At 61.4% G+C, this 111,586-nt stretch carries 114 protein-coding genes, 1 tRNA gene and 1 pseudogene (1 of these 116 cut by a window edge); 71 read left to right on the forward strand and 45 right to left on the reverse strand.

The features are described 5' to 3' along the window. Positions 1-433: the 5' portion of a hypothetical protein gene (locus SynA1562_RS12350; RefSeq protein WP_011365485.1), read on the reverse strand. 17 nt of this gene lie to the left of the window's left edge; the window shows 433 of its 450 coding nt (coding positions 1-433); its start codon is at positions 431-433; the stop codon falls past the left edge of the window. Positions 434-487: 54 nt separating this feature from the next. On the opposite strand from SynA1562_RS12350, the gene SynA1562_RS12355 reads away from it, so the two are divergent. The 7 genes from SynA1562_RS12355 to SynA1562_RS12385 are packed head-to-tail and all read left to right on the forward strand — an operon-like array spanning position 488 to position 5,427. After that, positions 488-745, forward strand: coding sequence for a hypothetical protein (locus tag SynA1562_RS12355; RefSeq protein WP_011365486.1), 258 nt, complete (start codon positions 488-490; stop codon positions 743-745). Positions 746-765: 20 nt separating this feature from the next. Then, a complete protein-coding gene (locus tag SynA1562_RS12360) occupies positions 766-1,674 on the forward strand; it encodes an oxidoreductase (RefSeq protein WP_186494088.1) in 909 nt (302 codons plus the stop codon). A 37-nt stretch (positions 1,675-1,711) separates the two neighbouring features. Next, entirely contained in the window at positions 1,712-3,640 is a 1,929-nt protein-coding gene (locus SynA1562_RS12365; RefSeq protein ID WP_186495442.1) for a 4Fe-4S binding protein, read from the forward strand. Positions 3,641-3,644: 4 nt separating this feature from the next. Beyond that, complete coding sequence (locus SynA1562_RS12370; RefSeq protein WP_186494089.1) at positions 3,645-4,055, forward strand: transcriptional repressor; 411 nt, start codon at positions 3,645-3,647, stop codon at positions 4,053-4,055. Continuing rightward, positions 4,052-4,789 carry an MBL fold metallo-hydrolase gene (locus SynA1562_RS12375; RefSeq protein WP_186494090.1) on the forward strand — a complete coding sequence of 246 codons (738 nt, stop codon included), beginning with the start codon at positions 4,052-4,054 and terminating at the stop codon, positions 4,787-4,789. The genes SynA1562_RS12370 and SynA1562_RS12375 overlap by 4 nt, the downstream gene beginning before the upstream one ends. A gap of 38 nt (positions 4,790-4,827) precedes the next feature. Continuing rightward, positions 4,828-5,064, forward strand: coding sequence for a chlorophyll a/b-binding protein (locus SynA1562_RS12380; RefSeq protein ID WP_186494091.1), 237 nt, complete (start codon positions 4,828-4,830; stop codon positions 5,062-5,064). A 57-nt stretch (positions 5,065-5,121) separates the two neighbouring features. Further along, positions 5,122-5,427, forward strand: a complete 306-nt coding sequence (locus SynA1562_RS12385) for a TIGR03894 family protein (protein ID WP_186494092.1) — start codon at positions 5,122-5,124, stop codon at positions 5,425-5,427. An 87-nt stretch (positions 5,428-5,514) separates the two neighbouring features. On the opposite strand, the gene SynA1562_RS12390 is transcribed toward SynA1562_RS12385, so the two are convergent. Together SynA1562_RS12390 and SynA1562_RS12395 are read right to left on the reverse strand one after the other, a co-directional pair. Beyond that, complete coding sequence (locus SynA1562_RS12390; protein WP_186494093.1) at positions 5,515-5,700, reverse strand: hypothetical protein; 186 nt, start codon at positions 5,698-5,700, stop codon at positions 5,515-5,517. A 735-nt stretch (positions 5,701-6,435) separates the two neighbouring features. Then, positions 6,436-6,507 (reverse strand) — tRNA-Val (locus SynA1562_RS12395). A gap of 58 nt (positions 6,508-6,565) precedes the next feature. Here SynA1562_RS12395 and SynA1562_RS12400 point away from each other — a divergent pair. Together SynA1562_RS12400 and mazG are read left to right on the forward strand one after the other, a co-directional pair. Further along, positions 6,566-7,048, forward strand: a complete 483-nt coding sequence (locus SynA1562_RS12400) for a metal-binding protein (RefSeq protein ID WP_186494094.1) — start codon at positions 6,566-6,568, stop codon at positions 7,046-7,048. A 33-nt stretch (positions 7,049-7,081) separates the two neighbouring features. Further along, positions 7,082-7,915: a nucleoside triphosphate pyrophosphohydrolase gene (mazG, locus tag SynA1562_RS12405; protein WP_186494095.1), complete on the forward strand. Its 834-nt coding sequence runs from the start codon at positions 7,082-7,084 to the stop codon at positions 7,913-7,915. On the opposite strand, the gene arfB is transcribed toward mazG, so the two are convergent. Continuing rightward, complete coding sequence (gene arfB, locus SynA1562_RS12410) at positions 7,912-8,343, reverse strand: alternative ribosome rescue aminoacyl-tRNA hydrolase ArfB (RefSeq protein WP_255445670.1); 432 nt, start codon at positions 8,341-8,343, stop codon at positions 7,912-7,914. The two genes, mazG and arfB, sit on opposite strands and share 4 nt — an antisense overlap. Positions 8,344-8,612: 269 nt before the next feature. Between arfB and speE the strand changes: the two genes are divergently transcribed. Both speE and speB read left to right on the forward strand, forming a co-directional pair. Then, the gene (speE, locus tag SynA1562_RS12415) at positions 8,613-9,455 is read left to right on the forward strand and encodes a polyamine aminopropyltransferase (protein ID WP_186494096.1); all 843 of its coding nucleotides are present in this window, start codon (positions 8,613-8,615) and stop codon (positions 9,453-9,455) included. Then, positions 9,452-10,327, forward strand: a complete 876-nt coding sequence (speB, locus tag SynA1562_RS12420; protein ID WP_186494097.1) for an agmatinase — start codon at positions 9,452-9,454, stop codon at positions 10,325-10,327. The genes speE and speB overlap by 4 nt, the downstream gene beginning before the upstream one ends. On the opposite strand, the gene SynA1562_RS12425 is transcribed toward speB, so the two are convergent. Both SynA1562_RS12425 and SynA1562_RS12430 read right to left on the reverse strand, forming a co-directional pair. Beyond that, complete coding sequence (locus SynA1562_RS12425) at positions 10,324-10,719, reverse strand: Crp/Fnr family transcriptional regulator (RefSeq protein WP_186494098.1); 396 nt, start codon at positions 10,717-10,719, stop codon at positions 10,324-10,326. The genes speB and SynA1562_RS12425 overlap by 4 nt on opposite strands. An 84-nt stretch (positions 10,720-10,803) precedes the next feature. Next, positions 10,804-11,016 carry a hypothetical protein gene (locus SynA1562_RS12430; protein ID WP_186494099.1) on the reverse strand — a complete coding sequence of 71 codons (213 nt, stop codon included), beginning with the start codon at positions 11,014-11,016 and terminating at the stop codon, positions 10,804-10,806. Between the two features lie 130 nt (positions 11,017-11,146). Here SynA1562_RS12430 and gcvT point away from each other — a divergent pair, with 130 nt between their 5' ends. The 10 genes and pseudogenes from gcvT to SynA1562_RS12480 all read left to right on the forward strand — a co-directional run bounded on the left by gcvT (position 11,147) and on the right by SynA1562_RS12480 (position 21,926). Next, positions 11,147-12,250 carry a glycine cleavage system aminomethyltransferase GcvT gene (gene gcvT / locus SynA1562_RS12435; protein ID WP_186494100.1) on the forward strand — a complete coding sequence of 368 codons (1,104 nt, stop codon included), beginning with the start codon at positions 11,147-11,149 and terminating at the stop codon, positions 12,248-12,250. A gap of 49 nt (positions 12,251-12,299) precedes the next feature. After that, complete coding sequence (gene aspS, locus SynA1562_RS12440; RefSeq protein WP_186494101.1) at positions 12,300-14,129, forward strand: aspartate--tRNA ligase; 1,830 nt, start codon at positions 12,300-12,302, stop codon at positions 14,127-14,129. A gap of 103 nt (positions 14,130-14,232) precedes the next feature. Continuing rightward, positions 14,233-15,366, forward strand: coding sequence for an RpoD/SigA family RNA polymerase sigma factor (locus SynA1562_RS12445; protein WP_186494102.1), 1,134 nt, complete (start codon positions 14,233-14,235; stop codon positions 15,364-15,366). Between the two features lie 26 nt (positions 15,367-15,392). After that, positions 15,393-15,875 (forward strand): annotated as a pseudogene (locus SynA1562_RS12450) (Dps family protein). Between the two features lie 71 nt (positions 15,876-15,946). Continuing rightward, positions 15,947-17,596: a CTP synthase gene (locus SynA1562_RS12455; protein ID WP_186494103.1), complete on the forward strand. Its 1,650-nt coding sequence runs from the start codon at positions 15,947-15,949 to the stop codon at positions 17,594-17,596. A gap of 9 nt (positions 17,597-17,605) precedes the next feature. Continuing rightward, positions 17,606-18,223, forward strand: coding sequence for a 7-carboxy-7-deazaguanine synthase QueE (locus tag SynA1562_RS12460; RefSeq protein ID WP_186494104.1), 618 nt, complete (start codon positions 17,606-17,608; stop codon positions 18,221-18,223). A gap of 67 nt (positions 18,224-18,290) precedes the next feature. Next, positions 18,291-19,145: an NAD(P)-dependent oxidoreductase gene (locus tag SynA1562_RS12465; protein ID WP_186494105.1), complete on the forward strand. Its 855-nt coding sequence runs from the start codon at positions 18,291-18,293 to the stop codon at positions 19,143-19,145. Then, positions 19,142-19,822, forward strand: a complete 681-nt coding sequence (queC, locus tag SynA1562_RS12470) for a 7-cyano-7-deazaguanine synthase QueC (protein ID WP_186494106.1) — start codon at positions 19,142-19,144, stop codon at positions 19,820-19,822. Before SynA1562_RS12465 ends, queC begins: the two co-directional genes overlap by 4 nt. Then, positions 19,819-21,117 (forward strand): anthranilate synthase component I family protein, encoded by a 1,299-nt coding sequence (locus tag SynA1562_RS12475; protein ID WP_186494107.1) that lies wholly within the window; start codon positions 19,819-19,821, stop codon positions 21,115-21,117. Before queC ends, SynA1562_RS12475 begins: the two co-directional genes overlap by 4 nt. Further along, the gene (locus tag SynA1562_RS12480; protein ID WP_186494108.1) at positions 21,114-21,926 is read left to right on the forward strand and encodes an aminotransferase class IV; all 813 of its coding nucleotides are present in this window, start codon (positions 21,114-21,116) and stop codon (positions 21,924-21,926) included. Before SynA1562_RS12475 ends, SynA1562_RS12480 begins: the two co-directional genes overlap by 4 nt. A 19-nt stretch (positions 21,927-21,945) precedes the next feature. Here the strand turns inward: SynA1562_RS12480 and SynA1562_RS12485 are convergent, their stop codons facing one another. After that, entirely contained in the window at positions 21,946-22,737 is a 792-nt protein-coding gene (locus tag SynA1562_RS12485; protein ID WP_186494109.1) for an HAD-IIB family hydrolase, read from the reverse strand. Further along, a complete protein-coding gene (locus tag SynA1562_RS12490) occupies positions 22,734-24,461 on the reverse strand; it encodes an alpha-amylase family glycosyl hydrolase (protein WP_186494110.1) in 1,728 nt (575 codons plus the stop codon). The genes SynA1562_RS12485 and SynA1562_RS12490 overlap by 4 nt, the downstream gene beginning before the upstream one ends. A gap of 69 nt (positions 24,462-24,530) precedes the next feature. On the opposite strand from SynA1562_RS12490, the gene SynA1562_RS12495 reads away from it, so the two are divergent. Then, entirely contained in the window at positions 24,531-25,781 is a 1,251-nt protein-coding gene (locus SynA1562_RS12495; RefSeq protein WP_186495444.1) for a glycosyl transferase, read from the forward strand. Between the two features lie 17 nt (positions 25,782-25,798). On the opposite strand, the gene SynA1562_RS12500 is transcribed toward SynA1562_RS12495, so the two are convergent. Then, positions 25,799-25,930: a hypothetical protein gene (locus SynA1562_RS12500; protein ID WP_255445671.1), complete on the reverse strand. Its 132-nt coding sequence runs from the start codon at positions 25,928-25,930 to the stop codon at positions 25,799-25,801. Between the two features lie 322 nt (positions 25,931-26,252). On the opposite strand from SynA1562_RS12500, the gene SynA1562_RS12505 reads away from it, so the two are divergent. After that, complete coding sequence (locus SynA1562_RS12505; protein WP_186495445.1) at positions 26,253-26,498, forward strand: DUF1830 domain-containing protein; 246 nt, start codon at positions 26,253-26,255, stop codon at positions 26,496-26,498. A gap of 33 nt (positions 26,499-26,531) precedes the next feature. Here the strand turns inward: SynA1562_RS12505 and urtE are convergent, their stop codons facing one another. The 8 genes from urtE to ureE all read right to left on the reverse strand — a co-directional run bounded on the left by urtE (position 26,532) and on the right by ureE (position 33,508). After that, the gene (gene urtE / locus SynA1562_RS12510; protein WP_186494112.1) at positions 26,532-27,242 is read right to left on the reverse strand and encodes an urea ABC transporter ATP-binding subunit UrtE; all 711 of its coding nucleotides are present in this window, start codon (positions 27,240-27,242) and stop codon (positions 26,532-26,534) included. After that, entirely contained in the window at positions 27,239-27,994 is a 756-nt protein-coding gene (urtD, locus tag SynA1562_RS12515; protein ID WP_186494113.1) for an urea ABC transporter ATP-binding protein UrtD, read from the reverse strand. The genes urtE and urtD overlap by 4 nt, the downstream gene beginning before the upstream one ends. After that, on the reverse strand, positions 27,991-29,118 hold the full coding sequence (gene urtC / locus SynA1562_RS12520; protein WP_186494114.1) for an urea ABC transporter permease subunit UrtC: 1,128 nt from the start codon (positions 29,116-29,118) through the stop codon (positions 27,991-27,993). Before urtC ends, urtD begins: the two co-directional genes overlap by 4 nt. A gap of 4 nt (positions 29,119-29,122) precedes the next feature. Next, on the reverse strand, positions 29,123-30,277 hold the full coding sequence (locus tag SynA1562_RS12525; RefSeq protein WP_186494115.1) for a branched-chain amino acid ABC transporter permease: 1,155 nt from the start codon (positions 30,275-30,277) through the stop codon (positions 29,123-29,125). A gap of 93 nt (positions 30,278-30,370) precedes the next feature. After that, positions 30,371-31,663: an urea ABC transporter substrate-binding protein gene (urtA, locus tag SynA1562_RS12530; RefSeq protein ID WP_186494116.1), complete on the reverse strand. Its 1,293-nt coding sequence runs from the start codon at positions 31,661-31,663 to the stop codon at positions 30,371-30,373. A gap of 119 nt (positions 31,664-31,782) precedes the next feature. Continuing rightward, positions 31,783-32,388 (reverse strand): urease accessory protein UreG, encoded by a 606-nt coding sequence (gene ureG / locus SynA1562_RS12535; RefSeq protein WP_186494117.1) that lies wholly within the window; start codon positions 32,386-32,388, stop codon positions 31,783-31,785. Continuing rightward, entirely contained in the window at positions 32,388-33,059 is a 672-nt protein-coding gene (locus tag SynA1562_RS12540; RefSeq protein ID WP_186494118.1) for an urease accessory protein UreF, read from the reverse strand. Before SynA1562_RS12540 ends, ureG begins: the two co-directional genes overlap by 1 nt. Next, on the reverse strand, positions 33,056-33,508 hold the full coding sequence (gene ureE / locus SynA1562_RS12545) for an urease accessory protein UreE (RefSeq protein ID WP_186494119.1): 453 nt from the start codon (positions 33,506-33,508) through the stop codon (positions 33,056-33,058). The genes SynA1562_RS12540 and ureE overlap by 4 nt, the downstream gene beginning before the upstream one ends. A gap of 105 nt (positions 33,509-33,613) precedes the next feature. Here ureE and SynA1562_RS12550 point away from each other — a divergent pair, with 105 nt between their 5' ends. From SynA1562_RS12550 to SynA1562_RS12580, 7 genes are all read left to right on the forward strand, one after another. After that, on the forward strand, positions 33,614-34,549 hold the full coding sequence (locus tag SynA1562_RS12550) for an urease accessory protein UreD (RefSeq protein ID WP_186495446.1): 936 nt from the start codon (positions 33,614-33,616) through the stop codon (positions 34,547-34,549). An 18-nt stretch (positions 34,550-34,567) separates the two neighbouring features. Further along, a complete protein-coding gene (locus SynA1562_RS12555; RefSeq protein ID WP_006851427.1) occupies positions 34,568-34,870 on the forward strand; it encodes an urease subunit gamma in 303 nt (100 codons plus the stop codon). A 10-nt stretch (positions 34,871-34,880) separates the two neighbouring features. Beyond that, positions 34,881-35,201, forward strand: coding sequence for an urease subunit beta (locus SynA1562_RS12560; RefSeq protein ID WP_186494120.1), 321 nt, complete (start codon positions 34,881-34,883; stop codon positions 35,199-35,201). A gap of 3 nt (positions 35,202-35,204) precedes the next feature. Then, positions 35,205-36,914: an urease subunit alpha gene (gene ureC / locus SynA1562_RS12565; protein ID WP_186494121.1), complete on the forward strand. Its 1,710-nt coding sequence runs from the start codon at positions 35,205-35,207 to the stop codon at positions 36,912-36,914. Between the two features lie 14 nt (positions 36,915-36,928). After that, positions 36,929-37,669 carry a type 1 glutamine amidotransferase gene (locus SynA1562_RS12570; protein ID WP_304623190.1) on the forward strand — a complete coding sequence of 247 codons (741 nt, stop codon included), beginning with the start codon at positions 36,929-36,931 and terminating at the stop codon, positions 37,667-37,669. A 191-nt stretch (positions 37,670-37,860) separates the two neighbouring features. Further along, entirely contained in the window at positions 37,861-38,028 is a 168-nt protein-coding gene (locus SynA1562_RS12575; RefSeq protein WP_114988753.1) for a DUF4278 domain-containing protein, read from the forward strand. A gap of 80 nt (positions 38,029-38,108) precedes the next feature. Further along, positions 38,109-38,327, forward strand: coding sequence for a hypothetical protein (locus SynA1562_RS12580; RefSeq protein ID WP_186494123.1), 219 nt, complete (start codon positions 38,109-38,111; stop codon positions 38,325-38,327). 83 nt (positions 38,328-38,410) lie between these two features. Here SynA1562_RS12580 and SynA1562_RS12585 read toward each other — a convergent pair whose 3' ends face one another. From SynA1562_RS12585 to SynA1562_RS12610, 6 genes are all read right to left on the reverse strand, one after another. Next, entirely contained in the window at positions 38,411-39,085 is a 675-nt protein-coding gene (locus SynA1562_RS12585; RefSeq protein WP_186494124.1) for a DUF1028 domain-containing protein, read from the reverse strand. Further along, positions 39,082-40,371, reverse strand: coding sequence for a Zn-dependent hydrolase (locus SynA1562_RS12590; protein WP_186494125.1), 1,290 nt, complete (start codon positions 40,369-40,371; stop codon positions 39,082-39,084). The genes SynA1562_RS12585 and SynA1562_RS12590 overlap by 4 nt, the downstream gene beginning before the upstream one ends. Positions 40,372-40,465: 94 nt before the next feature. Next, complete coding sequence (gene asnB / locus SynA1562_RS12595; protein ID WP_186494126.1) at positions 40,466-42,490, reverse strand: asparagine synthase (glutamine-hydrolyzing); 2,025 nt, start codon at positions 42,488-42,490, stop codon at positions 40,466-40,468. Between the two features lie 9 nt (positions 42,491-42,499). After that, positions 42,500-43,615: an aspartate carbamoyltransferase gene (locus SynA1562_RS12600; RefSeq protein ID WP_186494127.1), complete on the reverse strand. Its 1,116-nt coding sequence runs from the start codon at positions 43,613-43,615 to the stop codon at positions 42,500-42,502. 161 nt (positions 43,616-43,776) lie between these two features. Then, positions 43,777-43,926, reverse strand: a complete 150-nt coding sequence (locus SynA1562_RS12605) for a hypothetical protein (RefSeq protein WP_006849834.1) — start codon at positions 43,924-43,926, stop codon at positions 43,777-43,779. Continuing rightward, entirely contained in the window at positions 43,923-45,353 is a 1,431-nt protein-coding gene (locus SynA1562_RS12610) for a sodium:solute symporter family protein (protein ID WP_186494128.1), read from the reverse strand. Before SynA1562_RS12610 ends, SynA1562_RS12605 begins: the two co-directional genes overlap by 4 nt. Positions 45,354-45,670: 317 nt before the next feature. On the opposite strand from SynA1562_RS12610, the gene SynA1562_RS12615 reads away from it, so the two are divergent. The 3 genes from SynA1562_RS12615 to SynA1562_RS12625 are packed head-to-tail and all read left to right on the forward strand — an operon-like array spanning position 45,671 to position 49,007. After that, positions 45,671-47,146, forward strand: a complete 1,476-nt coding sequence (locus tag SynA1562_RS12615) for a circularly permuted type 2 ATP-grasp protein (protein ID WP_186494129.1) — start codon at positions 45,671-45,673, stop codon at positions 47,144-47,146. Next, positions 47,140-48,135 carry an alpha-E domain-containing protein gene (locus tag SynA1562_RS12620; RefSeq protein WP_006851593.1) on the forward strand — a complete coding sequence of 332 codons (996 nt, stop codon included), beginning with the start codon at positions 47,140-47,142 and terminating at the stop codon, positions 48,133-48,135. The genes SynA1562_RS12615 and SynA1562_RS12620 overlap by 7 nt, the downstream gene beginning before the upstream one ends. Then, positions 48,108-49,007, forward strand: coding sequence for a transglutaminase family protein (locus SynA1562_RS12625; protein ID WP_186494130.1), 900 nt, complete (start codon positions 48,108-48,110; stop codon positions 49,005-49,007). The genes SynA1562_RS12620 and SynA1562_RS12625 overlap by 28 nt, the downstream gene beginning before the upstream one ends. Here the strand turns inward: SynA1562_RS12625 and SynA1562_RS12630 are convergent. From SynA1562_RS12630 to SynA1562_RS12640, 3 genes are all read right to left on the reverse strand, one after another. Beyond that, positions 48,995-49,486 carry a redox protein gene (locus SynA1562_RS12630; protein ID WP_186495447.1) on the reverse strand — a complete coding sequence of 164 codons (492 nt, stop codon included), beginning with the start codon at positions 49,484-49,486 and terminating at the stop codon, positions 48,995-48,997. The genes SynA1562_RS12625 and SynA1562_RS12630 overlap by 13 nt on opposite strands. Before the next feature lie 79 nt (positions 49,487-49,565). Next, the gene (gene moaA, locus SynA1562_RS12635; RefSeq protein ID WP_186494131.1) at positions 49,566-50,609 is read right to left on the reverse strand and encodes a GTP 3',8-cyclase MoaA; all 1,044 of its coding nucleotides are present in this window, start codon (positions 50,607-50,609) and stop codon (positions 49,566-49,568) included. Then, positions 50,606-51,202: a molybdenum cofactor guanylyltransferase gene (locus tag SynA1562_RS12640; protein WP_232202427.1), complete on the reverse strand. Its 597-nt coding sequence runs from the start codon at positions 51,200-51,202 to the stop codon at positions 50,606-50,608. Before SynA1562_RS12640 ends, moaA begins: the two co-directional genes overlap by 4 nt. Before the next feature lie 262 nt (positions 51,203-51,464). On the opposite strand from SynA1562_RS12640, the gene SynA1562_RS12645 reads away from it, so the two are divergent. Both SynA1562_RS12645 and SynA1562_RS12650 read left to right on the forward strand, forming a co-directional pair. Then, the gene (locus SynA1562_RS12645) at positions 51,465-53,006 is read left to right on the forward strand and encodes a NarK family nitrate/nitrite MFS transporter (RefSeq protein ID WP_006852085.1); all 1,542 of its coding nucleotides are present in this window, start codon (positions 51,465-51,467) and stop codon (positions 53,004-53,006) included. A gap of 82 nt (positions 53,007-53,088) precedes the next feature. After that, on the forward strand, positions 53,089-55,320 hold the full coding sequence (locus SynA1562_RS12650) for a nitrate reductase (RefSeq protein WP_186494132.1): 2,232 nt from the start codon (positions 53,089-53,091) through the stop codon (positions 55,318-55,320). Here the strand turns inward: SynA1562_RS12650 and SynA1562_RS12655 are convergent. Further along, positions 55,301-55,765, reverse strand: coding sequence for a nitrate reductase associated protein (locus SynA1562_RS12655; RefSeq protein ID WP_186494133.1), 465 nt, complete (start codon positions 55,763-55,765; stop codon positions 55,301-55,303). The two genes, SynA1562_RS12650 and SynA1562_RS12655, sit on opposite strands and share 20 nt — an antisense overlap. Before the next feature lie 278 nt (positions 55,766-56,043). Between SynA1562_RS12655 and SynA1562_RS12660 the strand changes: the two genes are divergently transcribed. From SynA1562_RS12660 to SynA1562_RS12675, 4 genes are read left to right on the forward strand one after another with little or no spacing between them, the layout of a single operon-like run. Continuing rightward, complete coding sequence (locus SynA1562_RS12660) at positions 56,044-56,355, forward strand: hypothetical protein (protein ID WP_186494134.1); 312 nt, start codon at positions 56,044-56,046, stop codon at positions 56,353-56,355. Positions 56,356-56,407: 52 nt separating this feature from the next. Continuing rightward, on the forward strand, positions 56,408-57,106 hold the full coding sequence (locus SynA1562_RS12665) for a carbonic anhydrase (RefSeq protein WP_186494135.1): 699 nt from the start codon (positions 56,408-56,410) through the stop codon (positions 57,104-57,106). Then, a complete protein-coding gene (gene moaC / locus SynA1562_RS12670) occupies positions 57,103-57,579 on the forward strand; it encodes a cyclic pyranopterin monophosphate synthase MoaC (RefSeq protein ID WP_186494136.1) in 477 nt (158 codons plus the stop codon). The genes SynA1562_RS12665 and moaC overlap by 4 nt, the downstream gene beginning before the upstream one ends. After that, complete coding sequence (locus SynA1562_RS12675) at positions 57,563-58,813, forward strand: molybdopterin molybdotransferase MoeA (protein WP_186494137.1); 1,251 nt, start codon at positions 57,563-57,565, stop codon at positions 58,811-58,813. The genes moaC and SynA1562_RS12675 overlap by 17 nt, the downstream gene beginning before the upstream one ends. On the opposite strand, the gene SynA1562_RS12680 is transcribed toward SynA1562_RS12675, so the two are convergent. Continuing rightward, positions 58,810-59,607 carry a hypothetical protein gene (locus SynA1562_RS12680; protein WP_186494138.1) on the reverse strand — a complete coding sequence of 266 codons (798 nt, stop codon included), beginning with the start codon at positions 59,605-59,607 and terminating at the stop codon, positions 58,810-58,812. The genes SynA1562_RS12675 and SynA1562_RS12680 overlap by 4 nt on opposite strands. Positions 59,608-59,666: 59 nt before the next feature. Here SynA1562_RS12680 and SynA1562_RS12685 point away from each other — a divergent pair, with 59 nt between their 5' ends. Further along, positions 59,667-60,530, forward strand: a complete 864-nt coding sequence (locus SynA1562_RS12685; RefSeq protein WP_186494139.1) for an NAD-dependent epimerase/dehydratase family protein — start codon at positions 59,667-59,669, stop codon at positions 60,528-60,530. Here the strand turns inward: SynA1562_RS12685 and SynA1562_RS12690 are convergent. Continuing rightward, positions 60,494-60,922: a molybdenum cofactor biosynthesis protein MoaE gene (locus SynA1562_RS12690; protein WP_186494140.1), complete on the reverse strand. Its 429-nt coding sequence runs from the start codon at positions 60,920-60,922 to the stop codon at positions 60,494-60,496. The genes SynA1562_RS12685 and SynA1562_RS12690 overlap by 37 nt on opposite strands. Before the next feature lie 3 nt (positions 60,923-60,925). Continuing rightward, positions 60,926-61,162, reverse strand: a complete 237-nt coding sequence (locus SynA1562_RS12695) for a MoaD/ThiS family protein (RefSeq protein ID WP_186494141.1) — start codon at positions 61,160-61,162, stop codon at positions 60,926-60,928. A gap of 45 nt (positions 61,163-61,207) precedes the next feature. On the opposite strand from SynA1562_RS12695, the gene moaB reads away from it, so the two are divergent. Beyond that, complete coding sequence (gene moaB / locus SynA1562_RS12700; protein WP_186494142.1) at positions 61,208-61,705, forward strand: molybdenum cofactor biosynthesis protein B; 498 nt, start codon at positions 61,208-61,210, stop codon at positions 61,703-61,705. Positions 61,706-61,726: 21 nt separating this feature from the next. Here the strand turns inward: moaB and cobA are convergent, their stop codons facing one another. Then, the gene (gene cobA, locus SynA1562_RS12705) at positions 61,727-62,515 is read right to left on the reverse strand and encodes a uroporphyrinogen-III C-methyltransferase (RefSeq protein WP_006851537.1); all 789 of its coding nucleotides are present in this window, start codon (positions 62,513-62,515) and stop codon (positions 61,727-61,729) included. Then, positions 62,512-63,159, reverse strand: coding sequence for a DNA mismatch repair protein MutS (locus SynA1562_RS12710; RefSeq protein WP_255445672.1), 648 nt, complete (start codon positions 63,157-63,159; stop codon positions 62,512-62,514). Before SynA1562_RS12710 ends, cobA begins: the two co-directional genes overlap by 4 nt. A 42-nt stretch (positions 63,160-63,201) precedes the next feature. Here SynA1562_RS12710 and SynA1562_RS12715 point away from each other — a divergent pair, with 42 nt between their 5' ends. From SynA1562_RS12715 to SynA1562_RS12735, 5 genes are all read left to right on the forward strand, one after another. Next, on the forward strand, positions 63,202-63,507 hold the full coding sequence (locus SynA1562_RS12715) for a hypothetical protein (RefSeq protein WP_186495455.1): 306 nt from the start codon (positions 63,202-63,204) through the stop codon (positions 63,505-63,507). Between the two features lie 257 nt (positions 63,508-63,764). Continuing rightward, positions 63,765-65,306, forward strand: coding sequence for a ferredoxin--nitrite reductase (locus SynA1562_RS12720; protein ID WP_186494144.1), 1,542 nt, complete (start codon positions 63,765-63,767; stop codon positions 65,304-65,306). A 70-nt stretch (positions 65,307-65,376) separates the two neighbouring features. Then, positions 65,377-65,511, forward strand: a complete 135-nt coding sequence (locus SynA1562_RS12725; RefSeq protein WP_006851080.1) for a hypothetical protein — start codon at positions 65,377-65,379, stop codon at positions 65,509-65,511. A 35-nt stretch (positions 65,512-65,546) separates the two neighbouring features. After that, positions 65,547-66,434 carry a formate/nitrite transporter family protein gene (locus SynA1562_RS12730; protein ID WP_115081352.1) on the forward strand — a complete coding sequence of 296 codons (888 nt, stop codon included), beginning with the start codon at positions 65,547-65,549 and terminating at the stop codon, positions 66,432-66,434. Between the two features lie 7 nt (positions 66,435-66,441). Beyond that, positions 66,442-67,164, forward strand: a complete 723-nt coding sequence (locus tag SynA1562_RS12735; RefSeq protein ID WP_186495448.1) for a HEAT repeat domain-containing protein — start codon at positions 66,442-66,444, stop codon at positions 67,162-67,164. A gap of 52 nt (positions 67,165-67,216) precedes the next feature. Here SynA1562_RS12735 and cynS read toward each other — a convergent pair whose 3' ends face one another. Next, complete coding sequence (gene cynS, locus SynA1562_RS12740) at positions 67,217-67,651, reverse strand: cyanase (protein WP_186494145.1); 435 nt, start codon at positions 67,649-67,651, stop codon at positions 67,217-67,219. A gap of 197 nt (positions 67,652-67,848) precedes the next feature. On the opposite strand from cynS, the gene SynA1562_RS12745 reads away from it, so the two are divergent. Continuing rightward, entirely contained in the window at positions 67,849-68,019 is a 171-nt protein-coding gene (locus SynA1562_RS12745; RefSeq protein ID WP_186494146.1) for a cyanate hydratase, read from the forward strand. A gap of 72 nt (positions 68,020-68,091) precedes the next feature. Continuing rightward, on the forward strand, positions 68,092-69,162 hold the full coding sequence (locus SynA1562_RS12750; RefSeq protein ID WP_186494147.1) for an anthranilate phosphoribosyltransferase family protein: 1,071 nt from the start codon (positions 68,092-68,094) through the stop codon (positions 69,160-69,162). Here the strand turns inward: SynA1562_RS12750 and SynA1562_RS12755 are convergent. Further along, positions 69,123-69,590: a GNAT family N-acetyltransferase gene (locus tag SynA1562_RS12755; protein ID WP_186494148.1), complete on the reverse strand. Its 468-nt coding sequence runs from the start codon at positions 69,588-69,590 to the stop codon at positions 69,123-69,125. The genes SynA1562_RS12750 and SynA1562_RS12755 overlap by 40 nt on opposite strands. Here SynA1562_RS12755 and SynA1562_RS12760 point away from each other — a divergent pair. The 4 genes from SynA1562_RS12760 (at position 69,589) to SynA1562_RS12775 (ending at position 74,907) form a co-directional block, all read left to right on the forward strand. Further along, complete coding sequence (locus tag SynA1562_RS12760) at positions 69,589-70,878, forward strand: MFS transporter (RefSeq protein ID WP_186494149.1); 1,290 nt, start codon at positions 69,589-69,591, stop codon at positions 70,876-70,878. The two genes, SynA1562_RS12755 and SynA1562_RS12760, sit on opposite strands and share 2 nt — an antisense overlap. A gap of 45 nt (positions 70,879-70,923) precedes the next feature. After that, entirely contained in the window at positions 70,924-73,062 is a 2,139-nt protein-coding gene (gene ppk1 / locus SynA1562_RS12765; protein WP_186494150.1) for a polyphosphate kinase 1, read from the forward strand. A gap of 202 nt (positions 73,063-73,264) precedes the next feature. After that, a complete protein-coding gene (locus SynA1562_RS12770; RefSeq protein WP_186494151.1) occupies positions 73,265-74,251 on the forward strand; it encodes an RpoD/SigA family RNA polymerase sigma factor in 987 nt (328 codons plus the stop codon). Between the two features lie 5 nt (positions 74,252-74,256). After that, the gene (locus SynA1562_RS12775) at positions 74,257-74,907 is read left to right on the forward strand and encodes a diacylglycerol/polyprenol kinase family protein (RefSeq protein WP_186494152.1); all 651 of its coding nucleotides are present in this window, start codon (positions 74,257-74,259) and stop codon (positions 74,905-74,907) included. A 2-nt stretch (positions 74,908-74,909) separates the two neighbouring features. On the opposite strand, the gene SynA1562_RS12780 is transcribed toward SynA1562_RS12775, so the two are convergent. Then, the gene (locus SynA1562_RS12780) at positions 74,910-75,977 is read right to left on the reverse strand and encodes a 3-deoxy-7-phosphoheptulonate synthase (protein WP_186494153.1); all 1,068 of its coding nucleotides are present in this window, start codon (positions 75,975-75,977) and stop codon (positions 74,910-74,912) included. Between the two features lie 96 nt (positions 75,978-76,073). Here SynA1562_RS12780 and acnB point away from each other — a divergent pair, with 96 nt between their 5' ends. The 3 genes from acnB to SynA1562_RS12795 are packed head-to-tail and all read left to right on the forward strand — an operon-like array spanning position 76,074 to position 81,763. Beyond that, the gene (acnB, locus tag SynA1562_RS12785) at positions 76,074-78,656 is read left to right on the forward strand and encodes a bifunctional aconitate hydratase 2/2-methylisocitrate dehydratase (RefSeq protein ID WP_186494154.1); all 2,583 of its coding nucleotides are present in this window, start codon (positions 76,074-76,076) and stop codon (positions 78,654-78,656) included. 18 nt (positions 78,657-78,674) lie between these two features. Then, positions 78,675-80,120, forward strand: coding sequence for a ClC family H(+)/Cl(-) exchange transporter (locus SynA1562_RS12790; RefSeq protein WP_186494155.1), 1,446 nt, complete (start codon positions 78,675-78,677; stop codon positions 80,118-80,120). Between the two features lie 56 nt (positions 80,121-80,176). Next, a complete protein-coding gene (locus tag SynA1562_RS12795; RefSeq protein ID WP_222929802.1) occupies positions 80,177-81,763 on the forward strand; it encodes a radical SAM protein in 1,587 nt (528 codons plus the stop codon). Here SynA1562_RS12795 and SynA1562_RS12800 read toward each other — a convergent pair. Both SynA1562_RS12800 and purU read right to left on the reverse strand, forming a co-directional pair. Further along, entirely contained in the window at positions 81,681-82,958 is a 1,278-nt protein-coding gene (locus SynA1562_RS12800) for an O-antigen ligase (protein WP_186494156.1), read from the reverse strand. The two genes, SynA1562_RS12795 and SynA1562_RS12800, sit on opposite strands and share 83 nt — an antisense overlap. Continuing rightward, positions 82,955-83,809, reverse strand: coding sequence for a formyltetrahydrofolate deformylase (gene purU, locus SynA1562_RS12805; protein ID WP_186494157.1), 855 nt, complete (start codon positions 83,807-83,809; stop codon positions 82,955-82,957). The genes SynA1562_RS12800 and purU overlap by 4 nt, the downstream gene beginning before the upstream one ends. A gap of 74 nt (positions 83,810-83,883) precedes the next feature. Between purU and psbQ the strand changes: the two genes are divergently transcribed. From psbQ to SynA1562_RS12820, 3 genes are all read left to right on the forward strand, one after another. Continuing rightward, positions 83,884-84,333 carry a photosystem II protein PsbQ gene (psbQ, locus tag SynA1562_RS12810; protein WP_186494158.1) on the forward strand — a complete coding sequence of 150 codons (450 nt, stop codon included), beginning with the start codon at positions 83,884-83,886 and terminating at the stop codon, positions 84,331-84,333. Positions 84,334-84,347: 14 nt separating this feature from the next. Continuing rightward, positions 84,348-85,400, forward strand: a complete 1,053-nt coding sequence (locus tag SynA1562_RS12815; protein WP_186494159.1) for an FAD-binding oxidoreductase — start codon at positions 84,348-84,350, stop codon at positions 85,398-85,400. Between the two features lie 675 nt (positions 85,401-86,075). Further along, a complete protein-coding gene (locus SynA1562_RS12820) occupies positions 86,076-87,410 on the forward strand; it encodes a serine hydrolase (RefSeq protein ID WP_255445673.1) in 1,335 nt (444 codons plus the stop codon). A gap of 619 nt (positions 87,411-88,029) precedes the next feature. Here SynA1562_RS12820 and dnaK read toward each other — a convergent pair. Further along, positions 88,030-89,943: a molecular chaperone DnaK gene (gene dnaK, locus SynA1562_RS12825; RefSeq protein WP_186494161.1), complete on the reverse strand. Its 1,914-nt coding sequence runs from the start codon at positions 89,941-89,943 to the stop codon at positions 88,030-88,032. A gap of 116 nt (positions 89,944-90,059) precedes the next feature. Here dnaK and SynA1562_RS12830 point away from each other — a divergent pair, with 116 nt between their 5' ends. The 4 genes from SynA1562_RS12830 to SynA1562_RS12845 all read left to right on the forward strand — a co-directional run bounded on the left by SynA1562_RS12830 (position 90,060) and on the right by SynA1562_RS12845 (position 92,274). After that, complete coding sequence (locus SynA1562_RS12830) at positions 90,060-90,929, forward strand: shikimate dehydrogenase (protein ID WP_186494162.1); 870 nt, start codon at positions 90,060-90,062, stop codon at positions 90,927-90,929. Further along, complete coding sequence (locus tag SynA1562_RS12835; protein ID WP_255445675.1) at positions 90,919-91,431, forward strand: Tic20 family protein; 513 nt, start codon at positions 90,919-90,921, stop codon at positions 91,429-91,431. The genes SynA1562_RS12830 and SynA1562_RS12835 overlap by 11 nt, the downstream gene beginning before the upstream one ends. A 79-nt stretch (positions 91,432-91,510) precedes the next feature. Further along, complete coding sequence (gene rpsF / locus SynA1562_RS12840; RefSeq protein WP_114988800.1) at positions 91,511-91,885, forward strand: 30S ribosomal protein S6; 375 nt, start codon at positions 91,511-91,513, stop codon at positions 91,883-91,885. Positions 91,886-91,926: 41 nt separating this feature from the next. Further along, complete coding sequence (locus tag SynA1562_RS12845; RefSeq protein ID WP_186494164.1) at positions 91,927-92,274, forward strand: hypothetical protein; 348 nt, start codon at positions 91,927-91,929, stop codon at positions 92,272-92,274. Here the strand turns inward: SynA1562_RS12845 and SynA1562_RS12850 are convergent. Beyond that, complete coding sequence (locus SynA1562_RS12850; protein ID WP_186494165.1) at positions 92,266-93,477, reverse strand: argininosuccinate synthase; 1,212 nt, start codon at positions 93,475-93,477, stop codon at positions 92,266-92,268. The two genes, SynA1562_RS12845 and SynA1562_RS12850, sit on opposite strands and share 9 nt — an antisense overlap. Before the next feature lie 292 nt (positions 93,478-93,769). On the opposite strand from SynA1562_RS12850, the gene SynA1562_RS12855 reads away from it, so the two are divergent. The 4 genes from SynA1562_RS12855 (at position 93,770) to SynA1562_RS12870 (ending at position 95,932) form a co-directional block, all read left to right on the forward strand. Then, positions 93,770-94,039, forward strand: coding sequence for a DUF3134 domain-containing protein (locus SynA1562_RS12855; RefSeq protein WP_186494166.1), 270 nt, complete (start codon positions 93,770-93,772; stop codon positions 94,037-94,039). Positions 94,040-94,176: 137 nt separating this feature from the next. Beyond that, complete coding sequence (gene mraY, locus SynA1562_RS12860; protein ID WP_255445799.1) at positions 94,177-95,211, forward strand: phospho-N-acetylmuramoyl-pentapeptide-transferase; 1,035 nt, start codon at positions 94,177-94,179, stop codon at positions 95,209-95,211. Positions 95,212-95,516: 305 nt separating this feature from the next. Beyond that, positions 95,517-95,765, forward strand: coding sequence for a hypothetical protein (locus SynA1562_RS12865; RefSeq protein ID WP_011365602.1), 249 nt, complete (start codon positions 95,517-95,519; stop codon positions 95,763-95,765). After that, positions 95,765-95,932, forward strand: a complete 168-nt coding sequence (locus tag SynA1562_RS12870; RefSeq protein WP_011365603.1) for a hypothetical protein — start codon at positions 95,765-95,767, stop codon at positions 95,930-95,932. Before SynA1562_RS12865 ends, SynA1562_RS12870 begins: the two co-directional genes overlap by 1 nt. A gap of 4 nt (positions 95,933-95,936) precedes the next feature. Here the strand turns inward: SynA1562_RS12870 and SynA1562_RS12875 are convergent, their stop codons facing one another. Next, entirely contained in the window at positions 95,937-96,359 is a 423-nt protein-coding gene (locus SynA1562_RS12875; protein WP_186494168.1) for a M23 family metallopeptidase, read from the reverse strand. Between the two features lie 173 nt (positions 96,360-96,532). On the opposite strand from SynA1562_RS12875, the gene SynA1562_RS12880 reads away from it, so the two are divergent. Next, positions 96,533-97,135: an alpha/beta hydrolase gene (locus SynA1562_RS12880; RefSeq protein ID WP_186494169.1), complete on the forward strand. Its 603-nt coding sequence runs from the start codon at positions 96,533-96,535 to the stop codon at positions 97,133-97,135. A 94-nt stretch (positions 97,136-97,229) separates the two neighbouring features. Here SynA1562_RS12880 and SynA1562_RS12885 read toward each other — a convergent pair whose 3' ends face one another. Continuing rightward, a complete protein-coding gene (locus SynA1562_RS12885; protein ID WP_255445677.1) occupies positions 97,230-97,802 on the reverse strand; it encodes a L,D-transpeptidase in 573 nt (190 codons plus the stop codon). Positions 97,803-97,939: 137 nt separating this feature from the next. Here SynA1562_RS12885 and purT point away from each other — a divergent pair, with 137 nt between their 5' ends. Further along, entirely contained in the window at positions 97,940-99,118 is a 1,179-nt protein-coding gene (gene purT, locus SynA1562_RS12890; protein ID WP_186494171.1) for a formate-dependent phosphoribosylglycinamide formyltransferase, read from the forward strand. Here the strand turns inward: purT and SynA1562_RS12895 are convergent. From SynA1562_RS12895 to recN, 4 genes are all read right to left on the reverse strand, one after another. Then, entirely contained in the window at positions 99,104-101,227 is a 2,124-nt protein-coding gene (locus SynA1562_RS12895) for an HAD family hydrolase (RefSeq protein WP_186494172.1), read from the reverse strand. The genes purT and SynA1562_RS12895 overlap by 15 nt on opposite strands. A gap of 205 nt (positions 101,228-101,432) precedes the next feature. Continuing rightward, entirely contained in the window at positions 101,433-102,929 is a 1,497-nt protein-coding gene (locus SynA1562_RS12900) for an alpha/beta fold hydrolase (RefSeq protein ID WP_186494173.1), read from the reverse strand. Further along, a complete protein-coding gene (gene uvrA, locus SynA1562_RS12905; RefSeq protein ID WP_186494174.1) occupies positions 102,929-105,892 on the reverse strand; it encodes an excinuclease ABC subunit UvrA in 2,964 nt (987 codons plus the stop codon). The genes SynA1562_RS12900 and uvrA overlap by 1 nt, the downstream gene beginning before the upstream one ends. A gap of 45 nt (positions 105,893-105,937) precedes the next feature. Beyond that, positions 105,938-107,620 carry a DNA repair protein RecN gene (recN, locus tag SynA1562_RS12910; protein ID WP_186494175.1) on the reverse strand — a complete coding sequence of 561 codons (1,683 nt, stop codon included), beginning with the start codon at positions 107,618-107,620 and terminating at the stop codon, positions 105,938-105,940. 77 nt (positions 107,621-107,697) lie between these two features. On the opposite strand from recN, the gene SynA1562_RS12915 reads away from it, so the two are divergent. The 3 genes from SynA1562_RS12915 to thrC all read left to right on the forward strand — a co-directional run bounded on the left by SynA1562_RS12915 (position 107,698) and on the right by thrC (position 111,326). Continuing rightward, entirely contained in the window at positions 107,698-109,557 is a 1,860-nt protein-coding gene (locus SynA1562_RS12915) for an AarF/ABC1/UbiB kinase family protein (protein ID WP_186494176.1), read from the forward strand. A gap of 24 nt (positions 109,558-109,581) precedes the next feature. Then, the gene (locus SynA1562_RS12920; RefSeq protein ID WP_186494177.1) at positions 109,582-110,166 is read left to right on the forward strand and encodes an alpha/beta hydrolase; all 585 of its coding nucleotides are present in this window, start codon (positions 109,582-109,584) and stop codon (positions 110,164-110,166) included. A 101-nt stretch (positions 110,167-110,267) separates the two neighbouring features. After that, entirely contained in the window at positions 110,268-111,326 is a 1,059-nt protein-coding gene (gene thrC, locus SynA1562_RS12925; protein ID WP_115081609.1) for a threonine synthase, read from the forward strand. The last annotated feature ends 260 nt before the right edge of the window (positions 111,327-111,586 follow it).

The raw sequence follows: 111,586 nt of genomic DNA on the forward strand, positions 1-111,586 counted from the left end.
AGCGTGGTATCGCCACCACAGCATCGAGCTGCTGCCAGCGCGACCGGTCAGCCACATGGCCCTGCAACTGCACCTGCTCAATCACCGTGGCAGCGCGCTCCAGATCGAGGGGAACACCCGGGCCCATCGGCAGCACCAGCACCTGCTGCTCAGCCGGATCGGCCATCACCTGCAGATCGAGAGCCTCTAGCTCCCGCTCAAAGAACACCCGCCGCATTCGGGTGGTGAGACTTGGACCAAGTGCCTCAACGAAACGGGCCATGCCGGCTTCATCCCCGGAGCTACCGCAGTTCAACGACAACCAGATCAGCAGCTTCACCCAACTTTCCGCCGTCCACAGGGGTTGAAAGCTCTCCCGGTGCTGCCGCACCAGCTCAGCGATTGAAAAATCAAACAGCGTGGCCTGCAGGCCAGTGGCATCAGCGGAATCCATGCTGTTCATCCTCTCCTGCGAAAGGTCAGACTGGGGCGACTGGCTATTCGCACCATGGCCCTGGACCTGAACGATCCCGAACTCGAGTTCTCCGATCTGGTCTACGCCTACCAGAGCTGGGTGATGGCGGTGATCAATGACGAAAAGCTGGACAGCGACGACAAGCTGCTCACCGATGACATCGCCGAGGACGCCCTCAACTCAATGCGCTTCCTGCCTGGCGAGGTGACCAGCGCCATCGAAACCAGCCTGGCCCGCGTCTACGACGTGGACGCCGACGAACTGGCGGAGCTGCTCTTCCCGGAGGACTGAGCCCAGGCTCAGGTGACGCGATGGGTTGGTCCGCGGCTGACATCCCAAACCAGCAGGGGCGCATTGCCCTGATCACTGGAGCCAACAGCGGTCTGGGTCTGGAGACCGCACGGGCCTTAAAACGCTGCGGGGCAACCGTGGTGTTGGCGTGCCGCAGCCCCCGCAAAGCCGAGCTGGCCAAGCAGGAGTTGCTGCAGGAGCGCGACGGTGGAGCGGTGGATCTGGTGGACCTAGATCTGGCGGACCTGACCAGCGTGGAAGAGGCAGCGGCCACCGTTGGCGAACGCTACGGCTGCCTTGATCTGCTGATCAACAACGCTGGCGTGATGGCACCGCCGCGGCGCACCACCGCCCAGGGACATGAACTGCAGTTCGGTGTGAATCACCTGGGGCACATGGCCCTAACCCAGGCCCTCCTGCCGCTGATGCAAAACCGGCCCGATCCCCGCGTGGTGACGGTGACCTCAGGGGCGCAGTACTTCGGCAAGATCCGCTGGGACGACCCAAGTTGGAGCAAGAGCTACGACCGCTATGGGGCCTACGGCCAAAGCAAACTCGCCAACGTGATGTTTGCCCTTGAGCTGGATGCACGCCTACGCAAGCAGGGCAGCCCCATCCGCTCCCTGGCCGCCCATCCCGGCATCGCGCGCACGGAACTGCAACCCACCGCGATCGCCAGCGTCGGCAACCGCTTCGAGGCCTTGGCCTACCGGCTGATGGATCCCCTGTTCCAAAGCGCCGGCATGGGTGCCCTGCCGCAACTGCATGCCGCCACAGCGGCGACGGCGCAGGGTGGCGAGCACTACGGCCCTGAGCAGTTCGGCGGCTTGCGAGGTGCACCGGCGCTCTGCCGTGTTGCACCAGCAGCAAGCCAACCCGCCGAACGGCAACGGCTCTGGAGCTTGAGCGAGCAGCTGATCGGTGGCTGAATCCAGCGCTGGCTTGCAGCGGCTGGCCCCCTTCGTGATGGGCCGGGCCCGACGCGGCGTTGTGGGATCCAGTCGCTACGCCCAACGGCTGCGAACTGCGGTGCTGGAGGCCGCCCGAGACCCGCAGCGCCAACCGGTGCTGATCAGCGGCGAACCCGGCCTGGAAAAAGACAACCTCGCCGCCCTGGTGCACTACGGATCAGCGGACCGGCGTCGTCTGCTTGTGCGACTGGACGCCAGTGATCTGCAGGGCAGCAGCCTCAACCTGCTGAATGAGCTTGGATCCAACACGCTGCTGGTGAGCGGCATGGACCGCGTTGACGACGCGGTCCAACAGCGCTTGATCGCGATGGCCCATGGCCAAGCACCGGAGTTCAAAGGACGCGTGCTGTTCACCAGCGAAGCCACCATCCCGGCCCTCGACGGCCTGGTGCAATCCATCCGCGTCCCTCCCTTACGGGTGCGCCGAACCGACCTAGGGGACTGGCTGCGCTACCAGCTGAGGTTGCAGAGCCCTGGCCTCGGCTGGAGCCAACCACCCGCCCTGTCGGAGAGCGTGGTGCGACGGCTCCAGAACCACGATTTCGCCAACAACCTGCGCGAACTCGAAGCAATGGTGGATCGCGCCCTGCGGCAGGCCCGTCAGCAAAGCCATGGCGAGCTGCCACCACTGCTGCCTGAAGAGGTCTTCTGGACCGAAGAAAAAACACGGCGGGCCCGTTTTGACATCTGGCGCTGGAAACCGCAGCTGCGCAACTGGATGCGCGCACCGGCGCTCTGGAACACGCTGCTGTTCGGCCTGGTGAGCTGGATGTTCGTGGTCGTGAACGTGGTGCTCTGGCTTGGCCCGCAGGACCGCGCAGCCAATCCGATGCTGAATCTGTTCTGGGCCTGGTGGTGGCCGTTGATCCTGCTGAGCTATCCGCTGGTGGGTCGCCTCTGGTGCGCCATCTGCCCCTTCATGATCTGGGGACAGATCGCCCAGAAGCTGACCCCGTGGCGCAAGAAAAGCTGGCCCCATGGGGACATGGACCGCTGGGGAGCGCCTGCCCTCGCCGCCGGTTTTGCCTCGATTCTGCTGTGGGAGGAGGTCTGGAACCTCGAGAACACCGCTTGGCTGAGCAGCTGCCTGCTGCTGCTGATCACGGCAGGGGCCGTGATCGGTTCAACGGTGTTTGAAAAACGCTTCTGGTGCCGTTATCTCTGTCCCGTCGGGGGCATGAACGGACTGTTCGCCAAACTCTCGATCCTTGAACTCCGCGCAGAAGCCGGCACCTGCAGCGGCAGCTGCAGCAGCTACGCCTGCTTCAAGGGCGGACCCGCCGATGAGGAAGGGCTGGCCAGCGAAGGCTGTCCACTGGGCACCCACCCTGCCCATCTGAGCGACAACCGCAACTGCGTGCTCTGCATGACCTGCACCCAGGCCTGTCCCAACCGCTCCGTGCAGTTGCGACTGCGGCCGCCGGCCGCTGATCTGCAACGCACCATGCAGGCCCCGAATGGAGAGCGTGGATTGATCCTGGTGCTGGCTGGGGGCATTTGCCTGCACCACTGGCAACGCCTGCTGGGCTGGCTGCCCCTGGCACCGTCGTCATTGCATGAAGGCCCCCTGCTGGCCCGGCTCAGCTTTGCGGTGCTCGCTCTTGCCTTACCAGCTGCGATTGGTTTGTGGCTCAACCGCCGTTGGCTCTACGCCGGATTGCCGCTGCTCTGGGCCCTGCTCTTGGCGCGCCATCTACCCATCGGCATGGCCGAGGCGGGCACCGTCTTGCCACATGGCTGGCCGCAATGGTCAGCCGACCCCCATGTGATCGGCTTCTGCCAAACCTTGGTGGTGGGGATCGGATGGATTGGTGCAGCAATCTTGAGTCGCCGCTTGCTGGATCTCGACCGCAGGGCCTGGGTTATGGGCAGCATGGTGCTGCTCCTGGTCAGCTTCAGCGGCCGCTGGTTGGTCGCCCTTTAAAACCATGGCCACTCGCCGCCCTTCCACCCAGATCAATGCCCGCCAGAAGGTATTGCTGGCGAACCTGCAGGCCTGTGGTGATGAGATGAGCGGTCAGCAGCTCCACCGCAGCCTGGAACCCGACCAAGCCATGGGCCTGGCCACGGTGTATCGCAATCTGCGCCAGCTGCAGCAACGGGGCCTGGTGCGCTGCCGCCACCTGCCCAATGGGGAAGCGCTTTATGCGCCGCTGGAGCGGGATCGCCACCACCTCACCTGCGTCGATTGCGGCAAGACCCAGGCGCTCGACCACTGCCCGATTCACGACCTGGAGGTGCCCGAAGAAGGCCGCAAAGGCTTCGATCTCCTGTTCCACACGCTTGAATTCTTTGGTCTCTGCAGCGACTGCCGCGAGCGGCAGCAAAGCCCCTCATGACCCTGGCCGCCACCTACTACGGAGCCAATGGCTGGTTGCTCGAATTCGACGATCTCCGCGTTCTGGTGGATCCCTGGCTGCGCGGCAGCCTGAGCTTCCCCCCAGGGGATTGGCTGCTGAAGGGGGAGCTGCCCTGTGAACGCAAGGCCCCCGAAAAGCTGAACCTGCTGTTGCTCACCCAGGGGCTCGCGGACCATGCCCATCCGGAAACTCTGGCGCTCCTCCCCAAGGACCTGCCCGTCATTGCATCGGTGGCTGCAGCACGGGTGGTGGATCGCCTGGGCTTCACCAGCGTGAAAGCCCTCTCCCCCGGAGAGAGCACCAACCATCAGGGCCTGCAGGTGCGGGCCAGCGCCGGTGCACCGGTGCCGATGGTGGAAAACGGTTATCTGCTCGAGCATCCGGCCGGATCGCTCTATCTGGAACCCCACGGTTTTCTCGATCCAGCGCTGGAGCCGCAACCGCTGGATGCCGTGATCACGCCGATGGTGGATCTAGGCCTTCCAGCGCTTGGGGCGTTTGTCAAAGGCTGCTCCGTGGTGCCGCAACTGGTGGAACGCTTCCAACCGAGCACGGTGCTCGCCAGCACCTCCGGCGGCGACGTGCGCTTTGGCGGTGCCTTGAGTCGGGCCCTACAAATGAAAGGATCCGTGGCCAGCACTGGAGCCCAGCTACCCGCCAGCAGCCGCTGGACTGACCCAACACCCGGAGAACGCCTGCTGCTGAAAAACTGATTTTTCGGATTAAGCTTTGTAACAACAGCTTGAGTTCGATGAAATCCCCGCAAGCCAACGATTCCTGGTTCCAAGGCGTCGCCGCCCGCGACATCCACATGGAGCAGCTCAAAAAGGCCGAACGCTTCAACGGCCGTGCCGCCATGCTCGGCATCGTGATCGGAATCATCACCGAGGGGCTCACCGGTGCCGGCATCGTTCACCAGATTGGGCTGGGCCCCCTGGTGGATGGATACGCCGCCTGCCGCACCCAATTCCTGCCCTTCTGCTTCTGATTCGGGAAGGGGACAACCCCCCGATGACGAGAATGGTGCGATTCACGTTCGAATCGAATGGCTGCTGACAAGGAACTGCTGAAGGAAGTGGCCCTGGAGCTGTGGAACACCACCAAGAAGCTCCGCCCCGGTCTGCCCAAAGCGCCTCGCGCCCAGCTGGTCCTGAAAGCTCTACTCACCATCGGTGACATGAGCGATCAGCTGGAAGCCGCGATGGTGCTTGGGGTGATTGAGGCGCAGGAACCCGACGATGAGCCCGGGCAGGAAGAAGCGGCCGGCGAAGACAAGACGGTGACTGAAACAGAAGCCAAAGCCGAGCGGGAAACACCCAGAGTGGTGCGCAAGCGTTCCAGCAGCCGTTAATCAAAACCTCCTGATAACAAGACAGCCCATCCCCCTCCGTCCTTAGCGGGATGGGTCAGGCTTGTGGAGGCATCTCAGCAAGACGGCTTAGCTCTGCAGGGCCAGCACGGCCGCAGCGGCAGCAAGGGCCACGATTCCAGTCATCCAAATGCTGCTTTGGCGTTCCAACAACCAAGCAACGTTGCGAGAGAACGACAACCTGCCCGTCGCAAGCAGCGCTGTGAGCCCCACAAGCAGAACCACAGGCACCACAAGCGCCAAGAACAACTGCATCGCCAAATGCCTGTAAGGCCTGTCTTCCAATGATGATCTGGTGGCAAGCCGTTCAACGTCGCAACATCCACACCACAGCCTGAACCTTGACTCTGTTGATTGTCACCGCCGGTTTCATCGGTCTGCTCTGGCTAACGCAGAGCCTGATCCGACGCGGCATGGATGACGGCAGCAACGGCTGAGTGGGGCTTGCCCCCCCTGCTGGCAAGGGCGTTGTCAGTGATGTCTTGGCTCCCTTGCGCTCTGCTCTGCTTCCGCTTTCAGAAAACGGCGATGCTGCGATGAGGCATAGCCACTGAGGTCAATTCGGCTGGCATTGCTGCCAGCTTTGCGCCACTCCCTCGGGGGAGTGCTGGATCTTCGGTTCATGGAATCGAGTTATCGGTTCTCGCGCAGTGGGCCTTCAGCAAGGCTCTTTGGCGTTGCCCCACCTTTGCACACTTGCCTGTCCCCGCCAAGCGGATGAGTAATTGCAGCTACGGCAAGCCAATTGGATTGGATCGATACTCCACCCAAAGGCAAACGGCTTGTGACCCCTGAGGAGCAGTACGTGAAATGCATGGACGCTGCCTACGCCGCTGCTGACAGGGAGACCTGCCTCAAAATGATTCGAAAAGCAGAGGGCGTCCTACGCGGAGAGTTCGGCACCAAGCAGGGAAGCGATGACCCTGGAGGACAAGCATTGGCGAGCTGAAATAACCCTGGAGAAAACCAGTGCTGCACTGAGTTTTGAAATGGGCGATACTGGGATCGAACCAGTGACAATCTCCTTGTAAGGGAGGTGCTCTACCGCTGAGCTAATCGCCCCATCGGGCAGATTCTGCCCTAACGCGTCAGCTTGGGGGCGCAAAACAGCTCCGAAGGCTTGGCAGCGGGTCGCCGCCACGACCAAAGCATCTGGATCCTGAGCCTCCCGCTCGGGATTGCCGTTGGATTGGTGCTGGGATGGGTTGCAGCGTTGATCGCCACAGCCAGCTGTCTAGCCGGAGGACTGTGGCTGTCCCCCGATCTTGATACCCGCTCCAATGCGCTGCGGCGGTGGGGCCCCCTCGGCTTCCTCTGGTGGCCCTATCGCCTCCTCATCCCCCATCGCTCGATCTGGTCCCATGGACCCGTGCTGGGAATGGGCGCGCGCCTGGGGGTGCTGCTCACCTGGTGCCTGATCGTGACCCTGGTGGTTCCGGCACTCTCACCAGCGATGCTGCTGACGACGCTGCAGCAACTGATGTGTCAGCACCCACGCGAATTCATCGCGTGTCTGGTGGGTTTGGAGGGCAGTGCCTGGATCCACTTAATCCTGGATGGCGACCCCTGGCCCAAGGAATGGTCGACAAAACGACAGCGATGAGAAGGTGGGCGTTGCCCCTGTTGTTGCCCAGGCATGGCCAACGCTCCTTCTGCTGCAGTGCAACGACTGGTCGATGTCGTGGCACAACTCAGGAACCCAGCAACGGGTTGTCCATGGGACCTGGAACAGACCCATGCATCCCTGGTGCCCTACGTGTTGGAGGAAGCCCACGAGGTGGCTGATGCCATCCGTCAGGGCGATGACCAGCACCTCAAAGAAGAACTCGGCGACCTTCTCCTGCAGGTGGTGCTGCACGCCCAGATCGCTGGAGAGGAGCAACGGTTTGATCTCAATGCGATCGCCGATGGCATCAGCAACAAGCTGATCCGCCGTCACCCCCATGTGTTCGGGGACGCCGAAGCCAAAACAAGTGACGACGTTCGACGCAGCTGGGACGCCATCAAGCTGGAAGAGCAGGCGGAGGCCCTGGCTGGCTCCACCAGCCCACTGAGCGACAGGCTTAAAACCAAGGTGCGCGGCCTGCCGGCCCTGGCTGGAGCGATGACCATCTCAAAAAAAGCAGCCAAAGCCGGCTTCGAATGGGATGACGTGGCCGGCGTCTGGGAGAAGGTCCATGAAGAGCTGGACGAACTCAAGGAAGCGGTGGCCAGCGGCAACAAAGACCATGCCCAGGAGGAACTGGGCGATCTCCTCTTCACCCTGGTGAATGTGGCCCGTTGGTGCCAAATCGAACCCGAAGAAGGACTCGCCGGCACGAACCAGCGCTTCCTCGATCGTTTCTCCCGTGTTGAAGCTGCCCTGGAAGGGGATCTTCAGGGCCGCAGCATCCACGAATTGGAAACCCTCTGGAAACAGGCCAAAGCAGCCATCAGGGCGGAGCAGTCCTCATCAACCGACACCGTTTAATCGTCCAGGGATGGCCGGCTGCGCCGTTGACGTTTGAGGTCCCCACGCTTTTTCTTCGTGTCCAAGCGCCGCTTCACGGCACCACGACCCGGCCTGGTGGCTTTGCGAGCCCGCGGCGGTGGCTGCAAGCCCTCGCGCAGCAGCTCCCCCATGCGATGCAGAGCCTTCTGACGGTTCTGCCATTGGGAGCGTTCTTCTGCGACCACAACCCTTAGGCAACCTTCCACCAACCGGGCCCGGAAATGCTCCAGCAGACGGGCACGACGGAATGGCCCCAGACAGGAGCAGTTCGCCAGATCCAGAAGCAACTCAACACGGGAATCGGTGGTATTGACCCCCTGCCCGCCGGGACCGGATGAACGGCTGAATCGCCAGCGCAGCTCTCTGGACGGAATGGTCAACCGCTCGTTCACCACCAGGTCCTGCACCAGCCACCTCCTGGGTCAAGAACAACAGGATGGTCCCACCGGGTTGATGCCTCGGAGAGAAAACACCTGTATCAGGTCTGAGCCCTATCGGCACAACAAAAGCCTTGATCTGACGAAAAAGGCTTTGGAGCTGCCCTCTTCCACAGCAGCTACCCAACCAAACACATTCAACCTCCACATGTTGTGTTCGTCAATCCCAAAAGCACTAGATCTGGTGTTTGGGAGCAGCCCCCCCGGGTCCTTAGCTGGAGAGGTGCCCACCACAGCCCATGAGCAGCTGGATTGACGAAGAACACCGCGGCGTCCGCTATGGATTGAGGGGAGAGGTGCTGGTCGAGGAGACCAGTCCGTTCCAGCGGATCAGCGTGATTCGCAGTGAGCGCTACGGGCGGGGGCTGCTCCTGGATGGCTGCTGGATGACAGCGGAACAGCAGGAACGCCATTACCACGAGGCTTTGGTGCATCCAGCCCTGTGCAGTGCCAGCTCAATCGCGCGAATTCTGGTGATTGGCGGCGGAGACGGCGGCACCGCGCGGGAATGCTTGCGCCACCCAGACGTCCAGCGGCTGGACATGGTGGAAATTGACGGGCGTGTGGTGGAACTCAGCCAAGAACACCTTCCCAACATCGGCGGTTCCGCCTGGTCCGATCCGCGGTTCCAGCTCACGGTGGGCGATGGCATCGCCTGGGCCGCGCAGGCTGATGACCAGAGCTATGACGTTGTCTTGGTGGATGGCTCTGATCCCGCCGGACCCGCCGAAGGTCTGTTCAACCGCGCCTTCTTTGAAAACTGCCGACGGCTGCTCAAGCCCGGGGGCGTGTTCGGCACGCAGAGCGAATCTCCGGAAGCCTTCCGCGATGTTCACATCGCCATGGTGCGCCTGTTGCGCGAGGTGTTTGACCATGCCGACCCGCTCTATGGCTGGGTGCCGATGTACCCCAGCGGCTGGTGGAGCTGGACCTTCGCTGCCATGGGCACACCCCGCTACCGCACTCCCGACCTCGAGCGCAGCCAGGCGATCGCTGCAGGCTGCGAGATCTGGTCACCACGCTGGCAGCGGGGGGCCATGGACGCCATCCCCGCCTTCGTCGAACGGGAGCTGCAGTCATGACCGCACATCCGCCGAGTGGGCTTTTCGACACTGACGGAACCATTTTCATGGGATCCCGGCGCAACCCTGCCGACTGCCGCGTTGGCCTCTTTGGTGTGCCGTACGACGGCACCACCTCCTTTCGACCGGGCACCCGCTTTGGCCCCGCCGCCATCCGAGAGGTGAGCGCAGGCCTGGAGACCTATTGCCCACAACTCAACCTGGATCTGGAGGACCTCGCCTTTGCTGATCTCGGTGCCGTGGAGATTCCCTTCGGCAACCCTGAGCCGGTTCTGACCAAGGTGAAGCAGGCGACCGAAGCCGTGCTCGCCCTGGGCCTCAAGCCCCTGATTCTGGGCGGAGAGCATTCGATCAGCTCCGGCGCCGTGGAGGCCGTGGCACAACGCCACCCCGACCTGGTGCTGGTGCAACTGGATGCCCATGCCGATCTCAGGGACAACTGGCTGGGGGCCCGCAACAGCCATGCCTGCGCCATGCGCCGCTGTCTGGAGGTCCTTCCCAGCCAGACACTGTTTCAACTCGCGATCCGCAGTGGCACGCGCGAGGAATTCACCGAACTGCATGAGAGCGGACGGCTGATGCCCAGCATCGATGCGCTTCAAGAGGCGCTAGCTCCCTTGAAGGGAAAACCCATCTATCTCACCGTCGACCTGGACTGGTTTGACCCTTCAGTTCTGCCGGGCACGGGCACCCCTGAACCCGGTGGTTACCACTGGCCTGACTTCGCCAGCCTGATCGCGATGCTCCAGGAGCATCACCTGGTGGCGGCCGATGTGGTGGAACTGGCCCCACAACTCGACACCAGCGGCATCAGCTCAGTCCTGGCCGCCAAGGTGACCCGCAGCCTGCTTCTCCTACTCGGTGCCGATTAATAGAAGTGCCGCGCATCAATCCGCTGCTGCCGCAAACGGCTGTGCTGTTTGCTGAGCAATTGCAGCACCAGCGTTGGGTGCCGGTGGATGAGTGCCAGAAAGTTGGTACGGCTCAGGCGGAACAGCGAAACAGGTGTCACCGCTGTGGCATCACGGCTGTGGCATTCGGTGCCATCCACCAGATCTTCGTAGAAAAACAATTCACCGGAACCAAAGCGGATGCGGTTCAAAGGACCGCTGCTCAGCTCCACCCATCCCCGTTCAATCACATGGATGAACTGCACCGGCTCGCCGGCGCAGAACACGGTTGTGCCGGTGGGAAGCGTCAGGCGATCCACCTCAGGCTGTTCCTGGATGAGTTCCAGAGGAGTCAGCGGAGCTGAGGCGGACAAGGCAACAACGGGGGGTGGCTGCAGTATCCCGCGATCATCCGGTGGTGGCCATGACCAATGGCTGAGCCGTGGATGGATCCGAACTCACGTCAAGCTGCGATCCAGTTCCAACTGACGCTCACCAACGCTGCTGCTCTGCAGAGCCGGAAGCTTGGGAGAACGGGGGGTCCAGTGGTGACAGACCATCAGATCCGCAATCTCGGCATGCACCTCCAACCGGCGCAGACGGCACCAACCCTTGGCACCTGCCGGAAGGGTGCAGTACTGACAGCTGCGACAGCAGGAGCTGATGGCCAAACAAGCGCCCCGGAAACGCGCTCAAGCTAGTGACGGCCTACAAAACGGACCATGAGTAGGGGCAAATTTCCGGGTTCCCTTCCGGATCGTGAAGCCCTCCATAAGAATGCGCTTCCCATCGGCCGCCCCCATGTCCCTGCAGCGCACTCCCCTGTTCGAGTCCTGCCGCAGCGCCGGGGGCCGCATGGTGCCGTTTGCCGGCTGGGAGATGCCGGTTCAGTTCAGCGGTCTGATCCAGGAACACAAGGCCGTTCGCGAAAGGGTCGGCATGTTCGACATCTCCCACATGGGAGTGCTGCGCCTCGAAGGTGCCAATCCCAAGGATGCGCTGCAACGGCTGCTCCCCAGCGATCTGCACCGCATCGGGCCCGGCGAAGCCTGCTACTCCGTTCTGCTGAACGAGCGTGGCGGCATCCGCGACGACCTCATCGTTTACGACTGCGGTGCCATCGATGCCGAACGGGGTGCGCTGGTGCTGGTGATCAATGCCGCCTGCGCCGACAGCGACACCGCCTGGATCCGTGCACAGATGGAACCCGCTGGCCTGACGGTGACCGACATCAAAAAGGACGGCGTGCTGCTCGCTCTGCAAGGCCCTGAGGCCATGGGGGTGCTTCAGGAGCTGAGCGGCGAAGAGCTCAGCGGCTTGCCCCGCTTCGGCCACCGGATGCTCAACCTCAAAGGTCTGAGCCAACCGGTGTTTAGTGCTCGCACGGGCTACACCGGCGAAGACGGTGCCGAGCTGCTGCTTAACGCCAACGACGGACAAAAGCTCTGGCAGCTTTTGCTCGATCGCGGTGTCACCCCCTGCGGCCTGGGGGCGCGGGACACCTTGCGGCTGGAGGCCGCCATGCACCTTTACGGCCAGGACATGAACGACGCAACCAACCCCTTCGAGGCGGGATTGGGTTGGCTCGTGCACCTGGAAATGCCCGTGGATTTTGTGGGCCGGCAGGCACTGGAGCAAGCGGCGGAATCCGGACCAACCAAACGCCTCGTGGGCCTCAAGCTGCAGGGTCGTGCCATCGCCCGCCACGACTACCCCGTTGTCCATAACGGGGAGACGGTGGGCATCGTCACCAGCGGCACCTGGTCCCCCACCCTGGAAGAAGCGATCGCCCTGGCCTACGTTCCCCCGTCCCTCGCCAAGCTCGGCACAGAGCTGAGCGTGGAGATTCGCGGTAAGGCCCAGCCGGCAACGGTCGTTCGCAAGCCCTTCTACAAACGAGCCTGAAGCTCACCGCTGCTGTGGGAAACTCGCTCTTCTCCAGTTGAGACATCCCATGCGCAGCAACGGTTGCGGCGACCTGCGCGAACAGAACATCGATCAGCAGGTGCAACTGTGCGGCTGGGTGGATCGACGCCGTGATCACGGCGGGGTGATTTTCATCGACCTGCGGGACCGCAGCGGGACGGTGCAGATCACGGTGGACCCGGATCTGGGTGCCGACGCCTTCGCCGTCGCCGAGCATCTGCGCAGCGAAACCGTGCTGCAGGTTGAGGGGAAAATGCGGGCCCGGCCTGGCGAATCACTGAACGACAAGCTGGCCACGGGGGCTGTGGAAGTTCTCGCCAGCGGCATCACCGTGCTGAACAGCGTGAAAGGCAACCTGCCCTTCCCCGTGTCGGTTCACGACGAGGAGAACACCCGCGAAGAACTGCGGCTGCGCCACCGCTATCTGGATCTGCGCCGCAAGCGCATGAACGACAACCTGCGGCTGCGGGCCCAGACCATCCAGGCCGCCCGTCGCTTCCTGGAAGACGCAGGCTTCATCGAGGTGGAGACCCCGGTGCTGACCCGCTCCACGCCGGAAGGCGCCCGCGACTACGTGCTGCCCAGCCGGGTGTGCGGCGGCGAATGGTTCGCCCTGCCCCAGTCCCCCCAGTTGTTCAAGCAGCTGCTGATGGTGGGCGGCATCGAGCGCTACTACCAGGTGGCCCGCTGTTTCCGCGACGAAGACCTGCGGGCCGATCGCCAGCCGGAATTCACCCAGCTGGACATCGAGATGAGCTTCATGGATCAGGAGCAGATCCTTGAGTTGAACGAATCACTGATCTGCGCCATCTGGAAGGCCGTGAAGGGCGTCGAACTGCCGCGGCCCTTCCCCCGCATGACCTGGCATGACGCCATGGATCGCTACGGCACCGACCGGCCCGACACCCGCTACGGCATGGAGCTCACCAACGTGAGCGACATCGTCAAAGACATGGGCTTCAAGGTATTCAGCGGTGCCGTGAAGGCCGGCGGTGCGGTGAAGTGCATCGCGGTGCCCGGCGGCAACGATGCGGTGAGCAACGTGCGGATCAAGCCGGGCGGGGATGTGTTCAGCGAGGCCCAGAAAGCCGGTGCCGGTGGCCTGGCCTTCATCCGCGTGCGCGACGGCGGTGAAATCGACACGATCGGCGCCATCAAGGACAACCTCAGCGATGAGCAGAGGCAGGAGCTGCTCAGCCGCACCGGCGCACAACCCGGCACCCTGCTGCTGTTCGGCGCCGGCGACACCGCAACGGTGAACAAGGCCCTCGACCGGGTGCGCCAGTACCTGGCCAAGGAACTGGGCATGGTCAAGGCCGACCGGGACAACGACCAGTGGAACTTCCTCTGGGTGGTGGACTTCCCGATGTTCGAGTTCAACGGCGACGAGAACCGTTACGAGGCCCTGCACCACCCCTTCTGCGCTCCCAATGCTGAGGATCTCGGCAGCGATGCGTCGAAGTGGGCCGAAACCCTGCCCGGAGCCCGGGCCCAGGCCTACGACCTTGTGCTCAATGGCCTTGAGCTCGGCGGTGGCTCCCTGCGCATCCATGACTCCGCCCTGCAGCGTCAGGTGTTGCAGACGGTTGGCTTGCCCCTCGAGGAGGCCCAGGAACAGTTCGGCTTCCTGATGGACGCGCTCGATGTGGGCGCACCCCCCCACGGGGGCTTGGCCTTCGGTGTGGACCGGATGGTGATGCTGCTGGCGGGAGAGGAATCGATCCGCGACACCATTGCCTTCCCCAAAACCCAGCAGGCCCGCTGCCTGATGACCAGTGCCCCAGGGGGCGTGGCCGACAAGCAGCTGGAGGAACTGCACGTGGCCAGCACCTGGGTCGAGCCCGACCAGGAGGACTGACCTCTGCGGCGGGACTGAGCAGATCCCGAAGGGAATCAGCGCATTTGTCGCACCGCGGTCAACGGCGAGGAACCCTGAAGTTGGACTTCACCAAGGCCAGCTTTTGCCCAGCAAGCCCCGAAGGACCGGGGGGACCCGTGAGCGCCGCAGCAGCGGCACCACGGATCTGCTGCGGCTTTATCTCCAGGACATCGGCCGGGTTGACCTGCTCACCAATGAGGAGGAGGTCACCCTGGCCCGTTTGGTGCAGCGCCGCGAAGCACTGCTCAGCCAGCAACAGAAGCTGGCTGAAAGCGATGCCGCCATCGGTGAACTGCACCGTCTCGAAGAACTGCAACGCCGCGAAGCCAACCAGCACAGCCACTGGCCAACCAAACAGGAGTGGGCCCGCGCGGCCGGACTGCCCTTGGCCGAGTTGCAGCAGCGAATTGACCGGGGCTATCAGGCCTGGGCGGAACAGGCCCAGCTGGAGGCCAAAGATCTGAAGCTGGCCCTCCGCAACGGACGGCGAGCCAAAGACCACATGATTCAGGCCAACCTGCGCCTGGTGGTGGCGGTGGCCAAGAAGTACCAACAGCGGGGCATGGAAATCCTGGACCTGGTCCAGGAGGGAACGCTCGGGCTGGAACGGGCCGTGGAGAAGTTCGACCCCACCCGTGGTTTCCGCTTCAGCACCTACGCCTACTGGTGGATTCGACAGGGCATCACCAGGGCCATCGCCACCCAGAGCCGCACGATCCGTTTGCCCGTTCACGTCACCGAAAAACTGAACCGGATCAAACGGGTCCAGCAGGAGATTGCGAGCAACGAAGGGCGCATTGCCTCGATCGCGGATCTGGCGCGCGAGCTGGGAATCAGTGAAGACACCGTGCGCCAGACCCTGGCCCGGGTGCCCCGTTCAGTGTCTCTGGACACCCGCGTCGGCCGCGAACAGGACACCCAGCTCGGAGATCTGATCGAGGACGGCCACGCCACCCCCGAGCAGACCCTCACCCACGACGAACTCCACAACGACCTGGAGCATCTCCTGGATGAACTCACCAGTCGGGAGGCCGCTGTTCTGCGCCGGCGCTTCGGCTTGGAGGACGACACGCCCCAGACCCTTGCCCAGATCGGGGAAGAACTGAAACTCTCAAGGGAGCGCGTCCGTCAGATCGAAACCCGCGCCCTGCTCAAACTGCGGCAACCCCAACGACGAAGCAAAGTCCGGGATTACATCCAGGGCCTGGATTCCTGAGTCAAAATCGCGCCATCTGTACTTCAATCGCAATGAGCAGCTCGATCGACATCGGCATCTCCGAAGATCAGCGCCGGCAAATTGCAGATGGTCTGTGACGGCTGCTGGCCGACACCTGGGTGCTGTACGGCAAGACCCACGGATTTCACTGGAACGTGACCGGTCCGATGTTCAACTCCCTTCACGAGATGTTCGACGGCCAGTACAACGAACTCTGGGACTCTCTCGATGAAATCGCCGAACGCATTCGTGCCCTTGGCATGCCAGCCCCGTTCGGCGACAGCACTCTCACCAAGCTGGCCTCCCTCAACGAAGCGAGCTCCATCCCAGCGGCAATGGAGATGGTGCAGCAGCTGATGAGTGACCACGAGGCCATGGCACGCACCGCCCGCAGCGTCTTCGACATCGCAGACGCTGCCAATGATCAACCCACTGCAGACCTGCTCACACAACGGCTGCAGGTGCACGAGAAAACCGCCTGGATGCTGCGCAGCCTCCTGCAGAGCTGAACGAAAGGGCGTCGGGTGACTCTGGAGGTCTGGCATCGCGCCAGGTAATTTGAAGAGTCGCCCGGCAGGTCATGGCCAAATTCGTCTTCATCACCGGTGGTGTGGTGTCCAGCATTGGCAAGGGAATCGTGGCGGCGAGCCTCGGCCGGTTGCTGAAGTCGCGGGGCTACAACGTTTCGATCCTCAAGCTGGATCCCTACCTGAATGTGGATCCCGGGACGATGAGCCCGTTCCAGCATGGTGAGGTCTTCGTCACCGAAGACGGCGCCGAAACCGATCTCGACCTGGGCCATTACGAGCGCTTCACCGACACGGCGATGTCACGCCTAAACAGCGTGACCACCGGCTCGATCTACCAATCGGTGATCAACAAGGAACGCCGCGGCGACTACAACGGCGGCACCGTTCAGGTGATTCCCCACATCACCGGCGAAATTCGTGAGCGCATCCATCGGGTTGCCTCCAACAGCAATGCCGATGTGGTGATCACCGAAATCGGCGGCACCGTCGGTGACATCGAATCACTGCCTTTCCTTGAAGCCATTCGCGAATTCCGTGAGGACGTGGGCCGCAACGATTTGGCCTACATCCACGTCACTCTGCTGCCCTTCATCGGCACCTCCGGCGAACTCAAAACCAAGCCAACCCAGCACTCGGTCAAGGAACTCCGTTCCATCGGCATCCAGCCGGATGTGCTCATCTGCCGCAGTGATCGCGACATCAGCGACGATCTCAAACGCAAAATCGGCGGCTTTTGCGGTGTACCCACCCGCGCCGTGATTCCTTCCTTGGATGCCGACAGCATCTACGCCGTGCCACTGATCCTCGAGCAGGAGGGACTGTGCCGTGAAGTGCTGGACGTGCTGAAGCTGACCGACCATGACAGCGACATGGCGGCATGGGAACAACTGGTCAACAAGCTGCGGAACCCCGGGCCGTCTGTGAAGGTGGCCCTGGTGGGCAAGTACGTGCAGCTGAACGACGCCTATCTCTCCGTCGTCGAAGCGTTGCAGCATGCCTGCATTGCCCAGGATGCCTCCCTCGACCTGCACTGGGTCTGCGCCGAACAGATTGAATCCGACGGAGCCGATGCACTCCTGCGGGGGATGGATGCTGTGGTCGTGCCCGGTGGTTTCGGCAACCGTGGCGTGGATGGAAAGATTGCAGCGATTCGCTGGGCCCGGGAACAACGGGTGCCCTTCCTGGGGCTCTGCCTTGGAATGCAAACCGCTGTGATCGAGTGGGCTCGCAACCAGGCCGGCCTCACCGAGGCCACCAGCGCCGAATTGAACGAAAACACACCGCACCCCGTGATTCACCTGCTGCCGGAACAACAGGACGTGGTGGACCTCGGCGGCACGATGCGCCTGGGCGTCTACCCCTGCAGGATTGCGCCGGGAACCCTGGCCCAAAGGCTTTACGGGGACGAGGTGGTCTACGAACGGCACCGCCACCGCTACGAATTCAACAATTCCTATCGCAATCTTTTCCTGGAATCCGGCTACGTGGTGAGTGGCACCTCCCCGGATGGACGCCTGGTGGAGTTGATCGAACTGAAAGGGCATCCGTTCTTCACTGCCTGCCAGTACCACCCCGAATTCCTCTCACGCCCGGGACACCCCCATCCATTGTTCCGGGGATTGATCGAAGCGGCCCAACAACGCCTTCCCGATTCACCGGCTCAGGCCCTGCGTCAACAGGGGGACATCGCGATTCCATGACCCGCATCAATGGCTGACTCCCAGCGTCTTCCCGTGGTGGAAACGTTCCATTCCCTGCAGGGAGAAGGCCACCATGCAGGACGCAGTGCATTTTTCATTCGGCTCGCCGGCTGCAGCGTGGGCTGTCCCTGGTGCGACACCAAACACTCGTGGCCCAGTCAGGCACACCCTGAGCAACCCATCGATGCTTTGGCTGAAGCGGCACAGAGTGCTGCTGAGTCAGGGGCCAGCTTCGTTGTGATCACCGGTGGGGAACCGCTGCACCACGATCTACAGCCCCTCACCCAGGCCCTCGATGCGCGATGCGGTCTCCCCCTGCATCTGGAAACCAGCGGGGTGGATCCGCTGAGCGGACGCTTCGACTGGATCACCATCTCGCCGAAACGCCACCTGCACCCACGGCAAGAGCTTTTGCAGGCCTGCCATGAGCTGAAAGTTGTGGTGCATGGCCCGGAAGACATCAGCTTCGCTGCAGCAATGGCATCCCAGTGCGAGGACGACACCAAACGACTGCTTCAGCCGGGCTGGGAGAGCAGCATCGGAGAAGCCCTGGCAGTGGAGCATGTGCGTCAACACGCCCAATGGCGCCTCAGCCTGCAAAGCCACAAATGGCTTGGAATCCGCTGAACAATGCCGTTGAGGGCAGGGTCTGCTCCACTACGTTGAGGTTGAACAGAATTTGATCGCCTGAGCCATGACCTCAGTGGCCGTTCTGGGCACAGGCCTCCTCGGAACGGCGATCGCAACGCGATTGCTGGAGCAGGGTCTCCACGTCCACGTCTGGAACCGCGACCCCTCCAGGATCGTCTCGCTCGTGGAGAAAGGTGCAACAGCGATCGACGATCTGGGGCAAGCCGCGCAAAACGACAGAGTCTTGATCACCGTCTTGCGTGACGGGGCTGCCACTGCATCCGTGATCGGCGCGGTTGGGGCGTTGCCAGGCTCAACGGTGATCCCGATGGGGACCATGGGCGTGGAGGAAAGTCGCAAGCTCGCCACGCAGGTTGAGAACCAGGGAGGGCAGTACCTGGAAGCTCCGGTGCTCGGCAGCAAACCCCAGGCCCTCAATGGCACCCTGCTGGTGATGGCCGGCGGCGAAGCGCAGGTCTTCAAACAGCAACAGCCACTTCTCGCCCACCTCTGCAAGGACCCCCTGCTCGTGGGACCGGTTGGTAGCGGCGCTGCCACCAAACTGGCTCTCAATCAGTTGATCGCCAGCCTCACCCACAGCTTCTCCCTCTCCCTGCAACTAATTCAGCGGGCCGGCGTGCCTGTGGAAACGTTCATGGCCATCTTGCGGCCGTCAGCGCTCTATGCCCCCACCTTCGACAAGAAGTTGCAGCGGATGCTGGATCACACCTACGCCGATCCCAACTTCAGCACCGCCCTGCTGCGCAAAGACCTGCGCCTGTTCCTGGAGGAAGCCACAACCGCTGGGCTCCAAGATCGGGGGCTGAGCGGTTTGCTGTCCCTGCTTGAAAAAGCCAAGGACACCGAGCTGGATGAGCAGGACTACTGCGCCCTGCACGAACTCACGGTTCTGAGATGAGTCAACGCACTGCCATCGCGCTTCTATCGGGAGGTTTGGATTCGGCCACCGCTGCGGCCCTTGCCCTTGAGCAGGGCGACCGCGTCATCGCCCTGTCCTTCGACTACGGCCAGCGCCATCGCCGCGAATTGGACGCCGCTGCTGCCGTAGCTGAGCAGCTTGGCTTGGCAGAGCATCACTGCATCGCCGTCAATCTGGCCAGTTGGGGGGGCTCAGCCCTCACCGACGCCAGCATCTCGATCCCCACCGATGGCGTTGAGGAGGGCAGCATCCCCCCCACCTATGTGCCCGGGCGCAACACCGTGTTCATCTCCGTGGGCCTCAGCTTGGCGGAGGCTCGTGGAGCCGAGCGGTTGGTGCTGGGCGTGAATGCCGTCGACTACTCGGGGTATCCCGACTGCCGGCCCGACTACCTCAACGCCTTTCAGACCCTGGCCGATCTGGCCAGCAAAGCCGGTCGGGAGGGCCATGGCGCCCAACTCTGGGCACCTCTTGTGCAGTGGAGCAAGGTGCGCATCGTTGAGGAAGCCCTTCGCCTGGGTGTTCCGATCGAAGCAACCTGGAGCTGTTACAGCGGCGGCACGCACCCCTGCGGCGTCTGCGACAGCTGCCGCATCCGTGATGCAGCGCTCCGCGAGGCAGGCCGTTCTGACCTCTGCAGTTCTTCAGCGGCATGATCCGCCCACACCGGCTTGAGCTTCCCTGGCAGGAGCCCCAAGCCCTCGCGCACCAACTGGCCCATGCCTACGGCGAGGAAGGGATGGTCTGGCTGGATGGCGACGGCAGCAGCCTGGGCCGATGGGCCACCCTGGCGGTGGCACCCCAGGAGATCGTCTGCTGCCGCGGTCTCCCCGACGAGCCAGGAGCCAGCAATCCCTTCGAGGCACTGCGGGGGCTGGCCCCAGGGCATTGGTGCGGCTGGCTGAGCTATGAAGCCGCCGCCTGGGTGGAACCGGGAAACCCCTGGGCCAGCGACGGCATGGCCACGCTGTGGATCGCCCGCCACGATCCGGTGCTTCGCTTTGATCTGCAAAAGCGCAGGCTGTGGATCGAAGCCAGCAGCCCGGCTGCTCTGGACCGCCTCACCCAACAGCTGGCCTCCGTCACTAAGCAGCCCAAAGGCAAGCCCCCGTCCATCCCCCTGACGGCCTGGCATCACCACACCTCAGCAGATCACTACGCCACAGGTGTGCAGCGCATCCGTGATCTGATCGCAGCAGGCGATCTCTTCCAAGCCAATCTCACGGCCTGTTGCAGCACAGCTTGGCCCCAGGGAGGCAATGCCCTCGAGCTGTTTGTCACCCTGAGGGAGGCCTGCCCTGCTCCCTTTGCAGGACTGATCATCAGCGACCAGAACGAGGCGTTGCTGTCATCGTCCCCGGAGCGGTTTCTGCAGGTGAGTGCCGAGGGAGCCGTACAAACCCGGCCGATCAAAGGCACCAGGCCGCGCCATGGCGACCCCGAACAGGATGCGAATCTCGCCGCGGAACTCGTGTGCAGCGATAAGGACCGGGCCGAGAACGTGATGATCGTCGACCTGCTGCGCAATGACCTCGGTCGTGCCTGCCAGCCGGGTTCGATCCAGGTTCCCCAACTGGTGGGGCTCGAAAGTTATGCCTCCGTGCATCACCTCACCTCGGTCGTGGAGGGACAGCTGCAGGCCGGATTGAGCTGGGTCGATCTTCTGGAAGCCAGTTGGCCTGGGGGGTCGATCAGCGGGGCGCCGAAACTGCGGGCCTGCCAACGTCTGCATGAGCTCGAGCCCACCAGCCGAGGGCCTTACTGCGGATCACTGCTGCGGATCGACTGGGACGGCAGCTTCGACAGCAACATCTTGATCCGATCGTTGCTGCGCCAAGGCGACACCCTGCGGGCCCATGCCGGCTGCGGAATTGTCGCCGACTCTGATCCCCTTGGCGAAGCAGAGGAGTTGATGTGGAAACTGCAGCCATTGCTGGAGGCGCTGGCATGACGGCATCAGTCGCCTGGATCGACGGCCAGTGGGGAACAGCAGCAAGCCTGCAGCTCCCCCTCGACGACCGCGCCCTGCTCCTGGCCGATGGCCTCTTTGAAACCGTGCTGATCCGCAACGGTGGGCCGCAACTCCTGCAGGAGCACCTGCAGCGATGGAGCGAGAGTGCGGCCCTACTGGGCATGGACCCGCCACCGCAGCGAAACGCGCTGGAGCCCCTAATTGAAGACGCGATTCAGCGAAGCCAACTGAGCGAAGCCGATGGAGCCCTGCGCCTGAATTGGAGTCGGGGCAGCACACCCCAACGCGGAATCGGACTGTCGGCCTCAGGGCACCACCGCTTCTGGCTCACGCTCCAGGCCTGTGCACCAACGTTTTCAGCCGTCAGCACCATCACCAGTCGCCATGAACGCCGCAATGCTTCCAGCCGCTTGAGCCGATGCAAAACCTTCGCCTACGGGCAATCGATCCAGGCCCGCAGGGAAGCCCAGGAGCAAGGGGCCGACGATGCTCTGGTCTTGAACACGGCTGGAGCTCTGTGCTGCGGAACGGCGGCCAATCTGCTGGTCCGGCGACGCGGACAGTGGCTGACACCGCCCCTCAGCAGCGGCTGTCTCCCGGGGGTGATGCGGGGCCGTGCACTCGCCCGAGGCATCGCGGTGGAAACCGAGCTGGCGGCCGCGTTCGATGACGACGATCAGGCTGTTCTGATCAACAGCCTCAGCTGTCGACCGATCGCATCCCACAACGGCAAACCCATGGCGGCAACGACAACTGCAGTGGATCTATGGCAATCCCTACTCCATTGAGCCAAAAGCAAGCGATGGCCTAGATCCGAAGAATCCGGCGCACAGCCTCGTCCCAGCCATGGGCATGGGGGGCTGCCGCGAGCTGGAAACGTCCGGCAGCGATCCCGGAACGCAACTCGGGATGGGGGCCATCGGGCCCGGGCACAACAACAGCAATGTCGGCCACCTCGAGCAACGGCAGATCGTTGGGTGAATCCCCCAAGGCCAAGACCTGCACCTGCTCAGCACCCAGATGTCGCTTGAGGGTGGCCAAAGCCTTGCCTTTGCTGATGTCTGGGCCCAGCAGGTGCCCCATGCGGTTGCCCTGCACCACCGTCAGGCCCATCCGCTGCACTAGGGCCTCAAGCCGGTGACGCCCCTCCGCCGAAGGCGGTACAAAAGGCACGCTGCAACAGCGCCGCTGGGCCTGGCGTAAAGCTTCACCGCCAAGCCCCAACAACCGCTGCCCATCCTCTTCACTGAGTTCATCCAACGGACGCAGGGGCTCACCCAACTCGGCCTGAAGACGCTGCAACTGAGGTTTCAGCGCCGTCCAATCCGGCCCCAACGGCAGCTCCCAGAGCTCCCCTGCCGGAGTTTCCCCGTGCACGGCGCCACCGTTTTCAACGATGTATGGGTCATGAAGCCCCGCCTCAGCGCGAAAACCGCGCACTTCCTCCGCCGTTTTGCTGGTGCAGGGAATCACTGGAATCCGGTGCTGTTGCAGCTGACGGATCAGATCCTTGGCCGGCGACCAGTCGTAGCTGTGATCCAGCAACGTGCCGTCGAGATCGGTCACCACCCACCACGCCTGCTCGCCACTCGCGGTCATGGCTGAACCAACCAATGCACCGCATAAGGCTCTAGCGAATGCGACTGATGTGGTTCGAACACATGACCGCTCAGGCAATCGGCCCAGGGCTGGTTCAGATCACCACCCAAGCCCCTGAGGCGAAAGCTGAGACGCGCTGCCGTGATGTTGTGAACAGCCACCAGCGTTTCCCCCCCGCGGGAGCGCCGCAGGATGACGCAATCACTTCGGTCTGCGCTCAGCACCGTCATCGGGGCATCCGGGTGCAAGGCCGGATGAACAGACCGTTCAGCCAGAGCCCGCCGCAACACCGGCAGCAGCCCGGAGACATCTGAATCGGGGTCCGCCAAGCGGCGCTCCAGGGCCTGGGCCGTGAACTGGGGCCGATTCAGATCCCGGCGATGGCCCGTGCGGCGAAAGCGAGTCAGATCATTGGGAGCCGCCAGCAACGCCGGCAGATAGAAGGCGGGGACGCCTGGCAAGGCCAGGATCAACAGTTGGGTGAGCAAAAAGCGCTCCCTTTGGAAATACGTGGGATCAATCCCCCCATCCGCCATGGCACTCCACCAGCTGATGTTGATCTCGTAGGGAACCTCCTCACCGGAACTGAGCATCCTGTGGCTGACCAGTCCACCCCGTTGCTCGCAACCGATCAACAGCTGCAGCAAGCGTTTCTGGGGCATCAGGCCCTCCAGGGGTCTTAAGCCGACTCCGTCATGACAAGCGGTGAAATTGAGCAGGCCTGTCTGCGGCGGCAAGTCGGGCCAACGACTCAGCCAGGCATTGATTAAGTCAGCCCGACCACTGACACTGGCCTCCAGCAGCAAGGGCGGCAGGGGAAAGTTGTAAGCGAGATGCGCTTCATCACCGCTCCTCAGATAGGAGAGGTTTTCCTGCTCCGGCACGTTGGTTTCCGTGACCACAACCCCATCGGGACCCACCTGATCGAGCAGCAGACGCAGCACCCGAACCAGTTGGTGGGCCTGGGGCAGATGAATGCACGAGGTGTGGGGTTCTTTCCAGACAAAACCCACGGCATCCAGACGGATCCAACGCACCCCATGGCGGGCCATCCGCTGCATCAGCCGGGCAAAGCCCAGCAGCACCTCCGCACTGCGCCAGTTGAGATCCACCTGATCGGGGCCAAAGGTGGTCCAGACCTGACGCGCGCCAACAGGGCCCCTCAATTGCGTGAACAGATTGGAACTGCGCGGACGAACAACATCCGCCCAGCAGGGATCAGGGGCTGCCTCCAGCACACAGGAGCGGCCGGGCTGCTCATCGCGCATGAACTGCTGCACCCAGGGGTGAGAGGCCGACACGTGATTCAGAACGAGATCCGCCATCAGCCGTCGGCCCTCGGCCAGGGCAGCGAGGTCGCTCCAATCGCCGAAACGCTGCTCAAGCTTCGTGTGGCTGGCCACCGCAAAACCTCCGTCACTGGTGGATTGCAGGAACGGCAGCACATGAATTACCGCTGCGAAGGGCTGCAGATGGCGATTAACAAACGACTTCAGCGCTTGAAGACCCGGCACACCCTCATCACCAATGGTGTCGGCGTAGGTGATCAAGACCACATCGCCACCGTCCCAGCGATGGGTGAGCTCAGCCATATCGGCATCTCCTGACGCATCGCTCAAGATCTGCAGCAATTGCGACGACAACTCCTGGCCATCCCCGGAAGAATCAACGGGGTACAGACCGCCAAGCAGGGTCCGCAGCGTCTCGTCGCGCGGGGGCTGCATCAACTTCCTCCTCCAGGCCTTTCAGGTATGGGGCAGGACTCTGACCTCTGTTGTTGCATCGAACACCACATGGATTTTCAGCAGGGCCTGATCAGCACCGTCCACGACTACAGCTTGGGCAATCTGGATGCGGTTGCCTTCAACCAGGAGCTGAGTCAGCGACCCACAACCCTGCTGATCCCCTGCCTGATGGAGGAATTCAGCCGCCCGGCCCTCGGCCTGATTCGCGACACACTCTCAGGCCTGAAGGGACTCAACGAGCTGGTGGTGGCGCTGGCAGCCACAAGCGCCGAAGACGTCAAAGCAGCAGAAAAATTCTTCGAAGGGATGCCCTTCCCTGTCCGGGTGCACTGGACCAACGGCCCCGCTGTCCGTGAGTTGCTCGAATCCGTTGGCGAACTGGGGCTCGACGTGACCGGACCACCGGGCAAGGGCTGGGCCGTTTGGCAGGGGCTCGGGGTTGCTTGCCAAAACGCCGAGGTGGTTGGCCTGTTCGATGCCGACATCAGAACCTTTGGATCGGCGTATCCAGAGCGCATGCTCCGTCCCCTGCTGGATCGATCCCACGGCATTGCCTATGTCAAGGCGTTCTACAGCCGTCTATCCCTCGAAACCCAGGCGCTTCAGGGCCGAGCCACCCGTCTGTTTGTTGGCCCACTGCTGGCCAGCCTGGAGCAGGTTTTCGGGCCTCTGCCCTACCTGTCGTACCTGCAATCCTTCCGCTATCCCCTGGCTGGTGAATTCGCCTTCACCGCCGATCTGGCGATGAATCTGCGCATTCCTTCGGACTGGGGACTGGAGGTGGGTCTTCTGTCTGAGGTGTATCGCCATGTGGCCTCCAGCCGCATCGCTCAAGTGGATCTGGGATTGTTCGATCACAAACACAAGGAGCTGGGTCAGCAACCAAGCGAAGGCCTGCAGCGCATGGCGGGCGAAATTTTCGGCACGGTGCTGCGCGGCCTGATGGAACACGAAGGCTGTGTGATGTCGATGGATCAACTGCCAACTCTTGAAGTGCTGTACCGGCGAGTTGGCGAGGATCGCGTGCGGCAGTTCGGCCTTGATTCAGCGATCAATCGATTGCCCTACGACCGCCATGGCGAAGAACTGGCTGTTCAAAACTTTGCCGGTCTCCTGCGCCCCGGCTTGGCCAAAATGATGCAGGCGCCGATTGCCCATCAACTGCCCAGCTGGTCGCGACTGCGCAGCTGCAATTCAGCCCTTCAAGCTGACCTGGCCGCAGCAGGACAGGCAGATCGCACATCCCTGAAACGGCCGAATCACAATCCTCAACGCATCACCTCTGAGCTCGCTGCTTGAGGCCAGCAACTCAGCTCTCAGCCCAGCTGCTCCCGCTGCCTCGTGATCCAAACCGTTGCAGCGCGCTGGGAATGCCAAGCCTGAAGCAATTGCTTGGCCAACACCTGCAGCTGCTGTGGATCGATTGTTGATTCGATCACGCGATTCATCCGCTCAACATCGAATTGTTGAGAGAAACTCAAATTGACTGATTTCTCCATTCTTCAATCCCCAACTACAAAACAATCATGCAAACAGCTGCAAAAAAGAGTTGTTTCAGTTGAAACGAAAGTGCCGCTATGTGCAATGGCCAAAACCCGGAGCTTCGCCCGCCCCACCAAAACCTGACCAGAACCGTGATGATCGATACAAAAGCGACCTGCTCTGTATCAACTCATCTGTATCAAATCTAAAGGCGTGCTGATTCGGTGACCAATCAAACACTCCTCTTGCCTTGAGACCACGAGATTGGCATCATTCCAGATACTCAAGATGATTGAGTGTGTTTATCAGAACGACACCAGCCGGATGGTGATCGTGAAATGCATTGGTGCAGACCACTTCTACCGAGAAAAGGTGGTGATGCCCACAGAGGTCTTTTGGTTTGAAGCGCCCGAGGATGCGCGCCTGGAAATCTGGAAAATGTCAATGACAGGGCAGATGCTGCATGTGCGTGCCGACGTGAGCGATTACGCCATGGATGAAGAGCCTGCAACAGAATCAATCTGGGCCAGCTGAACCAACCCAGGAAAAGCCATCACGAGCGAATCTCTAAACGCTCAGGAACTGATCAACAACCGTCTGGCTGAGTTCACTGGTTGAACCACTGGCAACAATGCCACCCCGTTGCATGGCGTAGTAGCGGTCAGCCTGGCGAACAAAGTGGAGATGTTGCTCCACCAGCAACACCCCGATCCCGGTGTCGGCGATGATCCGCCGAACAGCTGCTTCAATGTCCTGAACGATGTTGGGCTGAATACCCTCAGTGGGCTCATCCAACAGCAGCAACTTTGGCTTGCCAAGCAATGCGCGAGCGATGGCCAGTTGTTGTTGCTGCCCCCCACTCAAATCCCCACCCTTGCGCGGTAGAAACTCCTGAAGAATCGGAAACAACTCATACACAAATGGATCAATGTGGCGATTCCGCGCCAATCCACCTGGCAACGCCTCCATCCCCAAAAGCAAGTTTTCTTCCACGGTGAGCTGGGGAATGATCTCGCGACCTTGCGGCACATAACCAATCCCGGCCCGAGCTCGCTGATGCGGAGCCTGACGATCCAATTCAGCACCGTCGAACGCCATGGATCCGGAGCGGGGGCGCAACAGACCGATCAGCGATTTCAACAGGGTGGTTTTGCCCACACCATTGCGGCCGATCAGACACACCATCTCCCCCGATTTCACGCTGAGATCAACATCCCGAAGAATGTGACTTTCACCGTAAAACGTGTTGAGTCCTTGGATCTCCAGCAGGTTCGTCATTGGTTCTCCTCCTCAGTGGTGCCGAGATAGACCTCAATCACCCGGGGATCGGCCTGCACCTGATCCATGGTGCCCTCACAGAGGACATGGCCCTGGTGCAGCACAGTCACCGGACTTTCGAGCCGTCGAATGAATTCCATGTCGTGCTCAATCACCAACACGGTGTGATCCCCAGCCAACGACTTGAGCAGATCCGCCGTCAGATCGGTCTCCTCATCCGTAAGCCCAGCCACTGGCTCATCCACCAGCAACAGGTCGGGATCCTGACCGACAAGCATGGCGATCTCAAGCCACTGTTTCTGGCCATGGGACAACGACCCAGCAGCCCAATCGGCACGGTTCTGCAAATTGACGATGCTCATCAAGTGATGAACGCGATCGCGCTGCTCCCCATTCAGGCCCCCCGCCAGCAATGACCAAGGCTGCTTCGGCTGGCTCACCGCCAAAGCCAAGTTCTCCTGAACGCTGAGCTTCTCGAAAACACGGGGGCTCTGAAACTTGCGGCCAATGCCAAAGCGCGCGATGCGGTGCTCGCGCGTTCCCACCAAAGAGCGTCCTTTGAACACCACATCCCCTTCGGTTGGGGCGGTCTTGCCAGTGATCACATCCAGGAACGTGGTCTTGCCGGCGCCATTCGGGCCGATCACAGCACGCAGTTCCCCAGGCTGAAGGCTGAGGTTGAGATCGCGCAGCGCCAAAAAGCCATCAAAACTGACGGTGATTTGGCGCAACTCCAATAAAGCCGTACTCATGACTGAACCTCTTCCTGACCTTCAAGATCGAGACGTGGATAGGTCTCACTCCGACGGGCAATGCCGAATCGGTTGAGCCAGTTGCGAGGGCCATCGCCTCGGAACCAGCCAATGACGCCCTCCGGCAAAGCCGTCACCACGAGGATGAACAGGCCCCCTTGGATGAACAGCCAACTTTGGGGGAGAGCTTCGCTCACCAAACTCTTGGCGTAGTTGATCGCCACAGCGCCAAGGATGGCGCCCACGAGCGTGCCTCGACCGCCCACCGCAACCCAGATCACCATCTCAATCGAGAAGGGAACGGTCATGTACTGCGGCGAAACGATGCCCGATTGAACGGTGTAAAGCGCACCACCGATGCCTGCCAAACCACCAGCGATGGCGAAGACGATCGTCTTGAACAGGGTTGGGTTGTAGCCGGCAAAGCGCAGCCGGGGTTCATCATCGCGAATGGCGATCAACACGTCGCCAAACCGGCCACGCACCACCCAGCGCAGAAACAGCCAGGCCAGGATGACCACCACAGAGGTCAACCAGAAGAATCCCCGCTGCATCTCAGAGGACCCAACCATCTGACCGAACAGCTGGGTGACATCGGTTTTGAGGCCGTTGGTGCCGTTGATCAGCTTCTGCTGGCCGTTGAAGAAATTGAAAAAAACGAGCAGGGCCGCCTGGGTGAGGATCGAGAAATAGACCCCCTTGATCCGGTTGCGGAAAACCAGGTTGCCCAGCACGGCAGCCAGCACGGCCGGAACCAGCCAGATCGCCACCAGGGTGAACAGCGGGGAATGGAACGGCTCCCAGAAGGCGGGCAACTGATCCACGCCGTACAGGCTGAAGAACTCGGGAATGCCATTGGGGAGATCACCCGAGCTGTTCAGCTGCAAGTACATAGCTGCCACGTAGCCGCCAAGGGCAAAAAAGATGCCCTGGCCAAGGCTGAGCAACCCGGTGAAGCCCCAGATCAAGTCGATGCCCAGGGCAACGATCGCCAAAGAGAGAAAGCGACCCAACAGATTCAGCCGAAACACCGGCAGAACAGCGGGCGCAGCAACGATGGCCGCAACGATCACCACCCAAAGGATGATCAAGGGCCAACGGCGTTGTTGAAAAGCTTGGAACATCAGATCAAGCCTCCACCATGCGTCCTTTTTGCGGGAACAGACCCGCGGGACGGAATTGAAGGAACACCACAATCAGAGCGAACACCATCACCTGGGCCATGCTCGTGGTGGCAAAGAAATTCACGGCACCGGCCAGGGGAGCAGGCATATCAGGCCAGATCGTCAGCAGGCGTCCAGCGCCGATCAGGTCGGTGAGCAGGCCAATGGCAAAGGAAGCGAGCACGGTGCCGAAGAGGTTTCCGACACCACCGAGCACCACCACCATGAAGCAGCCCACGATGTAGGACCCGCCCACGTTGGGGCCCACCGAACCCAGCAGGGACACAGCAACCCCCGCCACACCGGCCAAACCAGAGCCGATGCCAAAGGTGAGCACGTCGACGGTGTCGGTGGGGATGCCCAGACAATCACTCATCGAACGGTTCTGGGTGACGGCACGAATGCGCATGCCCCACACACTTTTGTTGAGGAACCACGTCACCCCAACCACCGCAACGATCGTGATCACGATGATCACCAAGCGCGGCACAGGAAAGGTGATGTCCATGAATTCGATACCACCGCGCATCCATTTGGGTGCCGTCACATCCACATTGCGGGAGGTGGCTCGGGCGATGCGACTGATTTGTGAGGCCAGGCCACCAGCGAGCAGCACACCGCCCAGGGCAGAAACAGCCCAACTCCCCGCACGCACCATGCGAGCTCGAGGCCCCGAGAGCAGAGAGGAGGGAAGCAGCAGTGGTAAGCCAAAGCCCAGCACCAGCGCCAGCATCAGGCCGGCGGCGTGGGCCAGGGGAACACTCCGCACAAACTGCTGAAGAATCAAGCTGACACCCCAGGTCGCGAGCAACGTCTCCAACGGGTTGCCGTAGAGCCGGCGAATCACGGTGCGTTCCAGCAGGATGCCGACCACACCGCTGACGATGAAGGCCAGCGGAAGCGCCACCAGCACGTAGGCGTTGTAAACCGGCTGCAGCGCAGGCAGTTTGAAGATCAGCTGCACCACGTAGGTGGTGTAGGCCCCAAGCATGATCAGCTCGCCATGGGCGAGGTTGATCACACCCATGAGGCCGAAGACAATGGCCAGTCCTAGGGCGGCCATCAGCAGCACCGAGCCGATGGCAACACCGTTGAACAGGCTTTCGAGAAGCAGTTGCACGGACGTGTGAAACGAAGCGTTCAATGAAACGACAAAAGGAGGAGCCCGTCACCGGGCTCCTCCCTGAAGAGCAATCAGGCTGTGATCAAAAGATCAGAGCTTGTACTTCTCGCCCTTGGCGGCGTCGGTCCAGTCGCAAGCGAAGCCTTTGGAGCTGGGCTCGAACTGGTTCCAGGCCTGAGGAGCCACAGGGCCATCGGTGGATTCGAGGATCTCGAACTGACCATCAGCAGTGATCTGGCCGATGCGCACGGTCTGAGAGAGGTGGTGGTTGGGCATCACCTTCACAGGACCCTGAGGGGCGTCGAACTCGATGCCAATCAAAGCTTCACGCACCTTGTCGTCGTCGAAGCTGTTGGCCTTCTCGACAGCCTTCTTCCACAGGTAGACCATGTTGTAGGCCGACTCCTGAGGGTCAGCGACCTGGCGGTCGGCACCGTACTTGGCCTTGAAGTCAGCAGCGAACTTCTTGGATGCCGGGGTGTCGATCGACATCATGTAGTTCCAGGCGCCGTAGTGGCCCTCAAGGAACTCAGAACCAATGGTGCTGATCTCCTCTTCCGCGATGGAATAGCTCATCACGTAGTAGCCGTTCTCGGGGGTGATACCGGCGTCCTGAATCTGCTTGAAGAAGGCGACGTTCTGGTCACCGTTGAGGGTGTTGATGATCACACCGCCGTCAGGCAGGGCCTTCTTGATCTTGGCGATGATCGGAGCAACCTCGGTGTTGCCCAGGGGCAGGTAGTCCTCACCGACCACTTCGCCACCCAGGGACTTGAGCTGTTCCTTGGTGATGGTGTTGGAGGTGCGGGGGAAGACGTAGTCGGAACCCACAAGGAAGAAGGGCTTGCCAGCGGCAGGCGACTTCTCATACATGAACTTGGTGGCAGGCTCCGACTGCTGGTTCGGAGTGGCACCGGTGTAAAAGATGTTGTTGGAACACTCCTGACCCTCGTACTGAATCGGGTAGTAGAGGAAAGCGTTCTTCGACTCATAGACGGGCAGCATGGCCTTGCGGCTGGCGGAGGTCCAGCCACCGAAGACGACGGGCACCGCGTCCTGATCGATCAGCTTCTTGGACTTCTCAGCGAAGGTGGGCCAATCGGAAGCACCGTCTTCGACGATGTACTCGATCTTGTACTTCTTGCCGTCCACCTCAACGCCACCGGCGGCGTTGATCTCGTCGATCGCCATTTTCTCGGTGTCCACCAGGGTGGACTCGGAGATGGCCATGGTGCCGGTCAGCGAGTGCAGGATGCCAACGGTGACGCTGTCGTCGTACTCAACGTTGGAAGCCTTTTCGCCACCACCACAGGCGGTCACGGCAAGACCCAGCGATGCCGCGGCCATGCCGGCGAAAAGGCGCTTGGAGAGAGGGGTGCTCATGGAATGAGAGGGCACTTAAAAGCTTGGACGCGCGAAACGCCCTGAAATTCGACCATCGCTACAGGCGGGGATTTGAAACGTAACAACGAGAACACTTTTGGCCCCAAAAGCTTGTGTTTTCATGATTTTGGTAGCTGTTGCAACAGGAACTCCACCACCTGCTCCAGGCCTTCACCACTGTGGAGATTGGTGAAACACCAGGGCCGGTCTCCCCGCATCCGCCGGGTGTCCTGTTCCATCACTGAAAGATCGGCACCGACCTGCGGAGCCAGGTCAATTTTGTTGATCACCAGCAGATCGGAGCGGGTGATGCCAGGCCCTCCCTTGCGGGGGATCTTGTCGCCGGCGGCCACATCGATCACGTAGATGCAGAGATCCACCAGTTCCGGACTGAAGCTCGCCGCCAGGTTGTCGCCACCGCTCTCCACCAAAACGAGATCAAGATTGGGAAACTGCGCCTCCAGCTCCGCCACGGCGGCTCTGTTGATCGAGCAGTCTTCGCGGATCGCCGTGTGAGGGCAACCACCGGTCTCCACGCCACGAATCCGCTCTGGATCTAGGGCACCAGCACGGGTGAGGAACTGAGCATCCTCCTGGGTGTAGATGTCGTTGGTGACCACCGCGAGCTGCAGGTTGTCGCGCAAGCGGCGACAGAGCGCCTCCACCAGTGCGGTCTTGCCGGATCCCACAGGACCCGCCACCCCCAGACGCAGTTTGCTGCTCATCAGCTTCGAAACAGGCGTGAATACAGCTCAGCATGGGCAAGCTGAGCAATGCCCGCACCCACGCCACTGCTCCAGAGCTGCTGAGGATCAACCGCCAGAAGCAGCTGCGCTTGGGAGGCAATCAGCGGCAACAGCCGCTGCTGCAGCACCTGCGCTCGGGAGGGACCCAACGGCAACAGCCGCACCGAGGCACTGAGCTGATTGGCAACCCAGCCGTAGAGGTACCCCTCCACCATGTCTCCTGCTGGAACCGACAAGCCCACAGCGGCCCAGGCCCAGGCCGCTGGCCAGTTCAAGACCACAGGTTCAGGCAGGTCGTACCCCATATCCGACATCAACTGCAGCAGCGACATCCCCATCTGACGCTGCTGCGCTCGCAGCTCCGCGGCCTCGCGGGTGGCCATCAGCCAACCATCCAGATCGATCAGGCGCGCCTTAGCCGCCGCGTCGGCCTGGGTGGACCACCCCACCAAAGCCTCCGCCAGAGGCCTCAACGCCGCAGCTTCCAACCGCACCGCGCCCCGTTGCAGTTCAGCCTCCAACCAAGCCTGGATCGCCTGCTCATCGGCGATGGAACCCGCCTGAATCAACACCTCCAACCCCTCGGAGTAGCTGAAGGCACCCACGGGCAGGGCCGGGCTGACCAGTTGCAGCAAGGCGAGGGACGTCATCCGTGCTGATGACCTCCATAGGCACCGCCTTCAGGAGCAAACGGCTGCAGACAGCGGCTGACCGTCAAGCCACGCCCTTCCAGCATCGTGGCGAGAACGGAATCCTCTGGCAGCAAAAGCTCCTGCTCATGTAGCTCCAGGGCGACATGACGATTGCCCAGGTGATAAGCCGCCTGCAACAGCTCCAAGGGATGCGACCCCTGCACCCGTAGCAACGCCTCCGGCGCTGCCGTCACCTCCACAACATTCAAACAAGACTGATCCCCCAGCAGATCACCAGGCTGGAGAGAACCCTCCCGGGGCAACTGCAGCAGCACCGGACGACCGCAGGAGGTGGTACGACGGCCCCGCAGCACCGTGCGCTCTTCGGCCGTTAACGGCAACTTCAGGGTTGCCGTGGCACTGCTGTTCTGCAGGCGCTGCTCCAGCACGACCACCGCATCCGTCACCAGCGCCTCATCTCCAAATCCACAACGAAAGCGTGCCGGTCAATCAGAAGCACTTTGGTGTGCATTGCTACAGAGTCGAAGCCGGTGGCGGCGGAGCGTGAGGCCATGCAACGTCTTGATCCCTGGCACGGCCGCTGCGACCTGCAGTTTCATGCCGCCAACGGCAGCACCAAACACCAGGGGGGCTGCACAGCTCCGTTCAAGTTGCTTCGCAGTGAACGCGGTGAGGACGGACGCTGCGAGCTGCCGGTGCTGCACACCGCCGGAGGCCTCGTGGGCGGCGATCAACTGAGCCTGGACATCAAGCTTGGAGTCAACAGCCGCAGCCTGATCACCAGCGTGGCAGCGCAGAAGGTTTACGGGTCGATCGGCCGCAGCCGCCTGCAACCCCAGGGCTGCTTTGCCCGTCAACAGGTGCGCTGCGCGCTGGCCAGCGGCAGTGACTTCGAATGGCTGCCGCAGGAACTGGTGCTGTACGCCGATGCCCTGTTCGAGCAGCAGCTGACGGTGAGCCTGCCGCAGGACGCCTCCTTTCTCAGTGCAGAAATCGTGCGCTTGGGACGAACCGCAGCCGGTGAAACCCTGCAGCAGGGACGTTGGCGCTCGAGCCTCACCATTCAGCGCCTCACGGCCAGCAACTCAACCTGGGAGCTGGCGGATCGGGTGGACCTCGGCGGCGCCAGCCTGGACAGCCCGCATGGGTTGGGAGGCGCCCCGGTGTTCGGAACACTGGTTTGGGCCGCGCCGATGGCCATGGGTGCCGAAACAACAGCAACGCTGCTGGAGGGAGCGCGGGCCGACCGCGAGGGTCTGACGGGCACGATGCGCTGCGGCGCCCTGAATCAGGGCCTGATCGCCCGCTATTCGGGCAATTCGAGCCGTGATGCCCGCTTCTGGTTCAGCCGGATCTGGGAGCGAACGCGGACGATCCGGGGGCTGACACGGCCTCGCATCCCCAGGGTCTGGCCCCTGCAGGAACTGCCTCTGCACCGACAAACGTCCACCGTGAACGCTTTCGAGGCTGCAGCGGAGACACACTGAAGAAGACCGAGCTTCGCCATGCATCTCAGTCCCCAGGAAAAGGACAAGCTCCTGATCGTGACCGCGGCACTACTTGCCGAGCGGCGCTTGAACCGTGGCCTCAAGCTCAACCACCCCGAAGCGGTGGCCTGGCTCAGTTTTCTGGTGCTGGAAGGCGCCCGTGACGGCAAGAGCGTGGCGGAGCTGATGCAGGAAGGCACCACCTGGCTGCGTCAGGACCAGGTGATGGAGGGGGTGCCCGAGCTCGTGCATGAGGTGCAGATCGAGGCCGTCTTCCCCGATGGCACCAAGCTCGTCACCCTGCACGACCCGATTCGCTGAGGCAGAACCCATGGCACCTCTCATTCCAGGCGAACTGCTTCCCGAACCGGGTGAACTGGAGCTGAATGCAGGCCGGCCCGTCACCACGCTGAGCGTCTCCAACAGCGGAGATAGGCCCGTACAGGTGGGCTCCCATTTCCATTTCGCCGAAGCCAATGCCGCCCTGCAGTTCGACCGGGCCGCAGCCCGCGGTCAACGGCTCGACATCCCCGCCGGCACCGCCATCCGCTTCGAACCCGGCGACAGCCGCGACGTGAACCTGATTCCCTTCGCCGGTGCGCGACGCGTCATCGGCTTCAACGGCCAAATCAACGGACCCCTCGACGTCTGACCCATGCCCTACCGCATCTCCCGCCAGGCCTACGCCGAGACCTACGGACCCACCACCGGCGACAGGGTTCGCCTGGCCGACACCGATCTGATCCTGGAAGTCGAGAAGGACTACACCGTCTACGGCGATGAGGTGAAGTTCGGCGGCGGCAAGGTGATCCGCGACGGCATGGGGCAATCCCAGGCCCCGCGAGCCGAAGGCGCCGTTGACACGGTGATCACCAATGCCCTGATCCTCGACTGGTGGGGCATCGTCAAAGCCGATGTCGGCCTCAAGGACGGCCGCATCGTGGGCATCGGCAAAGCCGGCAACCCCGACACCCAGGAAGGGGTGACGATCGTGGTGGGACCGGGAACCGAAGCCATCGCCGGGGAGGGCCACATCCTCACGGCCGGCGGCATCGACACCCACATCCACTTCATCTGCCCCCAGCAGATCGAAACGGCCCTGGCCAGTGGCGTCACCACCCTGATGGGGGGCGGCACCGGACCGGCCACTGGCACCAATGCCACCACCTGCACCCCCGGCGCCTTCCACATCGGGCGGATGCTCCAGGCCGCCGAAGGCCTGCCGGTGAACCTGGGCTTTTTCGGCAAAGGCAACGCCAGCACCGCAGAAGCGCTGGAAGAACAGGTGCGCGCCGGCGCCTGCGGCCTGAAGCTGCACGAAGACTGGGGCACCACCCCCGCCACCATCGATGCCTGCCTATCGGTGGCCGATCGGATGGATGTGCAGGTGTGCATCCACACCGACACCTTGAACGAAGCCGGCTTCGTCGAAGACACGATCGCCGCCATCAAGGGACGCACGATTCACACCTTCCACACCGAAGGTGCCGGCGGTGGCCATGCCCCGGACATCATCAAGATCTGCGGCGAGGCCAACGTGCTGCCGAGCAGCACCAATCCCACCCGGCCCTACACCCGCAACACGCTCGAGGAGCACCTCGACATGCTGATGGTGTGCCACCACCTCGATCCGAAGATCCCCGAGGACGTGGCCTTCGCCGAATCGCGGATCCGGCGCGAAACGATCGCCGCCGAAGACATCCTTCACGACCTGGGCGCCTTCTCGATCATCGCCAGCGACTCCCAGGCCATGGGCCGCGTGGGCGAGGTGATCACCCGCACCTTCCAGACCGCCCACAAGATGAAGGTGCAGCGCGGTGCCCTGCCGGAAGACTCCGCTCGCAACGACAACCACCGGCTCAAGCGCTACATCGCCAAGGTGACGATCAACCCGGCGTTGGCCCACGGCATCAGCAGCGAAGTGGGGTCGATCGAAACCGGCAAGCTCGCCGATCTGGTGCTGTGGAAGCCGGGCTTCTTCGGCATTCGCCCGGAACTGGTGGTGAAGGGCGGTTCGATCGTCTGGGCCCAGATGGGCGATGCCAACGCCTCGATTCCCACCCCAGGCCCGGTGCACGGCCGGCCGATGTTCGGCGCCTTCGGCAAGGCGCTGGCGCCCAGTTGTCTCACCTTCGTGAGCGAAGCGGCGATGGATGCCGACATCCAACGCCAACTGGGCCTGGAACGCACCTGCATGGCGGTGAAGGAGACCCGGAGCGTGGGCAAGAGCGCCCTCAAGCTGAATTCAGCGCTGCCCAAGGTGAGTGTGGACCCGCAGACCTATGAGGTGTTCGCCGACGGTGAACTGCTCACCTGTGAGCCCGCCGAGGTGCTGCCCCTCGCCCAGCGCTACCTGCTGCTTTGAGCCCCACGCTGCTGGTGGTCCAACATGTTGACCACGAAAACGCCGCACTGGTGGGAGAACTGGCGCTGCAACGGGGCCTGACACTCAAAATCCTGAGGCCCGACCGGGGCGACCCACTGCCGGACCCCAGGACATGTGCGAACAGCATCGCCCTTGTGCTCGGTGGCCCGATGAGCGTCAACGATCGCGAGCAACCATGCATGGACTGGTTGCGGCAGGAACTGGACTGGTTGAGGGCCTGGCACCAGCAACGCCGACCGGTGCTGGGCATCTGCCTGGGGGCACAGCTCCTGGCTGTGGCTGCAGGAGGCAGCGTGCAACCGCTGCAGGTGGGAGCACCACCACAGCAGCTGAAGGAACTGGGCCTCGGCGCGATTCACTGGGTCGCAAATCCCAGTGATGAGGCCCTGCTCAAGGGGCAACCAAGCAGCACTCTGGTGCTGCATTGGCATGGCGATCGCATCCAACTGCCGACTGATGCAACCCTGCTGGGTTCGTCGCTGCACTGCGCCGAACAGGTGTTTCGACTCGGAGCCCATGCCATTGGCCTGCAATGCCACCTCGAGATCGACGGCGATGCGCTTGAACGCTGGATCGCCAACGACCACGACTACGTGGTGAGCGCCCTTGGAGCTGAAGGACCCGGTCGCCTGACCCGGGACTGGCGCAAGCTGGGCGCCACGCTCCAGGAACAAGGCCGAAACTTCTTCAATGCTGTGCTCGATCAACTGATTGAGATCAGCCAGGCCGACTAATTCCTACGGACAAAAATAAACAAAACCAAAAACTTTTCTGAAGAGGTATCAACCTGAACACCACTTCGGGATTTACAGGAGCTTGAATATTTCTGTAGCAACAGCTACCGATCGTTCACTTCGCATCGCGCGAAGCGCAGTTCGCCTCAGGCCATGGAACGGGGACCTGAGCTTGCTTCGAGGACCATCCAATGACCACCCTTCTCTACCGCGGGCATCAGTACCAGCAAAACAACGCCACTCAGGGCAAGCCCGGGGTGCAGCTCGTTTACCGCCGCAACGTGTACCAAGCCCGCCAGATCAACAACCATCGCACTCCGGTGCAGCTCGTTTACCGCGGCGTGGGCTACACGCGCTAGGCCAACTTCTCAATCCGTAGCAACTCGAACATTCCAGTTCCGAGAACTGAGGCGTAATAGATCCAGCTTCAGCAACGACGTTGGATCTCATCGCTTCTCGCCTCGACCAAGGCCTCGTGCAGGTGAATCCCTCCAGCGTGCACGGCGTTTTCTGGCTGCAGACCCACTTTCCGTCTCAGGAATGGGATGCCCTGCTGTCTGGGCAGGCTGCCTTTGGCATGGACTGCATCGATGACTTGATCACCGATGCACGTCAGGCCGGCCTGAACGTGGAGTGGGAAGCATCCGTCCCCAGCTGAACACTCCGGAAATGAATTCCCTTAAAGCCCTGCACACGGCTGTGTTGCAGGGCTTTTTTAGTGGCGTGACCGATGGTGAATGCTCAAGCCACCAAACGGTTGAGCATCGGCAACTCAGACAGTTCATCCCTCCACTCCTGGGCCCAGAGGGCCTGACTGCGCTCATACACCTCCATCAACTGCTCCACGGCGCGCTCGTGAAAATCAACGCGCAGATCCAACAGCGGGAAAGCCGCTTCGCCGCTCACCTGCACCGCCGCTGACGTGCAGAAGGGAGAACGATGGTCACCGCCGGACGCTTCCCCGGCCAGCAGAGCCAGCATCAGGCGGCGGCCTAGTTTCAAGCTGGGGTCACTGGTGAGAAAGGCCTGCTCCATGGCTGCCAGCACGCCCTCATCCACCAAGCAATTGCCGGCAACAGACAGATCACGCTGATGGCGATGCCCTGCCCAAGGGCCGCAATCCTGCCCCGTCCAACAGGCCGTACGACCGTCCAGATCGATCAGGTGAAACTGACGCCGGTTACGGTGCTGATCATCCGCAAGAAGGCTGGCCAGAACGCTCTCAGCATCCGAACTCTGCTCCAGGCGCTCAAGGCCACAAATCCCCAGATACGGATTGGTGTGGGCCTGGGTGGCGACGGCACCAACCCCGGCGCGGATGTGAGGCACGGTGGACCCAACAGCCAGATGACAGGTGGCAACCGCCACGCCGAAGCGACCGTTGCTGGGATCACGGGCCAGGATCGAAAAAGTCACGGCAGCTGACGGTCGAGCCGCAGCAACGTTTCCAGCAGCACCGAGGTGCCCGCCCAGCACTGCTCGTCACTGGTGAACTCTGCAGCGGAATGACTCAGGCCGCCCCGGCTGGGCACAAAGATCATGCCCATCGGCCAACGGCGGCCAACCTCCTGCGCGTCGTGGCTGGCGCGACTGGGGAGATGGCTGTGAGACAAGCCGAGATCGGCCGCGGCCTCCGCGATCGTGGCCATCACCACAGCATCAGCAGGGGTGGGATCAACACTGAACTGGGGATCCACCGCGATCGGACAGCCCGTTTCAGCACCGATGTTCTCCACCTGCTGCATCAACTCCTCCACCAATTGATCGAGAACGGCCGGATCCACATCCCTGAGGTCAACCGTCAGGGCGACAGCACCAGGAACAACGTTGGCGGCATTGGGCCAAACCTCCAGTCGGCCCACCGTCGCCACAGGATCTCCGGGATGACGGGAGGCCATGGCCTCAACGGCAAGAACAATCCGCGAAGCCGCCACGAGAGCGTCCTGCCGCAATCCCATTGGTGTGGTGCCGGCGTGGTTGGCCTGGCCCTTCACATTGATGCTGAATCGACGCTGACCAACAACTCCCTCGACAACACCGATGGCATCGCCGCGTTGCTCGAGAACACCGCCTTGCTCAACATGCAACTCCAGGAAAGCGGCATAGGCCTCATCGGAGCGTCGCGCCGAAGCCAGGGAGGGCCAATGCCCGCCGATGCGCGCCAGATTGTCCTGAATAGGCTGGCCATTGCTGGTGGCATAACTCCCCGGGTCATCGGAGGCCGTGCCCGCCAAGCCCTTGCAGCCCACCATGGTCGACTCCTCGTCGGCAAAGGCGATCAACTCGATGCCATGCCGCAGGCGCAGGCCCTGGTCTTGAAGCGCGCGGCAAGCCTCCAGACCGGCCAACACCCCCAGAGCACCGTCAAAGCGTCCACCAGTGGGAACCGTGTCGAGGTGCGACCCGGTCACCAGGGCAGGGCGGTGTGGATCGAGACCCTCCAGGCGTCCGATCAAGTTGCCAGCAGCATCAACACGAACCTGCATGCCGAGCTGCTTCATCCAGTGGGCCAGCAACTCACGGCCCTGCACATCCTCAGGCGAAAACCCACGTCGACAGACGCTGCCGTCGGGCTTAGCGCCAATACTGGCCAACTGTTCAATCGTTCCGATTAGCCGGTCACGGTTCGGACGTGCGACAAATTTGCTTGGCTCGATCCCGGTTGCAGGGGTGGTCGGAGAAGCCGAGATGAGCGTGGGCAATGCCGTGACCTTCGTTTCAAACGGAAGTCAATATTCACCCGAAAACACGCGGAGCCTTGTAGCTAGCGCAACGATTTAATCCTGACCAAAGAATTCAAACAGGCATCAGCACCCGCCAGCCCAGGCGGTCCGCCTCCCGACGGGCCAGGGCTGGCACGTCTTCGGCCACAAACATGCGGTGCAGCATCTGCACACCCAGCAGGTGATTGATCACCGCATCCATCTGCACACGCTCCGCATCGCTGGTGGCCGGATCCTCATGACGCAAGAACAAAGCGCGCACACCGGCTTTGCTCAACAAACCAGCGGCATCGATCGCCTCATCGCTGAGGTAGTCGTCGGCGAGCTGCTTCATCTGCTCCCACTTCTCAGGCTCCGTGTGGGCTGGCGGGGCCATGAAGGCGAATTTCTCACGCCGGTACAACACCTCCGGCAACAGGCCCGCCATGGCTTCCCGAAGCACGTATTTCTCAGTTTTCCCCTTGATCCGGAGTTCAGGCGGCACCTGCACCGCCACCGCTGCCAGATGGTGATCGAGGAAGGCGGGTCGCGCCTCCATGGAATTGGCCATGTCAACCCGGTCGCCGCCCCAGGTGAGGATCTGGCCCTCCAGCATGGTCTTGATCCAGACGTACTGGGCCTTGTCCAGGGCATGGCGCCCGTCCAGTTGATCCGCATCCAGTTGCTCGGCAATCGCCTTGCCCGGGGAGTAATCCTTCAGGGCTGCGGCATGGGACTCCGCCAGAAGCCCAGGCACCAAGGGCGCGCAGGCCAGCCAGGGCTGCAGGCAGCTGGGGGTGAAGCCAACCACCGCATCAAGATCGGGGTCATCCACCTCGTTTTCAGCCAGCATCGCCCCCTGCACCAGGGCATTGGACTGCTGCAACAGGCTTTCCCAGCTGGCGCGCTCCTCCTGCGGCAGGTCATCCAAACCGTGGAGGAACATGTCGCGGCGAAAGGCGGGGTAACCACCGAACAGCTCATCTGAGCCTTCGCCAGTCATCACAACCTTGTAATCCACGTCGTTGACGTGGCGGCTCATCAAGAACTTGGCCACCGCCAAGGTGTTGTAGATCGTTCGCTCGGCATGCCAGATGGTGCGTTCCATGTGGCCATAGAGCTCCTGACCCGAGAGACGCATCAGATCCTGCTCGGCGCCGGTGGCCTCGGCCATCTCACGGGCAATCGGCGACTCGTCATAGCGCGCGTCATCGAAGCCGATCGTGAACGCCTTCACCGGTGCCTGGCTCACCGCTGAGGCCAAGCCGAGGATCGAACAGCTGTCGATGCCGCCGGAGAGGTAACAACCCACCGGCACATCGGCCACCATGCGCAGCTCAACGGCTTCCAGCAACGCCGCACGGACGGCAGCGATGTGCTCTGCCTCAGTCCGGTTGGGGTCCCGATTGTCCTTGCGCGGAAAGTCGACGTCCCAGTAGGTGGTCTCCGACACCTCCAGATGCCCATTCACCCGTTGCACCTTCAGCACATGGCCGGGCTTCACCTGATGCACCCCTGCAAAGGCTGTGGTGCCGGGAACCATGGTCTGCATCAACTGGTGAAACAGACCCTCCGAGGTGAAGCGTCGCTCCACCGCCGGATGGGCAAACAGCACCTTCAATTCGGAACCGAACACCAGACCCTCCGGCGTCATCGCCCAGTACTGCGGTTTGATGCCGAAGCGATCCCGCACCAGGTAAAGGCAGTCTTCAGCCCGATCAAACAAGGCGAAGGCGAACTCACCGCGCAACAAAGGCAGAGTCGCCTCCAAGCCCTGGCGTTGGTACAGCCGCAACAAGATCTCGGAATCGCTCTTGCTGCTGAAGCGCACCCCCTGGGCGGTGAGGTCAGCCCGAATCCGCTGGAAGTCGTAGAACTCACCGTTATGAGCCATCAGCACCTCACCGTCATCGGTGAGGAAGGGCTGCCGCGCCCGTGACTCATTCAGGTCAATGATCGAAAGGCGGGCATGGCAGAAGCCGACGCCAGCCTGATCGAGCACCTCAACGCCAAAGCCATCGGGCCCGCGATGGGCCTGAATCGCCGCCATGTTGACCAGCAGCTGGCGGTCCACCGTCTGTTGACGGTCTGCGTTGAAAACACCTCCGATTCCGCACATCAGCCCGCCTCAGATCACATCCATCACGCGTTCGGCCCGATCCACCATGCAGGTGAGCAGGGCCATCCGCAGGAACACGGCTCCCCTGGCCTGGCTGAAATACCAGTTGTGGGGCGTGTCATCCAGGCAGGTGCTGAGTTCCGCTCCCCGCGCCAAGGGATGGAGCACGATCGCTTCCGGTTTGAACGGCATGTCGCGGGTGAGGCGGAATCCTCCGCCGTGTACTTCATAGGAGTCGCCGACCCAGGCAATGGCATTGATGTAAACGACATCCAAGTCGGGCACTTCAGCCTGAAGATCCGTGCTGGAGCGCACCTTCATCCCACAAGCTTCAAGCTCCTCCAACTGTCCTGGGTCGAACAGCGGCTGATCCGGCTCCAACTCGGGGGAGTGAATCACCACCACCTCGTCCACGGTCTGCGGGAATTTGGCCAGGATCCTCAACAGGGAGCGAACCGTTCGCATCCGCGAAGGGATTCCGACAATCCCAATGCGAATCCGATCAGCGGGTGCCACTTCAGCTTCAGCAAGCTTGGGGCGCCACTTGAAGATCGTGTATAGATCGGCCATCGCCTGGGTGGGATGCTCATCGATCCCATTTCCAGCGTTGATGATCGGGATCCGAAGGGTGGACGTCATCGCGTAAACGGCACCGGGATCGCTGTCCCGAAGCACCACACAATCGCCGTAGTTGTTGAACATATGGGCGACATCTTCGAGAGACTCGCCCTTGGCGATCCCTGTGGTGGCCCTGTCGGTGATGTTGATGGAAGTACCGCCGAGTCGGTGCCAAGCACTGTCAAAAGACAGCCGCGTGCGCGTGCTCGGTTCGTAAAACGCGTTGATCAGAATCTTGCCGGTGAGCGGCGTGTTGTGACGGCAATAGCGATCTGGATTGCTCTCAAATTTCGCCGCCAGCCGAAACACCTGCAACAAAACCTCGGGGCGAAACGGTTGGATCGACACCACGTGCTGATCCACCAAATCCTTCAAAGGCTCAACGTCTTCAGCGATGGCAGCCAGCAGCTCCTGGGGTTGGTTCTGCCCGTAGACATCGGGCCCCATCGGCTCAAACCGAATCTGAACCGAAGACGCGTCCACAACTGCTGTTTTGGCCTGTGCCATAGCGGAATCGGATCAACACTCTGTTTGCCAAACCGAGTGCTAAAGCCAGGAACTACATCTTTCACCGGTAACAACAACCACACTGCTGCGTCCACGAAGAAGCAGCTTCTTAAGCAAAGATCCGGAAAGGATTGTGCTGGGGTGGACGGCTAAAGGAGACATCACCAAACCCGGCCATTGCGCCATTCCACCCACCAGATCAGCAGCAACACGAGCACCGACAGCACCAGGGCGAACTGACTGGCCACCAGCAAAAACTGAAAGCCAGACAGACCAACAAGGCCGGCCATCAAAGGAAGCGTTTGGATCATCCCTCCTCCTGCAACAAGGTGAAGTCGAAGCGTTCCGGCCAGAACCGACTGCCCATCAGCATCACAATCGCCGACACGGCCGCCGAAAACACAGCAGCGCAGTAAGGCGCGATCAGCACATAGGCGAGCAGGCCCACAACGCTGCCGGCGAGCATGGCCGCAATGGCAGCCTTACGGTTGGCTGTACGCCAGTACAAACCGCAGGCCACAGGCCAGACCGTGGATGCCACCAGGGCACCGGTGAAAAACAGCACCGACGCAAGCGAATCCAGCCGTGGCCAGGACAGCGCCAGGGTGACGACGGCCAGTCCCACCACCATCAGCCGCGCCGCCTGCTTGAGCTGCAGGTCGCTGGCCTGAGGCCGCAACAGGCGGAAGTACACATCCTCCGCCAACAGATCGGCGGTGGATGCAAGCAGCGAATCGAGGGTGGAGGTGAGTGAGGCAAACACCACCACAAACACCAGGGCCGCGCCGCCGGCCCCGAGCAGATCGGCTGCCATCACGGGAAACACCATGTTCACCTGCTCGAGGGGCAACTCACGGGCCAGGGCCACCAGGCCAATGGAGCCCGTCACCATCGGCACGCTCATCCAGGCGATGCCCCCCAAGACAAAAGAGGTCATCACGACCGAGCGCCGACTGGCGAAAACACGGGACCACCAGATGTTGTTGTGAAAGACCTCGCCCATCGAAAAGAGGGCGGAATTCCAGGCGATCAACAAGCCCGCCGGCAGCAGCAGATCAAGCCGATCGGGATGCCGGGCCACCAAAGAGGCATGCACCTCAGGCATCGGGAATTGACGGAAGGCGAGCACCGCCACCACCGCCAGCAGCACCATGATCAACAGCGACTGGATGAAATCGGTGCCGATCACGGCCCGCATCCCGCCGAACAGGGTGTAGACGGTGGCGACACCGATCACCAACACCATTCCCACGTGGTAATCAAAGCCTGAAAGCGCCTGCAGCAGCAGGCCAGCACCCATCGCCTGGGTCATCAGAAAGCCCAGGGTGTAGATCGCGGTGATCACCATGAACACCCACCAGGCCAGACGCCCGTAGCGCAGGCGAATGAAGTCCCCGCTGGTGCGCCCGTTGGGCATCAACTGCTTGATCCGCGAGGCCAGGGGGGCGAACAGAATCAGGCCAAGCCCGGCCAGGGCATAGCTGAACATGCCCCAGAGGCCGGTTTTGTAGCCGAATTCAGGGGCGAGCAGGGTGGTGTTGCCGGTGACCCAGGAGGCCATCAACGTGGCCGTGCTCAGGGCAAGCCCGATGTTGCGCCCCGCCAGCATGTAGTCATCAGCATTGCCTTGACCGCGCCGGCCCCAGGCAATACCCAGCGCCACCCAGAGAACAGAGAACAGCACCACCAACGCCCAGGCGATCCCTGGCTGAAGGAAGGGAACCGAGTCAGCGGACATCCGTCGACCCCCTGCGGTTCCAATACAGGTGTCCGCGCAGAATCATCACCACCGTCGCCGCAGTCACAACGGCACCAAGGGCAAAGATCAGACGCGCCCAGAGCAATTCATCCAAGGCGAAGAGCGTTTGAACTCCAGAAACAGATAAGCAAAGGAGGCACCCTGCCCTTGGCCCCATGGCCTCGATTCAGGTGCCTACGGATACCCAAACAACAGGTGACCAGCGTCCTCTTGCCTGAAATTGCGGAATGTGTAGCAACCACCACCCGAAGTGGAGTGGGGCGACGCCTTGGATAGGTCTGGCTTGTGCGATCAGGATGTTCACCGACTACAAACCGACGGTCGGCTTCGACGAATATTTCTGCGGTGAAACGGCCACACCACGCGCCGATCTGGCCCCACTACTCGCATCACTGGGGCAGATGGGATTGCCCGAGCTCAACCGCAGCCATGCCTCAGCCAGCCAGCTGCTGCGTCGCCTCGGCGCCACCTTCCGCCTCAACGATTCCGGGCTCAAAGGCAGCGAACGAATTCTCCCCTTCGATCCCTTGCCTCGGCTGATCGGCCGCAGCGACTGGATCACCCTGGAGAAGGGACTGCTGCAACGCCTGGAAGCCATCGACTGCTTCCTCGCTGACATCTATGGCCCCCAGCAGATCCTCAACGACGGTGTGATCCCACGGGAAGACGTGGAAAGTTCCTCCGGTTGGCGACCTCAGATGCAGGGCATCAGCCTGCCCCTCAACCGCTGGTGCCACATCTCCGGGCTCGACCTGATCCGCGACGGCAAGGGCACCTGGCGGGTGCTGGAAGACAACCTGCGCTGTCCTTCAGGGGTGGCCTACTTCCTCGAGAACCGTCGGGTGATGAAACGGTTGTTCTCTGGCCTGTTCGAAGGACGTGCCGTTCAACCGATCGACGACTATCCCTCCCATCTGCTGCGCACCCTTCAAGACCTGGCGCCCTGGAGTGACACCCCCCGCGTGGCGATCCTGACGCCCGGGGTGTTCAACAGCGCCTATTTCGAACACAGCTATCTGGCCCAAGAAATGGGCATTCACCTGGTTGAGGGGCGCGATCTGGTGTGCGAAGGCGGACGGGTGTGGATGCGCAGCACCAATGGCCTGGAACCCGTGGATGTGATCTACCGCCGCATCGACGATGATTTTCTTGATCCCACCGTGTTCCGTAAGGACTCGATGCTGGGGGTGCCGGGCCTGATCGAGGTGCTAAGGCAAGGACGGGTCGCCATCGCCAACGCCCCTGGCACCGGCATCGCCGACGACAAGCTGATCTATGCCCACGTGCCGGCGATGATCCGCTACTACCTCGATGAGGAGCCGATCATCGAGAACGTTCCCACCTACCTCTGTGCCCGGCCAGACGATCAGCGCTACGTGCTCGAACACCTCGAGCAACTGGTGGTGAAGTCGGTGGCGGAAGCCGGCGGCTACGGAATGCTGATCGGCCCCCAGGCCAGCCGATCGGAGCTGGCGGACTTCGACACGAAGATCCGTGCGAATCCCCGCAACTTCATCGCGCAGCCCACGCTGCAACTCTCCACAGTGCCGTCCCTCAGTGACGGAGAGCTCTACCCCTGCCACGTGGATCTGCGCCCCTATGTGCTGCGCGGCGCAAGCAGCTGGGTGAGTCCAGGGGGGCTGACGCGCGTGGCCCTCAAGCGTGGCTCGCTGGTGGTGAATTCGTCCCAGGGCGGCGGCTGCAAGGACACCTGGATCGTCGACGATCAAACGATGGCAGCACCGCAAGCCCAGGAGGCTGTGCCGTGCTGAGCCGCGTTGCCGATTCGCTCTACTGGATCAACCGCTATCTGGAACGCGCCGAAAACATCTCGCGCTTTCTGGAAGTGAGTGAAGCGATGGCATTGGACTGTCCTCCGGGCAGCGCCGAACCGTGGCTGCCGCTGGTGGAGGTGACGGGGGATCGCCACCGCTTCGATACGGCCTACCCCGGTGCCACGCCCAAACAGGTGGTGCGCTTCCTGCTGCTGGACCGCAGCAATCCCAACAGCATCGTGAGTTGCATTGCGATGGCGCGGGAAAACGCACGGCAGATCAGGGATGTGATCACCACGGAGATGTGGGAGCAGATCAATGATCTGCACTGGAGCCTGCAGGACGACGAAGACATCTGGCGGGAACCGGTGCAGGAGCAACTGCGGATCATCCGCCGCGGCTGCCAGCTCGTGTACGGGATCACCGACACCACTTTGAGCCGTGATCTGAGTTGGCTGTTTAGTCAGCTGGGACGTCTAATCGAACGGGCCGATAAAACCTCCCGCATCCTCGACGTCAAATATTTCCTGCTCCTGCCCTCCCCTGAGGAGGTGGGCGGCGTGCTGGATGAACTGCAATGGATCACCCTGCTGCGCACAGCGGGGGCTTATCAGATGTACCGGCAGAGCATGCAGCACGCGATCAGCCCTGCCTCCGTGGCCCGCTTTTTGCTGCTGGACCCCATCTTTCCTCGCTCGGTGCGGTACTGCCTGCAGGGCATCAGCGACACGTTGCAACAGATTCAGCAGCAGCCAAACCAAGACACCCCGGATGACCTCGACTGTTTGCGCGGACAACTCCTGGCCCGCTGGAGCTATGTGCGGATCGACAACCTGATCGAAGCCGGTCTGCATGAAGCCATTGACCAGCTTCAGCAGGACCTCAACCAACTCCACAACCTGATCCAGACCCGCTACTTCACTAGCGCCGACCTCCGTTCCATCCCCACCGATCCTGCATGCGTGCTCTCATCGTTCACCGCCTGACGTATCGGTATGAGGCCCCCGTTTTCCTCGGGGAACATCGCCTGTGTCTGAGGCCTCGGGGGCAGGGGTTTCAGACCCTGCTGGAGCATCAGCTCAGCGTGCTGCCAGAACCAGAGCAACGTCGGGAACTGGTGGCCGCCAGCGGCGACGAAATCCAACGGCTGCGTTTTCTTGGCAGCACCGATGAATTGGTCTTTGAGGCCCGCAGCCTGGTGGAGACCCGGCCAGCACCCCTGCTGGAAAGCTGCTTCAACGGACTAGAACCACCCCTTCCGTACCCGCAAGGCCAGCTCAACAGCGACCTGCAGGGTGCCCTCGAGGGCTGGTTGCCCAACGGTCAGCACGAACCCGCAGCCATCGAGCTCACCCAGGAAGCCCTGATGGGCAGCAACCAGCAGACCCTGGCTTTTCTGAAGCAACTGATTGAACTGATTCAAGAGCGGGTGAAATACACCCAACGCCATTTGGGGCCCGCCTGGCCGGCGGGTCGCACCCTGCGCGAGCGGATCGGCTCCTGCCGTGATCTGGCCATGCTGATGGTGGCCTGCTGCCGCGTGGTGGGTCTCCCCGCCCGATTTGTGAGCGGCTATCAACTGCAGCAACCTCCCCCGAAGGAGTACGACCTGCATGCCTGGGCAGAGGTTTACCTGCCGGGAGCGGGCTGGCGCGGCTTTGACCCCAGTGCCGGGATGGAAGTCAACGAACGCTATGTGGTGCTGGCCACCTCCTCCAAGCCGGAACTCACCGCAGCCGTGAGCGGCAGCTTCAGCGGCCCCCCGGGAACAAACAGTGAATTGACCTGGCAGATTCAGATCACCGAAGAAGCCTCCGCAACGGAAACCTCCTCACGCAACCTGGTTCAGGCCGCCTGAAGCAACGGTTCCAGCCCGTGCAACTGGGGCTTCGGCGCCGAGCTATGGGTGGCTGCCATCAAGGCCGGGATCTCGGCGCTGTTGTAGACGCGGAATTCACGCACCAGAGAAGCGCCCTCCTCACGAACCGCCTGGTTCAGAACGACGGAACCATCGGGATCGGAGATCGACCGGTGGAAAGTGCCAGGAGGGATGCGAAGGATGTCACCACCGCTCTCGAGCCGAACGATGTGGAACGGCTGTTCCCAGGCCAGGTTCACAAGGAAGAAGGTTCTGCCGCCACTGGCCGCGAGCAGATTGTCTTCCTGATGAGGATGCAGATAGAACTGCCACGCTCCGCTCTCCGGGTCGTTGGGGGGCGACACCGCCGGGCCGCTGTGAATCACCAGATCACGCGCGTTCGAGGTGTCCACGGTGACGTCGAAAAAACGAACCGACGGGGTGTCGCGGAAGCGCTCGTAGGCCAGCAGTTCAAACATGTCGATGGATCCTGAGGGATCCTTCAGCTGCCCCGTTGTACCGAGGGCATCACGCAAAAACGGTGACGATCACGACGGTTCAGCCCCCCAGATACGCCATTTCCGCATGGGTTGACGCAGCGGCGCCTGGATCACGCTCCTCGCTGTAGCGGTCTTGGCGCCGCTGCCAGAGCTGGCGCATGGCCTGCTCAAGCTGAAGCTCAGATGCGAGCGCGGGCTTCAGATCGGTGCCTTCAGCGGAGAACAGGCAGGTGAATGCCTGCCCATCAGCGGTGACACGCAAGCGGTTGCAATCCCCGCAGAACGGCTCACTGATGGAGGCAATCACACCGATGGATCCGGCACCATCGCCATAGCGCCAACGCCGGGCCGTGCCACCCCGCGGTCGACCCAGCGGTTCAAGAGGCCAACGGGCGTGAATGCGCTCCACCATCTGCGCCGCCGGCAGCACCTGGTCCAGCGTCCACTGGTTGCGGTTGCCCACATCCATGTATTCGATCAAACGCAGCTCCATCCCCTGCTGCCGCGCCAAAGCGGCCAAAGGCAACAGCTGATCGTCATTGATCCCCCGTTGGATCACGGCATTGAGTTTGAGCTCACCGCGTGAGGGGTCAAAGCCAGCGGCGCAGGCCGCCGCAATGCCGTCCTGCACCTGGCGCACCAGGCGTTCACCAGCCACGGCACCACCCTGGAGACCAGCCATGCGCGCCGCTGCTTCCCCTTCCGCCGCATCCAGGCTGATGGTGATGCGATCCAGCCCTGCGGCACGCAACGCCCGCGCCATCGGTTCCGACAACAGCACCCCGTTGCTGGTGAGCGCCACGGCCTGCAAACCAGCCATCGGATCCGAACGATCCCGCCGGGTCTGCGCCACCGCCTCCAGCAAAGGCAACAAACGCCGACTCAACAACGGCTCTCCACCGGTGAGCCGCAACGTCTGTACTCCCAGGCGCGTGGCCACACGAATCACGCGAATCTGCTGCTCAAGGGTGAGCAGGCCAGGGGGCTCCTCCACATCCGGACAGCAGTACGGACAGGCGAGATTGCAGCGGGCCGTGAGCGACAACCGCAGCACCCCGATGGGCCGGTTGAGGCGGTCCGCAAGCGGCAGCGACGTGCTCATCCCTCCAACGCTGCCAGATCTGCGGGGCAATTGGCATTCACCAACGCCTCTGCAGGCAAGCGCACCGCCTGATGGGGAACGCAGGTCAACCAATCCATCCAGCGCAACTCTCCGCGTTGCAGTTGCTGATCAAGGCAGGAGCGGAAGGGAGAACCGGAGGGGATCACCGCCAGCAACGGCTGCAGCCGTTGCCCGTCATGGGCCACCGCTGCTTGCTCCGGGGCACGATTCCAGGCTGCGATCAGCTGCTGGACAACGGCCGTGCGCAAACGCGGCATGTCCACCGGCAGCACCAACAAGGCCTCCCCAGGCTGAGACGGCAACAGCCTGGCCAGCGCCTGCAGGGGGCCATTCCAGGGAGGGGACTCCAGCACCACGGAACATCCGGGCCGGTGGGCCAGCAGCTCTGCGTGCACGGGATGACGACTCAACACCTGCACCGGATGACCCAGCGGCAACAGCTGGTCAACCAGGGCCGTGAGCCAGACACCACCGCAGGGGTGCGGCAAGAGGGCCTTGTCACGCCCCATGCGACGGCTGCTTCCGCCACTGAGCACACAAACCCGCAAGCCTTGATTCACATCGTCGACCAACAATCTGCACCAGCAAAGTCCAACAACCCACAAAAGTTGCAACCGCTACCAAACCGCTGCGGCACAAGATCACCTGATCCGATCAATCAGCCCCATTGATGTTTGCCCGGAAACACAAAAACACAAATCGGTAACCAATCTGACCAAACAAGGGGTCGGCGAATTGATTAACTGCGCGGGTTAAACGGATTCTCTTTTCGACCGTTTTGCCATCCCCGGGCACCTTTCCTTTTGAAGCCCGAGGTTCCTTCTCTTTTCCTCAATGCTTGGCGACCTTTGGTCGTTCCAGGGCAGGTACCGAACCCTTCACCTGACCTGGATCGCCTTCTTCCTGACCTTCGTGGTCTGGTTCAACCTGGCCCCTCTGGCCACCACCGTGAAAGCGGACCTGGGTCTGACCGTTGGTCAGATCCGCACCGTGGCCATCTGCAACGTGGCCCTCACCATTCCGGCGCGCGTGCTGATCGGCATGCTCCTGGACAAATTCGGACCCCGGATCACCTACTCCTCGATCCTGGTGTTCTCGGCGATTCCCTGCCTGCTGTTTGCGTCCGCTCAGGACTTCAACCAGCTGGTGGTGGCCCGTCTGCTGCTCTCCATCGTTGGCGCCGGCTTCGTGATCGGCATCCGCATGGTGGCCGAGTGGTTCCCGCCCAAGGAAATCGGCCTGGCTGAAGGCATCTATGGCGGCTGGGGCAACTTCGGCTCCGCCTTCTCCGCCCTGACCATGGTGGCCCTCGCTGGCTTCCTCTCCTTCTCCGGCGGCTTCGAACTGCCCACTGGCGCTGTTCTGAACTGGCGCGGTGCGATCGCTCTGACCGGCATCGTCTCCGCCGTCTACGGCTGCTTCTACTTCTTCAACGTCACCGACACCCCCCCCGGCAAGACGTATCAGCGCCCTGCGAAAACCGCAGGTCTGGAAGTCACCTCGATGCGCGACTTCTGGGGCCTGCTGGGCATGAACGTGCCCTTCGCAGCCATCCTCTGCGTGCTCTGCTGGCGCCTGACCAAGGTGGGCTTCCTCACCGCAAGCACCTACCCCCTGGCCCTCGGCGCCGTCGCCGTCTGGTTTGCCTTCCAGACCTGGGGAATCATCCGCACCAACCGCGACCTGATCCTCGGCAACAAGGTTTATCCCAAGGAAGATCGCTATGAGTTCCGCCAGGTGGCGATCCTCGAGCTCACCTACATCGTGAACTTCGGCTCCGAACTGGCCGTGGTTTCGATGCTGCCCACCTTCTTTGAAACCACCTTCGATCTGCCGAAGGCCACCGCCGGAATCCTGGCGTCCTGCTTCGCTTTCGTGAACCTGGTCGCCCGTCCTGCTGGCGGTCTTATCTCCGACCGCGTCGGCAGCCGCAAGAACACCATGGGCTTCCTCACCGCCGGACTCGGCGTGGGCTACCTGGTGATGAGCATGATCAAGCCCGGCACCTTCACCGGTACCACCGGCATTGCCGTTGCCGTGGTGATCACCATGCTCGCCTCCTTCTTCGTGCAGTCCGGTGAAGGCGCCACCTTCGCGCTGGTGCCCCTGGTGAAGCGTCGCGTCACCGGTCAGGTGGCCGGCCTGGTGGGTGCCTACGGCAACGTTGGCGCTGTGACCTACCTGACCATCTTCAGCCTCCTGCCGATGTGGATGGGCGGCGGCGGCGAGCCCACCCCCGAGGTGATCGCGGCTTCCAACAGTGCCTTCTTCCAGATCCTGGGCGTGGCCGGTCTGATCGTGGCCTTCTTCTGCTTCTTCTTCCTGAAGGAGCCCAAGGGATCCTTCGCAGACCTGCACGAAGGCGAAACCGCCTGATCCATCTCCCTCCGCAGCACCCTGTCACTGCATAACGACCCGGAGCTTCGGCTCCGGGTTTTGTTCTTTTTTTGGTTCCTGCATGACCAACTCACCCCGCAGCGTGCGCAGCCAGTGCCCTTACTGCGGCGTGGGTTGTGGTCTGGAGCTTTTGCCTCCTGCAGTGAAGGGTGAGGCCGTGAAACGGGATGCCGAAGGCAACCCGATGTGGACCGCCCGCGGCGACCGCGGACACCCCTCCAGCCTTGGCCAGGTCTGCATCAAGGGCGCCACCGTCGGCGAAACCCTGGCCCCAGGCCGCCTGCGCCAACCCCTCTTCCGCCCGACCCTGGAGGACGACTTCGCGCCGATCAGCTGGGACGACGCCCTGAACAAAATCACCAGCCAGATCCAGGCGAGCGTGGCCCGGCGGGGCAACGCCGATGGCATCGCCATGTACGGCTCCGGTCAGTTCCACACCGAGGATTACTACCTCGCCCAGAAACTGCTCAAAGGCGCCCTGGGCACCAACAATTTCGACGCCAACTCGCGACTGTGCATGAGCTCAGCGGTGGCGGGCTACACCCGCAGCCTGGGCTCCGATGGTCCCCCCTGCAGCTATGAGGACCTCGACCACTGCACAGTGGCGTTTCTGATCGGCACCAACACGGCCGAATGCCACCCGGTGTTGTTCCAGCGGCTGCTGAAGCGAAAACGCAAAAACCCAGGCAGCGTCAAGATCGTGGTGGTGGATCCACGCCGCACCGACACCGCCAAAGCCGCCGATATCCACTTGCCGATAGCACCGGGCAGCGACCTTGCCCTGCTGCACGGCATTGCCCACTTGGTGCTGCGCGAAAACGGCCAGGATCCGGCCTTCATCGACGACCACACCGAGAATTACGACGCCTTTTTTGACGTCGCCGCCCGCTGGACCCCAAGACGGGTGGCCCTGTTCTGCAACATCCCCGAAAAACGCCTGCGGGAAGTGGCGGCGCTGTTCCACCGGCGCGAGAAGGTGCTCAGCCTCTGGTCGATGGGGGTGAACCAACGCCGTGAAGGAACGGCCGTGGTGCAGGGATTGATCAATCTGCATCTGCTCACCGGACAGATCGGCAAGCAAGGCGCGGGCCCGTTTTCCCTCACCGGCCAACCCAACGCCATGGGCGGACGCGAGGCCGGAGGCCTAGCCCACCTGCTGCCGGGCTACCGCCTCGTGGCCAACGCCGAACACCGCACCGAAGTGGAACAGGCCTGGCAACTGCCGGCAGGACGAATCAACGCCAAGCCCGGATTGGCGGCCTGGCAGCAGATCGAAGCCATGGAGCAGGAGGCGCTGGATCTGTGGTGGGTGGCCGCCACCAACCCCCTAGTGAGCCTCCCGGATCTCGACCGGGTGAAGTCAGCCATGCAGAAGTGCCCGCTGGTGGTGGTGAGCGAGGCCTACGCCGACTCGGAAACATCCCACTACGCCCATCTGTTGTTGCCCGCAGCCCAGTGGAGCGAGAAGGCCGGCGCCATGACGAATTCCGAACGGCGGGTCACTTACTGCCCGGCCTACCGGCGCCGCTTCGGCGAGAGCCGTCCCGACTGGGAGGTGTTTGCCGAGGTGGGCCGGCGCCTGGGCTACAGCGAGCAGTTCGACTTCGATTCAGCGGCTGAGGTTTACGCCGAATTCACGGCTCTTACCCAGGGCAGGCTCTGCGATGTGAGCGGCCTCAGCCATGAACTGCTGGAAGGCGCAGGACCGCAGCAATGGCCCTATCCCAGTGGCAGCACCCCCACCACAGAGGCCAAACGCCTCTACGAAAACCATCTGTTCGCCACCCCCAACAAACGTGCCCGCTTCAGCACCGATCAACCGCTGGGACTGGCGGAACCCCCCTGCGACACCTATCCGCTGGTGCTCACGGTGGGCCGCTACCTGGGCCAGTGGCACACGATGACCCGCACCGGCAAGGTGGAACGGCTGATGAAACAGCATCCCGAGCCGCTGCTGGAGATTCACCCCGGTGACGCGCAGGAGTTGAAATTGCGCAACGGCGAACTGGCGGCGATCAGCTCACGCCGCGGCCACCTCACCGCCACGGTGAAAGTCACCGATCGCATCCGGCGTGGATCGGTCTTCCTGCCGATGCACTGGGGATTCACCCAGGAGAAGGCCTGCGAAGCCAACACCCTCATGCACGACGAGGCCTGCCCGGTGTCAAAGCAGCCTGAACTCAAGGCCTGCGCGGTGATCGTGGCTCCCGCTGTCTCGGTGGTGAAGCCCGTTGAACAGCAGAAAGGACGATTGGAGGCCCTGCGACGGCTACTCACACCAGCACTTCGCTGAAGGCTGCCTCAAGGTTGTGGTGGTCGTGCCCAGGCCGGGCCAACTTGCACAAGGCAAAGCGATCCAGCTCACTGAGTTGGGTCCACTGCTCCAGGGTCAGCACCACACCGCGCACTGTGGCCGCCTCCTGCACCGCAGCGGGCAGCTCCGTCTGCTGCCAGGGAGCACCGCTCACCGGTGGCAGATCCTTGACCATGCCATCGGCCATGGAGCGCGTGCAAGCGCGCAGGTGTTGGCGAAGCTGCTCGAGAGCATCGGCCGCATCCGGCCAATCCACCAGGGCTTGACGTTGCTCCTGGGAAAGCTCAAGCCAGTGGTTGAGCTTCAACTTCACCCCACACAGATCCAATTTGCGTCGCACACACAGAGGGATGCAGCGCCAGTTGCCAATGAAGTCCTGTTCAAAGGCAAAGCAATGGCTGGCGGAATCACAACGGCTGGACATCAACCAAAGCCTTGATCGGTGTCAATGATGACAACGGAAGTCCACGCAAACAGAGATGTTTGTTCCGATACAAATCTCGGCCTGTGCGCTTCGCCCTCTCCCTCGGAATGTTGCTGGGAATGTCCCATGGATGGGTCACGGCTGAAGCACTCCAACAGCAACCCATGCAGGGCTTTGATTCCATAGAAACTGTTAATTCCGCTACACAATTCAACCCGTTTAGTAGTCGTTCACACCAATTTTTTCCATACTGAAGCTCTGTTCAAAGAGTTTCTGCCGTGACCAGCAGCATCTCGTCCGCTTCCGGCCGCAGCCCCATCACCCTGGCCGCAGGTTTCCTGGGTGCCTTCATCGTTGGTTCCCTCGCCGTGCAACTGGTGCGCAGCCAGACGGCCTCCGTTCAGGCCGGTGCCGCTGTCGTGGAACCGGTGATCGCCGGTCCTGCCGCTCTCTGGGCTCCCTTGGCCGAGCGCGACATCGCCAGTGCCAACACAGCCGCAACGGCCCAACCCGCTGCTGCCATCCAGCCTGCCGTTGAGCCTGTTGTGGGCTCCGAAGCCACCCTCTGGTCTACCTTCGGCGAGCGCTGATCGCACTGCCCACTTAGCACAGCCCACCAGCCGGCCCGCATAAGGTGCCGGCATGGGGATCCAGCGCCGTCACTTCCTCCAGCGAACGGGCGGCCTGGCCTTGGCCGCCCTGATGCAAGCGCGCCCCGTTGAGGCAGCAGAGGAGGGGTTCTGCATCCCGAATGATCCACTCGAGGCCCTGATGTCGGGGAACCGCCGGTTTGCCGAGGCCTGGCGCCTGGCCGAGCAAAACAACGGAACGACGCCCCGAACGGCGGATTCCGACCCGCGCTGCTTCAACTCCCCCAGGGCGTTGGCCACCAGCCAACATCCCTGGGCCACCGTGCTCACCTGCTCTGATTCACGGGTTTCGCCGAACTGGGTGTTCAACACCACCCCTGGAGAGCTGTTCGTGATCCGCAACGCCGGCAACGCCGCATTCACCGAAGCCATTGCCTCCATTGAGTACGGCGTCAGCGTTCTCAAGACGCCGCTGCTGATGGTGATGGGACACAGCGGCTGCGGAGCCGTTACGGCGGCGATGGACGCCAACCCGCTGACCCCCTCCCTGGAGCGGCTGATCCAACCCATCCGGGAGAACATCAACGGCAGCAGCGATCTCGAGGACGCCGTGAGGCGCAACGCCCTCGCCAGCGCCTCCACCTTGATTCAACGCAGCGCCGTTCTGGCTGAGGCCAAAGCCAGTGGTGCGCTGAAACTGGTGGTGGGTTGTTTCCAACTCAACAGCGGTGTTGTCAGCTTGATCGAATGACGCAAGACCTGAGTCATCTGAACCAGCAAGGCGAGGTTCACATGGTGGACGTGGGGGACCGTCCGGCCACCCACCGCGAAGCCCATGCCCGTGGCGCCATTCGCATGGACGCCTCAACCCTCAGCCTGATCCAGCGAGGCGAGACACCGAAAGGAGATCTGCTGGCGGTCGCCCGGGTGGCAGCGATCCAGGCCGCCAAACGCACCTGGGAGCTGATTCCCCTTTGCCATCCGCTGCCACTCAGTGGCATGGATGTGTCGATCGACGCCGACGCCTCCCTGCCTGGCCTGGTGCTCCACTGCCGTTGCCGCACCACAGGCCAGACCGGGGTGGAAATGGAAGCGATGACGGCCGTGTCCGTGGGGCTGCTGACCCTCTACGACATGCTCAAGGCGGTTGATCCAGCCATGAGGATCGAGGCGATCCAGCTGGAGTTCAAAGAAGGAGGGCGGAACGGTGTCTGGAAACGCTGAGCCCTACGGACGCGAAGGGCTACCCCTCGAAGAGGCACGTCGACGGGTTCTTGCAACGCTTCAGCCGATCACAGCAAGCAACACAGTGCCGCTGCAGCAGGCCCTCTGCCGGGTGAGCGCTGCGGATGTGCTGGCCAGCGCTGCCGTACCGGGGTTTCGGGCCTCGATCATGGACGGCTACGCCTTGGGGCAGAGCCACCAGCCCGAACCTGGGGACACCTGGCAGCTGAAGGGACGCTCCGCTGCCGGCCAGCCCTTCAACGGAAACCTGGCCACCGGCGATGCGATCCGCATCCTCACCGGCGCTCCACTGCCGGACGGTGCCGGCTGGGTACTGCCCCAGGAGCTGATCAGCGTGGACGGCACCAGCCTCCAGCTGGTGAAAGAGGCGTCGGATCGTCCCTGGATTCGCCCCGAGGATGAGGAATGCCGACCGGGAGACCTGCTGCTGGCCGCTGGACAGCGCCTCGGTGCCGCCGATCTCGCACGCCTTGCCAGCTGCGGCATCGCCGCCCTAACCATTGCTCAGCAACCCCGCATCGGGCTGCTGATCAGCGGGGACGAGCTGCTGCCACCTGGAACAGCGCGGCAACCCGGTGCCATCTGGGAGAGCAACGGCACGCTTCTGGAGACAATGTTCCGGGCCCTCGGGCAATCGGTGACCCAGCGACGGGTGGTGGCAGATCACCCCGACGCCCTACGCCAGGCCCTGCTGGATCTGGCCCAGGACTGCGACGTGGTGGTGAGCACCGGTGGCGTCTCCGCCGGCGACACCGATTGGATCCGCCCCCTGGTGGCGGAGCTGGGCGCTGTGGACTTCTGGAAACTGTTCCTACGCCCGGGGCGCCCCTTTGCCTTCGGCAGCATCGGTGAGGGCGTGCCGTTTTTCGGACTGCCGGGCAATCCCGTGGCGGCGGCGGTCACCGCCCTGCAACTGCTCTGGCCTGCCCTGCAGGTTCTGGAGGGCCAAAGCGAACCGGAGCTGTTCCCCCGGGTGATGGTGGAACTCGCCGACCCGTTGTCCCGCCGACCGGGACGGCCGGAATTGGCTCGGGCCCGCCTCGACACCAACGCCGCAGGAACGCTGCTGGCACGGGTGGATGGCTCGCAGGCCTCGTCCCGGATCGGTTCCCTGCAACAGGCCGATCTGCTGCTGGAACTGCCAGCGGAAGCCGGCCCGCTCGAAAGCGGCACCCGTCTCTGGGCCCAGCTGATTCGTCAGCGGATTTTCTAAGCCGGATCAGGCTGAAAGCAGCGGCGCTCCCAGGCCTTGAGCTGGCCCGATCCATCGAAATGGATGCTGATCTGCTGAAACAGGGCAGCGCCGAGACGGCCACCGATCTCGAGGCTGAAGGGCTCCCTGGGGAGCTCACTGGGCACCGAGAACACCAAGCCGTCGGGCATCACAGCTGAGCAGTCGTTGTGCAACAGCTGGCTTGGATCGAACACCAGCGGAGTGGCGTCCTCCGCCTGGCCGTTCACCCCCGCCTGCGGTCTGAGCATCTGCCGCTCGCCACTCCATCCCTGCACCGGCGCCAGCAGGGCCTCGGGTGTCCCGCATGCGGGACGGTCGGGTTCGGGATCGGTGCTGTTCAAGCAACGGAAACCCACCGCCCCAACACGCTGCAAACGCCAGCCGCCGTCAAGCGGTTCCCAGAGCAGCACCAGCATCGAGCGGGAACGACCGCAGAACAGGTTGATCTCATGGCCGAAGCGGGGGCGATCGGGATCAAACCCCCGGCTGGACTGACCGCCCGCCCCGGGAAACTGCCAGCAACCTCCACCGGAGTTGTAGGTGGCTCGACTGATGGGATCAGTGGCCTGGCCCCCGGGGGCAAAGGCCAGACCCGATCCATCCCACACCCCGTGGTCGTCATCGGAAAAGGAAATCGCGTAGGTGGTGGGGTCGATCCGACGGGTCGGATGCTGCAGATCCAGCCGACCGCTTGCGTCCCGCTCAAACCAATGGCCGCAGCCCTGCCAGTGGCCGGCGAAATTGCGGCGGTTGAGGGTCCATTGATCGGTCATGTCCGTGACGACATGGAACGGTCGGTCTCCTTAGGGTCGCCCCAACAGCCATCCCCGACATGGACCTGACGATCGTTGGCTGCGGCTATGTGGGGCTCGCTCTGGCGGAGCGGCTGCAACCAAAACGCCCCCAGCTGAAGCTGACGCTGACCACCACCAGCAGCGAACGGCTGGAGCAACTCAGCCCCCTCGCCGATCGGGTGGAACTGTGCGACGCCACAGACCCCGCACAATTGCGGGAGGCTCTGCGGAAAAGCAGCAATGCCGTGTTCTGCCTCGGACCAAAGGGAGATCGCCAGGTGGATGCGAACGGCTACCGCCACACCTTCGTCGACAGCTTCCGCTGCTTGACGTCGCTGTTGCAACAACTGCCGGAACTGCGGCAGATCGTCTACACGGGCAGTTGCTCGGTGTACAGCGATGCCGAGGGGGACTGGGTGGATGAGCAAACACCGCCCACACCAGGCAGCGGCCACAGCGGTGTTCTGCTGGAAAGCGAACAACTGCTCAGCGGCATCAGCGACAGACGGGTGTGCATCCTGCGCCTCGGGGCGCTCTATGGCCCTGGCCGCGATCTCGATCGACGCCTGCGCGGGCTCGCCGGACTGGAACGCCCTGGCAGCGGAGCGACTTACAGCAACTGGCTGCATGTGGCGGATGCCGCCGGTGCCCTTGAAGCCGCTCTCGATGCTGAATGGGCCGGACTGGTGAATGTGGTCAACGACGAGCCGATTCGGCTGCGGGATCTGGTGGGCCGCAGCCTGCAGCGCCAGGGCCTGGCCCCCGTGCGCTGGGTTGGGCAGGACGAACCGGGTTCAGGGGGCCGACGGATTCGCAACAGCCGGCTTAAACAGCTGGGCTACCAGCTGCAGCACCCGCGCCTTGATCAGAGCGGCGTGTTGGCCGCCAGCCAGGTGCCCTGACCCGCGCACCACTCCCGCTTCCAGAACGGGGCCTGGTGCTTGAGTTGCTCCAACAAAGCGGCCGAGCAGCGCTGAGCCGCCCCACGGCGATCGGCCTGCACCGCAACCAGCACGATCGGCTCACCGGGGGCGAGCTTGCCCACCCGATGCAGCACCAAAATCGACCCCGCCCGGTGCTCCTGCTGCAGACGCAGCGCCATTGCCGTGATCTGACGTTCGCAAAGGCCGGGAAAGTGCTCCAGCTCCAGTGCCTCCAAAGGCCGGCCATCCATAGTGGTGGGACGCACCCGACCAATGAAGATCGCAGCGGCCGCGGCATCCCCGCTCCAAAGCGCCAGTTGCTGCCAAGGATCAAAGGGATCCAGGCACACCTTCACACGGCAATCGGTCACGCTTCAACCCCCCGTGAACGGTGGAAGAAAGGCCAGCTCATCACCGGCCTGCAATGGCTCATCGACACCGACCAACTCCTGGTTCACCGCAATGCTGATGCCCTCCAGCGGACCAAGATCCAACTGATTCCAGACCTCACGAGCCGTCGAGACACCTGGTGTGAAGGGAAGGGAACGCTCGGCCCAACCGGCACGTTCTCGCAGGGAAGCGAACAGCAGCACCTTCAGCACCACGTCCATGGCAGCTGGAGCGGTTCTAGCGTCCGAGGGCTCCGCCGCTGCGCCATGGGCCTGTCCATCGCCCTGCTCACCATCTCCGACACACGCACCCTGGCGGACGACAGCAGCGGAGATCAACTGCAGCGCAGCCTTGAAGACGCGGGGCATCGCCTTCAGGAGCGACAACTCTGCCCAGATGATCGCTATCAAATCCGCCGTGAACTGAGCCGCTGGATCGCCAATCCTGCGGTTGATGTGGTGATCACCAGCGGCGGCACCGGGCTCACCGGCCGCGATGGAACCCCCGAAGCGGTGGCACCGCTGCTGGACAAAACAATCGAAGGATTCGGTGAACTGTTCCGTGTGCTCTCCTTCGAGAGCATTGGCACCAGCACCCTGCAAAGCCGCTGCCTTGCCGGCGTGGCCAACGGCACATTCGTGTTTGTACTTCCGGGATCTCTGGATGCGGTGACCACCGCTTGGAACCGGCTCATCCGGGCTCAACTCGATGCCAACACCCGACCGTGCAACCTGGCCCAGCTCAGGACTCGGTTGAAGGAATAGAGCGGAATCGAGCGGAGCAGTTCAGAACGGAATCGGCATCGTGACCGCTGCCGGTGTGGGCATGCAGGCTTCAACCTGCTGATCAATCACCTCACCCACCACAACGATCGAGGGTGACTTGAAGGCTTCGGCTCGGCATTGATCGGCAACGTCTACCAGCGTGGCTTTGAGGCAGCGTTGCCCCGCCACCGTGCCCTGCTGGATCACCGCTACGGGGGTTGTCGCGGCCAAACCACCCGCCATCAGCTCCTCTGCGATCCGAGGCAGGTTGTGCAGCCCCATGTAGATCACCAATCCGTCACTGGCCGCAGCCAGGGCACGCCAATCCACGGAAGGACGGCGCTTGTCGATTTCCTCGTGACCGGTGACGAAGGTCACCGATGACCCCGCCCGCCGGTGGGTGACGGGAATTCCGGCGTAGGCCGGGGCGGCAATGCCAGCGGTGACACCAGGCACCACCTGAACAGGAATGTTTCGCTCCGCCAGGTAAGCGGCTTCTTCCCCTCCACGACCAAACAGGAAGGGATCACCCCCCTTCAAGCGCACCACCGTGCTGTGCTTCTGGGCCATTTCCACGAGCACGGCATTGGTGCTGGGTTGAGGCACCGAATGATGTCCGCGACGCTTGCCGACAAAACGGCGTTCGCAGGTTGCCGGCACAAGATCCAGCACTTCCTCGGGCACCAGCGAGTCGTACACCAGGGCATCGCACTGGCTCAGCAGCCGATGCGCCTTCAGCGTGAGCAACTCGGGATCGCCGGGGCCAGCTCCCACCAGATAAACGGTTCCGGTTTGTTCAGCAGTGGTCACGGCAGAGAAACAAGCAGATCGATCAGGGCCTGGCGGGTGGGGGGATGCTCCAGCAGAGGAGGCAATCCACCAGCTTCGCTCAACGCATCCGTCATGCGGTTTGGCGCGAGGGTTAATGGCAGTGGCCGGGCCCTGGGGTGGCGCTGATGGAACTCGGGCCAGGCATCAAAGGGAACCAAGGGCAAAGCCAGGCGAGACGCCAGCATCGCGAGGAAGCGATCCGCCACACCCGGGCGCAAAGGGTGGTGCACCAGCACGGCATCCCGGCGCTCAGACGACGGAAGTGCTGAGAGAACAGCGCCCCACCACGTAATCCACGAGCCCAGAAAGGGCAGCAACCGCACACTGGCTCCGGCTCCACGAAGCCTGTTGCGAATCGCTGGCACATCCGTGCGGGCGTGCGCCCCAGGCAGCAGCAGCAACGGAACGATCCAAGAGGATTGGGGAAGCGCCGACACGGGTTGTTCAGCCGTCAACACCTCCAACTGGACGGGCGCCGAGCGCCGCTGAGCCAGAAGGTCTGGCAGAGAGGCCAAACACTCAGGAACAACACCGCCACTGCGGCCATGCACCACCAGGTGCAACCCTTGCCGCCCCCCATCGGAAGCGTCATTCCGTAGCAATGGCCACGGATCGATGACCATGCCGGCTGATGTCATCGGGTTGTTGTGAATGTTGGATGAGTCATGGCGCCCCGCCGTCGTTTTGATCGTGCCCCATTGGACAGCCGCTCCTACCGGGAGCCGCTGGACGGACGGATTGAGCGGTACGACTTCCGAGACGACCGGCACGACGTCCGGGACGAGAGGTACAGCCGGGGATACGACCCCAGGGAGGCTCGTTACGACCGGCATGACCGGTACGACCGAAGCTTCGACCGCCCCACCGGACCCTCCGAACTGGACCAAGACTTCGCTGCGATGAAGCGGGTTTGGCAGATGCTCCGGGCCGGAGCGGTGCGCATGGTTGGCGAAATTGGACGCCAATACTGAGGCCAAAGCAGGCTGCCTTTTACGGCCTCACGGGAACCACCAGATGTAGCCGGCATTACAAATCAGGCAGAACAAACCCCTGGGATTGGTCAACACCAAAAGTGTTTTCTTTGTTACGGACCAGGGTTGCCGTCGCAGTGTTTATTCAGTCAACCCAACGCTCCCCTTCGTTTTGAAGCGTTGCCGGTCTTCGGGCCATCTCGATTGATTCGCACCTCGTCTTTGAGCAATCAATCCGCCCACTCGTTATTCGACTTATGACCATTAGCTCTCCCTCCAGGCCTTACCTGGATGGCAAGAAGCTCAACAAGATCGAGCAGAACAAGGCGGCCAAAGATGGCCTGTTGGTCGGCAGCGAGATTGAAAAATTCGCCGAGCTTGGCTGGGAGCAGGTGGATGAAACCGACCTTCAGTTGCGTTTGAAGTGGTATGGCATGTTCTGGCGTCCGAAAACGCCAGGCAAATTCATGCTGCGCCTGCGGGTGCCCAATGGCGTGCTGACGGCCGATCAGCTGCGGGTGGTTGGTTCCATCGTTGAGCGCTACGGCGAAAACGGCAGCTGCGACATCACCACCCGTCAGAACCTGCAATTGCGCGGTGTGCTGCTGGGCGACCTGCCTGAAATCCTCAAGCGGCTGAAGGAAGCCGGCCTCAGCACGATCCAATCCGGCTTCGACAACCCCCGCAACGTCACCGGCAACCCCATCGCCGGCATTGATCCCAACGAGATCGTCGACACGCGGCCTTACACCACCGAGCTGCAGAACTTCCTCACCAACAACTGCCAGGGCAACCCGGAGTATTCGAACCTGCCCCGCAAGTGGAACACCGCCGTTGCCGGTGCAAAGGACAATTTCCTGCTCCACAACGACATCGTTTTCCACCCAGTGGAACGGGATGGGGTGATGGGATTTGGCGTCTGGATCGGCGGTGTTCTGTCATCGCAAATGAACGCCTATGCCGTTCCCCTCAATGCCTGGGTGAAGCAAGAGGAAATCTGCAAGATGACCGATGCCGTGATCCGGCTCTGGCGTGACAACGGTGAGCGCGACAAGCGCCCCAAAGGCCGCTTCCGCCTCTACCTGGATCAAGTGGGCCACGACGTGTTCCGCAGCCAGGTGGAAGAACTCTTCGGTCCGTTGACCCCCGATCCGGGCTCTGTTTTCAACACCACGCCCCGCTCCCACTACGGCTTCCATCCTCAGAAACAGGAAGGGCTCTCCTACGCCGGACTGCACGTTCCGGTGGGTCGCCTGACCGCCCAGGATCTGCAGGATCTGGCAACCGCAAGCCTCAACTACGGCAGTGGTGAGGTGCGTCTGACCGAAGATCAAAACGTCATCCTCGTTGGCCTTCCCAACGACAAGCTCGACGCCCTGAAGGCAGACGCCCTGGTGCAACGCTTCCCGCTGGAGCCCGGTCACATCTCCGCAGGAACGGTGTCCTGCACCGGCAACACCTACTGCGGTTTCGCCCTCACCAACACCAAGGACCAAGCGCTCGAAGCAGCCAAGGAACTCGACCAAGAGCTCAATCTTCCTGAAGAGCTGAAGATCCACTGGACCGGCTGCCCCAACACCTGCGGCCAGGCCTACATGGGTGCCATCGGCCTCACCGGCACCAAGGCCAAAAACAGTGAAGGCGTCATGGGAGAGGGCTACACGATGACCATCGGTGGTTCCCAAGGCGCCAACCCGAGCATCGGCGAAATCCACCGCAAGGCGATCCCGGCCGATGAGATCAAGATCGCTCTCAAAGAGGTGTTGATCGAAAAGTTCGGGGCCACCCCAAAGGCCTGATCGCTGCTTTGGCCGTGACGCTTCCTTTTGAAGTCACGGCTCCCCGCATCGACCACTCCCCCTCACCGTCATGGCCAACCGCAACGACGTGTTCTCTCGTTTCGTCAACTGGCTCAGCGCCAGTGGTCGCGACGGAGCCGCCATCAACCGTCAGGGCGGCAGCCCTGATCTGTTCTCCCGCCTGATGAACCGCATCAGCGGTTGACATCAAAACCTTCGTCCAATTCTCAATCTCATCTGATGGACTACGTCCTACCCAATGAGCTTGTCGACGGCATGATTGCCGCCGGCGGCAAAAAATCAACGGTCAGCGTGAAGAACCTGCTGATCCGTGGCTTTTACTCCGGGGCCATCCTTGGCCTGGCGGTGATCCTGGCCCTCACCGTGGGCATCACCGTCAAAGCCCCCTTCGTGGGCTCGCTGCTGTTCCCCTTCGGCTTCGCCAGCATCGTGCTGTTTGGCATGGAGCTGGTGACCGGCAACTTTGCCCTGCTGCCGATGGCCACTTGGGCCGGCAAGAGCACTTGGGGTGCCACCTTCCGCAACTGGGTCTGGGTGTGGATCGGCAACTGGATCGGCACCGCCGTTGTGGCCGTGATCATGGCCATCAGCCTCACCAGCGGCACCATGGATGGCGCTGCTGACAACGTCGGCCCGCCGATCTGGGATGCCGTGGCCCAGAAAATCATGGCCCTCAATCAAATCAACGTTGAGAAGAAGTACGAGGCCCTGGGAAGCATGGGCTTCTTCCTCGCCTTCCTACGCGGACTTGTGGCCAACTGGTTGGTTTGCCTGGGCGTGACCATGGCTCTGGTGAGCAAGAGCGTTCCCGGCAAGATCCTGGCCTGCTGGCTTCCGATCACCGCCTTCCAATCGATGGGCATGGAGCACATCGTGGTGAACCAGTTCCTGCACACCGCTGGCCCGATCCTCGGTTCAGGCGTCCCCTTCACCAAGGTGATCTTCTGGAACTTCCTGCCTGTCACCCTCGGCAACATCGTGGGCGGCATGGTGTTCATCGGCATGCTCTTCTACAGCACCCATCGCACTCCGATGGAGAACGTGCTGCCCACCGAGCACGATGAAAAGCTGGAGCGTGAGCTCGCTGCTGAACTGGGTGCCCGCTGATCCATCCATGAACGACGAAGCCGTTCTCTGGGAACGGCTCGCCCGATCTCGACGCGCTCCTTTGGAGCCCTCTTGGCTGGGGGAGGTCTACTCCCCCAGCCTTTCTGTTGATCTGCGGCGAGCCCTCTGCGAAAAACTGGGCATGCAGGCCGAACGCGGCTGGCCCGTGATCCAAGACCTCCTCGCCCACCACGGGGTTCTTCCCGATTTGGTGATGGCGGCAGGGCTGTGCCACCAAAGCGAAGCCCGCGATTGGTTGTTGGCTCAACTCGAGCAAACCTCGGACGATGAAGCCGCCAACCTGATGGTGGTTCAGGCTCTCGCCTGCTGGGGGGCCGAAGTTCCCGAATCGGTGGTGGTGAATTGCCTGCATCACCCGGGCCAACTGCACCGAATTGCCGGTCTTCAACTGCTCAGCTTCCGGTCCCACTGCCTGGACGACGGTGAACTGCTGCAGTTCTGCCAAGAGGTGTTGAATGATTTTCGCGATCCAGTCGTTGTGGCCGCCATTCGGGTTCTGCAACGCCGCGATGGCGTGTTGATCAGCGAAAAGCTGGCAGAGCTTTGTGGCAACGGTTCCCTGCCTGTTGCCGAGGCAGCCTTCCGCGCGCTCGGTTGCATCGCCACACCTACGAGTCAGCGCTGCCTGCTGGAGTTGAGCCAGGAGCTGAATGATGACGTTCGGCGGAAAATGGCCAGCACCCAACTGAGCCAACAATTCCGCCAATAAAAAAACCCCGCAAAAGCGGGGCTTGATGTCTTCAATCAAGACACTTGGTTGTTCACCACTTTTTATAAGGCAGGAACTTGCCGCACATGGTGATTTTGACGCGATCACCTTTGGGATCCTCCACTTTGTCCACATCAAGCGTGAAGTCGATCGCGCTCATGATGCCGTCACCAAAATGCTCCTGGATCACATCCTTCAGGGGCATGCCATAAACCTGCATGATCTCGTAGAAGCGGTAGATCAAGGGATCAGTGGGGATCACCGGATCGAGGCTTCCCTTGGTGGGGAACTCCTGCAAAGCGGCGGTGATGGCTGGGTCAAGGGAGAGCAGCTCAGCCAGCTTTTCAGCCTCTTCCTTGGATGCAGTGGCTTGTCCATAGAACAAGGAAGCAATCCAGACCTCATCAAGGCCCAGAGCCGATTCCAGATCGGCAAAGCTCATGCCCTTGGCCTTCTTGGCAGCCATCAAGGCAGCAGTAACAGTCATGATTGAACGAAAATTTGTTATGGCCGCTTCAAAAACAGCGTTCCAAGTTGGAACGTCTCAGCAGCAGAGAAACTGTTGCGCAAACGCTGACTGAACAATGAAGCATTAACTACAAAACAACAGCCTGTTTTGAAGCAATAAGCACAGCCAACAGGCCCATGCTGCGAGTGGAATTGTGTCTATAGAAGAAATTTGAAATGAGTCAGTTTTTCCAAACAATGGCGACCCTGCTTCAGGCGCAATTTCTGCCACCAACAACTGCTCCCCAGCTGATGCTGGAGCGGCTCTATTACGCAGAAGGACGCCACCACCCGCAGCATCCACGCCATGGCAGCTTCGAGGGGTTATCCCGACTGAGCAGCCCCTGAACTTTCGTAGCAATTGCTACCCCTGGCGGGTCAGTCGCTCCTAAAGACTGACCTCAGCTTGAGGCTGGACCTTTGACGAGCGCAGTTCTCTCCGGCCGCGACCGCTTCAAGCAGCACCTGCGCAAGGTGGGAAGCGGTGAACACACCAGCAAAGGCATGAGTCGCGAGGAAGCGGCTGATGCCATGGAGCTGATGCTGCAGGGCGAAGCGACGCCCGCACAGATCGGCGCCTTCCTGATTGCCCATCGCATCCGACGACCCGAACCCCAGGAACTCACGGGCATGCTCGACACCTACCGAGCCCATGGCCCGGTGCTGCAATCCACCGCTGGCAGTCGAGCACCGTTGTGTTTCGGCATGCCCTACGACGGACGCACGCGCACAGCGCCGATCTACCCGCTCACCGCGCTGGTGCTGCTGGCCTGTGGGCAGCCGGTGGTTCTGCAGGGCGGTGACCGGATGCCGATCAAATACGGCGTCACCGCTGTTGATCTGTTCCGCCTTCTTGATCTCGACCTCACAGGTCTGCCGATCAGCGCCGTCGCCGACGGGTTCCAGCAGAACGGCTTCGCCCTGATTCACCAGCCGGATCACTTCCCCATTGCGGAAACCCTGATCGGCTATCGCGAGGAACTGGGCAAGCGTCCCCCGGTTGCCAGCCTGGAACTGCTCTGGACACCCCACCAAGGCGACCACCTCCTTGTGAGTGGCTTTGTCCACCCACCAACAGAAGCCCGCGCCTGGGAAGCCCTGAAGGAAGCCGGCGAAACCGATGTTCTCACCGTGAAGGGCTTGGAAGGGGGAACCGACCTGCCCATCGGCAGAGCCTGCATCACGGCCCGAGTGGGAAACGGCAAGGCGGAGCGGTTGATCCTGCACCCCCGTGACCATGGCTGTCACGACGCCGACGTGGAATGGGCTGACGAGAACACCTGGGCCGATCAAGCACGCAACGCCCTGCAGAACAAAGGCCCTCTCTGCGATGCCCTGCGCTGGAACGCCGGCGCCTATCTGTGGTTCTCCGGCTGCAGTGATTCCCTGGAACAGGGCATTCAACGGGCAGCATCCGTTCTGCAGACGGGTCAGGCCCAAGCCATGCTCGATCAACTCTGCGCTTGGCGGAGCAGCTTGAGCATCCGATAGCGCTCGAACGGAACGCCTCCAATCAGGATCATCTCCGGCGCTTCCACACACCAACCAAGTCGCTCTAGCAACGGTCGACTGAACTGACTGGCCTCCGTCCGCAGTTGCCGAACGCCGGACGCCAGCGCATCCGCCTCAATCTGGTTCAGAAGGGCACTGCCATGGCCCCGCCTCGAGGCACAACCACGGCAGTAGAGCAGCGAGAGACGATCTTCGGGATGGCGGATCGCAAAGGCTGAACCATCAGTGGTCAGCCATCCCGAGCCCTCCCGAAAACTCGCATCGAGCACGCCGGGCAACCAGGCCAGAGCCGCCCAAGCCCTGACTTGTTCATCTGAATAAAGGAGGGGAGCCTGCGATTCGATCGCATCGGCATAGATCTCCCGCAACAGCGGTTGATCCTCCGGAGCGATCGGACGCAAAGCCATGGCAGCTGCCTGTGGGAATGTGAGTCTCTCCTGCGTGGCAGCAAGCTTGCAGCGTCCTCGGATTCCCACACTGCTCAGCGCGTTTCTCACGCTGCTCAACGACCGGCTCAGCGAAAGCATTGTTTTTCCGCTGTTGCCCTTTCTCCTGGCCCAGTTCGCCCCAGACGGACGAACCCTGGGTCTGTTGGCGGGAAGCTATGCCCTGGCGCAGTTCCTGGTCACGCCCTTGATCGGAGCGCTCAGTGATCGCTACGGCCGCCGCCCAGTGATCAGCATCTGCGTCGCGGGATCCGTGGTGGGACTCGGCCTCTTTGCCGTGACGGTTTCACTGCCTTGGCCCAGCCAAAGCCTGCTGCCCCTGCTGTTGCTGTTCACAGCACGGATCATTGACGGCATCAGTGGCGGTACGGCGGCAACAGCCAGCGCCGTGCTCGCCGACATCACTCCTCCCGACAAGCGAGCCCGTGCCTTCGGCTTGATCGGCGTGGCCTTTGGCTTGGGGTTCATCCTCGGCCCCTTCGTTGGCGGGCAACTGGCCCGGGTGGCCGTGTCCCTTCCCGTTTGGGTGGCCACAGGCTTCGCTGCACTCAACCTCTTGGTGGTGCTCAACCTGCTGCCGGAAACCCATCCCCAGGAGTCCCGCAAAAACCTACCCAGAAAACGCGACCTCAATCCGTTTGCACGGCTCAGCCAGGTGCTGATGAACCCCAGCGTGGGGCGACTGTGCGGAGCTTTTTTCCTGTTCTTCCTGGCCTTCAATGGCTTCACCGCCATCCTGGTGCTCTATTTCAAGCAACGCTTCGGCTGGGGCCCTGAGCTCGCCACCACCGCTTTCCTTGTGGTGGGGGTCGTCGCCACCGTGGTCCAGGGAGGGCTGATCGGGCCGCTGGTGAAACGGTTTGGTGAATGGCGTCTGACCTTGTTGGGCCTGGGTCTGGTGATCATTGGATGCCTGCTGATCCCCAGCGTCGGCGCATCCGATCGGGCCGGCGTCATCTTCACCGCCGTCGGCATCCTCGCCTTAGGCACCGGCTTGGTCACACCAAGCCTGCGCAGCCTGGTGTCACGGCGCCTGGGACGGGAGGGGCAAGGCAGCGCCCTCGGCAGCCTTCAGGCCCTGCAGAGTTTGGGCAGTTTCCTCGGCCCCCCCCTGGCGGGCTTGAGCTACGACCTGCTGGGTCCAGTGAGCCCGTTTGCAGCTGCGGCAACCGTGCTGGTGATCGTGATCGGCCTGGTGGCCGGCAGCCCTCTGCCAGACATCTCCGACACACAACCAAGCCAGTCCTGATTGCTACGTTTCGGCTAACAACACAAGCGCCGAGCCGTTCAGCCCATGTGCGCAGCAGCCTTAGCTCCGGAGCACTACATCAACCGGGAGCTGAGCTGGATCGCCTTCAACGAGAGGGTGCTGGCCCAGGCCCTGGATCCACGCACACCTCTGCTCGATCAAGCCAAGTTCAGCGCCATCTTCAGCAACAACCTCGACGAATTCTTCATGGTTCGCGTGGCGTCACTGAAGTCTCAGGTGGAGGCGGGCGTCAGCAAGCCCAGTGAGGACGGAAAGTCACCCCTGGAGCAACTGCTGACGATCCGAGAACGGCTGATTCCCCTGCTGCGAGAGCAACAGATGCATTACCGCCAGCACCTGAGGCCGAAGCTGCTGGAACACAAGGTTGAGCTGCTCGATTACAAACAGCTGAACGACGACCAACGCCAGTGGGTTGACGACACCTTCCAGACCTCGGTATTTCCGGTGCTCACCCCCCTGGCGGTAGACCCGGCCCATCCGTTTCCCTTCGTCAGCAACCTGAGCCTCAATGTTGCGGCCGTGGTTGTTGATCCGGAAACAGGGCAACGGCAATTTGCCCGGGTCAAAGTTCCCCAGAAAAATCTGCCTCGCTTCATCGCCATCCCCTCGAATCTGAGCGGCCAGGAGCAGAAACCCGTTCACACCGCCATCGCCCTCGAGCAGGTGATCGCCTTCAACCTGAAGGAGCTGTTCCCTGGCATGACGATCGAGGGGCACTACTTCTTCCGCGTGACGCGGGATGCGGATCTGGAGCTGAGGGATCTGGAAGCCGATGACCTGATGCTGGCCCTGGAACAGGGACTGCGAAAGCGACGCATGGGCGGTGAGGTGGTGCGCCTCGAGGTGCCTAACGAGATGCCTCAGGACGTGGTGGAAATGCTGATGACAGGACTCAGCGTTGAAGAGGAAGACGTGTATGTGATCGATGGCCCCCTGGGCTTGGACGACCTGCTCAGCCTGACTTCACTACCGCTGCCGAAACTCAAGGGCCAAAGCCACGGAGGCCAGACACCAGCAGTGCTTGCCCGCAGTCAGCAGCACCTGCTGGACGAGGGAGCGATCAAGCCGGATGAGTTCAAATCGATCTTCTCAGTGATTCGCCGTCAGGACATTCTTCTGCACCATCCCTATGACCTCTTCTCGACAACTGTCGAAGAGTTCATCAACCAGGCGGCAGACGATCCCCAGGTGATGGGCATCAAGATGACGCTCTACCGCACCTCCAAAGACTCGCCGATCATTGCTGCACTGATCCGTGCCGCCGAAAACGGCAAGCAGGTGATGGCATTGGTGGAATTGAAAGCACGATTTGACGAAGACAACAACATCCAATGGGCCCGGCATCTGGAGCAGTCCGGAGTTCATGTGGTCTACGGGGTGCTGGGGCTGAAAACCCACACCAAGATTGTTCTGGTGGTGCGCAAGGAGAAGGACAAGCTTCAGAGCTATGTGCACATCGGCACGGGCAACTACAACTCGAAAACCTCCAAGCTCTACACCGACTTGGGCCTTCTCACCGCCAACCAGGAACTGGGTCAAGACCTGGTGGAACTGTTCAATTACCTCACCGGTTTTTCCAAGCAGCAAACTTTTCGTCGCCTGCTCGTGGCCCCCGTCACCCTGCGGAAAGGGATGGAGCTGTTAATCCGCCGCGAAATTGAACATGCCCAGCAGGGCCGAGAGGCCGGGATCCGAGCCAAGATGAATTCCCTGGTGGATCCAACGATCATTGCGCTTCTTTATGAAGCCTCCCAAGCCGGAGTGACAATCGAACTGATCATTCGCGGCATGTGCAGCCTCTATCCCGGTTGTGAAGGACTGAGTGAAAACATTCGGGTGATCAGCATCATCGGCCCCTTCCTGGAACACTCGAGAATCTTTTCGTTCGCCAACGGCGGCTCACCGGAGGTGTACATCGGCAGTGCCGACTGGATGAGCCGCAACCTCGACCGCCGCATTGAAGCGGTCACACCGATCGAAGACCCCGAGCATCGCCAGAAACTGGAACGCCTGCTGCAGCTGTACTTGAATGACAACCAGGCTGCCTGGGACATGCAGAGCGATGGCACATTTGTGCAGCGCAAACCTGAAAACGACACCTCGGAACGCAATTCCCAGATTCAATTGATCAAGCAATGGAGCAACGGCATCCAATCCTTGTGATTCTTTTGGTTTTCAAAGGGATTGCGTCTGTGACATCCGATACAACATTCTTCAAAAACAAACTTGAAGCCGCCACGATCACAGCCAGATCAGTTGCTTTTAAAGCCCAAAGATTCAGCTCCTGAAATTCTTTCGATTCGAAACAGTCAACACTGTTGCCTGGTGCTAAGTTCAGCCCAAATTCATTCAGGAGACCAGGGTGATGGGGATCCCTCTGGAATCTTCCGGCACGACAAAACAGTCGTCCCGGAAAGAACCTGCGTTGCCGTCCACCGGACGTCGACTATCAACTCGACAAGGAGGGCGGCTTGCCACCGACTCCATTGGTTTTTATCTGAGCAGCATCGGACGCATTCCTTTGCTGACGGCAGCTGAAGAGATCGAACTTGCACACCATGTGCAAGCGATGAAGCAACTTCAGGAGTTACCGGAAGAGGAGCTGACCTCCCGGCATCGCCACAAGATCCGCATGGGCAAACGGGCCCGCGACAGGATGATGGCCGCCAACCTCCGCCTCGTGGTGAGCGTGGCGAAGAAGTACCAGAACCAGGGCCTGGAGCTGCTCGATCTGGTTCAGGAAGGAGCCATCGGCCTCGAGCGAGCAGTCGACAAGTTTGACCCCGCCATGGGCTACAAATTTTCCACCTATGCCTATTGGTGGATTCGCCAAGGCATGACGCGGGCCATCGACAACAGCGCCCGCACCATTCGCCTGCCAATCCACATCAGCGAAAAGCTCTCCAAGATGCGTCGCATCTCCCGGGAGCTGTCCCACCGTTTCGGTCGTCAACCGAATCGGCTGGAACTGGCGAGCGCCATGGGCATCGAGCCCCGGGAACTGGAGGATCTGATCTCCCAGAGCGCACCCTGCGCATCACTGGATGCCCATGCCCGTGGCGAAGAAGATCGCAGCACCCTGGGCGAATTGATCCCTGATCCCAACGGTGAAGAACCGATGGAAGGGATGGATCGCAGCATCCAGAAGGAACACCTGGGCGGCTGGCTGTCGCAGTTGAACGAACGCGAGCAGAAGATTCTGAAGTTGCGGTTCGGTCTCGGCGGTGAAGAGCCTTTGACCCTTGCGGAGATCGGCCGTCAGATCAATGTGTCCCGTGAGCGCGTTCGACAGCTCGAGGCCAAAGCAATTCTCAAACTGCGCGCCATGACCAACCACCAACAAGCCGCCTAAGCCACTTGCTCTCCTTCACCGGACCCATCGCCATCCTGATCTGGATGGCGATGGTGACAGCATGCGCCGTGTTGTGTCGTCGCCTTCGGCCGAACCAACGGGAACTGAGCCGAAAAATTGTGCACATCGGAACCGGAGCCGTGGTTCCTTTGGCCTGGTTCTTTCAAATTCCTTTTGTGGTTGCCCTGCCTGTCGCGGCGGTGATCACTGTTGTGACGGCGTTGAACCACCAATGGCGCTTCATCCCCGCCGTTGAGGATGTCGATCGCAACAGCTACGGCACCATCGCCTACGGCGTCGCGATCACAACACTGCTTTTGCTGTTCTGGCCAGGCCGAGCCGATGCGGTGTCCGCCGGGGTTCTGGTGATGGCCCTGGGGGATGGCCTTGCAGGGTTGATCGGCCGCAACGTCGAGTCCTCGAAGTGGGTTCTGTTTGGTCAGACCAAATCAAGCGTCGGCACGATGACCATGGCGGTTGTCTCAGGCCTGGTGCTGATCGGCCTGGCGCAATGGTCGGGGGCTGACCTTTCCCTGCCGGCAGCCCTTGGCATGGTGGCCATGGCAACCGGGCTGGAACAGCTCAGCTGGGGCGGTCTCGACAACCTCAGCGTTCCCCTCAGCGTTGGGGTGCTGTGGAGTCAACTGATGGTCTGACCTCAGGCGGTGACGGTCTGTTTGCGAGTGGGAACGGCCTTAGCCAAGTCATCCAACAAGGCTTCAGTGGTCTCAAGGCTGATGCAGGCATCCGTGATGCTCTGGCCATAGGTCAGCTGCGTCAGGTCGGCAGTCAGTTTCTGGTTGCCTTCCACCAGATGGCTCTCGATCATCACGCCCATCACGTGGTTGGAGCCCCCCCGCAACTGCTCGGCAACGCTGGCCAGCACCTCCGCCTGTCGACGGAAATCTTTGTTGCTGTTGGCATGGCTGCAATCCACCATCAGTCGATCCTGCAGACCAGCCTGGCTCAACTCGGCTGCGGCCTCCTGCACAGCCTCCAGGTGGTAATTGCTGCCCTGGCTGCCGCCCCGCAGCACGAGGTGGCCATAGGGGTTGCCCGTGGTGCTGACGATCGAAGCATGCCCATCGCGATTGATTCCGAGGAAGTGATGCGGCTTCCCCGCTGCCTGCATGGCATTGATCGCGATGGTGGCGCTGCCGTTGGTGCTGTTCTTGTAGCCGATCGGCATCGACAGCCCTGAGGCCATTTCGCGGTGGGTCTGACTTTCCGTCGTCCTGGCGCCGATCGCAGTCCAGCTGATCAAATCAGCGATGTACTGCGGAACAACGGGATCGAGCAGTTCCGTTGCAGCAGGCATCCCCTCCCGGGCGAGATCCAACAGCAGTCCCCGGGCCCGCCGCAGACCGGTGTTGATGTCGTAGGAGTTATCGAGATGGGGGTCGTTGATCAGTCCCTTCCAACCAACCGTGGTGCGCGGCTTCTCGAAATACACCCGCATCACCACCTCAAGCTGATCCTTCAAGCGCTCGCGGATCGGAGCCAGGCGCTGGGCATACTCCCGGGCAGCTTTGACGTCGTGAACAGAGCAGGGACCCACCACCACCAGCAGACGCTGATCACGGCCACTGAGGATGTCTTGAATGCGCCGGCGGGCAGACGCCACGGTCTCGAGTGCCGCCACGTCCATGGGCAGCTCCTGATGCAACACAGCAGGGGCCACCAGGGGACGTGTCTCCACCACATGCAAATCGGAGGTGGTGGCCATGACTGGACGCGAGACTCCGACCAAGGCTACGCACCCCGCTCACTGGCAACAGACACGGTCCGGAAGAATGGTGGTCATCCCTGCACAGAGATCTCCATGCTGAGCGCTTACCGCGAGCTGGCCGCCGCCCGGGAAGCCCAGGGCGTTCCCGCTCTTCCGCTCAACGCCGAGCAGACCCAGGGACTGACCGAGCTGCTGCAGAACCCTCCCGCCGGCGAGGAGGAATTCCTGCTGCACCTGCTCAGCGAGCGGATCCCCCCGGGTGTGGATGAAGCGGCTTATGTGAAGGCCACCTGGCTCAGTGCCGTGGCTCAGGGAGACGCCAAGAGCCCCCTGGTGTCACCACTGGACGCCACCCGCCTGCTGGGAACGATGGTGGGGGGATACAACGTCGCCGCTCTGATCGAGCTGCTGAAGCACTCCGACGCTGCGCTGGCGGGCTGTGCTGCTGAGGGACTCAGCCGAACGCTGCTCGTCTACGACGCCTTCAACGAGGTGATGGATCTGGCGGCGGACAACCGCTTCGCCAAGCAGGTTGTGGACAGCTGGGCCGCAGCCGAGTGGTTCACCGCCAAGCCCGAACTGGCCGACAGCATCACCGTGACGGTGTTCAAGGTTGAAGGCGAAACCAACACGGACGATCTGTCGCCGGCCACCCATGCCACCACCCGGCCGGACATCCCCGTCCATGCCCTGGCGATGCTCGAGACCCGGGATCCAGAGGGCCTGAAGACCATCGCAAGCCTTAAAGAAAAGGGCCATCCCGTGGCCTACGTCGGTGATGTGGTGGGAACCGGCAGCTCCCGCAAGAGCGCCATCAATTCGGTGCTCTGGCACACCGGCAATGACATTCCCCATGTGCCCAACAAACGGGCGGGCGGTGTGATCCTCGGCGGCAAGATCGCCCCGATCTTCTTCAACACCGCTGAGGACTCCGGTGCCCTGCCGATCGAATGCGATGTGACCGACCTGAACACCGGTGATGTGATCACCATTCGCCCCCACGCCGGCACGATCGAACGGGACGGCAAGGTCGTGAGTCGGTTCGAACTGAAGCCCAGCACGATCAGCGACGAGGTGCGGGCCGGCGGTCGCATCCCCCTGATGATCGGCCGCGCCCTCACCGACAAGGTGCGCGCCAAGCTTGGCCTCACCCCGTCGGATCTGTTCATCCGCCCCTCAGCCCCGGCAGACACCGGCAAGGGCTTCACCCTGGCGCAGAAGATGGTGGGCAAGGCCTGTGGTCTCGCGGGCGTCCGACCCGGCACCAGCTGCGAACCGCTGATGACCACCGTCGGCTCCCAGGACACCACCGGCCCGATGACGCGGGACGAAATGAAGGAACTGGCCTGCCTGGGCTTCTCCTCCGACCTGGTGATGCAGAGCTTCTGCCATACCGCCGCCTATCCGAAGCCGGTGGATCTGCAGACCCAGAACGAACTGCCCGACTTCTTCGCCCAGCGCGGTGGCGTGGCTCTTCGGCCCGGTGACGGCATCATCCACAGCTGGCTGAACCGGATGCTTCTGCCCGACACCGTCGGCACCGGCGGCGACAGCCACACCCGCTTCCCCCTCGGCATTTCCTTCCCAGGCGGATCTGGTGTGGTGGCCTTTGCTGCCGCCATCGGCGCCATGCCACTGGACATGCCTGAATCGGTGCTGGTGCGCTTCAGCGGATCCCTGCAACCGGGTGTCACGCTTCGGGACGTGGTGAACGCCATCCCCTGGGTGGCCATTCAGCGGGGACTGCTCACCGTTGAAAAGGCCAACAAGAAGAACTTGTTCAACGGCAGGATCATGGAAATCGAAGGTCTGCCCGACCTGAAGCTGGAACAGGCCTTCGAACTCACCGATGCCAGCGCCGAACGCTCCTGCGCCGGCTGCACGATCAAGCTCTCCGAAGACACGGTGAGCGAATACCTGCGCAGCAACGTGGCGCTGCTGAAAAACATGATCGCCCGCGGCTACAGCGATGCCCGCACCCTGGCCCGCCGGATCAAGGAGATGGAGGCCTGGCTGGCGAACCCGCAGCTGATGAGCGCTGACGCTGATGCTGAGTACGCAGAAGTGCTGGAGATCAACCTTGACGAGCTCACCGAACCGGTGGTGGCCTGCCCCAACGATCCCGACAACGTGAAATTGCTCAGCGAGGTGGCTGGTGACCCGGTGCAGGAGGTGTTCATCGGCTCCTGCATGACCAACATCGGCCATTACCGCGCCGCGGCCAAGGTGCTTGAAGGCGCCGGCCAGAACACAGCGCGCCTCTGGGTCTGCCCTCCAACACGGATGGACGAAGAGACGCTGAAAGAGGAGGGCTACTACGCCACCTTCGAGGCCGCTGGGTCCCGCATGGAGATGCCGGGTTGCTCCCTCTGCATGGGCAACCAGGCCCGGGTGGAGGACAACACCACCGTGTTCTCCACCAGCACCCGCAACTTCAACAACCGCCTGGGCAAGGGTGCTCAGGTGTATCTGGGCAGCGCCGAACTGGCCGCCGTCTGCGCCCAGCTGGGACGCATTCCCACCCCGGAGGAGTACCGCAGCATTGCGGCCGAGAAAATCGATCCCCTCTCCGATGAGCTCTACCGCTACCTGAACTTCGATCAGATCAGCGGCTTTGAAGACCAGGGGCGTGTGGTCAGTGCTGACGACGAAGCAACCGTTCTGGCGCAGGCCTGACCTCGGATCACCTCATCTGTGCCATCCCTGAGCGAACCCAAACAACGACGCCACCTCCTGGGCTCAAGCCGGAGCATCAGGAGGTTGTTGGAACGCCGCTGGCTGGTGGTGGTTCTGGCTCTGGCGCTCACGGGCCTTGGAGCTGCCATCACCGGCCTGCTGTTCACCAGCGGCATCAACCTGCTGCGGGATTGGCGGCTCGACCTGCTCGATGAATTTCCAGCCTGGGTGGTGCTCCCCGCCCTCGGCGCTATCGGCGGCATGGTTTCGGCCTGGTTGATCACCAACCTGTCTCCAGCCGCTGGCGGAGCCGGGATCACCCACATCATGGGCTTCCTGCGCCACCGGTCGGTTCCGATGGGGCTTCGGGTGGGCCTGGTGAAACTGGTGGCGGGAATCATTGCCATCGGCTCGGGCTTCCCCCTGGGCCCGGAAGGCCCCGCCGTTCAGATGGGCGGCTCCGTGGCCTGGCAGATGTCCCGCTGGCTGCGGGCACCGGTGGCCTTTCGCCGGGTGATTGTGGCCGCCGGTGGCGGTGCCGGTATTGCCGCAGTGTTCAGCGCTCCCATCGGTGGATTCATCTACGCGATCGAGGAGCTGCTCCACTCCGCCAGGCCCGTGGTGCTGCTGCTGGTGATCATCACCACCTTCTCGGCCGACACGCTGGCGGATGTGCTCGGCTTTCTCGGCCTCAACCCCGGGGGCGGCGGGCTCAACAGCACCATCGGGTTTCAACTGGAACGGGAGTACACACCCCTGGTGCGCTTCCTGCCGGTGGATCTGCTGTATCTGGTTGGTTTAGGTGTGGTGATCGGTGTGCTGGCGGAGCTCTACACCCGCTACGTGCTCACCATGCAGAGGCAGGGCAGCCGTTGGTTCGGAGACCGACTGATCCTGCGCATGACTGTGAGCGGGCTCGTGCTGGGCTGCGTCTATGCGGCCCTGCCGGATGCCTTCCATAACCCCAGTGAACTGAAGCACCTGATAGGAGCCGGGAAAGCCGACATCAGCCTGGCCCTCGCCAGTTTTGTGGTGCTCTTCTTCAGCACTGGCCTAGCAGCGGGCTCGGGAGCACCAGGGGGGCTGTTCATGCCGATGCTGACGCTCGGAGGGGCGATTGGCCTGGCCGGTGGATTTGGCGTGGAGGCCCTCACCGGCCATGTGCCCACCACCTATGTGTTCGCGGGCATGGGCGCCTTTGTCGCCGGCTGTTCCCGCACGCCGATCTCGGCGATGTTCCTGGCCTTTGCCCTCACCAAGGATCTGCTGATCCTCAAACCGATCCTGGTGGCCTGCCTCACCAGCTTCGTGATCGCCCGACTGTTCCATCCCCACTCGATCTACGAACGTCAGATGGGCATGGAACTCGATGCTGAAGATCGGATGGCGATGAAGCTCAACCACTACAGACGTCCGTTCACGCCGCCAACCCCGCCATCAGGCCCAACAGGAGACCCCAGCTGAACCAGGAAACGCTGCTCTTCGATCCGGCCACGCCGGACCCCGAGGCCCTCAAGGCCGTGCTGGCCTTTCCCAGCACCTATTCGGTGGGGATCACCAGCCTCGGCTATCAGATCGTCTGGGCGACGCTTGCGCAGCGGTCGGATGTGGACGTGCGCCGGCTGTTCACCGATCAGGGCGATGCGATGCCACGCCACATCGATCTGTTCGGGCTCTCCCTGAGCTGGGAACTGGATGGACCGGTACTGCCGGAGCTGCTGCAGAACCAGCGGATTCCGGTTTGGGCTCTGGAGCGGGGGGATGAGGACCCGATCGTGTTCGGCGGCGGACCGGTGCTGACGGCCAACCCCGAGCCCCTGGCACCGTTTTTTGATGCCGTGCTGCTCGGGGACGGTGAACTGCTGCTGCCCGCCTTCATCGATGCGCTGCAGAACTGCCGAGAGGCACCGCGAGCGCAGCGGCTGCGACAGCTGGCTCAGGTGCCGGGGGTGTACGTGCCGTCGCTCTATGCCCCGCAGTACAACCCAAACGGGGAGCTGATTGGCGTGGAACCGATCGATCCAGCGGTTCCAGCCCAGGTGGAAAAACAGACCTGGCGCGGCAACACCCTCAGTCACTCAACGGTGGTCACCCCCGAGGCCGCCTGGCCCGACATCCACATGGTGGAGGTGGTGCGCAGTTGTCCTGAACTGTGCCGGTTCTGTCTGGCCAGCTACCTGACGCTGCCCTTCCGGACACCGTCGTTGGATAACGGCCTGATCCCGGCTGTGGAAAAAGGCCTGAAAGCCACCAAGCGCCTCGGCCTGCTGGGGGCCTCCGTCACCCAGCATCCCCAGTTCGCCGATCTCCTGCACTGGCTGGATCAGGATCGTTTCGATGGGACCCGCGTCAGCGTCAGCTCGGTGAGGGCCGCCACTGTGACCCCTGAGTTGGGTCGGATCCTGGCCAAACGGGGCAGCCGCTCGCTCACCATTGCCATCGAAAGCGGCAGTGAGCGGATGCGCGAAGTGGTGAACAAGAAACTCACCACGGAAGCCATCCATGAAGCGGCTTGCCATGCCAAACAAGGCGGCCTCACGGGTCTCAAGCTCTACGGGATGGTGGGCCTGCCGACGGAATCGGATGACGACGTGGAGGCAACGGCGGATCTGCTCCTGGCGCTCAAGAAAGGAACCGCTGGACTGCGCTTCACCCTCGGGGTAAGCACCTTTGTGCCCAAAGCCCAGACCCCCTTCCAGTGGGAGGGCGTCCGACCGGAAGCCGAGAAGCGCCTCAAACGTCTAGCCAAACGGTTGAAACCGAAGGGAATCGAGTTCCGCCCAGAGAGCTATGGGTGGAGCGTGATTCAGGCCCTGCTTTCCCGCAGCGACCGTCGCCTGGCGCCGGTGATCGCAGCTGTTGGCGAGGGACGCGAAAGCATGGGGGGCTGGAAGAAGACCTACCGAGCTGCCCTCAACGGTGAAATCGAGCCAATGCCAGGGCCAACTCTGCCGCCTCCGCCGCCCTGGAGCACGGTGATCCACGAGCCATGGGACGCTTCACGGACCCTCCCTTGGACCCACCTCAGGGGGCCCCTGGCTCCGGCGATGCTGCGGGACCATCACGATCAGGCCTTGGCTGTTGCGTCTGCCCAAACTCCTGATTAAAAGCAGCCAAACCCGCCAAGAGCGTCCAGCCCAGGATGTTGAGGCGACTGTCGAACAACGGCAGGTCGGTGGCATGCATCGCCACCAGCACCAGCGTGGCGGTCCACCAGGCCCGTTCCATGGGTGCTTTCTGCAGGATTCCGCGCCGCAGAGCCACCACCAGCAACAGCAGCACCGTTCCGACAACCAACAGCATCACCGGAAGGCCGTGGCTGATCGCCAACTCCAGGGGGAGATTGTGGGAATGGCCATGCCAACGCTTGGCCGCATAAATCGGGTACAGCACGCTGAAGGCGGCTGCCCCCCAGCCCAGCCAGGGGCGGGCCGCAACCAACTCCAAGGCATACCCCCACTGCCCCAGACGGGTGTGTTTCCAGGCGGTGGGCCCTCCCCGTTCCAGAAGTCGATCAAGAATCGGTTCGGGTACTAGGGCCATCGCCAGTTGGCGCCATCCGGACGGGACACCGGGGAGCACCACCAACAACAACGGCGAGGCCAGGAGCAGCAGCAGGGGAAGCAACCAAAACCACTGCATCGGCCCCATCACAAAGGGAACCGACAAGGCCAGCGCTCCCATGGCATTGCGCGACTGGGTGAGCACAACGGCCAGAACCGTTGAAAGCGTGAGCACCAGAGCAGCACCACGCCGCCACCAACCATCAGGCCGCAGCACAGCCGCCAGCATCAACGGCCAAACCACCCCGAGCCAGGCACCGGCGATGTTGGCGTAATCAAACAGGGCCGAGAGTCGCCCCTGCGGCTGACCACCGGGCGCGACGAACCAGATGATGGCGCCGCCTCCGAGTTGCCAGGGTCCCTGCCAACCCAGAAACATTTGCCCCAGGCCGGTGAGCAGCACCGGCAAGGTGCCGGCCACCAGCATCCAAGCGGCCTGACGGCGCTGCTGTTCGCTGGCCAGATGGGGCTGAAAAGCCCAGAAGGCCCAGAACAACGGCAACCAATTGCCCAACCCAGCCCAGGCCAGCGACCCTGTTTCCGCCCCCAGCGCACCCACCAGCATCAACACAGCCGCAACCAGAAACGGTTGGGTCCAGCGGGCCTGCCAGATAGGCCGATCCCGGCCCCGACTGCCGCTGACACAAGCCACAAAGAGGCAGATGCCCGAGAGCAGAGCACTAGAGGGAAGCAGAAACAGGCCAAGCCGGAAGGCCTGACCGCCACGATCAGAGGTCATGCAAAAACAGCCGTACGCCCGCGATAGACCATCACCTGACGGCGCAGATGCAGACGAAGGGCCCGCGCCAAGGCAAGGCGTTCCGTGTCACGGCCCTTGCGGATCAGATCCTCCACTTCGTCCCGATGGCTGACGGGAACGGTGGTTTGCTCAATGATTGGGCCGTCATCCAGATCTTCGGTGACGTAGTGAGCTGTTGCGCCGATGAGCTTGACCCCACGGTCCCAGGCCCGGTGGTACGGCTGAGCCCCCTTGAACGCAGGCAGAAAGGAATGGTGAATGTTGATCACCTGGGGGAAACGCTCGAGGAAATCACTGCTCAGCACCTGCATGTATTTGGCCAGCACCGCCAGTTCAACTTTGTTCTGTTCAAGCAGCTCCAAAACCTGCTGCTCCGCTTCCGCCTTGGTGTCACGACTGACCGGCACACAAACGAAAGGGACATCAAACGACGCACACAGTGATTCCAGATCCGGATGGTTGGCGATCACCAGGGGAACCTGCATCGGCAGCTCCCCGCTTTGAACCCGCCAGAGCAAGTCCTGCAGGCAGTGGCTCTGCTTGCTTGCAAAGATCGCTACGCGGGGGAATTCATCTGAGAAATGGAGCTGCGCTTCCCCACCCAGCCGCTGTCCCAGGGTCTGAACCGCTTCAGGAAGCACATCCCGGGGTATGCCGAATCCATGGAGCTGCCACTCAATCCGGCTGAGAAACAACCCTGCTCCCGCGTCCGTGTGGTGATCGGCATGACGAATGCTGCCGCCATTGGCTGCCACCCAACCCGCCAGTTCGCTGACCAGGCCCGGACGATCAGGGCAGATCATCTGGAGGATGACCGTGGCGTCACTCACAACAACGCTTTGAAAAACAAAATTCTCCCGCGCAGGAGGGGCTGGTTAAAGTCGCAAGGAAATTTTCGATCACCATGCTGAAGGCTCTGAGCCGCCTAGCCGCGTTCTGCCTCTGCGTCGCTATAAGCCTGGGTCTAATGGCCCCGGCTGCCGTAAACGCTGCCGGCATCAGTCCTGACGATCTGGGCGTAATCCGCCGCCAGACCGCAGCCTTTGAAGAAGCAAAATCCCGTCTTCCTGATCTGGCCCGGCTGGTGAGTGAAAAGGATTGGGTGTTCACCCGCAATCTCCTGCATGGCCCCATGCAGGAAGTGAGCCGGGAAATGTCGTACATCAATCAGCGCCTCGATAAGAGTGAGCGCAAGGAAGCCACCAAGGTGGCCCGCTCCTTGAAAGAAGCTCTGGCCAATCTGGATGAAGCGGCCCGCCTGCAGGACTTCAGCCGCCTGCAGAAGTCCTACAGCCTCGTAGCTGCCGGATTTGACGCTTACAGCGACCTCCTCCCGGCTGAGGCCTTCAACTGACCCGCTCCATTGGAGTGATTGGTGCCGGGGCCATCGGCCTTGGCACCGCCTGGCATCTGGCCCAACAAGGGCACGATGTTTCTCTTTACGACCCTCGCCTGAACCAGTCGGTTGATCGCGAGGGATCAGCAAAGGATCTCAGTGGTACATCGGCGTCCCTCGGGGTGCTGATGGGCTATGTGTTCCGCCGCCGCAGCGGACGGGGCTGGAGGCTGCGCCGCCGGAGCATGGAGCTCTGGCCGCAATGGATCGAAATGCTGCAGGCTCACCAGCCTGATCTCAAGCTCCATCCGGGCCTGCTGCAAATCGCCAGGGACGAACAAGCGGCGGAGAGGATGGAGTCGCTGGCCGCCCAACGCGTTGACCTGGGGCTACAGATGGTCAACAACGCTGACCTGGCAACGGTCTGGCCAACGGCCAGCCACGGTGGCCTCCACTCGCGCCACGACGGTCGGATTGATCCCCTGCTGCTGCAACAAGCCCTGCGAAAAGCGCTGGCAGAGCAAAACGCGGAGCTAAATGCCACAGCGGTGGTCCATCTGGAGCGCAACGACAACCACTGGCGTGTGCACCACACCGATGGAAACAGCTCCATTCACGACTGTGTGGTGCTCTGCACAGCCCTGAACTCGGACGTCTTGCTGGAACCACTGGGCCAGGTCCGACCGATGACACCCGTGTTGGGCCAGGCCCTGTCACTAAGACTGACAACGGGTCCGACAACCTGGAGCAATTGGCCCTCGGTACTGGTGAATCAGGGGTTCAACCTGATTCCCACCGCACCCGGACGGTTGCTACTCGGGGCAACCGTGGAACCGGGCGATCGTGCTTCGGAGGATCCGCTGACCTTAATGCGCAACCTCAATGAGCGGGCACCGGAGTGGCTGTGCTCAGCCACGGTGGTTGGCAATTGGAGTGGCCTGCGAGCCCGGCCCATGGATCGCCCCGCCCCTCTGCTGGAGGAGCTGGAACCTGGATTGATCCTGGCCAGTGGGCACTACCGCAACGGTGTTCTGCTCACGCCTGGCACCGCCGAGTGGGTCACCACTGCCGTTGAGCAAGCATAAAAAAAGGGCCCCGCAGGGCCCTATGGAGTTGACGAAGCAACCATCACTTACATTCGGTAAATTTACAAATAACAATACTGGCAAACTTCTTCCTTGTCATATCCAAGTAATCCATCGATCGACCAAAACCAAATACGAACCAAAGCAAGGACTCCTAGAAGATTTTTGCAAGAAACAGAACCGAACTCCAATGCATTTTGACGCCACCCACATGGATAGGAAGCAATGGCAGAGAAGCGATGAGTGAATACGAAGATTGCGAATCGAAGGTGGCTATTGGTTTGAACATGATTTCAAACATTTGCTTTTTCTCGTCTGCATGCTGTGTTAAATATTAATGTAAATTTTCCACGCATCAAAACTCAATAGAGGAACAAACCGGAACTGCACATCGTATCAATAATGTGCCTCAATCATTCCACATAAGGGAATAAAAGCGGAATGCATGTTCACTTTATCTAAGCTTATTGCAAGCAAAAAATAAACCCAAATACGCCTGGCTTGCGTCAAGAATTCATGACAAAAACAACAAGCATGGATATGCTCTAATGTCAGCAGCGAGTTTTCTCTGAATACTCCAGCAAATATGTTAATAATAGTATAAGGGCTAACAGCTTTTAAATGGGCAAGCGGGCATCACAACATCAAACGACCTTTCCTCCAAAGCCTTACAGGATGGTGAAATTGTTTAGAAGAATTTTTAATGCACCGCTAGTGTGGCTTCATCGTATATATAACTATGTAGCGCAGAGCTCATTAACAAATACTAAGCTGCAAGCATTTATGTCTCGCTTTTTAGCTGTTGCACCGACATTAGCTCTCGAAGCGATGGCATTTGGCAGAGGTAAACGATACCGACACTTTGCTAATCCTCGCCTATCGCAAGTTAACGCTACCACAAGGAATCCAAGTTCAAGTATTAATCCTTGGCCACTTGTCGACTCGGCAAGTACTAATCCGCCCGAAATCGATTGGAAGGCTCTGACCAAGGTGCTCGATGACGCATTTCGCGAGGAGGACCCTGGCTCACCAAAACGAACCCGCGCTGTGGTGGTAGTACAGGACGGATGGGTGATGGCTGAGCGCTACGCAAAAGGCGTTAATCCTGATGCTCCTCTGCGCGGCTGGTCTATGAGCAAAAGTGTTGCTCATGCCCTAATTGGCAGAGCAATCCAAGAAGGACTTTTTGATCCGACCCACCCTCCGATCGTTCCTGAATGGAGTGATCCTCAAGACCCACGGCATGAGATCAGTTTGAATCAACTCCTAAGAATGAGAAGCGGTCTAGCGTTCGAAGAGAGCGGAGAGCTAAATTCAGATCTTCTGCAGATGTTGCAGCAAAAAGATATGGCGCACTTCGCCGCCAGAAAACCTTTGGATAAGTCACCTCGCAAAAAGTGGAAATACACATCGGGGCCAACCAATATTCTCAGCCGGATGCTGAGGCATTCCATCGACAACGATGAGCTCTATTGGAAGTTCCCCTCACAAGAGTTGTTCGAACCTTTAGGAATGACATCTGCCGTTTTCGAAACCGATAAAAGTGGAACGTTTGTTGGCTCATCAGGGGTTTTAGCCAGTGGACAAGATTGGGCTCGATTTGGTCAACTCTATTTGGATAATGGGAAATGGAATGGTGAGCAGCTCATACCAAAAAAATGGGTTAAAGAGGCTCGCCGCTCAACTCATGGGTCAAGACAAAAATATGGAGCTCACTGGTGGTTGAGCAGTCGTAAATCACGACCAGATTTACCAAATGACAGTTATTCAGCGGAAGGTTTTCAGGGACAATTGCTGCTGATAGCCCCATCACAGTGCGCAGTAATCGTTCGTTTGGGGCAAACACCTAAAAAAGGAGGCTTTGATAAAAATGCATTTGGAGCCCAAGTTCTCTTAGCTCTTCGAAGAGGCAAACCCGATAAATTCAGCAGTAAGCCACGTCGTTCACACATAAACACAGGAATACAGGAACAAAAAAAAGGGATTCTAAAAAATCAAAGGACTCAGTGACATAAACCGACACCATCAAGGCAACACCAAAAATCCCAAACTCGTTGTAAACATTATTTTATTTTGCAAAATGAAGTCTCTAAATTTGAAGCAATTTTAAAATAAACATTTAGAAACTATCGCATTCAATGCCTCAACGCAATGAATATTGACCTAAATCAAATGCATATATCAATTACTTATTGACAATAGAATTAACTAATATCTATTAGATGACAATCATATTTTCAAAACCATTGCTCACGCAAATCATTAAATCATTTGATGACAAATAGAAGAGAATTTATCACAAGCAATATTGATAGCATACATTTTTTAGCATTAAAATACCAAGGACAGGCTGCATGACTACATTCTATTTATCGGAGCAAAAACTAGATTTGAAGGCTTGCGAGAGAGAGTCCTGGTCTACTCAACTCTGATCATCAAATTTTTTAATTCCATCCGTTGATTTCACTTTTAACAAAGAGGCTGTCTAAAAATGTGCATAAATTATGTCCAGCATTACAAGTTGCAAAATTTCTATAAATAAAATTGCCCTCACTGAGTCAATCAGTGAGGGCAGATGCTTTGAGGGTTATCACTGAATCATTAGTGAGAGTTCAGAGAATCACTGAACTCACTTGGTCTCGGTGAACTCCGCGTCGATGACGTCGTCACTGGCATCGCCACCACCGGCATTGGTACCGGCACCGGCGTCAGCACCAGGCGCACCAGCACCAGCTGCAGCCCCTTCCTGCTGATAGACGGACGCACCCACGGTGTAGAGCTCCTGCTGCAGTTCCTCCAGCAGGGTCTTCATCGCGTCGTAGTCATCCTTCTCGGTGGCTTCCTTGAGCTTGAGGCGCTTGTCCTCGAGCTTCGCCTTGGCGTCGGAATCAACCTTGTCGCCCAGTTCTCCCATCTGCTTTTCAGCCTGGTAAACGAGGGTTTCGGCCTGGTTCTTGAGGTCGATCTTTTCGCGCTTCTCCTTGTCAGCGCTGGCGTTAGCCTCAGCGTCTTTCACCATCTTGTCGACCTCGGAATCCGAGAGGGTCGACGCGCCGGTGATCGAGATGGACTGCTCCTTGCCGCTGCCCTTGTCCTTGGCGGTGACGCTGAGGATGCCGTTGGCGTCGATGTCGAAGGTCACCTCGATCTGAGGCACGCCCCGGGGAGCCGGGGGGATGCCATCGAGACGGAAGGTTCCAAGCGACTTGTTGTCGGACGCCATCTCGCGCTCACCCTGGAGCACGTGGATTTCCACATTGGTCTGACCATCCACAGCCGTGGAGTAGGTCTCGGTCTTCTTGGTGGGAACCGTGGTGTTGCGGGTGATCATTTTGGTCATCACACCGCCGAGGGTTTCCACACCCAGGGAGAGGGGCGTGACGTCAAGCAGAAGGATGTCCTTCACCTCGCCAGCCAGCACACCGCCCTGAATGGCAGCACCCACAGCCACCACCTCGTCGGGGTTCACCGTCTGGTTGGGGTCTTTGCCGGTGATGCGCTTCACCAGTTCGAGCACGGCCGGGATGCGGGTGGAACCACCCACCATCACGATCTCGTCCAGCTCGCCGGAGGACAGCTTGGCGTCCTTGAGCGCCTGCTCCACAGGCATGGCGCAGCGGTCGATCAGCTTGGAGGCCAGTTCCTCGAACTTGGCGCGGGTGAGGGTGAGATCCAGGTGCTTGGGACCCTCAGGTGTGGCCGTGATGAACGGCAGGTTGATCTCGCTCTGGGTGGCGTTGGACAGCTCGACCTTCGCTTTTTCAGCGGCTTCGGTGAGGCGTTGCAAGGCCTGCTTGTCCTGACGCAGATCGATGCCTTCGTTGGATTTGAACGTCTCGGCCAGGTGATCAACGATCACTTTGTCGAAGTCGTCACCGCCGAGGTGCGTGTCACCAGCGGTGGACAACACCTCAAACACACCGTCGCCAACTTCCAGAACAGAGACGTCGAAGGTGCCACCGCCCAGGTCGAAGACCAGAATGCGCTCGTTGCTCTTCTTGTCGAGGCCATAGGCCAGAGCCGCAGCGGTGGGCTCGTTGATGATGCGCAGCACCTCAAGGCCAGCGATCTTTCCGGCGTCCTTGGTGGCCTGGCGCTGGGAGTCGTTGAAGTAAGCCGGAACGGTGATCACCGCTTGGCTGACGGTTTCGCCGAGGTACTTACCGGCGTCCTCAGCCAGTTTGCGCAGCACCTGAGCGGAAACCTCTTCAGGCGCGAATTGCTTGTCGAGAACCGGGCACTTCACCTTCACGTTGGAGCCGGCCTTCTCAACGCCGTAGCTCACCTCTTTCGACTCCTCATTCACCTCATCAACCCGACGGCCGATGAAACGCTTGACGGAATAGAAGGTGTTGTCTGGGTTCATCACCGCCTGACGTTTGGCGATCTGACCCACCAGCTGATCCTGGTTCTTGGTGTAAGCAACCACGGAAGGCGTCGTGCGGAAGCCCTCGGCGTTTGCGATCACGGTGGGCTTGCCGCCCTCCATCACGGAAACACAGCTGTTCGTGGTGCCAAGGTCAATGCCGACAACCTTGCCCATCGGTGCCCACCTCCAGAATTGGTGATTTGAATGGGCTCATCCTCCACAGCAGACCCGGTGACCGGCGAGGTGTGGTTCCCGAACAGGCAGGCTGGTGAAGCGATCCGACCCTGGCAATGATCAACGGCGGCACCAGCCTTGTGGGCCTACTTGGCAATCCAGTGCGCCACTCGCTCTCGCCGGTGATGCAGAACGCAGCCCTCGAAAGCATGGGGCTCAACTGGCGCTACCTGGCCCTGCCATGCGAAAGCGAAAGCCTTGATCAGGTGTTGAAGGGTCTCAGGGCCGTGGGCTGCCAGGGGCTCAACGTCACCATCCCCCATAAACAAGCCATCGCCGCACTCTGCGAGGAGCGGAGCCCGTTGGCGCAACGGCTCGGTGCCGTCAACACCCTGATTCCGGGAGAAGGCGGTGGCTGGTCCGGCACCAACACCGACGTGGAGGGCTTTCTTGCACCCCTCGGTGCCAACGATGCCTGGGCAGGACGCCATGCCGTGGTGATCGGCTGCGGCGGATCAGCTCGGGCGGTGGTCGCCGGTCTGCAGACCCTGAACCTCAGCAGCATCACCGTTGTGGGACGGCGAAGCGAGGCACTGCAAGCCTTCATCACTGATCTGCAGCAGGACAAGGCCCCCCTGACGCCCTGTCTCGACAACGCAGGTCAGCTCAACGACGCCGTCGCGCGAGCGGCTCTCGTGGTGAACACCACCCCGGTCGGGATGGCCCAGCACGGCGACCCCGAGGCGATGCCACTGGGGGCCGACATCTGGTGCAGGCTGAGCCCCGAGGCGGTTCTCTACGACCTGATCTACACACCCAGGCCCACCAGCTGGCTTGCAGCTGGTCAACAACGGGGCCACCGCTGCATCGATGGCCTCGAAATGCTGGTTCAGCAGGGCGCTGCCTCGCTGCGGCTCTGGAGTGGACGCGACGACGTTCCTGTCGAGGCGATGCGAAGCGCCGCCGCGACTGCTCTTGCGACCTAAGGTCCCAACAATCCCTAGCTCCAACGTGCAGATTCCCCTCTGGCAGCGGCTGCTCGCACCGCTGGTGTACCTGCTCCCCTGGAGTGACGCCATTCCCTTTGGCCTCGGGGCTGACGGTGTGTTCAACCAGATCCCGTTGCTGAGACTGCTGATCGTTCCCGCGGTACCGCTGATCCAATTGGATCGGGGGGTTCCCTTCGGTGGCCTGCTGCTGTTCTTCGTGCTGTTTCTGGCGGTAGTGCGGAATCCGGCCGTTCCCTACTTCATCCGCTTCAACACCCTGCAGGCCCTGCTCACCGACATCGTGATCGTTGTGCTGAGCTTTGCGTTTGGCATCCTTCTCCAACCCATTGCCGGCGGCAGCCTGCTGGTGAGCACCCTGTCCAGCACGATCGTGGTGGCGGTGCTGGCCATTCTTCTGTTTGCCCTGGTGGAGTGCTGGCGCGGGCGCGAACCGGATCTTCCCGGCATCAGCCAGGCCGTACGCATGCAGCTCTACTGAAGTGCTGGGGCAGGCCAGGGGATAAGGTGTTGGATCCGTCGCTCACTCCGGTGAGCCTGATACCCCTTCGGTGCTGCCCATGACGCACGATCCGTATTACGAAACCATGTACATCCTTCGTCCGGACATTCCGGAGGAGGAAGTTGAAAGCCATCTCACCAAGTACCGCGACATGCTCGTGGAAGCTGGTGCCGACGTACTGGACAACCAGATGCGCGGTAAGCGCCGTCTGGCCTACCCCATTGCGAAGCACAAGGAAGGCATTTACGTGCAACTGAGCCACAACGGCGACGGCCAGCACGTCGCTGTTCTCGAGAAGGCAATGCGCCTCAGTGAGGATGTGATCCGCTACCTGACCGTGAAGCAGGAAGGCCCTCTTCCCGCACCTCGGGTGATGCCGGGCAGCGAAGCTGCTCAACAGCAACAGGCCGAAGCCGCTGCATCAGCTGACTGATCAGCATTGTTGGATTCGTGGGTGGGCGATACCGTCCGCCCATGGATTCGAAACGCGACCAACCTCAGCCAACCGAACCTGTTTCGAACGAGCGTCATGGCGACGCTGAAGTGATTCGGTTGCTGAAGCAGAGAATTTCCGAGCTCGAAGGCGAGATCGAGGCCTACAACAAGCTTTTGGCTGAACTGCCGGACGTCTTTGAACTCCGCTTCCAACAGCGGCTCGAGCCGTTGATGGAGCGCTATCAACTGCTGGCTGAGCAAGTTGATCAAGACCAGATCGAACGGCCTCAGCCGGCCCTGCCTGGAAGCTCAGAACCGGATAACGTTGTGCGTTTTCCGGGCCTGAGGCTTCCCAAGTTTCTGCAGAAGCGGCAGCGCTCAGCTTGAGCGGCGCTGGGATGCTGACCAGAGTCGGGTTGGCAAACCCCAGACGTAAATGAAGCCCTCTGCAGCGCGGTGATCGAACTGATCCTCACTGCCGTAGGACGCCATTTCGGGGACGTACAGGCTGCTGTCTGCTGAGCCGCGGCCGGTGACCGTGGCCGTTCCTTTGTGCAGCCGGAGACGAACGACACCGTTGACGGTGGCCTGGGTGCGGTCCATGAAGCCATCCAGAGCATCCTTGAGAGGACCAAACCAAAGGCCCTGATAGACGAGATCGGCCCACTGCATCTCCAATTGCCGCTTGCTGCGCAGCACATCGGCGGCCAGGGTCAGGCTTTCCAGTTCCTGGTGGGCCTGGATCAACAGCAAAAGGCCAGGCGTTTCGTAGATCTCCCTGGATTTGATGCCCACCACCCGGTTCTCGATCATGTCGAGACGGCCAATGCCATGGGTGCCCGCCAGACGGTTGGCTTCACGGATCAGGGCCACTGGGTCCAGCTTCTGGCCGTTGATCGCCACAGGATTGCCTGCTTCAAAAGCAATCTCGATCTCTTCGGAGGCATCCGGAGCAGCCTCCACCGATCGCGTCATGGCAAACACCTCCTCCGGCGGAGCCACCATCGGGTCTTCAAGGGGTCCGGCCTCAATGCTTCGGCCCAGCAGATTGAGATCGATCGAGTAGGGCGACTTCTTGCTCACCGGTGCGGGCAGACCAAAGCGTTCGCCGTAGGCGATGGTCTCCTCGCGGCTCATGCCCCACTCACGGGCAGGAGTGAGCACCTTGAGATCCGGTGCCAATGCAGCGATGGCCACATCAAAACGCACCTGATCGTTGCCCTTGCCTGTGCATCCATGGGCGACAGCATCGGCACCCACCTCCCGGGCCACCTCCACAAGGCGCTTGGCAATCAGAGGCCTCGCCAAAGCCGTGGAGAGGGGGTAACGGCCTTCGTAAAGGGCGTTGGCTCGAATCGCCGGAAAGGCGAAATCCTTGATGAAGGGCTCGATCAGATCACCCACCAGCGACTGACTGGCACCGGCATCCAGCGCTTTCTGACGGATCGGCTCCAGCTCATCGCCCTGGCCGAGATCAGCGGCAAAGGTGATCACATCCTCCACACCCCATTCCTGCTTGAGGTAGGGAATGCAAACGCTGGTATCCACTCCCCCGGAATAGGCGAGTACCACCTTCTTGGCGCGGCCCATCAATGGGTCTCCTGATCACAATCGTCTGATTCTCTCGTCTCGCCGGCCGCCACCTTTGGGGAAGCCACAAGCAACCATGCAGCCAACCCCACAGCCGGAGCAAAGACCAGCAAGAGCGCCAGGGTCCAGGAGGTCTGCAACGGTTCAGGCCGCTGCAAGCCCCACCAATGCAGGCCAGCACTGATAGTCAGGGCCAGGCCCCACAGAAGAGCAAGTAGCGCAGATTTATTCAGAGGCTGCCCGAAAACAGGACGTGGTTTATGTTGTCTAATTGGCCCGCGTCCCTCCCTGCATGAGCGCTCTGGTTGATTTAAACGCCCTGGACAGCGTCAACCCGTCCCTCACCCGCTACGGGCGCCGCGACCCCGCACCCGTACTGCCCCTGCGTGAGGAGCCCGACCTCCTGTCCTGGCTGGAAGCCAGCGGTCGTCTCGTCGCCGACGAAGAATCCGGATCACCTGAAGTGAGCACCGTCGAAGAGGAGGAACTCTCCGCGCTCATGGGTGAGAAAGAGGATTACAACAAGGATGACGAGCAAAACGAGGAGCAGTGGGAGGACTGACGTCCCCCAACCACTGACTGGTCGCCACTGAGCGACTCACCTATGGTCCCAGCGACCAGTCCAGTGTCGCTTTGCAATCCAGGGATTCGAACCACCGTCCTTGGTGGGAGAACGGCTCATTGAGTGCCAGCTTGCTGATGCTGGTGGTCTTGATGACCAGCTTTGCAGCCGACAAATGGATCACCAATGCGCAACTGAGCCTGCCGCTCTTGATTGCAGCGGTCTGCGCAACAGCGACTGCAGCCCTGGGCATCCCCCTTCTGCGGCGCTTGAAGATGGGGCAGTTCATCCGTGAGGAGGGCCCCAAAGCCCATCAAAGCAAGGCGGGAACGCCAACGATGGGGGGCCTTCTGGTGGTTCCCGTCGGGGTCGTGCTCGGGAGCCTGATCACACGCGATGCCGTGGCGTCACAACAACTGCTCAGCCTGGCAGCCCTGACCCTGGCGTTCATGCTGATCGGTGGCATCGATGACTGGAGCAGCCTCACCAAACACACCAATACAGGCCTGACGGCACGATGGAAATTACTGCTGCAAGCCATGGCGGCCGCAACCTTTCTGGCCATCGCTGCCTGGCAGGGCTGGATCAGCAGCAGCATTGCTTTGCCCTTTGGCCTTGAACTGCCAATGGGACTCCTGATCTGGCCGCTGGGGCTGTTTGTCGTTCTGGCGGAAAGCAACGCCACCAACCTCACCGATGGCCTGGATGGTTTGGCCAGCGGCTGCGGAGCACTGGTGTTTACGGGTCTGGCACTTCAACTGATGCTGCGAGGGGACAACGGAGATCCCGCTCTGGCTGGCTTCTGCATGGCCATGGCCGGGGCCTGGCTTGGGTTTCTCGTGCACAACCGAAACCCGGCTCGGGCCTTCATGGGCGACACGGGATCCCTGGCGATGGGTGCCGCCCTCAGCGGTGTGGCCCTGTTGTCCAACAGCCTCTGGCCCCTGCTGGTGATGGGAGGCGTCTTCGTGGCGGAATCCCTCTCCGTGATCATCCAGGTTTGGGTGTTCAAGGCCACGAAAGGCCCTGATGGTCAGGGGCGACGCGTGTTCCGCATGGCGCCACTCCATCACCATTTTGAGCTGGGAGGCACCGATGAACGAAGCGTGGTGCCTGCGTTCTGGCTTGTCACAGCAGGGCTTGTGCTTCTCGGACTGGTGCTGCGTCCCTAACCGCTGATCTTTGATCCAATCCTGTGGAACCTCATTTCGAAGCGATCTCGAGGATGCAGTGATTCAGATCACCAATGAGATTGAACTTTGTTCACTCCTCACAATGTCAATCCTTCTGAGAAAGATTGACGCTGATGCACAAAAATGACCGACGTTTTAGGAATTGAGAGTGACCACAACACAGTGCTCTGAATGAAAGGAGGCCTGAACGACATATCCAGAACTCAGTGGATTTTGGATATCCAGAACGAAAGCTCAATGCCGCTCACATCCCTTAAAGTCATCTTTTGAGGCGGCAAGGCAGGATGACCTACTTCACCTGGCGTGAAACCGGTCTCACAGCTGACTGCTCAAGCCTCGAGGCGATGGCTGCCCGGTTTGAGGAGTCGGCCAGTTTGATGCGACGCATGTCAAGCGAAGGGTTCCAACTGGAACGCAAGGGAACGGAGCAGCGCATCACGCATCCCGATTCCAGCGTGTTTGAAGCCTGGGGTTTCGTCAGCGAAGAATCACCGGTCCGCCAACTCACGCTGATCCCCGATCTTCAGAACTGATGGACAACCTGCTTGCCAAAACCGCTGAGCTGCTCGCCAATGCGGCTGCGGATCCTGATCGGGTTCTGCGATGGGTGCTGATCTATTTCGGTTTGTCGTCGCTTGGATTCATGGGCGTATGGCTGGTCGGAGAAGTGCGCCGTCAGAGCAGCACCGACTCGAACTGAGCCCTCAACGGCTCGCTTCCACCGAGCGCTGACGCCATTGAGGCATTTGCTCCATCGATTTCAGCTGCTCTGCGCTGGGGCTCTCAAGTACGTCCAGGAGATGCAGGGGTTCCGCTTCGAAGTGAAGATGAGGACCGGTCGACCATCGGCCCGTGTTGCCGCAAAGACCAATGATCTGGCCGCGGTTATAAGAGCCTGCTGGGGCACCAGCGTTCAGGTGGCTGTATCGCGTCTTGACGCCTGCCCCAGCCAGGTGAAACGTCCATCCGTGGGTGGCTGTCCAGCGACTCCGACCGACCCCGTCATGGGCAGCACGCACAGGGCGACCAACACGGCATGAGATGTCCAAGGCTGGATGGTCCTGTTCGACGCCCTGGGTCACCACACCCGACATCGGCACAAGCAACGCGGCAAACAGACCCAGCAAGCAATCAAAACGAGAATCGGAAGAGAATCTTAAGACACGGTTCCTTCCGTCAGAGGAAAGACAGGATTCCCGTTTTTCGTTAACGCTCTCTTAAAAGGAAAAAAAACCCTGTGGTTCCGAGCCACTGCCCCGACGGTCTGGCGACGGTTCGAAGTGCAAATCAACTGCAGCTCATGCGCAGAGCACTTCTGTTCACCGGTGCCGGCCTGATGATCGCCGCAGCTGGACTCCCTGGCTTCGCCGCCCCCAAGCAAACCGCCCGCACCGTCACCAACGGCTTCGTTCGCTCCAACGTGCTGTTGCCCATCGGTGGCAAAAAGGCCGTCTCTAATCCCGTTCCTCAGGATCTGAGCGATCTGTCCGGTTGGACCCGTGAAGAACTCGAAGTGGGTCTGGAGAAGCAGTACGACGTCGACGTTGCTGACGTCACTCGCTTCCTCTATTCCACCGAAGGCGAGGCCTTCCTCAAAGAAAGCATCAACGGCAACTATCACCCGTACTACAGCCAGCAGAACGACCTCCAGGCCGTTCGCAGCGCCATCATTCTCGATGCTGAAGATGGCAAACTCTCCAGCTACGGAATGATGGCCAAGCTGCCGACCGACCAGCGCCTGCAGGGTGCCATGAAGGTCTGCAATGCCGACGTGCAAGGTGATTTCCACAAGGACACCTCGCTGCTCAGCTGGTACATGAACACCCCGGCCTGCATCCAGGCCTACACCGCCAAGGCCGAAGAGCCCGCTCCTGCTGCTGCTCCCGTCCAGGGACTCTGGTGATCTAACGGCAGAACGACAAAACACGTCCACCGAGCCCTGGATCAACCCAGGGCTTTTTTCATGCCCTGATTCATCACAACGAAACGATCAACGATCAGGGCAGGACCACCACCGGAGTCCCCACATCCACAAGGTCAAAGACCCTGCGGATGTGTTCGTCATAAAGGCGAACGCATCCATGCGACACGGCCCGTCCGACCGTCCAACGGTGGGGCGTGCCGTGCAAGCCGACGTGGGAGCAGCCGCGGACCTGCACCACCTTCTCGCCATCCCAACCACCGGGATTGGAGCAGTCCTGATAAAAAGCAATCCAACGAGATCCCAGGGGATTTCGGCCTCCGGGGGGAACCAGAGCACCGGTGCCGGGATGCCGCCAGACGGGGTCCACCGCTTTGAACAGCACCCGATGCTCGCCGAGAGGCGTTTCCCAGCCTTGGGTGCCGACAGCAGCAGGCACACGCAAACGAAGCTGCCCCTGCTCCAGCAGGATCAGCTGACGGCTGGAACGATGCAGCACCAGCTGCTTCGTGGAACGGGAACGAACAGCAGCAGGCAGCAAGGCCAGTGCTTCCGCATCACTGAGCCAGAGGGCAACCGGTGGAATGGGATCCGCAGGCCTGGACTGAACCGGCCCGAGCTGGAGACAAGCTCCAGCGAGAACCGCCAACAACGTCGCCCGAAGCACTGGACTCAATCAAGAACGCATCCTTGACCTAGCGGGACATCGGGAGCTGCACCCCAGGCTGCGGAAAGTCTCAGGACTTGCATTGATTGATGATGCAGTCAGGCCGTTCAAGGATCACCATGCCGTCGTTTCCACGCACCGTGATGCTGCTGGGCAGCGGGGAGCTGGGCAAGGAGGTGGCCATTGCTGCCCAACGGCTGGGCTGCCGGGTGATCGCCTGTGATCGCTATGCCGGTGCCCCGGCCATGCAGGTGGCTGACGTGGCCGAAGTGCTGCCGATGACCGATGCCGATGCCTTGCTGGAGGTGGTCAGGCGCCACCAACCCGATGTGGTGATCCCGGAGATCGAAGCACTCGCCGTTCATGCCCTGGCGGAACTCGAACAGGAAGGAATCACCGTGATTCCAACGGCCCGTGCGACGGCCGTCACGATGAACCGAGACCGCATCCGCGACCTGGCAGCCGGCGAACTCGATCTCCGCACCGCCCGGTTCGCCTATGCCTCCAGCGCTGAGGAACTCAAAGCGGTGGCGGAGCCGCTGGGCTGGCCCGTCGTGGTGAAACCGGTGATGAGTTCCTCCGGCAAAGGCCAGAGCGTGGTGGACTGTGCGGACGATCTGCCCAAGGCCTGGGAGGCCGCCATGGCCGGCGCACGGGGCACCTCAACCCAGGTGATCGTGGAGGAATTTCTCCATTTTGATCTGGAGATCACCTTGCTCACCATCCGTCAGCGCAATGGCGAAACCCTGTTCTGTGCACCAATCGGCCACGAACAGGAAGGAGGGGACTATCAGTGCAGCTGGCAGCCGGCGCAACTGACCGACCAGCAACTGCATCAGGCCCAGGCCATGGCCAAGACCGTCACCGACAACCTGGGCGGTGCCGGCCTCTTCGGTGTGGAATTTTTCCTCTGTGGCGATGAGGTGATTTTTTCCGAACTCTCTCCCCGGCCGCATGACACAGGCCTGGTCACCCTGATCAGCCAGAACCTGAGCGAGTTCGAACTGCATCTGCGCGCTGTTCTCGGTCTTCCGATCCCCGCCATCACAGCAGCAGATGCCGCCGCCAGCCGAGTGATCCTGGCCCAAACAAACATGGACTCCGTCGCTTTTGAAGGGGTCGAACAAGCGCTCACGGAAGCCGACACCCAAGTGCTGCTGTTCGGCAAGCCCACAGCCCGCCCCGGTCGGCGGATGGGTGTGGCTCTGGCAAGGGGAGTCGATCGCAAGGAAGCACAAGCCAAAGCCGACAGGGCAGCCGCCTGTGTATCCGTGATCCCAGGATCAACGGCTGGCTGAAAACCGAAAGTGGGTTAAGCCATCCAGCACGGCTCCAACACTGGGGCGTTTCGACACGTACACCCGCTGCTGGGTCCGTTGACCCAACAGGCAGGGATCGTGATCCGCAGGAACCACCGTGGCGGGCAACCCATCCAGCAACTCTCCATCCCCCTGCTGGCTAGCCACCACCAGAACCTGCTGCAGGGGGAGCTGCCAAGACTGGGCCAGAAAACGAATGGCTTCACTGCGGGACGCACGCTGGGGCAGAACATCCAGGAACCAGTGGCAACGGAGCTGGGGTTCCGCCTGCAGACCATGTCGGCGCAAGCACTGACGGGCCAAACCAATCAGACCGCGGTTGGAGGCACGCAACAGGTAACTGACCTTGAAGGGACTCTGGTGATCAGGGTCCTGAAGCTGAATGTGTTCCTTGAGTTGCCCCATCGCTGCGAGAACAGCCTCGCGATCCCAGGCTTGGCTGATGCGCTGCGCCCATACGGGATCTTCCGCGCGATCCGAGGTGTGGTGAATCTCGGTTCCAGCCCGGCAGATCCAGGCCTTGGGGTCGGGAAGATGCAACTCCCGGTAGCGCTGACGCGCCTGGTCCAACGACCGCCCCGTGAGGATCACCAACCCTGTCGAAGCCGCAAAGGATTCAGCGTGAAGCCGATCACGCAGATGAGCAAGGGAGCGTTCCTCCGGCAGCTCCAAGCAGCTGTCGAGATCCAACGCCAACAGTCTGGAGACAGGGCTGGGCCGCCGCACCACCGACATGGCCCGAACAGATGAAACGCGGACCTTCTGCCGCATCAGGGCGAGGTAGTGACACACATGGGCATCCCAGCTGAAGTGACGACTGATGGCCTCAACCCCGTTGTCACTCCAACGACGCCAAAGGGAGCGATCACTGCCGGCCAATTCCAAGGCCTCCTGAAGTGCACCAGGATCGGTGACGTCCGCCAGAAGACCGTTGTCACAACGGTGTTGGATGTCCCTTGGACCGCCATCGTCGGTGGCCACCATCGGCAAACCACAGGCCGCGGCCTCCAGAAGAGTGAGTCCGAAAGGTTCGGTCAACGCCGGATTCACAAACAGCCCTCCACGGCGCGCCGCCCAGCGGTACAAAGCGGGAATCTGAGCACGACTGTGTTGTTTGGGATAAGCCACCTGGCCATAGAGATCAAACCGATCCACCAGATCGAACACCTGCTGAAGCACATCGCGCTGCTGCTTCTCGAGCTGACGCGGGTCATCCCGACAGCCCAGCACCAGCACCAGGTTGTGGCGCTGCCGCAGCACCGGCGACTGGCCAAAGGCTTCCACCAGCGCGGGAATGTTCTTGCGCCGCACCGCACGGGAAATCGCCAGCAGAGGCGGACGCTCCGGCTCCCTGAGGAAAGGCTGCAACAGGCTTTGCAGCGCGGAGCCTTCCTGCGATGAACCGTGGGGATGGAAGCGGGAAGCATCGACACCTGGGGGCACCACCTCCGCCTGATCCGCCTGAAAGTGGCCGTAGCGGGAGTACTGCTGATCCGCCTCCTGACGGGTGCTGGTGATCACCAGATCCGCCTGGGCTAAGGCACGCTCTTCGGCATCAATGCGGCGACTGATGGCATAGGTCTGCTCAAGTTGAGACCGATCGAGGCCACCGGCCAGGAGACGTCGCTGTTTTTCCCGACCGAGGGAATGGCCGGTGAAGACAAGCGGAATCCCCAGCCGCTGACTGACCAAAGCACCCACCAGACCGGCATCGGCATAGTGCGCATGAATCCAATCCACCCTCTGGCCGGGCTGGCTCAGATGTTCCACCAGCTGATCAGCCAACTCCTCGAGATGGGGCCAAAGCAGCTCCTTGCGCAGATAACGCTTCGGACCAAAGGGAAAGCGCAGGATGCGGGCTCCTGGAGCAATATCTTCAACCCGTTGGCTGTAATCGAGATCAACCCGTCGGTCCTGAATCAGCCGGGTGACCACATCCACCTGCTCCACCTCAGCCCGCTGAGCCAGGCTGCGCACGAGCTCCAGCACATACAACGTCTGACCACCGGTATCAGCATCCCGGCCCAGTTCGAGTTCATGGGAACGAAACAGACCGTGAAGGTGCAGATGCAACAACCGGATCCCCATTCACTCCCCTCACAAACAACAACGGAACGCAGATTCGTGCCGTTGTTTTTTCTTTAGAGGCGGAAGAAGGAGTAAAAAATAAAAAAAACCTTAGAAGGCCAACCAATCAAAGCGAACAAAAAAGCGGAGTCGTGTTGTCGTGCAATGGATCTGGACCCAAGGAACAACACGCATGTCCTCGGCTTGATGTAACAAGCCAGCAACGTCAGAGGCGGTCGCTGACATCGACAAGGCTGCCTTGCTGATCACCCCAACCACCCGCAGAGAAGGTGAAGGCGCCTTCCAGCTCAAGCTGCTCGTTGATCCAGCCAAGGATGACTGGCCCAACCTGTGCCGGAGTCGGCTCACCTTGAAAACTACGAAGGCTGAAGTGGTCCGCACCCTGCACCAACACCAAGCGGTGACCCAACCGCACGGCCTTGGTCTCACGCATCGGAGCGATCGCTTCCGGACCCGAAGGCACCACCCAGTCGCGGGTACCGCTGATCAGCAGCATCTTGGCCGGACGGCTCTCCAAGCGACTGCCGTCAAACAACAGACGCAAGGGCGGACTGACGGCCACAACAACTTTGACCCTTGGATCAGCAACAGCGGCTTGGTTCACCCCTGACAGCCAACTGCACTGCAGCACCCAACTGATGTTTCGCTCCGAATCCTTGAGGTCGTTGCAACGGGCTTTGAGTCTGGAATCAACAGGAACCCCACCGGCCAGCTGGAGCGTGGTGGTGGCTCCCCAGGAGTGGCCCACCACCGCAACGGCGTCGGTGTTCAACGTGGCGCCCGGCAGAAGACGCCCTGAACTGACCGCATCCAACAAAGCGGACACATCAAGGGGTCGAAGCCTCAATTCTTCAGGCCCCGGCGGCGGCGCGTCACCAGCGAGCATCGCCTTCTGCTGATTGAGATCGCTGCCGGGATGGTCGGGAAGCAGCACGGTGTAGCCATGGGCAGCCAGCACCTCACCCCACCCTTCAAACGACTCCGGATCGTCCCAGAGCCCATGGGAGATCACCACCAAACGACCATTCCCAGGGGCTGCAGGCTGAAGCATGAGAACCCGCATGGGTTTCGGCCGATGGGGCACGGACACCTGAACAACCTCACGGGACCAGCTGGGCCGCAGAGGCTCCCGCAGAGCGTTCGTCACAGATGCGGCCTCAACGGAACGGGCCAGGGCAACCCCCTCCTCAAGGTTGGTCTTAAGCCGGTTGGCCACCTCAGCGAGGCGCGACAGATCGATCGACGCCTGCTCTCCCGGCAACTCCCTCAAAAAGCCAAGAATGTTGGGTTGCCCCCGGCGTTCAGCGCGAATCAGGGCCTCGGTCAGCATCCGTCCGCTTTCGTCCAGCTCCACCCCCTCAAGATCCACCACCTGCGTCGCCGCATAAAGGGCCTGCTCCAGCAGCGGCTGACCGGTCGATCCCGCCAGCAGGGCCTTGGTCTCCAGGGGCAGTGGCGTAAGGAACACCTGGCGCAGCAGCGGCAACAACTTGCCACCACTGGCCAATTCCAGATCCTGCAGATCCGGACTGGCCTGGATCAATTGTTCAGCGGACTCACCGTCAGCAAAATTGATCGTGATCTCCGTCTCCAGAAACGGCAGACGCAAGACGAACCGCTCCAAGGCTGAAGCGGGACCCCCACTCAAGGCCAGTGAAATGCCAAAAGCCAGGGCCGCCAGGTGGGTGCGAAGTCGAGCCATCAAGCCGCCAATGGAACGGGAAGTTCTGGGGGATGTTGCTCCAAAACTCGAGCCAGGTAGCGGCCGGTGTGACTGGTGGGGTGCTGGGCGACTTCCTCTGGAGTGCCGGTGACCAGGATCTCACCACCCTTGTCACCGCCTTCGGGACCGAGATCGATGATCCAGTCGCTGCAACGGATCACGTCAAGATTGTGCTCGATGCAGATGATCGAATTGCCCTTGTCCACCAAACGCTGCATCACATCCATCAGCTTGTGCACGTCGTAGAAGCTGAGGCCAGTGGTGGGCTCATCAATCAGATAAAGAGTCTTGCCAGTGGCCCGCCGTGACAGCTCCGTTGCGAGCTTCACCCGCTGGGCCTCACCCCCCGAAAGAGTGGGCGCCGGCTGGCCGAGCTTCACGTAGCCCAGGCCCACATCCACCAAGGTACGCAAGCGATCTGCTGCCTGAGGAATCGCATCAAACACCTCAGCGGCCTGCTCCACCGTCATTTGCAGCACATCCGCGATGGTGTGGCCCTTGTATTTCACCTGCAGGGTTTCGCGGTTGAAGCGGGCGCCCTTGCAGACATCGCACTGGACGTACACATCCGGCAAGAAGTTCATCTCAATCACGTTCACGCCCTGACCACGGCAGGCCTCACAGCGGCCACCCTTGACGTTGAAACTGAATTGCCCCACCTGATAACCGCGGGCCTTGGCCTCCACCGTGGCGGCGAACACCTGACGGATCGGATCAAAAGCACCGGTGTAGGTGGCTGGATTGGAGCGGGGCGTGCGTCCAATCGGGCTCTGGTCGATCACGATCACCTTGTCGATCGACTTCAACCCCCGCAGTTCACCCAGACCCTGCGGAAAGGGCACCTTGAGACCCAGTCCGTTCTCCAGGGCGGGATGCAGGAGCTCATTCACCAGGGTGCTCTTGCCACTGCCGCTCACCCCGGTGACGGACACCAACCGACCTAAGGGAAACTCAACCGAAACGTTCTTGAGGTTGTTGCGGTTGCAATCAATCAACCTTAGCGAGCGCGAACCGCTCTGGCGACGTTCAGCCGGCGTTGGAATCGAGCGACGGCCACTCAGGTAAGCGCCGGTGAGCGATTCACTGCTCGCCACCAGATCATCGAAACTTCCCTCCGCCACGATGTGGCCCCCATGGACGCCGGCACCAGGGCCGATGTCCACCACGTGATCGGCAGCACGGATGGTGTCTTCATCGTGTTCCACCACCACCAGGGTGTTTCCAAGATCCCTGAGCCGCACCAGGGTGTTCAGGAGACGGTCGTTATCCCGCTGATGCAGGCCGATGCTTGGCTCATCGAGCACGTACAGCACCCCAGTGAGACCAGCACCGATCTGGGTTGCGAGACGGATGCGCTGGGCTTCACCGCCGGAGAGCGTCATCGCCGGTCGATCAAGGCTCAGGTAGTCGAGACCAACATCAAGCAGGAATTTCAGACGCAAGCGGATTTCCCTGAGCACCAGATCACCGATCTGAATCTGACGGGCATTCAGCAAGGGCTCTGAACCCTCGTAGGCGCCCACACCCATCAGTTTTTCGATCCGTTCCAGGGTCTGACCGACGCTGACGGCCGTAAGTTCTGGAATCCGGTACGGCCCCACTTTCACCGCCAGGGCTTCAGGGCGGAGCCGCTGTCCGCCACAGGCTTCACAGGGAACCAGCTCGAGATACTTCTCCAACTTCTGACGCTGGGCTTCACCACTGGCATCGCGGAGCTGCCGCTCGAGGATCGGAAGAATGCCTTCGAAGGGCCGGGTGTATCCCCCTTGCCCCTTGCGATAGCGGCTGTCGGCCTGGATCAGAATCGGTTCGCGGCTCCCGTTGAGCAGCACATCCCGCTGTTCATCCGTGAGTTCATTCCATGGGGTCTTGATCTCAAAGCCGAAGGCTTCACCCACTGAATACAGCAGAGAGAAGTAGTAGCTGTTGTCTTTCTCGGCCCAGGGAGCGACCGCGGAATACACCGGCTGCGTTGGGTCCGGAATCACACGGTCCACGGTGAATTTGCGCAGATGGCCGATGCCATGGCACGCCTCACAGGCGCCGTAAGGGCTGTTGAACGAAAACAGCCGCGGTGACAGCTCCTCCATCACAGCCCCGTGCACGGGGCAGGCGAAGTTCTCTGAGTAGAGACGCTCCCGCTCAACGCCCTCGGGGAGCTCCTCCCCCTTCTTGGGCACCACCTCCACCAATGCCAGACCATCGCCGCGTTTGAGGGCCGTTCGCAACGAATCGGTCAGCCGTTCCTGGATCCCCTCACGGGCCACAAGACGATCGACCACCACCTCAATGTTGTGGCTGTGGTTCTTGTCGAGCTCAATGTTGTCGGCCAGCTCGCGCACCTCACCGTTGATGCGCACCCGAGCGAAACCTTCCGCCGCCAAACCACTGATCAACTTGGTGTGGGTGCCCTTCTTGCCGCGCACCACCGGCGCCAACAACTGATAGCGGGTTCCCTCCGGCAACAGCAGGATCTGATCGACCATTTCGTCGATGCTCTGCGGCTTGATCGAACGGCCACACTTGGGGCAGTGGGGCTCGCCGGCACGGCCGAACAGCAGACGGAGATAGTCCTGAATCTCCGTGACAGTGCCCACCGTGGAACGGGGGTTGTGACTGGTGGATTTCTGATCAATCGAAATCGCCGGAGACAGCCCCTCGATGGCATCGACATCGGGCTTGTCCACCTGCCCGAGAAACTGGCGGGCATAGGCCGACAAACTTTCGACGTAGCGGCGCTGTCCCTCCGCAAAGATCGTGTCGAAGGCGAGTGAACTCTTGCCGCTGCCACTCACCCCGGTGAACACCACCAGCTTGTTGCGGGGAATGGTGACGTCGACGTTCTTGAGGTTGTGCTGCCGGGCACCCCTCACTCGAATCACATCGTCCTGAGTCGCTAGCGGGCCAGCTGAGTCAGCGATCTTGGCAGCAGCTCGCGCCATCAGGACCCGTTGGAAAGCTCACGAGCTTAGGAAGAACCGAAGCCTTCAAGCTGTTCGCTGGTCCAGCAGGCTTGCTGCATAGGCATCAGCCTGTTCGCCACCAGCGAGGTCTGCCAGCTCTTGGCGGCGTTCCTGAGTGTCCCGCAGTCGGGACACTCGCGAGTGGGTGACACCGTCTTCCACATGCTTGCTCACCCGGAAATGGTGATCGGCAACCGCTGCCACAAGCGGTTGGTGGGTGACACAGAACACCTGACGCTGACGGGCCAGGGTCTGAAGAAGATCCGCCATGGCTCCACTAACGCGTCCACTGACGCCGGCATCAATCTCATCGAACAGCAGCGTGCTCGAGCCATCAACTGCGGCAAGGGTGGTCTTGAGAGCGAGCAGAAAACGAGACATCTCACCGCCGGACGCCACCTCCGTCAGTGGCGCCATCGGTTGGCCGGGATTGGCGGAAAACAGGAATTGAACAGCGTCCGCACCATGCTCAGCCGGGTCACAGGGGGTGAGATCCACTTTGAAACGCACATTGGCCAGGCCCATGGGCGGCAACAGTTTCAGCAACGAGGCCTCTAAAGCCTCCGCCGCCTTGGACCGCTCGCGACGCAAGGCCGCATTGGCCTGATCTCGCGTCTGGCGACGCTCGTTTTCCTCCTGGTGCAGGCGGGTGAGATCAGCCGCGAAGCCTTCCGATCCCAAACGGTGAAGCAGCTCATCGCGCCGCTGAACCAAACAAGCCAGATCAAGGCCGTAGCGGCGCTGCAGGCGTTTTAAGACCGACAAACGGTCCTGAATCTGCTCAAGGTGGTCTGGATCACTCTCGAGCGCCAGACCGTATTGATCGAGGGAGCGCAACAAAGCGTCCACACCAGCCTCGAGATCCAGGGCCTGATCACGCAGGGGCTCAAGCGAACCATCCAGCTGCGCCATGGCCTGCAGCTCCTGGATGCACACCGCGAAGTGATCTTGCAGCGAAGGCGCCTGATCGACACCATCGCGGATTCGCCCAAACAGCAAGACCAGACCCTCCAGCAGCCTCACGCCATGGACGAGGCGGTCTTGATCTTGTTCCAGCCGCTGCTGCTCGTCGGGGTCGTCGAGATCGGCAGCTTGCAACTGCTCCAACTGCTCTTCCTGTTCAGCCCGCTCCTGTTCGGAGCGCTGCTGCTCCTGCTCAAGGGCCATCAAGGCATCTGATGCCTGGCGCCATTCGGTCCAGGCATCAGCCACCCGTGCTTTGACCTCGGCCAATGCAGATCCACCGAGACGGTCAAGCCAGAGCCGTTGCTGCCCCGCCCGCGACAACAGCTGGGTCTGTCCCTGAACCGTGAGATCAATCAACAGCGGCCTGAGCTCAAGCAACTGCTGACGGTTAACCGTGCTGCCGTTCAACCGGCAGCGACTGGAATAACGATCACCCTCCTGCCGTTTCCATTCGCGACTGATCAGGAGCTCTTCTTCAGGGTCAAACTCCGCCGCGATCAACCACTGCTCGAGGGCTGGGTTGAGTTGAAACGCAGCCTCGATCCTGGCGCGATCCGAACCAGCCCGCAGCAGACGAATGCCGCTGGAACCCTGCGCTCCACCCAGCACCGCATCGAGGGCATCGAGAAGGATCGACTTACCAGCCCCGGTCTCACCGGTGAGCACCGTGAAACCGGAGCTGAAATCCAGTTCAAGACTCTCAATCAGAGCGATGTTCTGCAGCAGCAGACCGGTGAGCACGTCCAGCCCTGTGATGATGCCGACCGTAGCGGCAGCTCGGTTCGTTTAGAAGGGGTGTCGGACATCCCGATGAATTGATGGCGCAGGAGCTCGGGGATTTCATCGAAGCCGCGGGGTTGCTCGAGTACGACCCCGCCGCCATCACACGTATTTATGCAGGCCATCCCCAGCGGTTGATTCGTCGGCTCTGGCAAACCCTTGTACCCATCGGCCTGTTGCTGCTGGGCGTCGCCTTCGACTGGATCTTCCAGTTGCTGAAGGATGAGGAACGGGCTCGCAGCCGCGCCCGCGAATGCGCTGAGCTCCTGGTGGATCTCGGCCCCGCCTTCATCAAAGCCGGCCAGGCGCTCTCCACCCGACCGGACATCGTCCCCCCGCTGCTGCTGGAGGAACTGGCGCAGCTGCAGGACCAACTGCCCGGCTTCGACAGCGGCCTCGCCATGGCTTGCATCGAGGAGGACCTGGGGGCGCCGGTTGATGAGGTCTTCGAGCAGCTGGACCGGGACCCGATTTCAGCCGCCTCCCTGGGACAAGTGCACAAAGGAACCCTCAAGGGTGGCGCCAGAGTGGCGGTGAAGGTGCAGCGCCCGGGGCTGCGCGAACAGATCACCCTGGATCTTTACATCGTGCGCAACATCGCCGCATGGTTGAACAGCAACATCGGATTGATCCGCAGCGACCTCGTCGCCCTGATCGATGAACTGGGGCGTCGGGTGTTTGAGGAGATGGACTACCTCAACGAGGCCTCGAACGCTGAGACCTTCGCTGAGCTGCATCAACACAACCCTCGCATCGCTGTTCCAACGATCTATCGCAACGCCACCAGCCGCCGGGTGCTGACGATGGAGTGGATCGATGGCGTCAAGCTCACCAACCTCGATGCGGTTCGCGAGCTCGGTGTGGACCCGGACGACATGGTGGAAGTGGGCGTGAACTGCAGCCTTCAACAGTTGCTGGAGCATGGCTTCTTCCATGCGGATCCCCACCCCGGCAATCTCCTGGCTTTGGAGGACGGCCGCCTCTGTTATCTCGACTTCGGGATGATGAGCGAAGTGAGCCGCGAGTCACGCACCGGCTTGATTCAAGCGGTGGTTCATCTCGTGAACCGGAACTTCGGGAAGCTCTCCAAAGATTTCGTCACCCTGGGATTCCTGGCGGAAGACGTGAACCTGGAACCGATTGTTCCCGCCTTTGAGAAGGTCTTCAGCCAGGCCCTGGAGGCCGGCGTCAACCGCATGGATTTCAAAGCGGTGACCGACGACATGTCCGGTGTGATGTACAAGTTCCCCTTCCAGGTACCGCCTTACTACGCCCTAATCATTCGGTCGCTGGTCACCCTGGAGGGCATCGCCCTGAGTGTGGATCCGAACTTCAAGATCCTCGGTGCTGCCTACCCCTACTTCGCCAGGCGGCTGATGGAGGATCCCGATCCCCAACTGCGTCAAAGCCTCAAGGAGATGCTGTTCGACGGGGACGCCTTCCGTTGGACCCGTCTGGAAAATCTGGTCTCCAGCGCCGCCAGTCAGGCCCAGCTGGATCTGGAGGCCTTGCTCGATCAACTGCTCGACTTCCTGTTCTCTCCCAAAGCAGGACTGCTCCGGGATCAACTGGTGACCGCCACGGTTGATCGGCTGGATGCCCTGGGTTGGTCAACGATGCAACGCCTGGGTCGACGCTTACCGAAACGACTCCAACCTTCCGCCCTTGCCCAGACACCGCCCGGACTCTCCGATCCACTGATGCAACTGGAGCCGGTGAGGGAGTTAATTCAGGTGTTGCAGTCGTTGCCGGGATTCACACCCGACCTTCTCCTGCGTCGAATGCCGAGGGTGTTCAATGAACCAGACACCCGGCGCATGGGCTTCAAAGTGGCTCAGGGGCTGGCCGAACGGGGAGTTGTCCGCCTGGTGCGGGTCGCCGCTGGAGTTCCGGCCTAACTTCCGGCCAACACCTACAGCGTGATGCTCCCCAAGCCCTTCACACGTTCCTCTCTGGTGGCCATGGCGGCAGGGCTTGGGCTGATGAGTTTGAGCAGCGTCATGCAACCCCTGCATGCCGCCACGGAGGTCGCCCTGGTGAGTGGTGCCTTCCGCCGCTCCATTCCCGTCAAGGAAATTGAACACCTGGCCGAAACCGGGGAAGCCACCGGGCTGCTGGAGGATCTGCTTGATCTCTCCGGGCAAGACCCCAACGAGGTGTCGCAGATGCTCAACCAGAGCCTCGAGCTTCCCCTGGTGCTCACAAGCCGTCTGGTCAACACACGGATCGGTGAGGCCATCTTGCGTCGTGTTGTACGCATCATTCATCCGATCTACACACCGGAACCTGAGGTGAGTGTTCCGGCGATCCGCGCCGGAGTGATCAGTGGATTGCAGAGCGAAGATGGCCTCACGGCAGTGAGCTTTTTGAAGGGCTACCCCAATGCCGTCATGGCGGTGAATCTTCCCGCTCTGTTCGGGGTGATCGAAAAAGCGGAATCCATCGCCGGCCTGGTGCAGTTTTTCTCCGACTCCCCCTTGGACGGATTGAAGGAAGCGCAACCCTGACCAAGCCCTGATCGGACGCCGCCTAGATTCCGGCAATCCCCCCATCCCAGCCGGTGTCCCTGTTTCAGAACCTCCGTCGGCGTTTCACTGCAACTCCTGTGATGCAGGACTGGCCTGGACTGATTGAGGCCTATCGCAGCTGGCTGCCCGTCAGCGATGCGACCCCGGTGATCAGCCTGCGTGAAGGCGCCACCCCTTTAATCCCCGTTCCATCGGTTGCGGAACAGATCGGTAAGGGCGTGAAGGTGTTCGTGAAATACGACGGCCTGAACCCCACAGGGTCCTTCAAGGACCGGGGCATGACCATGGCCATCAGCAAAGCCAAGGAAGCCGGTTGTGAAGCGGTGATTTGTGCCAGCACGGGCAACACCAGTGCTGCAGCTGCGGCCTATGCCAGGCGGGGTGGGATGCGTGCGTTCGTGTTGATCCCGGATGGCTATGTCGCCCAGGGAAAACTGGCTCAGGCGCTGGTGTACGGGGCTGAGGTCTTGGCGATCCGCGGCAACTTCGACCGCGCCCTCGACATCGTTCGGGAAGCGGCAGAGAAGTATCCCGTCACCCTTGTGAACTCGGTGAACCCCTACCGGCTGCAGGGCCAGAAGACGGCGGCCTTCGAAATCGTGGATGCCCTGGGTGATGCACCCGACTGGCTGTGCATTCCCATGGGCAACGCCGGGAACATCACCGCCTATTGGATGGGTTTTCAGGAATATCAGCAGGCCGGCCGAAGCCGCAGCCTGCCCCGAATGATGGGATTCCAGGCCAGCGGATCCGCCCCACTGGTGAACAACACCACAGTGACGGACCCCGAAACCATCGCCACCGCCATCCGCATTGGTAACCCGGTGAACCGAGCCAAGGCCCTGGCAGCACGCGAGGCCAGCAACGGCGCATTCCTGGATGTGACCGACGCGGAGATCCTCGCGGCCTACAAGCTTCTGGGCGGCCAGGAGGGAATCTTCTGCGAACCCGCCAGCGCTGCCTCTGTGGCAGGCCTGCTTAAGCGAAAAGATGAAGTACCAGCCGGCGCAACAGTGGTCTGCGTTCTGACCGGCAACGGCCTCAAGGATCCCGACTGCGCCATCAGCAACAACGACGCCGCCTTCCACACCGATCTCAATCCCGATCTGGGCACCGTCGCCAGTGTCATGGGCTTCTGACACCGCCCTCCATCAACGCGATTCAGCCCCCATCAGGGGGCTTTTTTGTGGCCAAAAAACCAAACCAACCGACAAAGCGGCTGCGGAAGACGCCTTAAAACCATCCCAACACGGTGTGGAAAACAGCCGAAAACAATCCACCCACTCGTCACGCGAGTTCTCCACCCGCTGTGAAGAAGTGGAAAACGAGAATTCACTCCCCATTCTGTGAAAAATTCTCCTCAGCCCTGGCTCGTCGAGAAATGTTGTGAGGGCTGGGT

Origin of the sequence: Synechococcus sp. A15-62 (assembly GCF_014280075.1) — a bacterium.
GTDB lineage: Bacteria > Cyanobacteriota > Cyanobacteriia > PCC-6307 > Cyanobiaceae > Parasynechococcus.

Bases quoted from the DNA above. Each gene is read 5' to 3' on its own strand.
- SynA1562_RS12760 (WP_186494149.1), top strand. From the start codon at position 69,589: ATGGCAGCTGCCTGTGGGAATGTGAGTCTCTCCTGCGTGGCAGCAAGC.
- gcvT (WP_186494100.1), top strand. From the start codon at position 11,147: ATGTCCCTGCAGCGCACTCCCCTGTTCGAGTCCTGCCGCAGCGCCGGG.
- thrC (WP_115081609.1), top strand. From the start codon at position 110,268: ATGCAGGACTGGCCTGGACTGATTGAGGCCTATCGCAGCTGGCTGCCC.
- moaA (WP_186494131.1), bottom strand. From the start codon at position 50,609: ATGAGCACGTCGCTGCCGCTTGCGGACCGCCTCAACCGGCCCATCGGG.
- queC (WP_186494106.1), top strand. From the start codon at position 19,142: ATGAGTCAACGCACTGCCATCGCGCTTCTATCGGGAGGTTTGGATTCG.
- SynA1562_RS12360 (WP_186494088.1), top strand. From the start codon at position 766: ATGGGTTGGTCCGCGGCTGACATCCCAAACCAGCAGGGGCGCATTGCC.
- SynA1562_RS12855 (WP_186494166.1), top strand. From the start codon at position 93,770: ATGAGCGCTCTGGTTGATTTAAACGCCCTGGACAGCGTCAACCCGTCC.
- SynA1562_RS12480 (WP_186494108.1), top strand. From the start codon at position 21,114: ATGACGGCATCAGTCGCCTGGATCGACGGCCAGTGGGGAACAGCAGCA.
- ureG (WP_186494117.1), bottom strand. From the start codon at position 32,388: ATGAGCAGCAAACTGCGTCTGGGGGTGGCGGGTCCTGTGGGATCCGGC.
- SynA1562_RS12900 (WP_186494173.1), bottom strand. From the start codon at position 102,929: ATGGCTCGACTTCGCACCCACCTGGCGGCCCTGGCTTTTGGCATTTCA.
- SynA1562_RS12685 (WP_186494139.1), top strand. From the start codon at position 59,667: ATGGACCTGACGATCGTTGGCTGCGGCTATGTGGGGCTCGCTCTGGCG.
- SynA1562_RS12390 (WP_186494093.1), bottom strand. From the start codon at position 5,700: ATGCAGTTGTTCTTGGCGCTTGTGGTGCCTGTGGTTCTGCTTGTGGGG.
- SynA1562_RS12865 (WP_011365602.1), top strand. From the start codon at position 95,517: ATGACCTACTTCACCTGGCGTGAAACCGGTCTCACAGCTGACTGCTCA.
- SynA1562_RS12465 (WP_186494105.1), top strand. From the start codon at position 18,291: ATGACCTCAGTGGCCGTTCTGGGCACAGGCCTCCTCGGAACGGCGATC.
- SynA1562_RS12500 (WP_255445671.1), bottom strand. From the start codon at position 25,930: ATGAATCGCGTGATCGAATCAACAATCGATCCACAGCAGCTGCAGGTG.
- speE (WP_186494096.1), top strand. From the start codon at position 8,613: ATGAGCAGCTGGATTGACGAAGAACACCGCGGCGTCCGCTATGGATTG.
- SynA1562_RS12820 (WP_255445673.1), top strand. From the start codon at position 86,076: ATGGTGAAATTGTTTAGAAGAATTTTTAATGCACCGCTAGTGTGGCTT.
- SynA1562_RS12475 (WP_186494107.1), top strand. From the start codon at position 19,819: ATGATCCGCCCACACCGGCTTGAGCTTCCCTGGCAGGAGCCCCAAGCC.
- moaB (WP_186494142.1), top strand. From the start codon at position 61,208: ATGGGCCTGTCCATCGCCCTGCTCACCATCTCCGACACACGCACCCTG.
- SynA1562_RS12695 (WP_186494141.1), bottom strand. From the start codon at position 61,162: ATGGACGTGGTGCTGAAGGTGCTGCTGTTCGCTTCCCTGCGAGAACGT.
- cynS (WP_186494145.1), bottom strand. From the start codon at position 67,651: ATGACTGTTACTGCTGCCTTGATGGCTGCCAAGAAGGCCAAGGGCATG.
- moaC (WP_186494136.1), top strand. From the start codon at position 57,103: ATGACGCAAGACCTGAGTCATCTGAACCAGCAAGGCGAGGTTCACATG.
- SynA1562_RS12490 (WP_186494110.1), bottom strand. From the start codon at position 24,461: ATGCAGCCCCCGCGCGACGAGACGCTGCGGACCCTGCTTGGCGGTCTG.
- SynA1562_RS12720 (WP_186494144.1), top strand. From the start codon at position 63,765: ATGACCATTAGCTCTCCCTCCAGGCCTTACCTGGATGGCAAGAAGCTC.
- speB (WP_186494097.1), top strand. From the start codon at position 9,452: ATGACCGCACATCCGCCGAGTGGGCTTTTCGACACTGACGGAACCATT.
- SynA1562_RS12730 (WP_115081352.1), top strand. From the start codon at position 65,547: ATGGACTACGTCCTACCCAATGAGCTTGTCGACGGCATGATTGCCGCC.
- SynA1562_RS12355 (WP_011365486.1), top strand. From the start codon at position 488: ATGGCCCTGGACCTGAACGATCCCGAACTCGAGTTCTCCGATCTGGTC.
- psbQ (WP_186494158.1), top strand. From the start codon at position 83,884: ATGCTGAAGGCTCTGAGCCGCCTAGCCGCGTTCTGCCTCTGCGTCGCT.
- SynA1562_RS12550 (WP_186495446.1), top strand. From the start codon at position 33,614: ATGCAACGTCTTGATCCCTGGCACGGCCGCTGCGACCTGCAGTTTCAT.
- SynA1562_RS12460 (WP_186494104.1), top strand. From the start codon at position 17,606: ATGGCTGACTCCCAGCGTCTTCCCGTGGTGGAAACGTTCCATTCCCTG.
- SynA1562_RS12915 (WP_186494176.1), top strand. From the start codon at position 107,698: ATGGCGCAGGAGCTCGGGGATTTCATCGAAGCCGCGGGGTTGCTCGAG.
- SynA1562_RS12725 (WP_006851080.1), top strand. From the start codon at position 65,377: ATGGCCAACCGCAACGACGTGTTCTCTCGTTTCGTCAACTGGCTCAGC.
- SynA1562_RS12770 (WP_186494151.1), top strand. From the start codon at position 73,265: ATGGGGATCCCTCTGGAATCTTCCGGCACGACAAAACAGTCGTCCCGG.
- SynA1562_RS12495 (WP_186495444.1), top strand. From the start codon at position 24,531: ATGGATTTTCAGCAGGGCCTGATCAGCACCGTCCACGACTACAGCTTG.
- SynA1562_RS12610 (WP_186494128.1), bottom strand. From the start codon at position 45,353: ATGTCCGCTGACTCGGTTCCCTTCCTTCAGCCAGGGATCGCCTGGGCG.
- SynA1562_RS12455 (WP_186494103.1), top strand. From the start codon at position 15,947: ATGGCCAAATTCGTCTTCATCACCGGTGGTGTGGTGTCCAGCATTGGC.
- urtE (WP_186494112.1), bottom strand. From the start codon at position 27,242: ATGACGAACCTGCTGGAGATCCAAGGACTCAACACGTTTTACGGTGAA.
- uvrA (WP_186494174.1), bottom strand. From the start codon at position 105,892: ATGGCGCGAGCTGCTGCCAAGATCGCTGACTCAGCTGGCCCGCTAGCG.
- dnaK (WP_186494161.1), bottom strand. From the start codon at position 89,943: ATGGGCAAGGTTGTCGGCATTGACCTTGGCACCACGAACAGCTGTGTT.
- SynA1562_RS12880 (WP_186494169.1), top strand. From the start codon at position 96,533: ATGCGCAGAGCACTTCTGTTCACCGGTGCCGGCCTGATGATCGCCGCA.
- SynA1562_RS12485 (WP_186494109.1), bottom strand. From the start codon at position 22,737: ATGACCGCGAGTGGCGAGCAGGCGTGGTGGGTGGTGACCGATCTCGAC.
- mraY (WP_255445799.1), top strand. From the start codon at position 94,177: ATGCTGGTGGTCTTGATGACCAGCTTTGCAGCCGACAAATGGATCACC.
- aspS (WP_186494101.1), top strand. From the start codon at position 12,300: ATGCGCAGCAACGGTTGCGGCGACCTGCGCGAACAGAACATCGATCAG.
- SynA1562_RS12385 (WP_186494092.1), top strand. From the start codon at position 5,122: ATGGCTGCTGACAAGGAACTGCTGAAGGAAGTGGCCCTGGAGCTGTGG.
- ureC (WP_186494121.1), top strand. From the start codon at position 35,205: ATGCCCTACCGCATCTCCCGCCAGGCCTACGCCGAGACCTACGGACCC.
- SynA1562_RS12715 (WP_186495455.1), top strand. From the start codon at position 63,202: ATGGCGCCCCGCCGTCGTTTTGATCGTGCCCCATTGGACAGCCGCTCC.
- SynA1562_RS12920 (WP_186494177.1), top strand. From the start codon at position 109,582: ATGCTCCCCAAGCCCTTCACACGTTCCTCTCTGGTGGCCATGGCGGCA.
- SynA1562_RS12575 (WP_114988753.1), top strand. From the start codon at position 37,861: ATGACCACCCTTCTCTACCGCGGGCATCAGTACCAGCAAAACAACGCC.
- purT (WP_186494171.1), top strand. From the start codon at position 97,940: ATGCCGTCGTTTCCACGCACCGTGATGCTGCTGGGCAGCGGGGAGCTG.
- SynA1562_RS12365 (WP_186495442.1), top strand. From the start codon at position 1,712: ATGGGCCGGGCCCGACGCGGCGTTGTGGGATCCAGTCGCTACGCCCAA.
- rpsF (WP_114988800.1), top strand. From the start codon at position 91,511: ATGACGCACGATCCGTATTACGAAACCATGTACATCCTTCGTCCGGAC.
- SynA1562_RS12650 (WP_186494132.1), top strand. From the start codon at position 53,089: ATGACCAACTCACCCCGCAGCGTGCGCAGCCAGTGCCCTTACTGCGGC.
- SynA1562_RS12710 (WP_255445672.1), bottom strand. From the start codon at position 63,159: ATGGTCATCGATCCGTGGCCATTGCTACGGAATGACGCTTCCGATGGG.
- SynA1562_RS12375 (WP_186494090.1), top strand. From the start codon at position 4,052: ATGACCCTGGCCGCCACCTACTACGGAGCCAATGGCTGGTTGCTCGAA.
- asnB (WP_186494126.1), bottom strand. From the start codon at position 42,490: ATGTGCGGAATCGGAGGTGTTTTCAACGCAGACCGTCAACAGACGGTG.
- SynA1562_RS12845 (WP_186494164.1), top strand. From the start codon at position 91,927: ATGGATTCGAAACGCGACCAACCTCAGCCAACCGAACCTGTTTCGAAC.
- SynA1562_RS12680 (WP_186494138.1), bottom strand. From the start codon at position 59,607: ATGACCGATCAATGGACCCTCAACCGCCGCAATTTCGCCGGCCACTGG.
- SynA1562_RS12380 (WP_186494091.1), top strand. From the start codon at position 4,828: ATGAAATCCCCGCAAGCCAACGATTCCTGGTTCCAAGGCGTCGCCGCC.
- SynA1562_RS12800 (WP_186494156.1), bottom strand. From the start codon at position 82,958: ATGACCTCTGATCGTGGCGGTCAGGCCTTCCGGCTTGGCCTGTTTCTG.
- SynA1562_RS12505 (WP_186495445.1), top strand. From the start codon at position 26,253: ATGATTGAGTGTGTTTATCAGAACGACACCAGCCGGATGGTGATCGTG.
- acnB (WP_186494154.1), top strand. From the start codon at position 76,074: ATGCTGAGCGCTTACCGCGAGCTGGCCGCCGCCCGGGAAGCCCAGGGC.
- mazG (WP_186494095.1), top strand. From the start codon at position 7,082: ATGGCCAACGCTCCTTCTGCTGCAGTGCAACGACTGGTCGATGTCGTG.
- SynA1562_RS12735 (WP_186495448.1), top strand. From the start codon at position 66,442: ATGAACGACGAAGCCGTTCTCTGGGAACGGCTCGCCCGATCTCGACGC.
- SynA1562_RS12780 (WP_186494153.1), bottom strand. From the start codon at position 75,977: ATGGCCACCACCTCCGATTTGCATGTGGTGGAGACACGTCCCCTGGTG.
- SynA1562_RS12630 (WP_186495447.1), bottom strand. From the start codon at position 49,486: ATGTTTGAACTGCTGGCCTACGAGCGCTTCCGCGACACCCCGTCGGTT.
- SynA1562_RS12755 (WP_186494148.1), bottom strand. From the start codon at position 69,590: ATGGCTTTGCGTCCGATCGCTCCGGAGGATCAACCGCTGTTGCGGGAG.
- SynA1562_RS12745 (WP_186494146.1), top strand. From the start codon at position 67,849: ATGAGTCAGTTTTTCCAAACAATGGCGACCCTGCTTCAGGCGCAATTT.
- ppk1 (WP_186494150.1), top strand. From the start codon at position 70,924: ATGTGCGCAGCAGCCTTAGCTCCGGAGCACTACATCAACCGGGAGCTG.
- SynA1562_RS12605 (WP_006849834.1), bottom strand. From the start codon at position 43,926: ATGATCCAAACGCTTCCTTTGATGGCCGGCCTTGTTGGTCTGTCTGGC.
- SynA1562_RS12625 (WP_186494130.1), top strand. From the start codon at position 48,108: ATGCGTGCTCTCATCGTTCACCGCCTGACGTATCGGTATGAGGCCCCC.
- SynA1562_RS12665 (WP_186494135.1), top strand. From the start codon at position 56,408: ATGGGGATCCAGCGCCGTCACTTCCTCCAGCGAACGGGCGGCCTGGCC.
- SynA1562_RS12870 (WP_011365603.1), top strand. From the start codon at position 95,765: ATGGACAACCTGCTTGCCAAAACCGCTGAGCTGCTCGCCAATGCGGCT.
- SynA1562_RS12895 (WP_186494172.1), bottom strand. From the start codon at position 101,227: ATGGGGATCCGGTTGTTGCATCTGCACCTTCACGGTCTGTTTCGTTCC.
- SynA1562_RS12600 (WP_186494127.1), bottom strand. From the start codon at position 43,615: ATGGCACAGGCCAAAACAGCAGTTGTGGACGCGTCTTCGGTTCAGATT.
- SynA1562_RS12655 (WP_186494133.1), bottom strand. From the start codon at position 55,765: ATGTCCAGCCGTTGTGATTCCGCCAGCCATTGCTTTGCCTTTGAACAG.
- urtA (WP_186494116.1), bottom strand. From the start codon at position 31,663: ATGAGCACCCCTCTCTCCAAGCGCCTTTTCGCCGGCATGGCCGCGGCA.
- SynA1562_RS12615 (WP_186494129.1), top strand. From the start codon at position 45,671: ATGTTCACCGACTACAAACCGACGGTCGGCTTCGACGAATATTTCTGC.
- SynA1562_RS12830 (WP_186494162.1), top strand. From the start codon at position 90,060: ATGATCAACGGCGGCACCAGCCTTGTGGGCCTACTTGGCAATCCAGTG.
- urtD (WP_186494113.1), bottom strand. From the start codon at position 27,994: ATGAGTACGGCTTTATTGGAGTTGCGCCAAATCACCGTCAGTTTTGAT.
- SynA1562_RS12555 (WP_006851427.1), top strand. From the start codon at position 34,568: ATGCATCTCAGTCCCCAGGAAAAGGACAAGCTCCTGATCGTGACCGCG.
- SynA1562_RS12850 (WP_186494165.1), bottom strand. From the start codon at position 93,477: ATGGGCCGCGCCAAGAAGGTGGTACTCGCCTATTCCGGGGGAGTGGAT.
- SynA1562_RS12645 (WP_006852085.1), top strand. From the start codon at position 51,465: ATGCTTGGCGACCTTTGGTCGTTCCAGGGCAGGTACCGAACCCTTCAC.
- urtC (WP_186494114.1), bottom strand. From the start codon at position 29,118: ATGTTCCAAGCTTTTCAACAACGCCGTTGGCCCTTGATCATCCTTTGG.
- SynA1562_RS12370 (WP_186494089.1), top strand. From the start codon at position 3,645: ATGGCCACTCGCCGCCCTTCCACCCAGATCAATGCCCGCCAGAAGGTA.
- SynA1562_RS12560 (WP_186494120.1), top strand. From the start codon at position 34,881: ATGGCACCTCTCATTCCAGGCGAACTGCTTCCCGAACCGGGTGAACTG.
- SynA1562_RS12540 (WP_186494118.1), bottom strand. From the start codon at position 33,059: ATGACGTCCCTCGCCTTGCTGCAACTGGTCAGCCCGGCCCTGCCCGTG.